The sequence below is a fragment of the Kibdelosporangium aridum genome (genome assembly GCF_900176515.1).
Lineage (GTDB): Bacteria > Actinomycetota > Actinomycetes > Mycobacteriales > Pseudonocardiaceae > Kibdelosporangium > Kibdelosporangium aridum.
In genome coordinates this window covers 57672-173014 of record NZ_FWXV01000014.1, presented here as the reverse complement: position 1 = coordinate 173014, position 115343 = coordinate 57672, and the positions used below count along the sequence as shown (strand labels likewise).

At 64.9% G+C, this 115343-nt stretch carries 110 protein-coding genes and 1 pseudogene (2 of these 111 cut by a window edge); 41 read left to right on the top strand and 70 right to left on the bottom strand.

Translation table 11 applies throughout. The features are described from left to right. The 11 genes and pseudogenes from B9C43_RS49340 to B9C43_RS59145 form a co-directional block, all read right to left on the bottom strand. Positions 1 to 675, bottom strand: partial view of an integrase core domain-containing protein gene (locus tag B9C43_RS49340; RefSeq protein WP_084434219.1) — the 5' portion only. Its footprint begins 396 nt before the window's first position; only the first 675 of its 1071 coding nucleotides appear in the window; its start codon is at positions 673 to 675; its stop codon lies off the left edge, out of view. Between the two features lie 253 nt (positions 676 to 928). Continuing rightward, complete coding sequence (locus B9C43_RS49335; RefSeq protein ID WP_084434218.1) at positions 929 to 1150, bottom strand: hypothetical protein; 222 nt, start codon at positions 1148 to 1150, stop codon at positions 929 to 931. Then, complete coding sequence (locus B9C43_RS57965; RefSeq protein ID WP_200826053.1) at positions 1147 to 1626, bottom strand: hypothetical protein; 480 nt, start codon at positions 1624 to 1626, stop codon at positions 1147 to 1149. The genes B9C43_RS49335 and B9C43_RS57965 overlap by 4 nt, the downstream gene beginning before the upstream one ends. Before the next feature lie 204 nt (positions 1627 to 1830). Beyond that, complete coding sequence (locus B9C43_RS49325; protein WP_200826052.1) at positions 1831 to 2109, bottom strand: hypothetical protein; 279 nt, start codon at positions 2107 to 2109, stop codon at positions 1831 to 1833. Positions 2110 to 2722: 613 nt separating this feature from the next. Next, the gene (locus tag B9C43_RS49320) at positions 2723 to 3193 is read right to left on the bottom strand and encodes a DUF7282 domain-containing protein (RefSeq protein ID WP_143447146.1); all 471 of its coding nucleotides are present in this window, start codon (positions 3191 to 3193) and stop codon (positions 2723 to 2725) included. 50 nt (positions 3194 to 3243) lie between these two features. Continuing rightward, positions 3244 to 4029 carry an anti-sigma factor gene (locus tag B9C43_RS49315; protein WP_084434243.1) on the bottom strand — a complete coding sequence of 262 codons (786 nt, stop codon included), beginning with the start codon at positions 4027 to 4029 and terminating at the stop codon, positions 3244 to 3246. Beyond that, entirely contained in the window at positions 4022 to 4579 is a 558-nt protein-coding gene (locus B9C43_RS49310) for an RNA polymerase sigma factor (protein ID WP_084434216.1), read from the bottom strand. The genes B9C43_RS49315 and B9C43_RS49310 overlap by 8 nt, the downstream gene beginning before the upstream one ends. 512 nt (positions 4580 to 5091) lie before the next feature. Continuing rightward, positions 5092 to 5367 (bottom strand): integrase core domain-containing protein, encoded by a 276-nt coding sequence (locus B9C43_RS57960; protein WP_200826051.1) that lies wholly within the window; start codon positions 5365 to 5367, stop codon positions 5092 to 5094. 68 nt (positions 5368 to 5435) lie between these two features. Then, positions 5436 to 6155 (bottom strand): transposase, encoded by a 720-nt coding sequence (locus tag B9C43_RS49300; RefSeq protein ID WP_143447144.1) that lies wholly within the window; start codon positions 6153 to 6155, stop codon positions 5436 to 5438. Between the two features lie 65 nt (positions 6156 to 6220). Next, positions 6221 to 6676 (bottom strand): annotated as a pseudogene (locus B9C43_RS49295) (transposase); the annotation flags it as partial. 91 nt (positions 6677 to 6767) lie between these two features. Next, entirely contained in the window at positions 6768 to 7415 is a 648-nt protein-coding gene (locus B9C43_RS59145) for an integrase core domain-containing protein (RefSeq protein WP_235039288.1), read from the bottom strand. Positions 7416 to 7731: 316 nt separating this feature from the next. Here B9C43_RS59145 and B9C43_RS59820 point away from each other — a divergent pair, with 316 nt between their 5' ends. After that, complete coding sequence (locus B9C43_RS59820; RefSeq protein WP_268811629.1) at positions 7732 to 7860, top strand: hypothetical protein; 129 nt, start codon at positions 7732 to 7734, stop codon at positions 7858 to 7860. 34 nt (positions 7861 to 7894) lie between these two features. On the opposite strand, the gene B9C43_RS49285 is transcribed toward B9C43_RS59820, so the two are convergent. Further along, positions 7895 to 8245 (bottom strand): hypothetical protein, encoded by a 351-nt coding sequence (locus tag B9C43_RS49285; RefSeq protein WP_143447143.1) that lies wholly within the window; start codon positions 8243 to 8245, stop codon positions 7895 to 7897. Between the two features lie 1439 nt (positions 8246 to 9684). On the opposite strand from B9C43_RS49285, the gene B9C43_RS49275 reads away from it, so the two are divergent. Continuing rightward, a complete protein-coding gene (locus tag B9C43_RS49275; RefSeq protein WP_235039287.1) occupies positions 9685 to 10029 on the top strand; it encodes a recombinase family protein in 345 nt (114 codons plus the stop codon). Between the two features lie 15 nt (positions 10030 to 10044). Here B9C43_RS49275 and B9C43_RS56285 read toward each other — a convergent pair whose 3' ends face one another. From B9C43_RS56285 to B9C43_RS49255, 5 genes are all read right to left on the bottom strand, one after another. Further along, positions 10045 to 11565, bottom strand: a complete 1521-nt coding sequence (locus B9C43_RS56285) for a type 2 periplasmic-binding domain-containing protein (RefSeq protein WP_143447142.1) — start codon at positions 11563 to 11565, stop codon at positions 10045 to 10047. Further along, a complete protein-coding gene (locus B9C43_RS49270) occupies positions 11565 to 12365 on the bottom strand; it encodes a hypothetical protein (protein WP_143447141.1) in 801 nt (266 codons plus the stop codon). Before B9C43_RS49270 ends, B9C43_RS56285 begins: the two co-directional genes overlap by 1 nt. Positions 12366 to 12834: 469 nt before the next feature. Beyond that, positions 12835 to 13182, bottom strand: a complete 348-nt coding sequence (locus tag B9C43_RS49265) for a hypothetical protein (protein WP_084434211.1) — start codon at positions 13180 to 13182, stop codon at positions 12835 to 12837. Positions 13183 to 13199: 17 nt separating this feature from the next. Beyond that, complete coding sequence (locus B9C43_RS49260; RefSeq protein ID WP_268811628.1) at positions 13200 to 13481, bottom strand: helix-turn-helix domain-containing protein; 282 nt, start codon at positions 13479 to 13481, stop codon at positions 13200 to 13202. Positions 13482 to 13538: 57 nt separating this feature from the next. Beyond that, on the bottom strand, positions 13539 to 14027 hold the full coding sequence (locus B9C43_RS49255; protein WP_084434209.1) for a hypothetical protein: 489 nt from the start codon (positions 14025 to 14027) through the stop codon (positions 13539 to 13541). Positions 14028 to 14788: 761 nt separating this feature from the next. On the opposite strand from B9C43_RS49255, the gene B9C43_RS49250 reads away from it, so the two are divergent. Next, positions 14789 to 16309 (top strand): transcriptional regulator, encoded by a 1521-nt coding sequence (locus tag B9C43_RS49250; RefSeq protein ID WP_143447140.1) that lies wholly within the window; start codon positions 14789 to 14791, stop codon positions 16307 to 16309. On the opposite strand, the gene B9C43_RS49245 is transcribed toward B9C43_RS49250, so the two are convergent. The 4 genes from B9C43_RS49245 to B9C43_RS57205 form a co-directional block, all read right to left on the bottom strand. After that, positions 16275 to 16631, bottom strand: a complete 357-nt coding sequence (locus B9C43_RS49245) for a signal peptidase I (protein WP_084434207.1) — start codon at positions 16629 to 16631, stop codon at positions 16275 to 16277. The two genes, B9C43_RS49250 and B9C43_RS49245, sit on opposite strands and share 35 nt — an antisense overlap. Beyond that, the gene (locus B9C43_RS49240) at positions 16632 to 18143 is read right to left on the bottom strand and encodes a transcriptional regulator (protein WP_084434206.1); all 1512 of its coding nucleotides are present in this window, start codon (positions 18141 to 18143) and stop codon (positions 16632 to 16634) included. It abuts the gene before it with no gap. Positions 18144 to 18252: 109 nt separating this feature from the next. After that, positions 18253 to 18636, bottom strand: a complete 384-nt coding sequence (locus B9C43_RS49235; RefSeq protein WP_084434205.1) for a helix-turn-helix domain-containing protein — start codon at positions 18634 to 18636, stop codon at positions 18253 to 18255. 92 nt (positions 18637 to 18728) lie between these two features. After that, positions 18729 to 18893 (bottom strand): hypothetical protein, encoded by a 165-nt coding sequence (locus tag B9C43_RS57205; protein WP_160097293.1) that lies wholly within the window; start codon positions 18891 to 18893, stop codon positions 18729 to 18731. 86 nt (positions 18894 to 18979) lie between these two features. Between B9C43_RS57205 and B9C43_RS49225 the strand changes: the two genes are divergently transcribed. From B9C43_RS49225 to B9C43_RS49205, 5 genes are all read left to right on the top strand, one after another. Beyond that, positions 18980 to 19324, top strand: a complete 345-nt coding sequence (locus B9C43_RS49225) for a WhiB family transcriptional regulator (protein WP_084434203.1) — start codon at positions 18980 to 18982, stop codon at positions 19322 to 19324. After that, positions 19321 to 19644, top strand: coding sequence for a hypothetical protein (locus tag B9C43_RS49220; RefSeq protein WP_084434202.1), 324 nt, complete (start codon positions 19321 to 19323; stop codon positions 19642 to 19644). The genes B9C43_RS49225 and B9C43_RS49220 overlap by 4 nt, the downstream gene beginning before the upstream one ends. Continuing rightward, positions 19641 to 20243, top strand: a complete 603-nt coding sequence (locus tag B9C43_RS49215) for a hypothetical protein (RefSeq protein ID WP_084434201.1) — start codon at positions 19641 to 19643, stop codon at positions 20241 to 20243. Before B9C43_RS49220 ends, B9C43_RS49215 begins: the two co-directional genes overlap by 4 nt. Beyond that, positions 20240 to 22321, top strand: coding sequence for an FtsK/SpoIIIE domain-containing protein (locus B9C43_RS49210; protein ID WP_084434200.1), 2082 nt, complete (start codon positions 20240 to 20242; stop codon positions 22319 to 22321). Before B9C43_RS49215 ends, B9C43_RS49210 begins: the two co-directional genes overlap by 4 nt. A 125-nt stretch (positions 22322 to 22446) precedes the next feature. After that, on the top strand, positions 22447 to 24258 hold the full coding sequence (locus B9C43_RS49205; RefSeq protein ID WP_084434199.1) for a recombinase family protein: 1812 nt from the start codon (positions 22447 to 22449) through the stop codon (positions 24256 to 24258). Between the two features lie 1364 nt (positions 24259 to 25622). On the opposite strand, the gene B9C43_RS49195 is transcribed toward B9C43_RS49205, so the two are convergent. After that, a complete protein-coding gene (locus B9C43_RS49195; RefSeq protein ID WP_084434197.1) occupies positions 25623 to 26093 on the bottom strand; it encodes a peptidoglycan-binding domain-containing protein in 471 nt (156 codons plus the stop codon). Between the two features lie 220 nt (positions 26094 to 26313). Here B9C43_RS49195 and B9C43_RS59140 point away from each other — a divergent pair, with 220 nt between their 5' ends. From B9C43_RS59140 to B9C43_RS49180, 4 genes are all read left to right on the top strand, one after another. Then, complete coding sequence (locus B9C43_RS59140) at positions 26314 to 26460, top strand: WD40 repeat domain-containing protein (protein WP_143447153.1); 147 nt, start codon at positions 26314 to 26316, stop codon at positions 26458 to 26460. Next, positions 26393 to 26608: a COG4315 family predicted lipoprotein gene (locus tag B9C43_RS59135; protein WP_235039286.1), complete on the top strand. Its 216-nt coding sequence runs from the start codon at positions 26393 to 26395 to the stop codon at positions 26606 to 26608. The genes B9C43_RS59140 and B9C43_RS59135 overlap by 68 nt, the downstream gene beginning before the upstream one ends. Next, the gene (locus B9C43_RS49185) at positions 26506 to 27033 is read left to right on the top strand and encodes a COG4315 family predicted lipoprotein (RefSeq protein WP_235039295.1); all 528 of its coding nucleotides are present in this window, start codon (positions 26506 to 26508) and stop codon (positions 27031 to 27033) included. The genes B9C43_RS59135 and B9C43_RS49185 overlap by 103 nt, the downstream gene beginning before the upstream one ends. A 722-nt stretch (positions 27034 to 27755) precedes the next feature. After that, on the top strand, positions 27756 to 28664 hold the full coding sequence (locus tag B9C43_RS49180) for an alpha/beta hydrolase (protein ID WP_143447139.1): 909 nt from the start codon (positions 27756 to 27758) through the stop codon (positions 28662 to 28664). A 19-nt stretch (positions 28665 to 28683) separates the two neighbouring features. Here B9C43_RS49180 and B9C43_RS49175 read toward each other — a convergent pair whose 3' ends face one another. Next, positions 28684 to 28914 (bottom strand): hypothetical protein, encoded by a 231-nt coding sequence (locus B9C43_RS49175; protein WP_143447138.1) that lies wholly within the window; start codon positions 28912 to 28914, stop codon positions 28684 to 28686. A gap of 354 nt (positions 28915 to 29268) precedes the next feature. Between B9C43_RS49175 and B9C43_RS49170 the strand changes: the two genes are divergently transcribed. Continuing rightward, complete coding sequence (locus tag B9C43_RS49170) at positions 29269 to 32922, top strand: nSTAND1 domain-containing NTPase (RefSeq protein WP_143447137.1); 3654 nt, start codon at positions 29269 to 29271, stop codon at positions 32920 to 32922. A gap of 408 nt (positions 32923 to 33330) precedes the next feature. Here B9C43_RS49170 and B9C43_RS49165 read toward each other — a convergent pair whose 3' ends face one another. Next, positions 33331 to 34026, bottom strand: a complete 696-nt coding sequence (locus B9C43_RS49165) for an SDR family NAD(P)-dependent oxidoreductase (RefSeq protein ID WP_084434192.1) — start codon at positions 34024 to 34026, stop codon at positions 33331 to 33333. Positions 34027 to 34128: 102 nt separating this feature from the next. Between B9C43_RS49165 and B9C43_RS49160 the strand changes: the two genes are divergently transcribed. Further along, the gene (locus tag B9C43_RS49160) at positions 34129 to 35007 is read left to right on the top strand and encodes a helix-turn-helix domain-containing protein (RefSeq protein ID WP_084434191.1); all 879 of its coding nucleotides are present in this window, start codon (positions 34129 to 34131) and stop codon (positions 35005 to 35007) included. A 495-nt stretch (positions 35008 to 35502) separates the two neighbouring features. Then, positions 35503 to 35685 carry a hypothetical protein gene (locus B9C43_RS49155; protein ID WP_084434190.1) on the top strand — a complete coding sequence of 61 codons (183 nt, stop codon included), beginning with the start codon at positions 35503 to 35505 and terminating at the stop codon, positions 35683 to 35685. Between the two features lie 418 nt (positions 35686 to 36103). Here B9C43_RS49155 and B9C43_RS49150 read toward each other — a convergent pair whose 3' ends face one another. The 4 genes from B9C43_RS49150 to B9C43_RS49135 all read right to left on the bottom strand — a co-directional run bounded on the left by B9C43_RS49150 (position 36104) and on the right by B9C43_RS49135 (position 39435). Further along, positions 36104 to 36316, bottom strand: coding sequence for a hypothetical protein (locus B9C43_RS49150; protein WP_143447136.1), 213 nt, complete (start codon positions 36314 to 36316; stop codon positions 36104 to 36106). A gap of 73 nt (positions 36317 to 36389) precedes the next feature. Beyond that, the gene (locus B9C43_RS49145) at positions 36390 to 37625 is read right to left on the bottom strand and encodes a class I SAM-dependent methyltransferase (protein ID WP_084434188.1); all 1236 of its coding nucleotides are present in this window, start codon (positions 37623 to 37625) and stop codon (positions 36390 to 36392) included. A gap of 53 nt (positions 37626 to 37678) precedes the next feature. After that, positions 37679 to 38620: a radical SAM protein gene (locus tag B9C43_RS49140; RefSeq protein ID WP_200826050.1), complete on the bottom strand. Its 942-nt coding sequence runs from the start codon at positions 38618 to 38620 to the stop codon at positions 37679 to 37681. Between the two features lie 86 nt (positions 38621 to 38706). Continuing rightward, positions 38707 to 39435: a lysophospholipid acyltransferase family protein gene (locus B9C43_RS49135; RefSeq protein ID WP_084434186.1), complete on the bottom strand. Its 729-nt coding sequence runs from the start codon at positions 39433 to 39435 to the stop codon at positions 38707 to 38709. Between the two features lie 744 nt (positions 39436 to 40179). On the opposite strand from B9C43_RS49135, the gene B9C43_RS49130 reads away from it, so the two are divergent. The 4 genes from B9C43_RS49130 (at position 40180) to B9C43_RS49115 (ending at position 46172) form a co-directional block, all read left to right on the top strand. Then, a complete protein-coding gene (locus B9C43_RS49130; RefSeq protein WP_235039285.1) occupies positions 40180 to 40911 on the top strand; it encodes a hypothetical protein in 732 nt (243 codons plus the stop codon). Between the two features lie 546 nt (positions 40912 to 41457). Beyond that, entirely contained in the window at positions 41458 to 42567 is a 1110-nt protein-coding gene (locus B9C43_RS49125) for a glycosyltransferase (protein ID WP_235039284.1), read from the top strand. A gap of 247 nt (positions 42568 to 42814) precedes the next feature. Next, on the top strand, positions 42815 to 45565 hold the full coding sequence (locus B9C43_RS49120; protein WP_084434184.1) for an ATP-binding protein: 2751 nt from the start codon (positions 42815 to 42817) through the stop codon (positions 45563 to 45565). 67 nt (positions 45566 to 45632) lie between these two features. Continuing rightward, entirely contained in the window at positions 45633 to 46172 is a 540-nt protein-coding gene (locus tag B9C43_RS49115) for a RidA family protein (protein WP_084434183.1), read from the top strand. 97 nt (positions 46173 to 46269) lie between these two features. Here the strand turns inward: B9C43_RS49115 and B9C43_RS59815 are convergent, their stop codons facing one another. Genes B9C43_RS59815 through B9C43_RS49100 form a run of 3 tightly spaced genes read right to left on the bottom strand, consistent with a single transcriptional unit; the run spans position 46270 to position 48661 of the window. Continuing rightward, the gene (locus tag B9C43_RS59815; RefSeq protein WP_084434182.1) at positions 46270 to 47391 is read right to left on the bottom strand and encodes a GMC family oxidoreductase; all 1122 of its coding nucleotides are present in this window, start codon (positions 47389 to 47391) and stop codon (positions 46270 to 46272) included. Between the two features lie 23 nt (positions 47392 to 47414). After that, entirely contained in the window at positions 47415 to 47975 is a 561-nt protein-coding gene (locus B9C43_RS59810) for a GMC family oxidoreductase N-terminal domain-containing protein (RefSeq protein ID WP_160097291.1), read from the bottom strand. A gap of 53 nt (positions 47976 to 48028) precedes the next feature. Next, positions 48029 to 48661, bottom strand: a complete 633-nt coding sequence (locus tag B9C43_RS49100; RefSeq protein WP_084434180.1) for an NADPH-dependent F420 reductase — start codon at positions 48659 to 48661, stop codon at positions 48029 to 48031. A gap of 81 nt (positions 48662 to 48742) precedes the next feature. On the opposite strand from B9C43_RS49100, the gene B9C43_RS49095 reads away from it, so the two are divergent. From B9C43_RS49095 to B9C43_RS49070, 6 genes are all read left to right on the top strand, one after another. Further along, the gene (locus B9C43_RS49095; protein WP_235039283.1) at positions 48743 to 49261 is read left to right on the top strand and encodes a MarR family winged helix-turn-helix transcriptional regulator; all 519 of its coding nucleotides are present in this window, start codon (positions 48743 to 48745) and stop codon (positions 49259 to 49261) included. A gap of 148 nt (positions 49262 to 49409) precedes the next feature. Continuing rightward, positions 49410 to 50000 (top strand): TetR/AcrR family transcriptional regulator, encoded by a 591-nt coding sequence (locus B9C43_RS49090; RefSeq protein ID WP_084434178.1) that lies wholly within the window; start codon positions 49410 to 49412, stop codon positions 49998 to 50000. Positions 50001 to 50111: 111 nt separating this feature from the next. After that, positions 50112 to 52742, top strand: coding sequence for a glycoside hydrolase family 2 protein (locus tag B9C43_RS49085; RefSeq protein ID WP_084434177.1), 2631 nt, complete (start codon positions 50112 to 50114; stop codon positions 52740 to 52742). Between the two features lie 68 nt (positions 52743 to 52810). Beyond that, on the top strand, positions 52811 to 53587 hold the full coding sequence (locus tag B9C43_RS49080) for a sugar phosphate isomerase/epimerase family protein (protein WP_235039282.1): 777 nt from the start codon (positions 52811 to 52813) through the stop codon (positions 53585 to 53587). A 145-nt stretch (positions 53588 to 53732) separates the two neighbouring features. Further along, a complete protein-coding gene (locus B9C43_RS49075) occupies positions 53733 to 54608 on the top strand; it encodes a TolB family protein (protein WP_200826049.1) in 876 nt (291 codons plus the stop codon). A 132-nt stretch (positions 54609 to 54740) separates the two neighbouring features. Then, entirely contained in the window at positions 54741 to 55064 is a 324-nt protein-coding gene (locus B9C43_RS49070; protein WP_084434175.1) for a hypothetical protein, read from the top strand. A gap of 249 nt (positions 55065 to 55313) precedes the next feature. On the opposite strand, the gene B9C43_RS49065 is transcribed toward B9C43_RS49070, so the two are convergent. The 6 genes from B9C43_RS49065 to B9C43_RS49040 all read right to left on the bottom strand — a co-directional run bounded on the left by B9C43_RS49065 (position 55314) and on the right by B9C43_RS49040 (position 61939). After that, the gene (locus B9C43_RS49065; protein ID WP_084434174.1) at positions 55314 to 56879 is read right to left on the bottom strand and encodes a multicopper oxidase family protein; all 1566 of its coding nucleotides are present in this window, start codon (positions 56877 to 56879) and stop codon (positions 55314 to 55316) included. Next, on the bottom strand, positions 56876 to 57268 hold the full coding sequence (locus B9C43_RS49060) for a hypothetical protein (protein WP_143447135.1): 393 nt from the start codon (positions 57266 to 57268) through the stop codon (positions 56876 to 56878). Before B9C43_RS49060 ends, B9C43_RS49065 begins: the two co-directional genes overlap by 4 nt. Positions 57269 to 57282: 14 nt before the next feature. Then, positions 57283 to 58359, bottom strand: a complete 1077-nt coding sequence (locus B9C43_RS49055; RefSeq protein ID WP_160097289.1) for an FUSC family protein — start codon at positions 58357 to 58359, stop codon at positions 57283 to 57285. 300 nt (positions 58360 to 58659) lie between these two features. Then, the gene (locus B9C43_RS49050) at positions 58660 to 60153 is read right to left on the bottom strand and encodes an aldehyde dehydrogenase (RefSeq protein WP_084434171.1); all 1494 of its coding nucleotides are present in this window, start codon (positions 60151 to 60153) and stop codon (positions 58660 to 58662) included. 91 nt (positions 60154 to 60244) lie between these two features. Further along, positions 60245 to 61159: an SDR family oxidoreductase gene (locus B9C43_RS49045; protein ID WP_084434170.1), complete on the bottom strand. Its 915-nt coding sequence runs from the start codon at positions 61157 to 61159 to the stop codon at positions 60245 to 60247. Between the two features lie 39 nt (positions 61160 to 61198). After that, on the bottom strand, positions 61199 to 61939 hold the full coding sequence (locus B9C43_RS49040; protein ID WP_235039281.1) for an SDR family oxidoreductase: 741 nt from the start codon (positions 61937 to 61939) through the stop codon (positions 61199 to 61201). Positions 61940 to 62119: 180 nt separating this feature from the next. On the opposite strand from B9C43_RS49040, the gene B9C43_RS49035 reads away from it, so the two are divergent. Beyond that, on the top strand, positions 62120 to 62692 hold the full coding sequence (locus B9C43_RS49035; RefSeq protein ID WP_143447134.1) for a ferritin-like domain-containing protein: 573 nt from the start codon (positions 62120 to 62122) through the stop codon (positions 62690 to 62692). Here B9C43_RS49035 and B9C43_RS49030 read toward each other — a convergent pair. From B9C43_RS49030 to B9C43_RS49015, 4 genes are all read right to left on the bottom strand, one after another. Next, positions 62686 to 65454, bottom strand: a complete 2769-nt coding sequence (locus B9C43_RS49030; protein ID WP_084434167.1) for a helix-turn-helix transcriptional regulator — start codon at positions 65452 to 65454, stop codon at positions 62686 to 62688. The two genes, B9C43_RS49035 and B9C43_RS49030, sit on opposite strands and share 7 nt — an antisense overlap. A 233-nt stretch (positions 65455 to 65687) precedes the next feature. After that, on the bottom strand, positions 65688 to 66314 hold the full coding sequence (locus B9C43_RS49025; RefSeq protein WP_033386385.1) for a TetR/AcrR family transcriptional regulator: 627 nt from the start codon (positions 66312 to 66314) through the stop codon (positions 65688 to 65690). Then, on the bottom strand, positions 66311 to 67729 hold the full coding sequence (locus B9C43_RS49020; RefSeq protein ID WP_084434166.1) for an NAD(P)/FAD-dependent oxidoreductase: 1419 nt from the start codon (positions 67727 to 67729) through the stop codon (positions 66311 to 66313). Before B9C43_RS49020 ends, B9C43_RS49025 begins: the two co-directional genes overlap by 4 nt. Before the next feature lie 358 nt (positions 67730 to 68087). Continuing rightward, complete coding sequence (locus tag B9C43_RS49015; protein ID WP_160097287.1) at positions 68088 to 69131, bottom strand: AraC family transcriptional regulator; 1044 nt, start codon at positions 69129 to 69131, stop codon at positions 68088 to 68090. 202 nt (positions 69132 to 69333) lie between these two features. On the opposite strand from B9C43_RS49015, the gene B9C43_RS49010 reads away from it, so the two are divergent. After that, the gene (locus B9C43_RS49010; RefSeq protein WP_084434164.1) at positions 69334 to 72081 is read left to right on the top strand and encodes a helix-turn-helix transcriptional regulator; all 2748 of its coding nucleotides are present in this window, start codon (positions 69334 to 69336) and stop codon (positions 72079 to 72081) included. On the opposite strand, the gene B9C43_RS49005 is transcribed toward B9C43_RS49010, so the two are convergent. The 3 genes from B9C43_RS49005 to B9C43_RS48995 form a co-directional block, all read right to left on the bottom strand. Next, the gene (locus B9C43_RS49005) at positions 72062 to 72496 is read right to left on the bottom strand and encodes a nitroreductase family deazaflavin-dependent oxidoreductase (protein WP_160097285.1); all 435 of its coding nucleotides are present in this window, start codon (positions 72494 to 72496) and stop codon (positions 72062 to 72064) included. The genes B9C43_RS49010 and B9C43_RS49005 overlap by 20 nt on opposite strands. Before the next feature lie 11 nt (positions 72497 to 72507). Continuing rightward, the gene (locus B9C43_RS49000) at positions 72508 to 73185 is read right to left on the bottom strand and encodes a hemerythrin domain-containing protein (RefSeq protein WP_084434162.1); all 678 of its coding nucleotides are present in this window, start codon (positions 73183 to 73185) and stop codon (positions 72508 to 72510) included. A 127-nt stretch (positions 73186 to 73312) separates the two neighbouring features. Then, positions 73313 to 74074, bottom strand: a complete 762-nt coding sequence (locus B9C43_RS48995; RefSeq protein ID WP_084434161.1) for an SDR family NAD(P)-dependent oxidoreductase — start codon at positions 74072 to 74074, stop codon at positions 73313 to 73315. Positions 74075 to 74637: 563 nt separating this feature from the next. Here B9C43_RS48995 and B9C43_RS48990 point away from each other — a divergent pair. Continuing rightward, entirely contained in the window at positions 74638 to 75330 is a 693-nt protein-coding gene (locus tag B9C43_RS48990) for a hypothetical protein (protein WP_084434160.1), read from the top strand. 151 nt (positions 75331 to 75481) lie between these two features. Here the strand turns inward: B9C43_RS48990 and B9C43_RS48985 are convergent, their stop codons facing one another. From B9C43_RS48985 to B9C43_RS48975, 3 genes are all read right to left on the bottom strand, one after another. Beyond that, a complete protein-coding gene (locus B9C43_RS48985; protein WP_084434159.1) occupies positions 75482 to 76852 on the bottom strand; it encodes an MmgE/PrpD family protein in 1371 nt (456 codons plus the stop codon). Next, positions 76849 to 77562 carry a haloacid dehalogenase type II gene (locus tag B9C43_RS48980; RefSeq protein ID WP_084434158.1) on the bottom strand — a complete coding sequence of 238 codons (714 nt, stop codon included), beginning with the start codon at positions 77560 to 77562 and terminating at the stop codon, positions 76849 to 76851. The genes B9C43_RS48985 and B9C43_RS48980 overlap by 4 nt, the downstream gene beginning before the upstream one ends. An 86-nt stretch (positions 77563 to 77648) precedes the next feature. Further along, positions 77649 to 78221, bottom strand: coding sequence for a CGNR zinc finger domain-containing protein (locus B9C43_RS48975; protein ID WP_084434240.1), 573 nt, complete (start codon positions 78219 to 78221; stop codon positions 77649 to 77651). 199 nt (positions 78222 to 78420) lie between these two features. On the opposite strand from B9C43_RS48975, the gene B9C43_RS48970 reads away from it, so the two are divergent. The 4 genes from B9C43_RS48970 to B9C43_RS48955 all read left to right on the top strand — a co-directional run bounded on the left by B9C43_RS48970 (position 78421) and on the right by B9C43_RS48955 (position 83544). Next, a complete protein-coding gene (locus tag B9C43_RS48970; RefSeq protein WP_084434239.1) occupies positions 78421 to 79668 on the top strand; it encodes a cytochrome P450 family protein in 1248 nt (415 codons plus the stop codon). A 306-nt stretch (positions 79669 to 79974) separates the two neighbouring features. After that, a complete protein-coding gene (locus tag B9C43_RS48965; protein WP_084434157.1) occupies positions 79975 to 80427 on the top strand; it encodes a (2Fe-2S)-binding protein in 453 nt (150 codons plus the stop codon). Then, the gene (locus B9C43_RS48960) at positions 80414 to 81376 is read left to right on the top strand and encodes an FAD binding domain-containing protein (protein ID WP_084434156.1); all 963 of its coding nucleotides are present in this window, start codon (positions 80414 to 80416) and stop codon (positions 81374 to 81376) included. Before B9C43_RS48965 ends, B9C43_RS48960 begins: the two co-directional genes overlap by 14 nt. After that, complete coding sequence (locus tag B9C43_RS48955) at positions 81373 to 83544, top strand: xanthine dehydrogenase family protein molybdopterin-binding subunit (RefSeq protein WP_084434155.1); 2172 nt, start codon at positions 81373 to 81375, stop codon at positions 83542 to 83544. Before B9C43_RS48960 ends, B9C43_RS48955 begins: the two co-directional genes overlap by 4 nt. Positions 83545 to 83549: 5 nt before the next feature. On the opposite strand, the gene B9C43_RS48950 is transcribed toward B9C43_RS48955, so the two are convergent. Beyond that, a complete protein-coding gene (locus tag B9C43_RS48950; protein ID WP_160097283.1) occupies positions 83550 to 84137 on the bottom strand; it encodes a TetR/AcrR family transcriptional regulator in 588 nt (195 codons plus the stop codon). Positions 84138 to 84360: 223 nt separating this feature from the next. On the opposite strand from B9C43_RS48950, the gene B9C43_RS48945 reads away from it, so the two are divergent. Genes B9C43_RS48945 through B9C43_RS48935 form a run of 3 tightly spaced genes read left to right on the top strand, consistent with a single transcriptional unit; the run spans position 84361 to position 88072 of the window. Continuing rightward, positions 84361 to 84852 carry a (2Fe-2S)-binding protein gene (locus B9C43_RS48945; protein ID WP_084434153.1) on the top strand — a complete coding sequence of 164 codons (492 nt, stop codon included), beginning with the start codon at positions 84361 to 84363 and terminating at the stop codon, positions 84850 to 84852. Then, entirely contained in the window at positions 84849 to 85826 is a 978-nt protein-coding gene (locus tag B9C43_RS48940; RefSeq protein ID WP_084434152.1) for an FAD binding domain-containing protein, read from the top strand. Before B9C43_RS48945 ends, B9C43_RS48940 begins: the two co-directional genes overlap by 4 nt. After that, entirely contained in the window at positions 85823 to 88072 is a 2250-nt protein-coding gene (locus B9C43_RS48935; RefSeq protein ID WP_084434151.1) for a xanthine dehydrogenase family protein molybdopterin-binding subunit, read from the top strand. Before B9C43_RS48940 ends, B9C43_RS48935 begins: the two co-directional genes overlap by 4 nt. Before the next feature lie 46 nt (positions 88073 to 88118). On the opposite strand, the gene B9C43_RS48930 is transcribed toward B9C43_RS48935, so the two are convergent. Then, positions 88119 to 88718, bottom strand: coding sequence for a TetR/AcrR family transcriptional regulator (locus tag B9C43_RS48930; protein WP_160097281.1), 600 nt, complete (start codon positions 88716 to 88718; stop codon positions 88119 to 88121). A gap of 95 nt (positions 88719 to 88813) precedes the next feature. After that, entirely contained in the window at positions 88814 to 89413 is a 600-nt protein-coding gene (locus B9C43_RS48925; protein ID WP_160097279.1) for a TetR family transcriptional regulator, read from the bottom strand. Between the two features lie 128 nt (positions 89414 to 89541). On the opposite strand from B9C43_RS48925, the gene B9C43_RS48920 reads away from it, so the two are divergent. Continuing rightward, a complete protein-coding gene (locus B9C43_RS48920; RefSeq protein ID WP_084434148.1) occupies positions 89542 to 90291 on the top strand; it encodes an SDR family NAD(P)-dependent oxidoreductase in 750 nt (249 codons plus the stop codon). A 24-nt stretch (positions 90292 to 90315) separates the two neighbouring features. Here the strand turns inward: B9C43_RS48920 and B9C43_RS48915 are convergent, their stop codons facing one another. Then, the gene (locus B9C43_RS48915) at positions 90316 to 91224 is read right to left on the bottom strand and encodes a LysR family transcriptional regulator (RefSeq protein ID WP_084434147.1); all 909 of its coding nucleotides are present in this window, start codon (positions 91222 to 91224) and stop codon (positions 90316 to 90318) included. 70 nt (positions 91225 to 91294) lie between these two features. Here B9C43_RS48915 and B9C43_RS48910 point away from each other — a divergent pair, with 70 nt between their 5' ends. After that, positions 91295 to 92008 carry a nitroreductase family protein gene (locus B9C43_RS48910; RefSeq protein ID WP_235039280.1) on the top strand — a complete coding sequence of 238 codons (714 nt, stop codon included), beginning with the start codon at positions 91295 to 91297 and terminating at the stop codon, positions 92006 to 92008. Between the two features lie 80 nt (positions 92009 to 92088). Here the strand turns inward: B9C43_RS48910 and B9C43_RS48905 are convergent, their stop codons facing one another. Both B9C43_RS48905 and B9C43_RS48900 read right to left on the bottom strand, forming a co-directional pair. Further along, complete coding sequence (locus tag B9C43_RS48905; RefSeq protein ID WP_084434145.1) at positions 92089 to 92565, bottom strand: nuclear transport factor 2 family protein; 477 nt, start codon at positions 92563 to 92565, stop codon at positions 92089 to 92091. Positions 92566 to 92610: 45 nt separating this feature from the next. Beyond that, on the bottom strand, positions 92611 to 93561 hold the full coding sequence (locus B9C43_RS48900; RefSeq protein ID WP_084434144.1) for an alpha/beta fold hydrolase: 951 nt from the start codon (positions 93559 to 93561) through the stop codon (positions 92611 to 92613). Between the two features lie 112 nt (positions 93562 to 93673). Between B9C43_RS48900 and B9C43_RS48895 the strand changes: the two genes are divergently transcribed. Further along, entirely contained in the window at positions 93674 to 94042 is a 369-nt protein-coding gene (locus B9C43_RS48895; protein ID WP_084434143.1) for a MerR family transcriptional regulator, read from the top strand. 78 nt (positions 94043 to 94120) lie between these two features. Here the strand turns inward: B9C43_RS48895 and B9C43_RS48890 are convergent, their stop codons facing one another. Together B9C43_RS48890 and B9C43_RS48885 are read right to left on the bottom strand one after the other, a co-directional pair. Continuing rightward, positions 94121 to 95038 (bottom strand): NADP-dependent oxidoreductase, encoded by a 918-nt coding sequence (locus B9C43_RS48890; protein ID WP_084434142.1) that lies wholly within the window; start codon positions 95036 to 95038, stop codon positions 94121 to 94123. Next, complete coding sequence (locus B9C43_RS48885) at positions 95035 to 95466, bottom strand: nuclear transport factor 2 family protein (RefSeq protein WP_084434141.1); 432 nt, start codon at positions 95464 to 95466, stop codon at positions 95035 to 95037. The genes B9C43_RS48890 and B9C43_RS48885 overlap by 4 nt, the downstream gene beginning before the upstream one ends. 92 nt (positions 95467 to 95558) lie before the next feature. Between B9C43_RS48885 and B9C43_RS60005 the strand changes: the two genes are divergently transcribed. Both B9C43_RS60005 and B9C43_RS48875 read left to right on the top strand, forming a co-directional pair. Next, positions 95559 to 96362, top strand: a complete 804-nt coding sequence (locus B9C43_RS60005; RefSeq protein WP_160097277.1) for a LysR family transcriptional regulator — start codon at positions 95559 to 95561, stop codon at positions 96360 to 96362. A gap of 135 nt (positions 96363 to 96497) precedes the next feature. After that, complete coding sequence (locus B9C43_RS48875; RefSeq protein WP_084434139.1) at positions 96498 to 97256, top strand: SDR family NAD(P)-dependent oxidoreductase; 759 nt, start codon at positions 96498 to 96500, stop codon at positions 97254 to 97256. A 144-nt stretch (positions 97257 to 97400) separates the two neighbouring features. Here B9C43_RS48875 and B9C43_RS48870 read toward each other — a convergent pair whose 3' ends face one another. The 9 genes from B9C43_RS48870 to B9C43_RS48830 form a co-directional block, all read right to left on the bottom strand. Further along, complete coding sequence (locus B9C43_RS48870; RefSeq protein ID WP_084434138.1) at positions 97401 to 99038, bottom strand: MFS transporter; 1638 nt, start codon at positions 99036 to 99038, stop codon at positions 97401 to 97403. Positions 99039 to 99060: 22 nt separating this feature from the next. After that, positions 99061 to 100473 (bottom strand): aldehyde dehydrogenase, encoded by a 1413-nt coding sequence (locus tag B9C43_RS48865; RefSeq protein ID WP_084434137.1) that lies wholly within the window; start codon positions 100471 to 100473, stop codon positions 99061 to 99063. Next, positions 100470 to 101570, bottom strand: a complete 1101-nt coding sequence (locus tag B9C43_RS48860) for an NAD(P)-dependent alcohol dehydrogenase (protein WP_084434136.1) — start codon at positions 101568 to 101570, stop codon at positions 100470 to 100472. The genes B9C43_RS48865 and B9C43_RS48860 overlap by 4 nt, the downstream gene beginning before the upstream one ends. A gap of 14 nt (positions 101571 to 101584) precedes the next feature. After that, entirely contained in the window at positions 101585 to 101959 is a 375-nt protein-coding gene (locus tag B9C43_RS48855) for a DUF6285 domain-containing protein (RefSeq protein WP_084434135.1), read from the bottom strand. Next, positions 101959 to 102933, bottom strand: coding sequence for a phosphotransferase family protein (locus B9C43_RS48850; RefSeq protein ID WP_200826048.1), 975 nt, complete (start codon positions 102931 to 102933; stop codon positions 101959 to 101961). The genes B9C43_RS48855 and B9C43_RS48850 overlap by 1 nt, the downstream gene beginning before the upstream one ends. After that, positions 102930 to 104624, bottom strand: a complete 1695-nt coding sequence (locus B9C43_RS48845; RefSeq protein ID WP_084434134.1) for a class I adenylate-forming enzyme family protein — start codon at positions 104622 to 104624, stop codon at positions 102930 to 102932. Before B9C43_RS48845 ends, B9C43_RS48850 begins: the two co-directional genes overlap by 4 nt. 10 nt (positions 104625 to 104634) lie before the next feature. Beyond that, a complete protein-coding gene (locus tag B9C43_RS48840) occupies positions 104635 to 105813 on the bottom strand; it encodes a cytochrome P450 (protein ID WP_084434133.1) in 1179 nt (392 codons plus the stop codon). Between the two features lie 94 nt (positions 105814 to 105907). Next, the gene (locus B9C43_RS48835) at positions 105908 to 106618 is read right to left on the bottom strand and encodes a TetR/AcrR family transcriptional regulator (protein ID WP_084434132.1); all 711 of its coding nucleotides are present in this window, start codon (positions 106616 to 106618) and stop codon (positions 105908 to 105910) included. A gap of 46 nt (positions 106619 to 106664) precedes the next feature. Further along, the gene (locus B9C43_RS48830; RefSeq protein ID WP_084434131.1) at positions 106665 to 107735 is read right to left on the bottom strand and encodes a CaiB/BaiF CoA transferase family protein; all 1071 of its coding nucleotides are present in this window, start codon (positions 107733 to 107735) and stop codon (positions 106665 to 106667) included. 71 nt (positions 107736 to 107806) lie between these two features. On the opposite strand from B9C43_RS48830, the gene B9C43_RS48825 reads away from it, so the two are divergent. Further along, complete coding sequence (locus tag B9C43_RS48825; RefSeq protein WP_235039279.1) at positions 107807 to 108700, top strand: SMP-30/gluconolactonase/LRE family protein; 894 nt, start codon at positions 107807 to 107809, stop codon at positions 108698 to 108700. 7 nt (positions 108701 to 108707) lie between these two features. On the opposite strand, the gene B9C43_RS48820 is transcribed toward B9C43_RS48825, so the two are convergent. From B9C43_RS48820 to B9C43_RS48795, 6 genes are all read right to left on the bottom strand, one after another. After that, positions 108708 to 109883 (bottom strand): acyl-CoA dehydrogenase family protein, encoded by a 1176-nt coding sequence (locus tag B9C43_RS48820; protein ID WP_084434129.1) that lies wholly within the window; start codon positions 109881 to 109883, stop codon positions 108708 to 108710. 28 nt (positions 109884 to 109911) lie between these two features. Continuing rightward, positions 109912 to 112065, bottom strand: a complete 2154-nt coding sequence (locus B9C43_RS48815; protein ID WP_084434128.1) for an acyl-CoA dehydrogenase family protein — start codon at positions 112063 to 112065, stop codon at positions 109912 to 109914. Positions 112066 to 112084: 19 nt separating this feature from the next. Beyond that, complete coding sequence (locus tag B9C43_RS48810) at positions 112085 to 113248, bottom strand: thiolase family protein (RefSeq protein ID WP_084434127.1); 1164 nt, start codon at positions 113246 to 113248, stop codon at positions 112085 to 112087. A 36-nt stretch (positions 113249 to 113284) separates the two neighbouring features. Beyond that, positions 113285 to 114061, bottom strand: coding sequence for an SDR family NAD(P)-dependent oxidoreductase (locus tag B9C43_RS48805; protein ID WP_084434126.1), 777 nt, complete (start codon positions 114059 to 114061; stop codon positions 113285 to 113287). A 24-nt stretch (positions 114062 to 114085) separates the two neighbouring features. Further along, a complete protein-coding gene (locus tag B9C43_RS48800) occupies positions 114086 to 114871 on the bottom strand; it encodes a crotonase/enoyl-CoA hydratase family protein (RefSeq protein ID WP_143447133.1) in 786 nt (261 codons plus the stop codon). A 94-nt stretch (positions 114872 to 114965) separates the two neighbouring features. Next, positions 114966 to 115343, bottom strand: the final stretch of a protein-coding gene (locus B9C43_RS48795) for an oxygenase MpaB family protein (RefSeq protein WP_084434125.1). The gene runs 840 nt beyond the window's last position; the window shows 378 of its 1218 coding nt (coding positions 841-1218); the start codon falls outside the window, past its right edge — the gene reads right to left on this strand; the stop codon is at positions 114966 to 114968.

The following is a 115343-nucleotide window of genomic DNA, read 5'->3' as shown; positions in this document are numbered from 1 at the left end:
CAGGTTGCGGGCTTGTTGGGTGGTCCATGGCCCGTCGGGATGCGTTGTGATGCCGAGGATATGGACGTAGCGGGTGGCGACCTCCATCACGAAGAACACGTAGATCCGCTTGAGCGTCACCGCGCAGTCGACGTGGAAGAAATCGCCGGCCAACACGGTGGACGCCTGGGTAGGCAGGAACCTGCGCCAGGACATGTCGGTGTCCCGGTTGGGTGCTGGTGGTATCCGCAGGCGTTTGAGCACCCGGCGGATGGTCGAGGCACTGACCCGGTGACCAAGCTTGAGCAGCTCACCCTGGATCCTGCGGTAACCCCACTGCGGATTCTCTCGGGCCATCCGTTCGATCAGTGCGGCAACAGTCGCGTCGAGCGACGGACGGCCAGGCCGGTTCGGGTAGGTCCACTTCCTGGCCACCAGGCGTCGATGCCACCGCAGCAGTGTCGCCGGTGTGACCAGTCGGTGTCGGCGCAGCATGGCGGGCAATCGCCGTGCCAGGGCGGCAAGTACTGCACGATCAGCCCAGTCCAATCGCGGACGAGGATTCCCGCGCCGCAGCACCGCGACTTCATGCCGCAACACCAGCAACTCCACGTCCTTCGACGCAGCCGAGCTTCCGAGCAGGACCAGCCAACCAGCGAGCCGAACGAAGATCAGATACAGCAGTCGCAACCACACGCCCTACGATCATGCCCTAGTACCGAAGACCCAGATCACTGCAGGTCAAGGCCATCATGCGCAGTATTGGAACCCCACAGGCAACCGACGTCACCTGTTTTCGTTGTGGTTCAAGAAGATATTTCGCTCTGCGGTTCTCGCCGTCCCCGGATCGGGCGGCCCGGCTTGGAAGCTCTGCTGTCCAGAGGCTCCCAAGAGCATCGTCTTCTCCGACGCGGAGGAGAGTGGAGGCCAGCAACGGCACAGTTGTCGGTCACAGCGAACGCTCGGCCCGCTCGGCCTTCTGCTTGGCCCACCTCTCCAGCCGACGCCAGCGTCGGCTGGAGCATAGTTGGTGAGCCACCCGGTGGTGATGGGCGAATCGCTCCGCCTCGCGCATTCGGGTTCTGGCCAGAACTTCGTAGAGCAGCATCTCGGTGGTCCCTTTCTGGACTGGATCGAACGGTGGCGGGGTGTTAAGCAGCGCGATGGTCACGCGGCGGCCTCCTGGTTCCAAACGGTGGTGCTGTTCTGAGTGGCGGTGACCTCTGTCGAGGTGGCCTGCTTGCCCGGATAGCTCCTCGGCGGTGTGCGCGGGGTGTCCGGGTCGCGCTCGACGATCTTGCTGCCCCTGGCGCGCAACGGCTCACCGGTCCGGCGGGCCGGGTCGAAGTCGACCGTCCGGGGGTGGCTGGTCGGCCAGTTCGTGCTTGCCAGCGTCGCGAGTACGGCGTGGCCCGGGGTGGCGAGCTCGACGGGAACGCGCTGTTCCACCCTGGCTGGGCGCGTGGCATGCACGAGGCCGGTGTGCGCGAGGTGGTGGGCGGCGCTCTGGTCGCAGCAGGCCAGGCCGTCGATGAACAGGTCGGGTTCGCAGCTGCCGGTGATTTCGCCGCGGCCGGCGGCGATGGCGTGGAGCATGGCCAACTCGCGCCGGGAGACGCTCAAGCCTGCTGGTGCGGTCGTGGACACTGGGATGCTCCTTGTAGGGGTAGGGAAACGCGGATCGGGTCGTTCGACGCGTGGTGTCAACCTGTGCAGCGACAGCCGACTGCGGTGGGGCTGCAGACCGGCTACGGCTCACGCAACCCGATATCAACGAGGTGCTGTCAGCCAGGAGTTGGCCGGGATCGAACCCCGGATTGCCGCAGGCGCCGATCAGACGCGGTCAGAGGGTCAGGGTGGTGTGATCGCATCGCCCGTGGCGCCGCGCTGTGTGTAGACGGCGTGGACCACGCTCAACGCCCAGCGCATCCGAGGGATGGCTGTCTCAGGGTGTTCGCCGTACTCGCCGCCTACCTCAACGGTGCAGCCACGGGTCCCGCCGTAGGTGCGCACGGCGTGGCGGATCGCGGTGGCGACGTCGGCACGGGTTGGGTGGGAGTAAGCGGGCAGGTCGCTGGTGAACAGCGCCTTGGCTCGGGCCGCGGTGAGCAGATCAGTCGGAATGGTCATGGTGTATGTCTCCCTGTTGGAGAGGGGCGGCGCGGAGGAGAGAAGTGGTCGACCTCCGCGCCGTCCCGGTCGTGAGGCGCTCCTGGCGACGGCGCGAGTTGCGCATGATGGGCCAGATCGGACACCCTGTCGAGGTCGACCGGCCGCTGGCCAATTGCTGTGGAGTGGGGTTCACCCCTGACCCCCAGGCAGGGGTAAACCGGTTTTGTGGTGCCCGTGAAACCTGCCGCGGAACTCTACGATCACCTTAAGGGTGATCGTGTAATCACCGGAGTTAGGGATATAAGGCGCTGCCTGCCAAATGATGCCGTACACACTGCTTAGTGACAGCGACGCCTGAAAGTGTGCGCTGCATGAACTGTCTCCCGTGTCGGGAAGGGGATGGACGACCTACCCCTGGTTCTTCCTTGGTGATCAGCCGTTCTGTGGCGACTGTCACTGGTTCTACGGAGTGGGCGGTTGAAATAGTTCACGCGACCCAGAAAATTTGTGAGAATTCAGCAGCGGGGCGCGGCGACGGCATCGGGCCGGCGGCTGGTGCGGGCGGAGCGCCGGGCAGCGCGTCGACTCCCGCATGGCGGCGGTGCGGCCGTGCTGGAGCGCGGTATGTCTGCTAGCGCACGGTGACGTGGATCAGCCTCATGACCATGCCCTGGGAGTCCACCACGGGCACGTCGGGGCCGGCGGGGAACTCGTAGGTGCCTTCGACGCCGACGTCGACGTGCAGCATCGGCCAGTAGTTCCCGGTGGTCATCCGGCCGGTGACCGGGATGGAGACCTGGGTGGAGCGGCCTTGCCGGACCGACACCACGCCGATACGCGGGCCCGGCTCCCCGCCGTCATCGGTGTGCAGGACGACCCACCCGGGACCGTTGTGGATGTCCACATCGGCCACGGTCACGCTGGTGCCGTCGCTGATCTGATCGGCGGCGCTCAGGCAGCCGCGCACCTGCTGCCCGGCGATGGGTGTGGGGTCCGGGGTACAGGCACCCGCGGTCGGGGTGTGCCTGTGATGCTCGCAGCCGGCGCCGCTGGTGAGTGCCGCGGCGAGAGTGACCACAGCCAGTGGCAGGCGGGGCTTCACGAGCGTGGCCTTTCGCGGACGTGGCGGTAGCTTCCGCAGCTTTCGCGCGGTCATCCGGGGGGTTTGGTGACCAGCACCTTGGGGCCGCGGTACTGCGGGTTTCCGTCATCGGGTTCGCGCGTGACGCCGAGGAGGGCAAACCGCTGCGGCGCTGCGGCGCCGGTCAGGGTGACCTGGGCGTGGCCGCGGCTGTCGGTGGTGAAGCTGCCGGCCGCCACCCGGTTGGGCCGGGCGAGGCTGTCCCCGGGGCCGACGAACCAGCAGGTGTAGCGCTGACCCGGCGGTGGCGGGGGAAGATCGGTCACGCGCAGCTGGACCACCCGCCCAGCTGGGGTGTCCTGGATGAGTGCGTCACCGCGCTGCGGGCCACTGTCGGGAGCGATCAGGCTGAGGGTGAAGCCGGCCGGGGCGGCGCTGTCTTTCGGGACCGGGCCTTGCAGTTGCAGGACCGCGACGACACTGGCGGCGATCAAGAGGACAGTTGCGGCGACGGCGGTGAGCAGCCGTCGGCGACGGTCGGGCGTGAGCCGACTGGAACGCCGGGACCCGGCATGGGGGAGCTGGCCGTTGTGCCGCTGCGGGTCCACCAGGCGGAGGGGAGCGGAGGGGCGCTCGCTGGCGTGGATACGGGCGAAGGTGCGGGCCTGCAGGTCCGCCGGCAGGTCTACGGGTGCCCCGGTGGTCAGCAGTGCCGGAAGTCCGCGCAGCTCATCGATCTCGGCGTGGCAGGGGCCGCAGCCGGCCAGGTGGGCCTCAAACGCACGGGTCTCGCCCGGCTCAAGGACGTTGAGCACGTAGCCGGCCAGATCCGGGTGCGGAACCGGGTGTTCAGCCATGAATCCCCCTCTCCGCCAGAGCGAGTTTCAGCGCCCGCAACGCATAGTAGGTGCGTGTCTTGACCGTGCCGAGCGGGACGGCAAGGATCTCGGCGATGGCGGCCTGAGTGAGATCGCCCTGGTAGGACAGCACCAGCACCTCCCGATGCGCCGGCGACAGGGAATCCATCGCCTGGTCGACCACAAGCCGGGTCAGCATCGGATCCGTCGCGTTGGCCGCGGGGAGTTCGCCACTCTCTGCGCACTCGGGTTGAAATGATCGGGAGGAGGGGCGACGCAACAGGTCCCCCGCCAGACTGCGAGCCAGCATGAAGAGGTACGCGGCCACGCTGCCGCGGGAGACATCGAACCGATCAGCGGTGCGCCACAGCCGCAGGAAGGTCTCCTGCACCAGCTCCTCGGCCAACCCCCGATCACCCAGCAACCGCAGACCAAACTCGAACACCCGGTGGGCATACCGCCGGTACAGCTCCTCCAGCGCCACACGCTTGTCTCCGACAGCCACCCGATGCAGCAAGGTGGCATCGTCCAGCGCTATCAAACTGGTCATGCGCAGCACCTGCTCCGCTACGACCGTGAGAGACCGATCTTGACCGTCGATCGGTGGAACCTGCAACGTCGAAACGAAGTGGTGCCGACTCGAACGTTTCGAGCCAATACCGGCCTGTCACAGAGAAATTCGTACAGAATCTCCAAAGAAGTACAAATTCTACATCCCTAGCTCATCCACAGGAAGAAGCAAGAGATGGCGAGTTTGCGTCAATGACAGAAATGAGCCACACATAGGAGCGAAGACGAGGAGCATGGCAAAATGTTCAAGCCTCAATGGATTTTGACGGCTGCCCGCTAATGCATAGCGACGCTGGTCCGGGAATATCCGGCCGCCCGGTTTCGAGCGCTACGCCGACGATGCCAACTTCTGCACCTCAGGTCGGGTGGCTGTGCCGTTCAAAAACTCATCGCTGCAGTTCAGACGGCCTGGTGGTACTCGTTGATGAGGCCGCCGAGTACACGCTTGCGGAGGATTTGACGGCGGCTGTGGTGAGAAGTCTTTGGCGGTTGTTACGGTGCGTCGAGTGGTTGGTGGTTGCGGGCTTGATGTGGTCGGTGCTGGTTGTAGTGGCGCTCGTATTCGGCCAGAACACGGTGGGCGTGGGTCGTGTTGACGATCAGGATGTGGTCGAGGATTTCGCGGCGTAGTGTGCCGATGACTCGTTCGCATTGGGCGTTTGCTTTGGGTGCTTGTGGAGATGTCTTCAGGATTTCGATGTTGTCTGCGTCGAAGGTGCAGGTGTACTTGGTGTCGCGATCGCGGATGAGGAATCGCAGGGATTCCATGCGGGTACCGAGGTAGTAGGCCAGGTTGCGGGCTTGCTGGGCGACCCAGTCGCCGGTGGGGTGGGCGGTTACTCCGGCGACGTGGAGGCGGCGGGTGCCGTGGTCGAGGAATACCAGTGCGTAGAGACGCTGCAGTCCGATGGTGTCGAGGTGTAGGAATGCACAGGCGATGATGGTGTTGGCTTGAGCGGCAAGGAATTTTCGCCCGGTTGGGCCGTTGCGGCGGGGTGCGGGGTCGATGCCGGCGGCGTGCAGACCTCCGATAGGTCGTAGTTGTCAGCTGCGTTGGTGGTTTGGATAGGGAATGCCTTGGTTTCGTCGTAGGTCTCGCCGGTGTGTAGGCAGTGGTGTAGCTGGCCGAGCATTTGGTTGAACAGGTGCCTGAGTGCGGATGGGTGACCGTCGCCTGTTGTTCTGCGGCGGGTGTAGTGCGCTCGGGCTGACGGTGAGTTGGTCATGGCCATGAACGCCCAGGTGAATCCGACTGCGGCGAGTCGGTTGTTCTTGATCAGGCGGCGTGTGATCGATGTGCTGCGTCCGGATGCCCTGGTGACGGGTGCGGAGCCGGCGTAGGCGTTGAGCGCTCGGGCGTCGGTGAACCGGTCGCGGTCGTCGCCGATCTCGGCGAGCAGGCGGGCACCGGATATTTCGCCCAGGCCGGGGAAGCTGGTGATCACCTGGTGGTCGGCGTGCTGTCGGAACGCTTCGATAGTCGCCTGGCCGAGTTGCTCGATCCCGGCGCAGGTGGCGTTGAGTGTGGCCAGCAGCGCCAGGGCTTGGACGGCCATCGCCTGCTCCGCCAGCGGTGGCTGGCGCAGTTGGGGTCGGCGCAAGGCCTGGTGCAACTCGGCGGCGACCCGGACAGCCCTTTCGCGCTGCCCAGGAACTGGCCCAGCGCGGGCACGAAATCTCCGGAGGACAGGCCGTGCAGGTACAACAGCGGCAGCACCTCGGTGATCTTCGGCGTCATGCGCGCCCAGGGCGGCAGAATCGCCGAGGAAAACCGGCACCGCTCACCCGTGGCCGGGTCCGTGCGCTTGTCGTTGACCCGCGGCGCGGTCACCTCCACCGCCCCGGCGGAGGTGAGCACCTCACGCGGCTCATGGTGGCCATTGCGCACCACCAGGCGGTGGCCGCGCTCGTCACGCTCGCCGGCGAACCGCGCGATATAGGCGTCCACCTCGGCCTGCAACGCCTCAGCCAGCATCCGCCGCGCGCCCTCCCGCACGAGCTCATCAATCAGCGACGGCGACGATCCGCTCGAGGACTCGCCATCGCCAGCAGCAGGGTCAGGGGCTACGGTAAGCATCGGGCCGTACCTTCCCGGCCGACGCGCCAACGTCGGCCATGCTTGGAACCTTCAACCAGTCCTGTACCGCTCGAAAAGTCATCGCTGCAGGTCAAGCCGCGTACTGGTACTCGTTGATGAGTCCATTGAGGATGCGGGTGCGTAGTAACGCGTGGGTGTTGGCTTCATGCGTTCGGTCGGGAGATGGACGAGGTTCGGGTGGTTGTTGGTGTCGGGCTTGGTGCGGTCGGTGGTGGTTGTAGTGGCGCTGGTATTCGGCGAGGACTTCTCGGGCGTGTGCCTCGTTGAGGATGAGCATGTGGTCGCAGACCTCGGTGCGGAGGGTTCTGATAACTCGTTCGCAGTGGGCGTTCATCCGTGGTGCTTGGGGTGCGGTGGTGAGGATGTCGATGTCTTCGGCTTGGAAGACGGCGTCGAACGCTGTCGAGTACTTCGTGTCGCGATCGCGGAGCAGAAAGCGGAGCGCACCCAGATCCGTCCCGTTGCCAATGGCGAGGTTGCGGGCTTGTTGTGTGGTCCTCTCCCGGGTGGGGTGGGCGGTGATGCCGGCGATGTGTAGTCGTCGTGTGCGGTGTTCGAGGAAGACCAGGGCGTAGAGGCGTTTGCCGAGTGCGGTGTCGATGTGGAAAAAGTCTGCGGCGATGATGCCGCGGGCTTGGTTGGTGAGGAACTGTTTCCAGGTGGGGCCGGTTCGGCGTGGGGCGGGATCGATGCCGGCCGAGTTGAGGATCTTCCACACGGTCGATGGGGCGATCCGGTGTCCGAGTCCGGATAGCTCGCCGTGGATCCTTCGGTGTCCCAGCGTGGATCCTTCGGTGTCCCCAGCGTGGGTTCTCGTTGGCCAGGCGGAGGACGAGCTTCTTGATCGCTGAGCGGGTGGGTGGTCGTCCAGTGGAGTCCCGGCGTGAGCTGTAGTCCCACGTCCAGGCGATGGACTTGCGGTGCCAGGCGAGGATCGTTGCGGGTTGGACGGGGAAGATCTCGTGCCAGCGGTGTCGGGGGAGTAGGGAGGACAGGGCGGCGAACCAGAAACGGTCTGCTGGTTCGTAGCGGACTTGGCCGGTGATCTGGCGGCGGAGAACGGCGTTCTCGTGCCGGAGCGCGAGAAGTTCGGCGTCCTTGGTGGTGTCACGGCGGAGCAGCAGCGTCGGGACGGACAAGAGCTGGCGGGTCAGTTGGTATAGCAGCGACACGATCACTAAACCATGATCTCAACGCCTACTCGGCGGTCTGACCAGGTGCTACGACTTTTCGAGCGGTACAGGCCGGCAGACGGAGATGACCGTGCTTGGTGATCATGGTCACGAAGCACTCGTTGGGGTGAATGATCAGGCGTCCCTGGGACTCCTGGATGTCCACACCGGTGCCAGGAGACCAGCCAAGACGCGTCAGGAGGGGTTTCTCGATGATCCGCCCGCGATTGTCCACGGCCGCGGCGCCGTAGATCGCCGCGCTTGACCGGGTCAGTGGAGACACGGGCAGCGGCAGCGGTAGGCGTGCCGCCGGTGAACTGCTGGGAGCCATACGTGTGGCCGGGAAGACCACCGGCTGGATGTGCGAACCGGTCACGACGAACACCGCCTGAAGCGGTGAAGGATCGGTTCAGAGTGTTCGAGTGCGCTCAAGCACTCGTACGTCAGATGTAGCAGGTACGCCACATAACTGTGTCCGAGGAGCGTCGTGCACGCTAACCACACGGCTCGTTCTCGACCGTTAGTCGTGACCAGGCCATCACGGAGTTCGCGTCAACGGCCGCTGATGGCGCGGGGCGGTACCGGTAAAGACGAACGCGGCGATGGCGAGGCTGAGCAGGGCTCTCCTGGTTTGTTCAGTGTTAGGGCCGTCCGAGGAACTCGGGAGCGAGTGGAGTACTACACCGAGGGCATGCTTCCGTGCGCTGACTACTTCGTCCTCTGCGGTTCCCGGCCGGGAGTGCACGACGCTGGACTCTGACACCTGGTGCTGCGATACGCGTTGTTCCAAGACCTGGGCTGTCCAACCGGCGTAGTGCGTCGTGGGCTGGACGTGGCGCCGGTCGGCTTGGGCAACGTGGATAGGTTGATCGAAGTGCAGCACGTATAAGATGCCCTGTCGATCTGTGGGCACGTGCCGTCCCTGGTATGCGATTGAACACGCCCAATCGTCGGTGCGGCTCGGATCAAACAGCCGACAACACACATGGCAACGTTTCGGTGCCGTAATGGACTGCATGCTACAGCGCGCCACAATGAGCAAATAGGGAGACTCGCGGAGTGCCGCATTCGCGTCGATTGATCTTGCGTGCATCGAAACAAAGGCGAGGATGTCCGCGATACTGTCTTTAGACGCGCCTGTTTGAGCGTCATGCGGTGAGTGTTAGCTGACCAGGAAGGACACTGTCATCTTGCACGAAGCGCCCGATCCCGCCGCCAAATCGCGGCAGAGCGTCCAAAGCAATAGCCCTATCGGTCCCATCCCGCAGGTCGTTGTGGCGCAGTATCAGGTAGTTGCTGCACGACGGCAGGCATTAGACACGATGATGTGGCAGACTCCCGCACTGTCCCTGACAGCACAATCCTTTCTTCTGCTGCTCGCATACGGTGCCCAGTCCACCCGTCTAGCTGCGGTCGTGGCTGGCGCACTGTCTCTGATCATGTCACTGATGTCAATCCAGCTGTTGCTTCGTCATCGAGGAAATGAACTCACTGATTCGCTACTGCTGCATCGAATCGAGAAAGAAAACGGCTGGCCAGAGATGTTCGCATCGGGTGAGACGCGAGCGCGAGCTGTAGAACCCCGCCACCGACTCATTCGCGGTCGCTCTCACCGAATCTGGGCATTCGGGATGAGTTTCTTTGGCATCGCAGGGCTATTGGCAATTATTCGAGCCCTTACCTAGCGTGTCAAAAATCCACTTAGTGGGGGCCTTGCGATTCGGCGAGAGGGCAGGATGATCATCGTTGACCGTTCCCCTTCCCGTTGACGGCGGGAAGGGGAACGGTCTTTGACATCGATTGTCCTCCAGTCGAGTGTCCATCCAAGGTGACCGGGCGATCGCGAAGGGTCTGAACGAAGATGGGATCTTGTGTCCGTCGGCGAAGCGCCCGGAGCAGAACCGGCATCGGCAGGCCGACGGTTGGCAAGGAAGCACGGTCCGCGCGATTCTCGACAACCCTCGCTACACCCGGGTACGCGTTCTTCGGCCGGTGGTCACGGCAAGAATGCAGTTCGATCCGGACCACGTCAGCGCTGGGCACGTGGTTCGGTTCCGACGCGCGACCCCCGAGAAGGTGGTGATGCCTCGGCGACCGGCGCACCCGGAGATCGTGTCAGTTGAGGACTTCACCAGTTGGGCCATTACGGTCTTGGTTTGAGAATGAAGGAGCCATCTACGGATATCCCCATATGGCGATTGCACATACAAGCGATCCATATATAACTGGAATCGCTATTCGCACGGTTTGAACACGTATACGTGTTTTCGTTACACTCCTTGATTCAGTAATAGACCTTATTTGATCCTCTGTGAGTAGCGGTGCGCCTTGACGTACATCATGATGCAGATTCTTGATTTGAAGCGACAGTAATGGACCCTCGATCACGAGCGCTACTAAGGCCAGAACAACGAAGAATCCAGCAATAAAGAGCATTAGTAGTCGACTCATATCGTCCGTGAGTGCCCGACTGGCGTTAGCGATCGTGACTGCACCCACAGCAACTAAGCCAGCAAGAAATCTCTCCATAGACGCCTTGATGAGATCCTGCGACGATTTTAATGCCTGGCGAACTGTCTCGTTGGTTTGAGTATAAGCGTCCCTTGAGGTTTTTACGACTTCCGCGACTGCGTCACTTCGCAGGCCTACATAGATGACTTCCGCGCTGGCCTTGATATCTTCAGCGTGTTGAAAGGGGTCGTCCTGGTCGTACAAGCTTACAACCTGACTTATGGCCAGCAAGCGATCCGGACTGGCTTCCTGGAAGGCCCATTCGCGAAGTATTAGCGTGCTTGAGACCTTCTGCACCTCCAAGCTCTCGGGTGGCGGGAGCTGAAAACTTACACGCCTAAACCCTAGGAACTCGATTCGAACGCCCGCTTCGGATACCTGGACGTTCGACGCAAGTGAGACCCATGTGTAAATTGATGCGGCTGCTCTGCAATAGTCAACTATCTCCTTCCAGAACACTGCCGCGGAAGCCTGAATAGGCTGGGCGGCTAGAAGACAGTACGGGCGAATGAGACTCGACTTGTGAAGTGCAGCCTCGCCAGGCAATGGAGATTCGTGAATCGGTACCTGGAGCTGAAATGGCGCGCTTATCGTGGCGAAGCTGATAGTTCCGAGATGTACCGGCGGCGCGTCCCCCTCTAACGATATGTAAATTCGCCTCTTCATTTCCGGTGGAACGAAACGCGCGAGATTTCTCAATCCAGCTTCTCGGAAGTGTGCAACAATGGTATTTGAATTGGTAACAACAACTACTTCTATGCCTTCGGGTAGGTCTTGAATCGACGATTCTGGTTTCAGGAATGCGGTGATTGTCCAATTTAGAGGCAGTAGTAGGGCCGCTGTTGCATCGCCATCCCAGGCCAGGTGTGCATTGTTGACGTCGTCGTCGTCAAATAGTAAATAGGGATCTGCCCCTGGAAAATCGACGACCTCTAGTATGCCTTGGACGGTCCGTAGTCGAAGGCGGTGGCCAGCGATGACGCCGACCACCTCTAGATCGTCAAGGGTTGAGCCGAAAACCTGGACCCTATTGATATCGGCCTGGACATCTTCCGTTGGCTTATGCAAGCGTATATCTACCACCGAGTCAGGGATGTGCCAACCTTCCCGTAGGAGACCCCTAAGTTTATCGTTGAATTCTCCCAATCGAGATAGGTCGAGTGGAAATAAGTCGTTTACGAGCACTAGACCCCCATCTCGGGTTGGGTTCTCGTGCTAACAATAATCTGCCAACCCTGCTGCTCGGGATCTGGCACCACTTCGACGTTTCTCATTAGTGTCGGAGGCACTCGGACCTCAATACCGTCCGCGCGCCAAATAAGCGGCTTTGCGGCGACTTTGTTGGTTCTAACAATTCCTGCCGGCTGATTACTTTCTGTAGCTTCGCGGGCAGCCTCTTCTAGTTCGGGAAACCCATTTGTCGACAACTCAATGAGTACTTCGTCTAGTGGTCCCGCCAGTGTAACTGCCTTGCTTAGGGCGTCGTGTTGACGCTCAGGCGGCACTTGTTCAAGGATGGTTCTTGTTAGATCTGCCTCTGCTTCAAGGGATCGAGGACTCACCTCTACATCAAATGCAGCCTGAAAGTATTTTGCAGAACTAGCGTCGACGATGATTGCATCGCTAACGGCACGCACGTCCGGCCAGGAGAAGGCTTTTTGCAGCTTTCCCGGCTCAGGGAGAAGCTCCCTGAGAACCTGAAGTGTGACTTTGCCTGTGGCAACACTCATTCTGGCCGCCTCGACTACGGCGTCGAGCTTGAGGAGGGTGATATAGCCTAGCTGTCCCTCTTGATCAGCAGTATGCACCACTGCGAACACACAATCGCTAGCATTTGTCGACGTGGCCATCGCTGCTACGAGGGCATCTTGAAGTATCTTCGCCGACTCTTCGAACTTCTGATCGTCTAGAGTCCGAAAGTCGTCCAGGAGGGACGGCATGGTGGAGCCCTGCCTGAACCGGCTCCTCACGGTGGTATCTTTCACCGAGCGGACCTTGCCGACATGTCGGGTTAGAAAGTCTGCCTCATCAGGCCCGAAGGCGACCAAAGCTGGATCGATTACAGTTCGACCCCGCGCTTGTATAACCCCGAGCGCCACTCTGCGCACATCCATGTCGCGGTTATCGGCGGAACGCGGACGTTCGTAACGCTGGGTACCGTTGAGTGCGGGATGATATTGGTTAGATATTCGCCCGTGACAGAAACGTGCCTGATTGTCGGTCAAACTGTAATTGAAATGCGCATAACGGAACGCATGTTCGATTTGATCATCTGTGGAGTCCGTCTTCTAAGTTAATGTTGACAAACTCTTTTGCTAGCGCGTAGTAGCCGGATGCGACGGGAGTAGTGCCTAGGTCATGGACTCCCGTCGCTGGTGACACCAGTATGCGTATGCGGCGAGGCATAGTGCCTCGCCGCCTATGGTAGGAGATGTTGGTTGTGGATGTTTGCCGTTAGTAGTGCGTCTCGGGCGGGTTGGCGGTGGGATTGGACCAGACCAGATGTGGCGTGGTGCGGGGGTCGATGCGGACATAGTTCAGTGCGTTTTCCGCGGCGGCTAGGGAGTAGTGGTTGTTGCCGTTGGCGGTGACCATGTAGGCGCTGTCTTCGAAGGCTATGCCCCATGCGGCGATGGCGGCGTCTTCGCGGTGGCCGTGTTCGATCACGACGGCGAAGACGCGGGGTGCTTGGTCGGCGACCATTTCGACCAGCAGGCTGTTGAACTTCTCGTCGTCGCTGAGAGACTCAGGAGCGTCGAGCTCGGAAACGGTCTTGTCTGCTTCGGACTGGTTCGTGGGCATGATGGAGCTCCTTAGGACTATGCAGTGGGCTTGGTGCGGTTACGTGGATTGGATGTCTGGTTGGCTTTGCGGACTTCGTCGAGCAGGGTGGGGTCGTAGGTGTCGTAGAGGTCCATCATTGAGCGGACAAGGTGGACGTTCGCCTTGGTTTCGCCGGTTTCCACGCGGTGGAGGGCGCTGCGGGATTTGTCGAGTTTGGGCGCTGCGACTTCTAGGCGGAGGTGCGCTGCTTCTCGCATTCGGCGCAGCTTTGCTCCAAGGTTTCGGCGTAGATCTGGAGGGCGGTTTTGTGGGGACACGTCGGTTCTCCTAGGCGACGCTTGTTGGTTGGTTGTTGGGCGTTGTTGGGTGCACGGTTAGAGGGCGGTGATGGCGAAGGTTGCTGATGGTGTGGTGCGGCCGCACGTGTAGAGCATGTGGCGGGCGAGGTGACCGGGACCGTCCTTAGCCGGGGCGAGTCGGGTTCGGCTGATGGCCACTGCGGCGTTTGGTGTGTTGGTGATTGCGTGAGGCGTGCCGACTACGGCGAGGGCGAAAGCGATCACGTCGGTTTTGAGGTTCTCCGTGAGGTCGGGACTGAGACTGATCGTTGTGGCCAGGTCGTCGTTGCCTTGGTCGATGGTGACGAGTGCAGAGACGTTGGTCGAGGTGACGTCGGCGAGGTCGAAGACGTCCACATTGGCCGTCTCGGCCAGGGCAAGGACGCGTTGTAAGGGCGTGGCCTTTGTGAGTGGGCTGTCTTTGGGATAGCCGATGAGGTTCGTCATGGATGGGCGCACCAAGGGGAGTTCGCAGTCGGGGCAGAGTTCGGCGTTGTGGGGTGACTCGGTGTCGTTGGTGGGCATGAGGCGTCCTCATTGGTGCGTCGTGCGAAGGCCGCAGGGCTATGGAGTGGCCGCGAGGCGAAGGACGGCGCGGCAGTACGGGCAACGGCCGCGGGGCGGCTCAGTCATAGACGGCGGAATGACTGTGGCTCGGCATAAGGCGCGGTAGGTGCCGGAGCCGGAGGCGATGCCAGCGGCCATGTCGTCTCGGGTGACCGCGTGCTCAGCATCATCGACGACGCTCACGACCCACATAGGGCGCGCGGGGCGCGTCGGCGCGCTGGGCATCGCGGACATGATGGTGCTTCTCCTTCCGGGTTGGTCGCGGGCGAGAAGGGACAGTTCTTCTCGCCCGCGACGGTTGCCCGGCGGTGGGTTGACGCCTGATCAGTTGTCCCGCTGGGCGGCCGTGCCTCGACCGAATCGGGCGATCTCGGCTGGCTGAAATCAGCATGTCGGGAATCCAGATCCCAGACCACGATCTTGGGACGACATATGGCGACATGAGCTTTTCCGGCCGGTTCGGAGCGGAGATTTGGGCCGAGCGGGCCGGGTACGCGCCTTACCTGTCCGGTTGTCCCAAGTGAAGGTCTTCCCAGGTCATGAGGCTAATGAGCGGTGTCCTGCTACTGGGACAGGTCCGTTTATCGTCGGACTGGAAAGGACGGCCTGGGACGGGCTTGTTTGCCGCTCGTGCGAGACTGAAATCAGCTGGTGAGTGAGGGCTGTTCGTTACTCGGGTGGAGCGGACGGGAGAGGTTTCGATGCGCGCGTTCCGGACTGTGCTTGAGCAGAAGATCAGGGAACGGCGGCTGAGCATCGAGGAGTTTGCTGAATTCGCCGAGGTGTTCGCCCGGGAACGTCCTGAGCTGAAGCTTGGCACAGTCACTGCGCGGCACCTTCAGCGGCTGGCGTCTGGGGTTGGGCCGAAGGGACGGCCGCTTGGCGAGGTACGCCCGGCGACTGCTCGGCTCTTGGAGAGAATTTTCGGCATCAGCATTGACCAGTTGTTGGCGCCGCCACGTGCAGAGCTATCGGCCGTGGACTTGGACAGGCTTGGTGGGGTGTTCGACTGGTTGGACGCGCGTGCTGGGTGGCTGCCTGAGTCGAGTCAATCGGAGGTGACGTCGCGGCTGGCGGCTGTAGACACCGAAGCGCTGCATGACCGGCTGGTTCGGCGGGCTCATGTCGGACGGAGTCAGCTCAGCCGGGCGCTGGGGGAGTATTACGCCGACTCGGTCGATGGGTATGGCGTGTACGGCGTTCGAGTCGCGGACCGTGAACTGGTCACGAGCATTGTCACGCGTTCAGAGTGGGTTGATCTCACTACGCCACTAGTGCCGGAGAACGAGCGGTTTGAGCTCGTGACGACGTCGATGGTTAGTGGGGACGTCGATGTGCGGCATGCCGTCGATCGTTTGGCCGAGGCTGCGGCGCTGGACGTGCGCATGACCGACTTGCCGATCTACCGGTTGTTGGATCTCGCCGTTCGGTCCGGCAAGATCGCAGGCACGGTGACGCTCTCACCGTTCGCTGAGTACGCGCTCTCGATGGACCTATTGGAAGGCGAGTTCATCGATGCGCTCGCTGGTCAGCGTGGGAAATTGACGCTGCGGGATCGGTACTTGCCGGATCTAGCCGCAGTGCTGGACCTGCGGGGACGGCTCTGCGCTGGTGGGGTGCTTGCCTTGTGTGCGATTGCGCGTCCAGCCGATCCACACCGTGGTCCGGCGGACTTCGCGCTATTGGTTCAGGAACGTTCGCCGACCGTGCTCAATGGGGCACGGCGGCTATCTGTGATCCCTAAGTCCTTCCATCAGCCGCTCAAGGACGCTCGGGCTGATGCTCGAATTAGCGCGACCCTTCTGAGGGAGATGGAAGAGGAGTTGTTTGGGCGCGCTGAGGTGGATGGAACCGTTGGCGGACATAGGATTGCTGCGCCGATGCACCCGAGTCGCTTGTCCGAACCGATGCGGTGGCTGATGGAGGACGACGGGCGGCTGCGCATGGAGTGCACCGGGTTCGGGCTGAACCTCGTCAGCGGCAACTATGAGTTCGCTGGTCTGGTCGTCATCGATGACGAGGAGTTTTGGACGCGCTTCGGTGGGCACGTCGAGGCGAACTGGGAAGCCGTCGGCCTTCGGGTGTATTCCAGCTTGGACGCTGAACTGGTCGGCGAACTGGTCTCGGATGAGTCCTGGAGCAACGAAGGGCTGTTCGCGTTCCTGCTCGGCTTGAAGCGGCTGGGGGAGTTGGGCGGCGATCGGGTTAGGCTGCCGGAGCTGACGGCCACCGTACGGTGATGATCACCGTTTCGTCGATCGCTTCCCATGAGTGGTCGATCCCCGGTCCCCATAGGACATAGTCGCCCTGCTTGGTCAGGTTGAAGCTGCCCTCGGTGAGATCTAGGCGGAAGTTTCCCTGTACCAACAGAAGTAGCGTTGTGCGCTGGTCGTCGGAGGTCCATTCTGGACGCTTGTCGCCGGCGGGGTGGACACCCCATTTGACCTCGACGTCTTTCGATGCGCGGACGCCTTTGGATGGGTCTATGAAGTGGCCCAGCAGCCAGCCGCGGGTGTCTCCGGTGTCTTCTCCGGCGTTTCCGTGGGTCCAGTTTGCAGCCACTTAGGTTGTCTCCCATTCGATCTCGGGCAGGTTGACTCTACCGCCACCCAGCTCCCGCAGGCGGCGAAGTCCTTGCAGGAGGGCGAAAAGGCCTTCGTTGCTCCACGCCACGTCCTGGATCAGGTGCGTGATCTGGTCAGTGTCCAGCGTGGAGTACTGGCGCAGCGTTGATGCTTCCCAGTTCGCTTCGATCATGCCGCCGTAGAGCGTCCAGAACTCTTCGTCGTCGATGACGATCAGGCCCGCGAACTCGTAGTTGCCGCTGACGAGATTCAGCCCGAACCCGGTGCACTCCATGCGCATTCGGCTGGGATCGGACCTCAGCCAACGCATCGGCTCAGATAGCCTGCTTGGGTGCATGGGGTCGGCGAAGCGTTGTTCGCCCACCGTGTTGTCGACATCATCCCGGCCGAAGAGTTCCTCTTCGATCTCGCGCCGCAGGGTCGCGCCGATTTGGGCGTCTGCTCGGTAGTCGGTGAGCGGCTGGTGAAAGCCTTTCGGGATCGGTGCCAGCCGACGTGCGGCGTTGACCACGTGTCCCGAGCGTTCCTGCACCAGAAGAACGTAGTCGGCCGGGCCGCGATATGGGTCCGCCGGGCGGGCTATTGCAGTTAGTGCCAACGTGCCGCCTGCGCAGAGACGGTCCGACAGGTTCAGGATGCTGTCGAGATCGGGTAGGTATCGGTCGCGTAGAGGGTGCGTGGTCGTGCCGGTTGTCAGCGCGTCTACGAACTCGCCTTCGAGCAGGTCCATGGTCAGGGCGTAGTGCACGAACGTGCTTACGCCGACCGTTCCGCCGAGTTCGCCGCGGTGAATGTCGGTGCTAAGCAGCTGGTAGATCGGCATATCGACCATGCGAATGCCTAGCGCCAGTGTCTCGGCCAGACGTTGGGCAGCTTGTCCTGCCGCCTCGTTGTCGAGGGTGACAGCTGGCCTGGCCGCGCTGGTGAGGTTGAGGCGGTCGTTGCTGGCGACCAACGGACAGGCGAGGTCCAGCCAGTCTGGCCGCGTGAGAATGCTTGTGGTTACGCCGTTTCCGGCGGCGTACAGGCCGCTGGGGTTGCCGTAGTACTCGGCCAGTGCGCGGGCGATTTGCTGCTGGTCCACGCGACCGCGCTTTCGGCCGCGTAGTTCCAGGTCGTGAGGGTCGACGCGTTGGACTCGGGAGGCGACCTCTCGACGGCTTGTGCCGGGTTGCCAGCCTGCATGGTGGTCTAGCCAGTCGAGGGCTGAGGTGATGTTCGGGTCGGCTGACAGGCGGTCGCCTGGGGTTGAGCTGGTCTTGTAGCTGAGTTTGGCGAAGCGTGCTTGGACTGCGGGCGGGGCCTGTTCGAGAGCGGTGTCCAGGATTCGTTGCATCTCGGATTGCGGGCGCAAGGTGGGTTTCTTGTGCCAGGCGGCGACGGTTCGGACGCCTATTCCTAGGTGCTGCGCGAATGCCTCATTGCTTAGACGTAGGGCTGCCTGGAGTGCGCCCGCGGTCTTGCCGGTCCAGCCGCTTACCAGGCTCATTGCGTCCCCCGCGTCGCTTTATGCATTGAACCTGCACTGGTTGTGCACTGGTGATGCATCGTTTCGCCGCGTAATTCGCAGTGGAATTAGTGGCATGAAAAGCACCGCGCTACCGGGTCTTCCGGACATGTTCGATCATCTTCGCGAGATCGGCTTTCAGATCGTCGAGACGGTCGGTGATGTCGTCGAGCCTTCGCTCCAGGCCGTCCAAACGGGACATCACATTGTTGTCCCGTTGCATCACCGGTTCGCCGGGCGCTGGCGGGGTTCGGCCGCGCAACACCGCCTCAAGGTGCTGTGGGTGCAGGCCGAGGGCCGTCGAGAGGGATTCGAGGGTTCGGGCGCTGCGTCGGCGTTCAACGACGTGGTGCTGGATTTCGCGGACGATGGCTTGCGACACCTGCGAGCGTTCGGCCAGTTCGCGCTGACGCCATCCGAGTTCGTTGACTCGCTCGTTGATGGCCTTCGCGACCGCCGCCCAATCCTCCGACACCTATTCCTCCGCGCTCCGCCTCGGCGCCGAGATTAGCGGTTCTTCGCCTTTCCGTGGCGTGACACGACGCGTTCCGCGCTGCGGTGGCTATCTCACGCGCAATTGAGCGCTGAAATCAACACTATGTTGTTGAAATCATCAAACCTAAGGACTTTTGCTATGCGCACTTCTCTGTCTTTTTCGTATTCCGTTCGCCAGGCTGCTTGGATTCTGGGCATCTCGCCGTCCGTGGTGTCGCGTTCGATCAGGCTCGGCACGCTTCGGACCGTCGGGCGTCGCGGTCGTCGTGTTGTGCCTGCATCTGCGCTGGTCAAGCTGCTGGATGGCAGTCCGGGCGCGCGTCATGACGACTGATTACCGGCTTGTCGGCATCGCTTGGCGGCTTGATCGGCTGCGTTGGGTGCCGCGTGAGGTCCTGGCGGAGGTCGTTCTCCGTGATGGGCTGTGCATGTGGGGCTGGACCGAGGATGAGCCCGCTTGGCAGGAGGAACGGCTTACCGATCAGGAGTTGGCCGCCGTGCTGTGCTCCGGGTGCCCTGTCCAGGACGAATGCCTGGAACTGGAACTCCGGGCGGCAGGGCTGGACACGGTCGGCGTGTGGGGCGCGCTCTCGGAGGATAACCGCCGCGCGCTGTACCCGCACTGGCGTCAACGCGGCGAACGCGCCGAGGACGGGGCGACGCCATGACGACCATCAGCTTGTCCGCGGTTGAGATCATGGCTGGTCTCGGGGTGCTTCTTGTGTTGTTCGTGGTCTGGCGGGCTGGTTCTCGCCGGGCGAAGGCTGTCGCCGAGGCTGCTCGGTCTGGCGCGCGGTTCATGTCACTTGCGGGTCGGGTGCTGTTCACTGCCGGGCTGATCGTGGCCGCTCAGTGGTTGGTGATCACGCAGGCTGGTACCGGGTGGTTGCTGCTCGCGGTGCTTGGTGTGCCTGCGTTGTTCGCGTCGTACACGCTGACACGTGCGTTGACGGTGACCACGCAGGATATGCCAAGGCGGCGGCGATGAGTGCCGAGTCTGTGGAAGCCGTGGCCTCTCAAGTGGATCGGTTGTGTTGGACCGGGATTCTTCTCGGGCTGGCATTCACGATGACCAATGTTCAGCAGTTCGCGGCTGCCGGTGCCACGCCGTGGTCTTTGCCTTGGCTTGCGGCGTGGCTGCTGGACCCGATGGTGTCGCTGGTGCTGCTGGCGATTCTTCGGGCGGAGCAGGTTCTCGCGCGGCATGGCGTTCGGACCGGCGGATGGGTGCGGGGCGCGAAATGGTTCACGCTCGCGGCTACGTACGTCATGAACACGTGGGCCGCCTACGCGGCGGGTTCGGCGTCGTCGGTTGTGCTGCATTCGGTGCCGCCTCTGGTTGTGTTCGTCGCGGCTGAGGCGGTCACCGATTTACGGGACAAGCTGGGCGAGGCTGCCGGGAGGGCATCCAAGACCGTTGAGAAGGCGGAGAGTCCACGGCGGACGACGTTCGCGGAGTATCTGGCCGTTGCGCGTGCGGCTCGGAAGCGCGACACGGTCGTCACGCCTGCGTGGGTTCGTGAGGTCACCGGCTGTTCGCGTGGCTTGTCGTCCAAGTTGGCTGCCGCGCTCAAGGCGCCGTCATGAGCGGACACGAGGTAGTACGCGCAGTCTTGAATGCCGAACTGGTCGACGAGACTCCAGCCGCGCACGTGAACTCCGGCGGGTTCATGAACTGGTGGCAGCGTTCACGGCGCGTGCCGGACGTCTTCAAGTCGCGGCAGGGCCTCAAGGACGCGGCGGCCTGGTTGGTTCGAGTGCCTTTCCGTTTCGTCGGCGCTGTGGGGCGTGGACTGATCGTGTCAGCGCGGGCGTGGCGTCGGTGGGTTCGGGTCATCGACTACCGCGAGGCGGCCGAACATGCCGAGAAGCTAGCCGACAAGTTCGTTGAGATTCGGGCGTTGACGTTGTTCCGGTGGAAGGTAACTGGGCTTGTCGCGGTGCTCGTGTCGTTCTTGGTGGCTCTTGTTGATCTGGTGTACGGCGGTGGGCCGTTGTGGATCACGGGCGCGGTTGGCTCGGTGGTGTTGGCGATTGTTGGACGTCGCAAGGACGGTTCGCCCGGTCGTAAGGCGGTGTTGGCTGGACCGCGGACGCTGACTTGGACGATGGACCCTCAGGTCCTGGTGGACGCTTTCCGGGACGCGAAGCTGATCGGCAAGGACGAATCGCTTCGTCTGGTTGAGCGTGCTTCGCGGGTTGGCGACGGGTGGTCGATCACGGTTGACCTGCCAGCCACGCGCAAGGCGGACGACGTGATCAAGCATCGGGATGCGTTGGCGTCGGCCTTGGCGGTCGATGAGGTGCAGTTGATCGTTGAGCGCGTCCGCGGTCGAGGCGGGCACGCCGGGCGTGTGTTCTTGTGGGTCGCTGATGAGGATCCGTACGCCGGGCCACCGCTGCGTACACCGTTGCTGGACGTCGAGTACTGGGATGCCTGGCAACCAGTTCCCTTCGGGCGGGACGCTCGGAACCGTCGCATCGATCTTCCGTTGGTGTGGACGTCGTTGTTGGTCGGAGCGATTCCGAGGCAGGGCAAGACATTCGCTACGCGTTTGGCTGCAGCGGGGTTGATCCTCGATCCGTACACGCGGCTGTACGTGTTCGATGGCAAGGGCGGGAAGGACTGGGACGCGGCGGAGCAAATCGCGCACCGGTTCGTGTGTGGCGACGAGCTAGAGCATGTCGAGTTAGTGCGGGACCACTTGGTGGAACTGGCGGCAGAAGTCCAATCCCGCTACGCTCGCATGGCCACTTTGGACGACGAGATCTGTCCGGAGTCGAAGATCACGCCGGGGATCTCGCGTGACATCAACCTACGGATGCCGATCACCGCCGTGGTGATCGATGAGGTTCAGGTGTTCCTGGAAAACCCGACCAGGCAGGACGTTGGCGGCAAGAAGACCACGGTCGGCACGTACATCGCGGACCTGCTGACGTACCTGGTTCGGAAGGGACCGGCGGCAGGGATTGTGGTCATCCTGGCGACTCAACGGCCGGACTCGAACACCATTCCGTCGCGCCTGCGGGCAGTATTGGGGTCGCGGTTCGCCTTGCGGGTGATGGACTGGCGGGATTCGAACATCGTTCTTGGCGAACAGATGAACACGCGTGGGTATGACGCGTCCACGCTGCTGCCGAGCCACAAGGGAGTGGGCATCCTGCGGCCGGACGGTGAGACGGCGGGCGCGGACATGTTGGCCACGACTGTGCGGACCTTCTACATGCCCAACACTGAATGGCGGACGATCTGCGCACGTGGCCGGGCGCTCCGCGAAGCGGCGGGCACGCTCACTGGTCACGCGGCTGGTGACGACGCAACGCGGGCTATCGACCCGTCTGCCGTCGTCATGGCCTTGGGACCTGCCACTGACGGTGACGGTGATCTGCCGGAGCCGTTGGCCTCAGTGGTCGAGTATCTGGGTGATGACCTCGACAGCCGGGAGTTCGTGCCGACGGCGGAACTGGTCGAGGCGCTGGACGTTGAGCCGACGGCGTTCGCCCGGCAGATGAGCGAGTTGGGATGCAAGCCAGTCAGGCAGTACGTACCGACCGACGATGGTGGAACGCGCCGAGTCCGCGGGTACATGACGGCCGACGTTCGAACTGCGATTGATGATTTCGGCTCAACGCGTGGAGATGACGGTGTCCGCGATGACCTTTGAAATCGATGGCAACACGATCCACCTTCCCGAACAACTTCCTGCGCTGACACCGGAGGTATGCCGCATACTGCTAGCGATGCTGATTGACCTGACCACAGTCGAGGTCCTGGACGAAGAGGGTTGTCATGACTGCTGAAATCAGCCGTGACCCGTGGGCGACGCTGGATGACCTTCTCGGCGTCGAGGTGATGGACACTGCCGAGACCGGTATTGGCCCGGTGGCCTTCTACGGCCGGTGTTCAACCGAAGACAACCAGGACCCCGAGACGTCGCATGCTTGGCAGGCAGGCAACGCACGCAAGTTCGTCGAGCCGCTGGGCGGAGAGATCGTTGCGGACTACTTCGATGTCGGGCAGTCAAGGTCCGTGCCGTGGGAGCGTCGTCCCGAAGCCGCTCGGCTGCTCGCCGCGCTGAAGGACCCGAGGCGGCAATGGACCGCCATCGTGGTCGGTGAAGGGACGCGGTGTTGGTTCGGAAACCAGTTCTCACTGGTCGCGCCGCGGTTTCAGGCTTACGGGGTCGATCTGTGGGTGCCTGAACTGGGAGGTAAGTTCGACTCACGCAATCCGTCCCACAAGATGTTGATGAGCGTCTTGGGCGGCATGAGTGAGTCCGAGCGGCAGCATGTGCAGGCGCGGGTTCGGGCGGCGATGGACGCACAGGTGGTCAACGAAGGTCGGCATCAGGGCGGCAGGGCACCGTACGGCTACGTGGTGGTGGACGGCGGGCCGCATCCGAACCCGCGTAAGGCGGCCGAGGGGTACCGGTTGCGGGTGCTGGCGATTGACGAGCGTGCGGCAGAGGCTGTCCGGCGCATCTTTGCCGAATACCTTGCGGGCGCCGGTGATCGGGCGATCGCAAGTGGACTGAACCGGGACGGCATCCCGTGTCCGTCGGCGCGTCGGCCGGAGCAGAATCGGCACCGGTTGGCCGATGGATGGCAGGGCAGTACCGTCCGAGCGATTCTGGAGAACCCGCGCTATACCGGGTATGCCATCTTTGGTCGCTGGACGAAGCAAGAGACGTTGTTCGATCCGGACGACGTGTCAGCGGGGCACGTCGTCCGGTTTCGGCGAGCTGCGCCCGATCGTGTGGTTCGTTCCCGGCGGCCTGCTCATCCGGCGATTGTCAGCGTGGAGGACTTCACGCAGGCGCAGCTGATCCGGCGGTCACGTGGTGCGGGTGGGATGCGTGGCATTGCGAAGTTGGAGCGCAGCCGGACTGGTGGCAAGCAGACGTACCTGATGCGTGGTCGGGTGCGGTGCTGCATCTGTACGCGCAAGATGCAGGGCGGTGTGATCCGGAAAGGCGTCTACTACCGCTGCCTTGCTCGCACGCTCGCGCCCGGCTCAGAGGCCTTGGCGGATCACCCCAAGACGGTGAACTTGCGTGAGGACACCTTGCTCCCAGCTGTGAACGGCTGGATTCGCCGGATCTTTGCTCACGAGAACGTTGACGAGACCGTCGCGGAGCTCTTGGCATCCCAGGAAGGGGCGACCGGTGACGCCAACACCCACGAGCAGGCGAGGCGACGGCTTGCTGATGCGGAGACGAGGTTGAAGCGGCATCAGGCAGCGATCACGGCCGGTGTCGACCCGGCGGCATTGGTCGAAGTGATCAACGAGGCACAAGCGGAACGTGAGGCTGCACGGGCGGAGTTGGCCAATGTGCCGAGTGTGCAACTGGTCACTGATGCTCAGGTCTACGCAATGATCGACTCATTGGGTGATCTTGACGAGACTCTGAAGGAGAAGAAGCCTGATCGGCTTGCCGAGCTGTACGAGAAGCTGGGGCTTGAGCTGCGGTTTCACCCAATAGAAAAGGCCGTCTATGCGACGGCCTACCCACGTGTGGTTAGCGAGTGTGTCCGAGGGGGGACTCGACACCCGATTTGTGGAACGCCTGCGCAGTGCAGGTGTTCATGTAGTTCACAGTAGGCCCTTCTAAAGATCACTACAAGCCACAGTGGACGCTCGTTAAAGGCCTTGCGTGGGGCTCGTCGGCGGTTCGATGCCACCACGAGCGGCAATGTTGAAGCTGGCTCGGGCCTGGTGTGACGGAGCCGCTGTGGCTCAGTGTCCTTTATCGTTCCGCTCGGCGACCGGCACCATGACCTTGACCTGCGAGATGCGCCTCAGTCGGAGCGTTCTCTGAAATGGTCATGACTTCTCCGCCGATCCGGGGCCTGGCGTCGGTTGTGGTGCTGAGGATGAAATAGGCCCCACGTGCCTTCAAGGAGGCTGGCGCGTTCGTTCTTGAGCAGGGGTTTTGGGAGCCGATGCAGGTGGGGACGATGGCAGAGAGGACAGGTTGAACAACGCCAGCAACGTCTCGAACTCACACTCAACGATGTCGCGGAGACCAGGTCATGATCACGCCTGCGCCACAGCGCAACGCGGTGTACCGCAATCCAGATTCGTCTTCTAGCGACATGGCCTCGGCGCGGACGCACTGAGGCCGCGTAGATCGCTGCCGGCATCCAACGTCTGGATTGAGTCATTCGAGACACCGGAAATCGTGCCGCCGCGAGCAACGCTGTTGAACCGTCGGCGCGCGGGCAAACTCACTATCCAGCAGCGGCGGACCTCAACGCGGTGGCCGACACGACTTGATGGGTACGAGCTCGGCGACCTTGGGGGTCGTTCCGATCCTCCATAGCCCCCGTTCGCGAGCGGTGTCCGTCATACCGCCGTCCGGGACGCGTGCGTCCCGGACGGCGGTCTCACCCCATCGCCAGTTGTCGAAGTAGAGCGTGGCTCCTGGCACGAGTGCGGACTGTGGAGCTCAGCTCGATAGTTCCCGGCCGGCCAGCCGACACTCCAGATGTCGTGTTCGGCCCCGTGCCACCTGTTGTCGCGGAGAATCTCCGGGTCGACTGCGGCGTCGAGGTTCCGGACGATGACGAATGACTTGACCGGATCCCAGTCAATGTCTGGGTTGTACGCCGCCGTCCAGGGGATGTTGAGCGTGGCGATGTGGGGATCGCGCCGCTGTTGACCCAGAGCGGCGCGGTGACCCACCCCCATTGGGGGCGGTCACTGTGCGTGATCTTTCGGCCATCGCGGTCCGTGCTCCGGCGTCGCCTTCGGCCTTCAGCGTGGTGGTCACGGACGGACTCGTCGCGACGCCGTGGGCCGGTGCGGCGGAGGCTGGTTGCCCCGCCAGCAGAACGGCGGCCAGCGCGGCTACGACCACGCCGACAGCCCTGAGGTTGTACATGATTTCCCCGTTCGCATGTTCCACCCCTCCTTCTCCTGTGTACGGAGACCGCCAAACCCGTTGCAGGGCAGGGCTGAAATATCTAGCGATGGGCGCAGTTACCCGTGGGGGTTCCACCGTTCCAGTGGTCGTAAATTTGGAATTTGAACCATGAACTGGTGATGGGGCCGAATCGGCCGTCGGCGACCAGTACGTTGCCGAAGGTTCTGATGATTTCGTTCTGGGCGTTTCTCACGGCCCGCTCAGTTGCAGTGCCGAAGTCGGAATCGGTTGCGATACCCTGCCCGTAGCAGGCGTTCAGGCTCTCCTGCAGGGCCTTCACGGCCACGTTGCGGTCGCCTCGTGCCAGAACACAGTCGTAGTTGTAAGAATCCCAGCTCGTGGACGGTACGTGCATGAAGTACTGCGGGCCTGCCCAGGACACGTTCACGTTGGAGAAGCTGGTGCAGTGAACCTCCGCGGCCGGCGCCGCCGTTGCCGTAGCGGGCGAGGCTCCTGTGATCAGCATCGCAGGTACCGCCAAGGCCATAAGAGTCTGCATGAGTCTGCGCATGTTGTTCCTCCCTCAAGGTTCGGAAGGCGGAACCGAGTATCAGCAACCCGAAGATCGCTGAGAACCCGGCTCACACCGATCACCTGCGCCATCACAACAGGGCGCCGAGTTGTCTAGTAGGGGATGTTCTGCGTAAACAACTCCACGCGAGAGCCGATTGCGCGATCTCGCCGCCTGCCGGGTCGACGGTGTCGTGACCGTGTGGGATCTGACCACCGACATGTCACCAATCGTGCTGCGCGGCCATGGCGGAGAGGTGTCCGCCGTCGCGTTCAGCCCTGACGGAAGGCTGGTTGCCGGTGCCGGCGACGACGGCATCGTCCGGGTCTGGGATCGGCCTGACGCTGTACCGGTTCGACGACGATGACGCGAACCCGTCGAAATCGGTGTGCAACGGCGAGTGCGCCGCGACCTGGCCGCCGGTGACGGTCGAGCGCGGCACCAAGGTCTTCATCGCCAGGATCAGAAGCAGGATGTCGGAACGGTCCGTCGCGATGACGGTTCGCTGCAGCTGACGGTCGGTGGTTGGCCGGTCTACCGCTTCAACAAAGACAAGAAGCCAGGCGACACTTTCGGTCAGGGCGTCGGCGGTAAATGCGCGGGGATGCTGGACCTTGCCCCAGGGGCAAGCTCGCCCTCTGATCAGCAGTCTTGTCAGGACGGTATGCCCGGGACTCGCGTCACGCGGCACGGGAATGCTGTTGCTCGCGCATGGTCCCGAACTGCTGTCCGCAGCTCTGTATGGAATCCGGGCGACGTTCATGTCTGCCGCGGTGCCGCCTTTGCTGGCCCCGACGCAGCAAAACCAACCCGTCGACCGTGCATTCGCATATCGGGCCGCTCTGGTGAACCTAGGCCTGGGCGCGGGCGGCGCTCGGGCGTGGCACCAGAAGCGCGCACTTGCCCCTTCTGTTTAACGTCGACGGCGTCAGTTCCGTAGTGGCTGCGCTATTGACCGGCGGGCGCCTCCGGGAACCCGGTACCTATCGCAGGGCAGCTCCGGTCACGCCGAGAATCATCACAGGCACCAGCCAGCGCGACGCTGCTTCTTCTGCTTGTGGCGTGCCTGTTGATCGTCGTCTTGGCGTGCGGCTTCTCCGGAAGCTTCTAGCCGCTCGTTCTTGACCTCGTCGGGCCTGGCATCCTTGATCGTGGCTTACCCACGCACTTGACCATGGCGCCGCTTCATCTCGGTAGCTCAGTCTCAGTGCGAGCGGCCCGATAGTCGACATCTTCGCTGCGATGGTCGAGCGTGGCCACAGTGGACCCACTACGCATCCGGAACCAGCGTGGGAGATAGTCACTGGTCATGACTGTCAAGCGTATGGCTGAACTTGGTTTGCAACCCGGGTTGGAGGATGGCTCTGGTCGCCGCCTTGGCCTGTTCAGTCATCGATCCGGATTGTGCGTTCGAGTGGTAAGGCATACTGTCTAGTAGTAAGTTCTAGTGACTATGTCTTGCCGGTTCCCTTCAACGTAGCCGATTCTGTGGCCTGGTGACGTGCTGGTCCACTGTTGGCCGCTTTGGTGGCAAATGGACGAACGCCGGTCGGTGAGGTGGTGCAGACATACCCGCTCGCGGACGCAGAACGTGCCGCCGCCGACATAGAAGTCGGGAACTCATCAAGCCTGTTGTCGTGATGCCGTGAGGAGTTTCGTGTGATGCCGGAGTTGACTCCCGACCTGCGCAAAGCCCATAAGTTGCTGACCTTGATGGGCGATTTCATGCCACCACTGGACGGCCGCCCTGAATACGTACGGCACCGTGACGCATACCGTCGCTGGAGCGAGCAGTTCCCAGTCCCTGAGGGCACCGACGTTGCTCCAGCACAAGGATTCGATGGGCTGACCGTGACTACGCCCGCCAGTCAGCCAAACCGGGTGGTCCTGTACTTCCACGGAGGTGGATACGGCGAAGGAGCCGCGCACAACCACCGGGAGATCGCCAGCCGGCTCGCCACCGGCGCGCACGCGGTCGTGCATCTGCTGGACTACCCACTGGCCCCTGAACACCCTTTTCCCGCTGCCGTCGACGCTGTCGTCGATGCGTACCGGAAGTTGCTTGCCACAGGAGTCTCCGCTCATCGCATCGGTGTAGGTGGTGACTCCGCCGGCGGTGGTCTGACGTTGGCACTTTTGGTGCGGCTGCGAGAGTTGGACGTCGCGCTGCCTGCGGCTGCGGTGACGGTATCGCCGTGGACCGACATGAGTCTTTCCGGATCGTCCTTAAAGGAACGTTCGGCTCGCGACCCGTTCGTCTCGAAGGAGGCGCTCGCGGAGTTCGCCCGGCGGTACCTCGGCGAACACGATCCCACCACACCGCTGGCCTCACCGTTGTTCGCAGACCTGTCCGGGTTGCCGCCACTGCTGATCGAGGTCGGCTCGGAGGAAGTTCTGCTTGATGACTCCCGCCGGCTCTATCAACACGCTCGCTCAGCCGGAGTCGACGTGCGCATCGTCGTGACGGATGGCGCACCGCACATCTGGCAGCACTTCGGCTCGTTCCTGCCCCAGGCGAGAGAATCACTCACCCGGATCGCCGACCATTTCCGCACGCATATACCGGGATGACTTGCGGCGTCACTTGTCTTCAAGGCCCGCCCCCTTTGCAGCGCTCGGCGCCAGAGCTTGTCCACGTCTTTGCCGTGCAGTAGGTCGTCGGACCGTTCTCCCGCAGTTCCCGCGAACACATCACCGGCTCACTACGGGCGACACCGCGTGGGTCCCGGCTGACGATGTCGAAGCGCGACTCGATGTCCTCGCTGAAGTAGTCCTTCGTTCTGAGGACGAAGTCGACGCCCGACCCGCCAGCACTGAACATGGAGGCAAAGGTTCGCCAGCACATGGACAAGGACCGTGATCATCAGTTAGTTTTACTGACGCCTGATAGCTGATGACTGCATGCCTGTGCATCGGTTGCGGCAGTGGGGAAGCAGTCACCATGGAGTCGATCAGCGTCGGCCGATTTGCGGCCAGGGAACCGTTTTGCCGTCCTGGCTTGGATCGTGCGCGGTCTGCACAGTGCTCACCGGAGGTACGAGCCTGGTGGAGGGTGCTTACGAGTTGAGTAACGCACGCGTGATCGTCAACGATTTATTGACGTTGGTTGGCTATGCACACCTCTGGGGGGATTGTGCCGCGCCCTGAACGGCCTTTGGATCCTGCTGCGGGTCCGGTGGAGGAGTTGGCTGCGGGTCTACGTGAGTTGCGGCGCCGGGCCGGCAACCCGGGGTACCGGGAGTTGGCCGTCCGGGCTGGTTACTCCGCGGCTTCGTTGGCGAATGCGGCGGGCGGTCGGCAGTTACCAAGCCTGATGGTGACGTTGGCCTTCGTCCGGGCCTGTGATGGCGATACGGCCGAGTGGGAGCGACGCTGGCGGCACGCCGCGACCGAGAAGGCACGTTCGAGCGAAGCTGCGGCCACTGACCAGCGTCAATCAAGCGAGAAGTCGCCGTATCAAGGACTGGCGGCGTACGGCGTCGAGGATTCCTCGCTTTTCTTTGGGCGTCAGAGGGTAGTGGCCCAGTTGGTGTCGAGCTGCGGCGACAAACGTTTCGTGGCGTTGTTCGGCGTCTCGGGCAGTGGCAAGTCGTCAATACTGAGCGCCGGCCTGATCCCGGCACTCAGCAGCGACCGCTCGCAATGCGCCGACCATGAGAAGGGCATTCATCCGCTGGAGGGACCTTGCTTCTTCCCGGCTCTGATCACGCCAGGTTCTCGCCCCATGGAAAATCTGCGGCTTGCGTTGGACCGCGTGCCGCCGGGACGAGAGGTTCTGCTGGTCGTCGACCAGTTCGAGGAACTGTTCACGCTCTGTACGGACGGGGAGGAAAGGGTACGGTTCGTTGCCGCGCTCGCGGAACATGCTCGGGAGCCGGGCGCGAGGACGCGGGTCGTGATCGGGGTACGTGCCGACTTCTACGCGTACTGCATCGAACTGCGGGGGTTGGCGCCGCTGCTGGCCGACGCCAGCGTGCCGGTCGAGACGTTGAGCGAGGACGAGCTGCGGGAGGTCATCACCGAACCGGCACGCCGGGTCGGCTTGAGTGTGGAACGGGCACTGGTCACCAAGATCATGGCCGAGGCGGCCGGGCAACCGGGTGCGTTGCCCCTGGTGTCACATGCTTTGCTCGAGACGTGGCGGCAGCGACGCGGCACTGTTCTCACTGCTGCCGGTTACGAGGCGGCAGGTGGTGTCTCCGGGGCCATCTCGCAGACAGCGGAGGCCTGGTACCAGGCGCTCACGGTCGAGCAGCAGAACTCCGTTCGCGAGATCATGGTGCGCTTGGTCACGTTGGGCGAAGAAGGAGTGAAGGACACTCGGCGACGCGTGGATCGAGCTGAGCTGGACTTCCCGAGCAGCGACGAGATTCTGCGTGGGCTCGCTGATGCTCGGCTGGTCGTGCTGGGCCGGTCCACGGTCGAGATCGCGCACGAGACGTTGATCGAGGCCTGGCCGCGCCTTCGCCACTGGTTGGCCGAGGACCGGGAAGTGCTGCGCCGACATCGGCAACTCACCGAGGACAGCAGGATCTGGTCCGCACACCGCCGCGATCCCGACACGTTGTACCGGGGTGCGCGGCTGGCAGCATGGGACGGACAGGCCATCGACCGGCTCAACTCCCTCGAGAACGAGTTCCTGACGGCCAGCCGAGAACGGCAAGCCCTAGAGACGCGGTCACGTCAGCGACGCACGCGGCTGGCCCTGATCAGCATGGCCGTCGGGGTGACAGTCATGAGCCTGATCACGGTTCTCGCGTTCCGGGAGGCGAATCGAGCCAACGACGAGCGTGAACGTGCCCTGTCGCACCAGTTGGTGGCCAACGCACGCGACCAGCTGCAGGTCGACCAAGAACTCGCCCTGCTGCTGGCCAGGGCAGCCTATGACACCAAACCGACCGCTGAGGCCGCCGCTGTACTCCGGCAGGCCGTGATCGACTCCCGGATGCGAGCGAGAGTCGTCTCGGGACAACAACAGGTATTCGGGGTCGCTTACAGCCCGGATGGCCGGCGAGTGGCCAGTAGCGGCGCTGACGGCACGGTCCGGGTCTGGACGATGCGTGGCTCGGACGAGTTCGCCGGGGAACCTCGCGTGCTGCGTGATCACACGGGCTACGTCAGAATCCCGGTGTTCAGCGCGGACAGCCGCTATCTCGTCGCCTCCGGGGTCGACGGTGTCGTGACCGTGTGGGATCTGACCACCGACATGTCACCAATCGTGCTGCGCGGCCATGGCGGAGAGGTGTCCGCCGTCGCGTTCAGCCCTGACGGAAGGCTGGTTGCCGGCGCCGGCGACGACGGCACCGTCCGGGTCTGGGATCGGACGAACGGCAGCCCGCAACCTGTCCGTGTCCTGTCTCTTGATGGAGGGCCTGCTCGGGCGGTGGCTTTCAGCCCGGACGGCGTTCATCTCGCCGCTGCCGGCGACGCGCCGGTCAAGGTCTGGAATCTGGCCACGACCGCCCCACCTGCGGTGTTGAGTGGCCACGAGAACACCGTCTGGAACGTTGCCTACAGCCCCGACGGGCGCCTGCTGGCCAGCGCGAGCGCCGACCAGACAGTCCGGATCTGGCCCACGACTGGAAGCGAACCACCGCTGGTCCTACGCGCCGACGATGGAACCGTCGAGACCGTGGCCTTCAGCCCTGACGGAAGAAGGATCGCCAGCGGCCACAGCGGAAGCGACACCATCCGAGTGTGGAACACAACCAAGGGCGACGGAGAAGACCCCATGCTGCTCCACGGTCATCACGGACCAGTGTGGAGCGTCGCGTTCAGCCCGGACGGCCGGCGGCTGCTCAGCGGCAGCGGTGACGGCACGCTCCGGCTCTGGGATCCAACCTACCCCGGCAACCCTCAGGTGCTCGACGGTCACAGCGGAGCCGCGTGGAGCGTGGCAGTCAGCGCCGATGGAAACACCATCGCCAGCGGCGGCGCCGACCACACAGTCCGCGTATGGCGGGGAAAGATGCGACAGGACCCGTTGGTGCTGACCGGCCATGGCAACGAGGTTCTCTCGGTGACATTGACCGCGGACGGCAGCCGAGTGGCAAGTGCCTCACGCGATCGAACCGTACGTGTCTGGGACACCAACACCGGCGCCCCCATCGCCGTTCTGCACGGCAACACGAAGACTGTCTGGAGCGTGGCGTTCAGCCCTGACGGGCGACGCGTGGCCAGCGGCGGCGCCGACGAGACCGTGCGGATCTGGGACATCCACGGTATGGGCGCTCCCATCGAACTCGAAGGGCACGAAGCGTCCATCAGAGGCATCGCGTTCAGCCCTGACAGCACACAAATCGCCAGCACAAGCCAAGACACCACCGTGCGAATCTGGAACGCCAACGGCCACGGAGACCCCCTTGTGCTGACAGGGAGCCCCGGCCTGGTCTGGACCGCCACCTTTTCGCCTGACGGCCGGACGATCGCCACCGGCGGCGGCGACGGCAACATCCGGATCTGGCACACCAACAGAAAAGAGCAGCCCCGAATCTTCCGCGGACACCGAGGACCGGTCTGGAGCGTGGCATTCCGTGCCGACGGCCAACAGCTCGTCAGCGCCGGACATGACAGCAGCGAACGGATATGGGACACCACCACCGGAGAAGAACTCCTCGCACTCCGCGGCCACGGCGCCTTCGTCGAAGAGGCCAGGTTCGGTCCCGACGAAACTCTCGTCACCGCCCACGGCGACGGCACCATCCGACTGACCCGCTGCGAAGCCTGCGGCCCGATCAACCAGGTCCGAGCCATCGCGGACGCACGCGTCACCCGCCCCCTCAACGCCGACGAACGCCGCATCTACCTGCACGAACCAGGCCTCACATAAACCGTCCTGCCTAACCCTGAATACTCATGGCGAGCGTGCCGCGACAAGCACATCCGCTGAGGGCGATCAGCCAGCGGAGATCCACGCGGCGATGGAGGAGATCGTGGCCCGCCTGCCCGTCCTCGCGCCGATGCACGTACCGCTGAAGGTCTTTTGCCGTAGTCACGCCACGACAAGGCAAGGACCTGGACAACCTGGCTCTTCAGCGCCTGCTTGATCCACCGGCGATCACGTCCTACGAGGCGCAAGGCCGTGCTTGCGGAGCCCGAGACTGGAACCAGCAGGGACGGGACTCCACAGTGGCCGGTGCACTTGTAATCTTCTGGTCGGCGACTGGTCCTGGTGCGGACGGACGAGTGCAAGTGGCGCTCAGCTCGGTGCCGGACACGCCCCGGACTCAGTGGTGGATCACCAGGCCATCGCACCATGACGGTCGCGGAAGGTTCCGGTCGGTCCGTCCGCACCGATGGTGGCGAGTTCGACGATCGCGTCGGTCCCCTCGGTCACTGTCTGCGGGCCGCTGTGCCCGTTGAAGTCGGTCGCCGTATAGCCCGGGTCGGCCGCGTTCACCTTCACGTCCGGCCAGGACTTCGCGTATTGCGTCGTCAGCATGGTCACAGCAGCCTTCGACGCTGTGTAGAGCGGCGCGACGACCCTCGACTCGACGCGCGCGGCGTCGTGGGTCGCCGCGAATGACCCCATGCCGCTCGATACGTTGACGATGACCGGGCTCGCGGACTTACGCAGCAGAGGCAGGAACGCGTGCGTCACCCGGACGATCCCCACGACGTTGACCTCGAACACCGCGCTGGCGTCGGCGGCCGTGATCCGGTCTGCGGGGTTGTGCGTCCCGAAAACACCTGCGTTGTTGATGAGGACGTCGATGGCACCTTCACGAGCCGCGACGTCGGCGGCGGCCGCAGCCACCGACGCGTCGTCAGTCACGTCGATCTGGATGAAACGGGCACCGAGTACGTCGGCGGCTGCCTGGCCGCGCTCTGGATCGCGAGCGCCGACGAGGACGGTGTGGCCGGCCTCGATCAATCGGCGGGCGGTCTCGTACCCGAGGGATTTGTTGGCTCCTGTGATGAACGTCGTCGTCATATGTCCACTCTTGGCCGGCGGCGAGAGGACAACCAGTGCCCTCCGCGACGGTAGGACTGCCAGTACCAGGCAGATCGGCTGTCCAGCGGACACAATGGTCGAGTGGAGGAGACCCTGGGAACGGCATTACGCCGCTGGCGCGACCGGCTTTCCCCCATCGATGTCGGGCGGCCTTCGCGGCCCGGACGACGTGCGGTGGGATTGCGACGCGAGGAGTTGGCCGAGCTCGCGGGGCTGTCGGTCGACTACGTGGTGCGGCTGGAGCAGGGGCGTGCCACGAACCCTTCGGCGCAGGTCGTCGCGAGTCTGGCCAGGGCACTGCAACTGGAACCCCTGGAGCGCGATTACGCCTACCGGCTGGCCGGCCTCCTTCCGCCGCAGGAGGGGGCGATCTCAACGCATGTTCCGGCCGGCGTTCAACGGATGCTGGCCCGCCTCGGGGAGTTCCCTGTGGGTGTATTCAGTGCCGACTGGACCTTGCTGTCCTGGACTCCCGCATGGGCGGTGCTGATGGGCGACCCCAGCGCACGGAAGCATGCCGAGCGGAACCTGGTGCGGGCGGTCTTCGCCGCGGGGCCCAGAGGGCTCGTGGCCTGGCCCGTGCTTCCGGACAACGACGCCCTCAACCCGGCCCTCGTCGCCGATCTGCGTACAGCTCTCGTCAACTACCCCCGTGACCGTGGACTGAACGACCTTGTCGCGGAACTACGTTCCACCAGTGCGGAGTTCGCTCGGCTGTGGGACGAGGGCGCGGTCGGCCCGCACGTCTCGACCCGCAAGGTCATCATGCATCCCCAGGTCGGCGAGGTGAGGTGCGACTGCGACGTGCTCACCGTCCCGGGCTGCGACATCCGGCTCGTCGTCTACACGGTGGCCGCGGGTTCCGCCGATGCGGAAAAACTGGAGTTCCTGCGGGTCACGAACGGGGTCTGCGCCGACGGCTCCTCGCCCCCAGAGCCCGGTCTGTTCTCCACGCCGTGACAGTCGGGCCGGCCGGACCCTGTCGAGGCCATCTCGGCGAGACCTGTGACGACGCCGTGGTTAGCGGGTTGCCGGATCCGGCCACGAACGTGGTCACCACGGACGTTGGCCGTCGCGGTCGATGGTGAACGCGGTGTGACCGCAGCCGTCAGTGGTCCGGGATCTGTTCGGAGAAGAGTGAGACCGAGGTGGCGGCGCGGTTCGTCGTTTGCGTTCTATGGCCGGACCTCCACTGAGGAATATCTGTCCTGAGGCTGCGACGCTCCTGCGAGCTGTGCGGAATCCTGTCCGAAGTTCGACGCGATCGTGGTGGGGGAGTTCGGGCGGCGTTTACGGCAACAACTTACTGCAGTTGTTGCCGGCCTTCGATCGGTATGGAGTACGCGTGTGGCTGCCGGAGACCGACGGCCCATTCGACCCGGGCGATGTGATGCGTCAAGCGTTGAGGCTCCTGTTCGGTGCGCAGTCCCGACATGAGGTGTTGCAGTCCCTGCTATGGAGGACCTGCGCGGCAGTGCTCCGCTCAAACGCCTGCTGGACAACGTCTGTGCGGTGCGGCCCTTCGACGACATCGACCAAGACTTCGACCTGTTCGCCATCCTCGACAATGCCTTCGACCCTGCCGTGTTCCCGTCCGGCTGGCGCGACGTGCTCGACGAGGAGATCGACAATCTCTGAGCGGAGGCGCGAGGACTGTCTACCTTGTCTGGAGCTGTTGGCTGCTTGCGGGGTTCTGGCTTTGGTGGTGGATGCTCGCGTCGCCGGCCGGGTGCGGGAGTGGGAGAAAATTGGGAGAGTTCGTTCTGCTTTAGGCGATTGAGTTGCGGGTGAACTGACTTCAATGGACCTGTGTTGTGCAGGGATTCTCTGTTCTTGCAGGCGATAGTCCTTTGTGGACATGCTGGCGGGAGAAGTCCGCACCTTGCCGCAACGTTAAGGGGGTCGCGTCGAAGAACCGGCGGCGGTCCTGCCCGGATATGTCGCCGGGATAACAGGTGTACTGCGGATCAAGTACGTCCTGCCCACCGATGTAGTTGCGGCCGGGATCGTCCGAGCTTCGACGAGAAAGACTGAGTACGCGGTAGTTGTTGCCGATTTAGATCAGACTTGGTAGCACCTTGCCGCCATGTCCTTTTAGGACACCGCCGGCGTCCTTCAGGGCGATTTCTCGCCTGCCAATGACGGCAGCGGGATCCTTGTACACCTTTCTGGCGAACTGCGACAGCTCGGCATCCGAACTTAGGCGCTGTGCGACACGATCGCTGTGCAGATTGGCGCAGACGATCATGATCTTTCGCTTATGCGGCATGGTATGTTTCGCCCCTCTTCCCTTGGGGTCCAAGGCGGTTGTGTGACGGACCGGCATTCGCCTTGGCGGTATGTCAAGCGCGCACCGCCAGGATTTGGTTGACTCCGAACTGCCGCCGTTCGAACCCCAGAGCGCAGGCCGCCATGTACAGCAGCCAAACTCGGGCGCGTCCAGGACTCGTCAGTGCGACGGCACGGTCCCAGTCGTCCTGCAGATTTCGCACCCAGGCGCGCAGAGTTGGCCCATAGTGCTCACGCATCGCTTCCACACTGCGCACTTCGAACCCCGCGTCCTCGAACCGTGCGACTGTTACACCGACCCGATCCAGTTCCCCGTCGGGAAACACGTATGCGTCGATGAACGTCCGGCGAGAGCCTCTGGAGACCGACCACAAGGAGGCGATCTGCTGGTTGAGCAGCCTTCCACCTGGCTTGAGCAAACCATGGAGAGTGCGGGCGTAGTCGGCGTAGTGTTCGCGGCCGACATGCTCGCCCATCCCGACACTGGCGATCGCGTCCACAGCGTCGACCCGCAAATCCCGGTAGTCCTGGTGACGGATTTCAACCACGTCGCTGAGACCGGCCTCCGCGACCTGCTTGCGCGCGTACTCCGCCTGGGTCTCGGAGATCGTGACTCCCACGACTCTGACTCCGTGGTGTCGAGCCGCGTGGGTGGCCAGGCCGCCCCAGCCACATCCCACGTCCAAGAAGAGTTGCCCTGGCTTGAGTTCCAGCTTGCGGCAGATCAGGGCGAGCTTGTCCTGCTGTGCTGTGTCGAGCCCGTATCCCGGGGCTTCGCCGGACGTCCAGAGAGCACAGGAATAAACCATGGTCGGCCCCAGGACCAGCCGATAGAAATCGTTTCCGACATCGTAGTGGTGGCTCACCGCTTGCCGATCGCGTGCCTTGCTGTGCCGAGCGCCAGACACGGTGATCTCTTCCTTCGGCGGCGGCGGTGGAGGACCTATCACCCCCAGCCTCAGCAAACTGCCGATCGCCGCGCGAATCTCCTTTCCGCGCACCGGGAGCGGCTCCCAGATCAAGGACGACAAGGCTTCCAATGCCTCGTACAGGTCACCGTCCACCCCTATGTCGCCGGACACATAGGCCCTGGCCAGGCCTAGTTCACCGGGGTTCCACAGAAGACGGCGCAGCGCGCGCCGGTTGCTGACCACGAGGGTCGGTCCGCCGAGTGGACCGGCCTCGGACCCGTCCCAGGCTCGCAGACGCAGTGGCAGCGGGCGGCGCAGCAGTCCTTCCAACAACCGCCTGGTCCTGTCCGCAGCGGAAACCAGTCCCGAGGTGTTCATAGTTCATCTCCAGACTCACGAGGACAGTGACGCGCGGTTGAGCACCCGTTGCGCTACGAAGGGACGTGGTTGGTGGACGTTTGGGCACCGCGCCAGCGGTCAGGGGCGGACACACGATGGACGCAGGTAACAGTGCACAGCGGTGCGCAAGGCTTTGGCGTCCGAAACTGCTGGCGCACCATGTCCTTTGTGTACTGGTCGATCGGGATTCCCGATTTTCCGCGCTGCTGCGGGCAATAGCTCACGATGCCGTCCTCGTCGACGTACAGGTAGCGAGCTCCGGCGCGGCACCGCCAGGCGTTGGGTCGTCCGGCCGCGAGGTTATCCTGGAAGGCTCCCGAGTTGAAGGCGTTACCAAGGAACGCAGGAATACCCCCGGAAAGTCGCCGAATTCTGCGGTAGACCTCCTGATCCGCCGCGGACAACGGCCGGAGTGCACCAGTGTTGTCGTGAATGATGCCGACCGAGGTGGAGAAACCGAGTTCGCGTGCACGGACCGTGATGGCGTACGCGTCTTCGGAATTCCGGACGCCTGCTCCCAACACAGAGTTGATGTTGACGTCGAACGTCGCGTGCGTGCGCAGCCACTCCAGACGACGGTCGAGCACCCGCAGCGACTTGCTCGATGTCTCGTCTGGATCGATGTTGTCAATGCTGATTTGCAGGTAGTCCAGACCGGCCGAGTTCAACGCATCGATGCGCCTGGGATTGAGTCGGTATCCGTTGGTGATGAGACCGGCCATCATGCCGCGGTCACGTACATGCCGGATCAGGCCGTCCAAGGTAGGGTGCAACATCGGCTCGCCCCCGCTGAAGCCGACAGAGAACGACCCCAGCCGGGCGACCTCGTCGATACGTCGCTTCATCACATCAGCCGGAACCGGAGCCGAGATCTTGTCGTACTCATTGCAGTAGCGACACGCGAGATTGCAGCGACGGACTGGAATCAGGTGCACGAGGATGGGGTGGGTGGTGTCGAGCAGGCCTCGTCCCACATTGGTGATCCAGCGCCGTCTCCGATCCAGGTCGGCACGAACTCGCTGCTGTGTAGTGACCACAGGTGTCTGCGGAGTTCGGGAGCTCATGAGGCATTCCCGTTCTCGGCCAGTGCGGCCGCGATACGTCGGCGAGTTTCCTCTCGGAGACTTGCCACGTCAGCGAAGTCGGTCGGCGACAGAGGCGAAAGTACTTCGACACGAACGTCGACGTTGTGGCGCAGGATGAACCCGTGCTTAGGCAGCGCTTTCCGAGTGCCGTGGACGGCGATCGGATAGAGCGGTACCTGATGGCGTATCGCAAGATCGAACGCACCGTCTTTGAACGGCTGCAACGTTCCGTCTTCGCTTCGCCGGCCTTCCGGGAAGAACATCACCGGGCTGCCCGCATCAAGCAGCTCATCACAGCGCGCCATCACGCGGCGTACTGACGCCCTGTCACCTCTGACCAGGGACATGTAGCCGTTGAGCCGCATGTTCCAACCGATGAAAGGAATGCGGAACATCTCAGCCTTGGATACCCACTTGAACGGACGGAACAGATCGAACAACACGATGATGTCGAATGTGGACGCGTGGTTCGCCGCCAAAATCGCGCCCCCGTGCCAGGGCAATAGTTCCCGCCCTGAGGTTCGCAACCGCCATAGCGGATTGAGCCGTACATAGCAGACGGCCCATGCGCAGGTGTAAAGATGGAGTGCCGAGCGACGACGATCGAATGGGGCGGTCACCAGCCACACGAGCACTGCCCCAGCGAAGAACACAGGGCATGTCAGCACGATGACCGACCAGAAAATCGCGGATACCAAGATCATCGTACCTTCTCTCGGCTGAGCCACCACAACGCATCCGACCACCTCGGCCAAGGCCAGAACAATTTTGCAACCGATCCACCGGAACGTAGTGGTCCCATGACGCGCCTTCGGCGTGAGCTGGAAGTGCCTTGACGCCACCACGAAAGGCCTTTGGTATCAAATATGTTGACATACTCCCGACCTCCTTCGACTCAAGTGGCTGGTTTCCGCCAACGCGATGAGAGCCTTACGGGACAACCGGTCCCTACAGGAGCACGGTCCATACCGGCCACTGGCGATGTAGTCAACACGTGTTTGCCCGTGGGTGTGCGGAATCGCTGGAAGGTCGACAGCGCCGTTCGCCACTCTCGAAAGCCAAAATCGTTGCGAAATACAGGCTGTCAGCGCTCACGATGGACGCCATTTGAAGGGGACTACGAGAGACTCCTGCGAGAACGCGGGGCGCTGCACTTGGTCGTGCGGGCGATCGAGGTCGTCAACCTTGTGGATTACGCTCGCGCTGTGGCCAGAACCAGCCATTGCGTCGCTGCAACTCTGACCGAACTTGGATGTATATATGGATATCAGCGTCGCAGTGAGCCATAGCGTTGCACGTTGAGACATGCCATCCCGGAGTCATCAATCGGCGCCCCGGTTGTCAATGATCACAGCACCACCGCGATGTGTACGACGAGACCAGCACACCGTGTTGGTTGAAGGCAATCCACTGAACACCGAAGGAGTCCTACTATGGATCGACGCACGTTGCTGCGTGTTTCGGCAGCATCGCTCGCAACCGGCATGTTCCTGCCGAACGTCGCGTTCGCCGACCCCACGTTCCCAGATGTTCCCAATATGCTAGGCGATCGGAAAGCCAACGAGTTCTGGTACGAGTTCGACAACGTCGCATTGTTCGACGCCTCACCGGAGATGCTTGCGGCCTACGATGCCATCAACAATTACACTGGCGGACCGGACTTCTTCACCTTCACACTGCTGAACAGGTGGCTGGAAGCCATCGCTTCTCCCGGATATCCACATACCTATACCGACTACGTCACACCGATCCGGGAGCCGCTCCAGGTCATCTCTGGTGTCCAGCTCAGTGTCATGGACAAATATTACCGGCCATACAGTCGAGAGATCGTCGACGCCTACGCGTACTTCGGTCAGGGCGTGTTGTTCGACCCGCGCAGGACCGATTTCGAGGCCGAAGTGCACACAATGGACGGTGACCCGCCAATCGGTTACCACGTGTGGTATGCCATCCAGCGGGCCATGATGCTTCTCGGCATCGACACGGCAAGGTGGGTGAGGATCAGTCCATTGGTGGGGTTCGCGTGGGCACTGCAGTCCATCGCCAAACCCAACCATCGCTCGCCGAACCCTGGTCTGCCGATGGCGCAGGTCAACCGGCTCGCCGCACAGTGGCTGCCCAAGTCGGTCAACAAGCTCGATCAGGATTTCCGTTCCACCCCTTACCCGCCAGGCATCTGATCTCGCTCTTGTTCGCACCGGGTTGGTAGAGGCTGGCATTCTGAGTGTCCTGGGTCGATCACGGGGCACCTTGAAGAGTCTGCCAGCCTCTGCGAGTTCGCCGTAGCGTTGCTGGTTGTGGACTATGTGCGGCCGAGAACTAGTGCCCAGGCGTCGTGATTGTCGTCCTCGATGTCGGTGATGCGGCCAGAGCGCTTGTCTAAATAGGACCGTACGAGTCATCGACCTGTCCGGCGGCCGAACTCTCGCACACCTGGACGACTCTATGTCTACATTAGAGACCGCGAACTTCCCGGCGGAAGACCGCATGCTCGCCTGGCCGGGCGGATACAGCGTTAGCACCACGAAGCCGCGGAGAATCCCAGGGGCGCCTAGGATAGAGCTTGGCGCGATAGCCGAGATCGCCGTAAGTGCCTGCCCTGACAGGTACTCGCCGTCCGGTGGACAGCGGTTTTCAACCACGGCAAGTTACAGTGACTTGTGCAGATCGGCAGCGGTGAGCCGCGGTTACGCGTCGCGATTGTGACAGAGTCCTACCCACCACAGGTGAATGGCGTTGCCCACGCCACCGCTCAACTGGCCGACCAGCTCACTCGCCGGGGTCACGTTCCGCTCGTCATCGCCCCGTCCGCCGCCCGCCGGATGAGGCAGCCCGATCCTGATTTCTGTTCTGTTGTCCGTGTTCCGGCGGTCTCCTTACCGGGCTACGCCGACGTTCGTGTTGCGCTGCCGGGGCGTGGCCTCACGGCAGCCCTTGCCGCGCACCGGCCGGACATTGTGCACTTGTCCAGCCCGTTTTTTCTCGGGCTCCGTGGGGCTGCGGCGGCTCGGCGGCTGGGCGTGCCCGTCCTTGCTGTCTACGAGACAGAGATGGCCGAGTACATCCGCACGTATCTGCCGATGATGCCTGGCGGAAGTTACTTGGCGTGGCAGCGGTTGCGGTCCGTGCACACGATAGTCGACCGCACCCTGGCGTTGTCGTCCGCGTCGGGGCATGCCTTGGCGGCGCATGGAATTCCGCGTGTGCACATGCTCCGGTACGGAGTGGACTCGGTTCGGTTCCATCCGAACCGCCGGGATGAGGAGCTACGCCGCCAACTGGCCCCGGAGGGGACGGTACTCATCGGCTACGTCGGTCGGCTGGCGCCGGAGAAGCACGTCAACTTGTTGCGCGGGGTTTGCGAGCTGCCGGGGGTTCGTGTGGTCGTGGTGGGTGATGGGCCGAGCGCTCGTCCGCTGCGGAAAGCATTGCCCGGAGCTGTTTTTCTGGGTCGGTTGGTCGGCAATGACCTGGCTCGTGTGTACGCCTCACTCGATGTCTTCGCCCATACCGGTCCACTGGAGACCTTCGGCATGACCATCCAGGAGGCGATGGCGAGCGGTCTGCCGGTGATCGCGCCGGCGTCCGGAGGTCCGCTCGATCTTGTCGACCACGGGCGTACGGGTCTGTTGACCCGCCCTCACGACGCGCGGGACCTATGTGCGGGGGTTCGTGCTCTGGTGGCGTCACCGGAGAAGCGGCGCGCCTTCGGCCGAGCCGCGCGGGCGTCCGCCGTGACCCGGACCTGGGCGGCGGCCGGAGACCAGTTGATCGAGCACTACACGCAAGTATTGGACCGGCGCACGTCGCCCGTCACCGGGAAGGCCGTGAGGTGAGCCAAGCCAACAAGAAAGTTGCCGTGGCCTGCGCGAACTTCCACAACAAGCGGTAGACGAAGCCGGACCGTCTCTGGCTCTGGCCGGAGCACGGCCTACTTTACTTAGCACGGTCCCAACCTGCTGGCCACTCGGTTCCGAGCCACCGTTCGGCCAGCCTTGACGAGATCGGACAAGCATGGTCACTGTGTGGAACAGTCAGTTATCCTGACTTTACCCGGAGGCAGTCAGAAGAACGGGGAGTTTCGTGCTGAGCCTCTTTGATCGTGAGTCTGAACTCGCTTCTTTGGTTGCCGATGCGCAGGCCATCGCGCACGGGCAGTCTGGCCTCGTTGTCATCGAAGGGGCAGCAGGACTCGGCAAGACGACCCTGGTGGAGGCGTTCTCAGACGAATTGGGGCAGGTGTTGCCTGAAGCGTGCGTGTTGCGTGCCCGATGTGATGAGCTGGAGCGGGACTTCCCGTTCGGGGTGGTGCGGCAACTGTTCGAGTCGCTTGTGGCCGACTGGCCGGAGCAGCAAGCCGAACAGATGTTTTCCGGACCCGCGGAGCCCGCCACCCACGTGTTCTCCTCTGTCCCATGTGTTGGTGAGGCCAACGCACTGGGGGACGCGCCGCGCACTGTGCTGCACGCGTTGTTCAGGTTGACTCTGCGGATCGCTGCGATGGCGCCTCTGGTGCTGGTTGTGGACGATCTTCAGAAAGCTGATCTGCCTTCGCTGCGATGGTTACGTTATTTGGTCCGGAAAACCACAAGATCGCGGGTTCTCGTTGTGCTCACCGTACGCAGTGGCGAGGAAGACGATTCGTTGCGCATCCTCGACCCTGGGCCGGAATGCCGGATTCTTCGACTCGAACGGTTCTCTGAGCAGCAGGTGGTCGATGTGCTGACGGCCAGCCTGCCGTTCAGTGCCCGGCCTGAGCTGGTGGCGTCGTGTGCCCGGCTGACTGGTGGCAATCCGGTGCTCGTGCAGGCGCTGATCACGTCGATGTCTGCGGGCTTCGACCCGGTCACTTCTTTGTCCACGTCGGTCGTGACGCGGTTCGCCGGGTTCGTCCAGTCATGGCTGGACACCGTGTCGGAGCAGACACGTGATTTCGCTGCCGCACTGGCGGTGCTTGGTTCGGCTGACGACGACGTCGCTGTCGGAAGGCTTGCCGAGTTGAGTGACGGCGCCAGTGTGCGTGCCGAGGATCAGCTTCGAGAGTTGGGTTTGCTGGCGGCTGGTACGGAGTTGCGGTGGGCGCACCCGCTTGGCCGTGAGGCGGTGCTCGGCGGGTTGGCACCTGGCCGCAGGAAATCCTTGCATCTGAGTGCGGCCCGGTACTTGTTCGAGCAGGACGCTGACCCAGAACGCATCTGCGCGCACCTGCTCAACGTGCCTGCACCGCAGGAACCATGGGTGGCTGGGACGTTGTTGAGGGCGGCGAGTGATGCTGCAATGCGGGGCGCGCCGGACAGCGTCGTGCGTTATCTGGGGCGGGCGCTCGAGGAGCAGTTGAGTGACGGGGAACGGCTTGCTGCCGAGCTGGATCTCGGCTTGGCCGAAGCGGTCCAGCGCCCGGCGCACGCGTGGCGTCGGCTGACCGGTGTGCTGGAGCGGGTGACTGATCCAGTGGTACGGGCAACTACTGCCGAAGTGCTCGCCGACGTGCTCCTGCGCGAAGGCCGGCCTGCGGACGCGGAAGCGGTGCTCTCCCAGGTGTCAACGGAGTTGGCGCCGGTCGATCGTGAGCTCGCGCTTCGGCTCGACGCCGTCCGGCTTGCCGGTCAGGTCCTACATGGCGCGACTGAACCATTGCTGGGCGAGTTGGAAAAGGCTGGGACCGGCGAAACACCCGGAGAACGTGCGATGCTCGCGGTGCTGGCCGCTGTGGCGGTTGTCGCGCCGGGATGGGACGCCGAGCGAGTCGCCGCGTTGGCAGAACGGGCATTGGCGCGTGGCGTGGCGGATTTGCCGCCGTTCACAGTTCAACACGCAGTTCGTGCGCTCGCAGCGGCGGGTTCAGCCGCGAACGCTGCTCGATACTGCGACGAGGCCATACGGCACGCCACGCGGGCTAGGGCTGTGCTTGGGCTGGTCACGCTCATCGATGCGCGCTCCCGTATCGCGTTGCTTACGGGAGACCTCGATGAAGCTCGAAAACTCAACGAGGAAGCGATGGTCAACCTGCCCCTTGAGCATTGGGGCAGGCTCCGGCACATACCGCTGGCGACCAGGATGGCCGTATTCACCGAGCGTGGTGAGATCGAAGCCGCTGGCCAGGTGGCCGACGACCTACTGGACCTGCCGGCTGTGGTCGATGTGCGGCTGGAATGCGCGTACGTCCGGGCAGCACAGGGTTGGCCGCGTGATGCGCTGCGGCTGGCGTTGGAGTACGCGCAGGCCCACCCGTGGGAAGGACAGCCCGCTCAATTGCTCGCTGCAAGGTTGCATGCGGAACTCGGCGAAACCGAGCCAGCGCAACGATTGGCGACGCAGGCGTGGGAGCAGGCCAACGCCTGGGGAACGGCCCGCGCCATCGGTGCGGCGCTGCGCACCTTGGGCGAGCTGGCGTCTGGCCAGGTGGCAGTGGACTTGTTGACTCGTTCAGCTGAGGTGCTCGACACAACGGAGACGCGGCTGGAGATGGCGAAGTCGTTGCTGAGCCTGGCAACTGCACAAGCACGGCAGGGGCGCGCAAGTGTCGCTCGTCGTACGTTCAAGGCCGCGCGGGCGGAAGCTGAATGGTGTCGCGCCTCCGGACTCGCTGACGCCGCACGCGCCGGAATGATGTCCGCGGGAGCGCGGCCGCGTTCTCGTGCGGTCACAGGGATCGAGGCACTCACCGCTGGAGAGCGGCGTGTTGCCGACCGGGCCGCGAGCGGACAGTCCAATCGCGACATCGCCGCAGCGCTACACCTCACGCTCAGAACGGTGGAAACGCACTTGAGTGCCGTCTACCGCAAGCTGGGGATCAGCAGCCGGACACAACTAGCCGACGTTCTGCGGCCCTGAATTTTCGTGGTTGTCCTCGTGGTCGTACCACGATTTGCCGGACCATCGTGGATCGCATGATCGTGTTATGACAACTCGCGAAACTCTTCTGACCAAGACGCGGTGGCTGCTCGTCGGTGCTGCGTCGACCGCGGTAGCTGTTGCTGGCGTGAGCATTCTGCCCGCGACGGCTGCGTCCAGCGATGACGTGCAACAGCAGCCGACGGGCAACCACGTGGTGGGCGAGCCGTGGCCGGCGGACGCGAACCCGCCACTGCTCTACCAGACACATGAGGTGCGCAACCCGCGTGGCATCTTGTTCGTGGCAGGCCAGACGCCCAAGAGCCCGGATGGCAAGACCTATGTGCACCAGTGGGACATGCCCGCGCAGATCGACCGGAATTTCGACCAGGTCATCGAGCAGGTCCGCAAGGCGGGTTACCAGCCGTCGGACATCACGCAACTGCGGTACTCGACCACCGACGAGGACCTGTTCGTGAAGAACTTCGACCGGGTCGCGGCTCGGTTGCAAAAAGAGGGCATCAAGCCCACCAGCGCGGCTATCGGCGTCGAGCGGCTGGCTCAGCCAGGCGTGCTGCTGGAGATTGAAGCCGTTGCAGTGCGGTGAACTCTGGGCGGGTCGTGCGTACCCTGTCAGTGTCTCGTGGTCTGCGGCCGGTCGCGACCGCAGACCACGAGACACATTCCGAGGACGCTGGGCGTGATCAAACTGAACGGCTGCGGATGGCTGCTGCGGCTACCTCGCCGAGGTACATGGTCGGTGCCACGGTGTGGCCGCTGACCAGGTGGGGGAACACGGAGGCGTCCGCGACGTAAAGGCCTGCGACGTCACGAACTTGGAAGTCTGGGTCGACGACTACCTGTGGGTCTGAGAGGTGTCCCATTCGGGCTGTGCCGACGGGGTGGTACATCGTTCCGGCGTCGGCACGGATGAGGTCGCGGTAGACGTCGTCGGTGGCGTTGACGGCTGGGTGGACGAACTCCGAGTACGGTTCGAGCGTTTTGGTCGTGAGCAGCCGGTGGGCGCGCCGCAGGCCGGTGACGAACTCGTCGATGTCGCGTGGATCGCTGAGGTAGCCGGGGTTGATCACCGGGGCCACCGCGGGATCTGGGGAGGCGAGTTGGAGTGAACCGCGGCTGTGCGGATGTAGCTGCACTACCAGGATGTAGTAGCCGGCCCGATCGTCTTTGTCTGGTACGTCGGCGAAGTAGGCGCCGTTGCCGAAGTCGGGGTTGTAGCTCAGCAGCGCCTCGAAGTCCGGCCACGGGGTGCGGCGATTGGTTTTGAAGAAGCCGACGTTGTTCTCCTGGAAGTAGTTCGCAGGGCCGGATCGGTCGCGTAGCCACTGCTGGATCCACTCGTCCTTGGCCGCCATGGGGATCGAGCCGGTCGTGCCGCGCCGGCCGAGACCGCGCAGGCGGACCCCGAGGTGGTCTTGCAGGTTCGCGCCGACGCCAGGAACGTCGGCCACGACGTCGATGCCGAGTGAACGCAGGTGCTGTGCCGGACCGATGCCGGAGAGCATGAGTAGTTGTGGCGTGTTGTAGGCGCCTGCGGCGAGCACGACACCGCGCCGGGCGCGTAATTCGACTGACTGACCGTTGCGTGTGTACCGCACGCCATTAGCACGGCGGCCGTGGAACAGGATCTTGGTCGCGTAGGCTCCTGTGAGGACAGTGAGATTGGGGCGCTTGCGCACATCGGGGGAGAGCAGTGCGTCGGCCGGGGTGCGCCGCCGGTGTTCCGGAAATGTCGTCTCGAACCGGTCGACCACATAGGGCGACTCGGCGTCGACGTCGCCCCGCGGTCCGAACCTGGCTTCCATGAAGGCATCGGCGAGTCGATCACTCAGCGGCGTCGCGCGATCCAGTGGAGCGAGCTGGATGGGGCCGCCGGAGCCACGCAGCGGGCTGGCTGCGGCTCGTGTGTGTCCTCCAGGCGTTTGAACGTTTGGATCGCGTTAGCGCCGCTCAGTCTGGTTGCGCCGGCACGACGCATGGAGTCGTAGTCAGCGGGCACACCGCGCAGCCACGCGCCGACGTTGATTGCAGCGGATCCGCCGATCACTCTGCCGCGTGGCTGCGCGATGGCCCTGCCACCTAGTTCCGGCTGACTCGTGGTCGAGTACGCCCAGTCGTACTCGGTGCCCCACACCCGGAAGAACGCGCCCTGGATCCGGCTGACCTCGTTGGTGTTCTCGCCGCCTGCTTCCAGCAGCACGACGGAGACGCGGCGGTCCTCTGAGAGCCGGGACGCCAGTACCGTTCCCGCCGGGCCGCTGCCCACCACGATGTAGTCGGTTGTTCCGGTTCCAGCTGCTGTCCGCTCGGCAGCTGTGGCAGGGGAGCCGACTGCGGCGACGCCAAGGGTTGCTCCGGTGGAGCGCAACAAAGTCCGTCGGTTGATCATCGCGGATCTCCGTCTGTTTCTGTAGGAAAGTCTTGTGCGTGCCGGACAGAGGGTCAGGCGGTCGTGGGACCGGTGAGCTGCCAGGCGCTCTGCCAGGCCCATTCGTTGTGTGCGTTGATCGTGATGTTCAGCAATGCCAGCTCTTCCAGCGAACGAGCCATGCGCAGACCGCCAACGTCGACGGGGCGGAAACCCAGCGACGCCAACAGTTCGGCGACGGTCGCCTTCGCGGACTCGTCGTCGCCGGCGTAGAAACCATCCAGTGGTTGGCCGTCTTCGCTGGTGTTGGTCAGCCGCGACGCGAACACGGTGTTGAAAGCCTTGACCACACGGGCTTGGGGTGCGGCGGCGACCAACGCCTCGACGTGGCTGTTGCCTGAGGTGGTCAGCTCGGTGTACGACTCGTTCAACGGGTTGGTGGCATCGATGACGACTTTGCCGGTGACAGCGTCGCCGAGCTGATCGAGGACGTCGACAGCAGCACCTGCTGGCACAGCCAGTACCACCACGTCCGCGTCGACAGCGGCTTCCGCTGGGGTTTCTGCCGCCGTGGCGCCGGTGTCCCCGGCGAGCTTGACCGCGTGTTCGTGATGGGCTGCCGCGACGCTGACCTGATGTCCGGTTGCGATAGCCGCTGTGGCGAGGCTGCCGCCGACGTTGCCCGTTCCGATGATTGCGATGCGCATGATAGTCCTCCTCGTTCGAATTACTTCAAGCTTGAACGAAGAGTATGCTCGTTTTGTTCAAGCGTCAAGTAAACTCCGGCTGTGGCGCACGACTCAGAAGACCGTGGAATACCCGGGGATGTTCGATGGCTGACGGCCGGACAGCGGTTGGTGTGGATGGACATGTTCCGGGTGCTGACCCGGTTGCCGGCTGCCCTCGATGCTCAACTGGAGCGCGATAGTGGCCTGACATTCTTCGAGTACCACGTGCTGGCGCTGTTGTCCGAGGTGCCCGGCCATACTCTGCGGCTGAGCCGGGTCGCCCAGCTCATCAGTTCGTCGCTGTCACGGCTGTCCAATGTGGTCAAGCGGTTGGAAGCCCGTGGCCTGGTGCGGCGCGAGCCTGACCCCGACGACGGTCGCGCCACCCGTGCTGTGCTCACTGACGCCGGCATGGCCACAGTCGAGCAAGCCGCTCCCGGTCACGTCGCCAACGTTCGTGACCTCATCATCGACGCACTCGACGAGGCTCAGCTCGAAGCGCTACGCGTTGCCCACCAACAGATCCTCACCCGCCTGGACCCAGTGGCCATCACCCGTCCTGAATGGCTCGAAACCTGAGTCATCGGCCGGGAATCCGCTGCATTGCGCCAGAATCTGCGAAGCCGTGTCATTCGCTCTGTGGTCGCTCACGCGCCGGTGTCGCCGAGGGGCACTACTTGGCGGCACGCTGTTCCAGACGGTTCGATGTGCCAATTAGGATTGGTCTGTGGCGCTTCGGGAGATGAAGGTACAGCGGACCCGCCAGGCGATCGTGGCTGTCGGGGCGGGGTTGTTCCTGTCGCAGGGGTACGACGCGACGACCATGGAACAGATCGCCGAACGCGCTGAGGTTGGTAAGTCGACGCTCTACCGGTACTTCCCGACCAAGGAGGATGTCCTTCTCGGCTCGTTCAGCGCCCGGATGGGGGTCACCGCTGAGCTGGTGCGCTCCCGGCCTGCCGATGAGGATCTCTCCGTCGTGCTCGGCCACGTCGTGCGTGCTTATGTCCAGGTGAACGACGCGGCCACCCGTGAGTTGCGCGCGATCATCGACGCCCACCCCGCCGCGCGGGCGAAGGTGTGGGATCTGGTCGCCCAGGAGCAGGCGTTGCTCGAGGCGGCGCTCGCCGAGCGTCTCGGACTGGATGCTCCGGATCTGGGTGTGGTGATGTCTGCGCGCATCGCGACCACGCTGGCGGTGGTCGCGTCGGAGAACGTCCTCGGTGATCATCGGCCTCTTGACGAGCGGATCGAGCGCATTCTGCGTGATCTGGATCATGCCCGGATCGTGTTTCCGTCCGTCCCGTCAGGCGTCTGACCTCCCAGTTTCTGTTTCTGCACGAGTTGGCGGCCAATCGCCCGTTCTGACACATCGTCTATAGTGGGTCATCGTCCCACTTGGTTCGATGTGTCAGGAGGTGAAGGTGTCATGGTTGAGCTCGACTCGCTCACTCTTGACGCGTTCGAGATCGTCGGCCTACCTGTGGGCAGCGGTGGCCCGTCCGCGCTGGCCACAGACGACACCCTTGACTGGATCCCCGCCCGTGCGCCCGGAGGCGTGCACACCGCTCTGCTCGAGGCCGGCCGGATCGACGACCCGTACTACGGGGCGAACGAGCGCGCCGCGGAGTGGGTGGAGAAGCTTGAGTGGTGGTACCGCGCGCGGTTTGACGCCGATGTTCCCGCCGGGACAACGCGCACCCGTCTGGTCTTCGACGGATTGGACACCGTCGTCGACATTTGGCTCAATGGCCGCCGCCTCGGCCATCACGAGAACCAATTCCGGGCGGTGGAGTATGACGTCACCGAGGTGCTCGCCGAGGAAAACGTGCTGCTCCTGCGATTTCGCCCACCGCTCGAGGGCTTGACGACGCCCGACAGCAGCACGCGAATGGTCCGGCGCATGCAACTTCTCCGCAAGCTCACCCGCTCGTCGGACACCGGGGATCCGTTGGGTGCGATGACCGCCCTGCAACACGCGACGGGCCGGCGAAAGGCGGCGATGTCGTGGGGCTGGGACTTCGGGCCGAACTTGCCCGCGATCGGCATCTGGCGCCCGGTGCGGCTTGTCCACGACCGCAGCGCCACAATCCGTTCCTACCGGGTCGTACTCGATGAGCTTTCCGAGGACCACCGCAGCGGCCGGATCCGCGTGGACGTGGAGATCGAGACGCTCGCGCCGCGAACGCACACTGCCGAGGTGCGGCTGACGAGTCCCACCGGCCGCGTGCTCACGACCCATTTGCCATTCCCCGCGGACCGGGGCACTGGTACGGCGCAGGTCTTCCTGCCTGTGGTCGATCCGGAGCTGTGGTGGACCCATGATCTCGGCGATCCGACTCTGCACACGGTCGACATCGTGCTTCGGGCCGAGGACGAACCAGTGCACACCGTCCAGAGCCGGGTGGGGCTACGCACCATCGCGCTCGATCAAGGCATCGACACCGAGGAGGGTGGACGGCGCTTTCGTTTCCTGCTCAACGGCGTGCCTGTCTTCGCCCGTGGCGGCAACTGGCTCACCCCGCACATGCTGACCGGCGGGATCACCGCTGACACCTATTGCGATCTGGTCGGGCTGGCCCGGGACGGCAACCTCACGATGTTGCGGGTATGGGGCGGCGGAATCTACGAGCACGACGCCTTCTACGACGTCTGCGACGAGCTCGGCGTCCTTGTCTGGCAGGACTTCATGTTCGCCTGCATCAGCTACCCGAGTGCCGACGCGCGGCTGCAGGCCGAGGTGCGAGCCGAAGCCGAGTATCAGGTCCGGCGCCTGCGCAACCACGCGTGCCTCGCACTGTGGTGCGGCAACAACGAAGTCGAGTGGCTGCACGGGATGATTTTCTGGACCCGGCGCAAGGGCGACTGGGGACACCACTTCTTCCACGACATCCTCCCGACCACGGTCGCCGAACACGACGGCGTCGTTCCGTACTGGCCGGGCAGCCCGTTCGGGAGCGGCGGACCATTCGGGACCAACGGCTCGCGCGACGGCGATCGGCACAATTGGGAGGTCTGGCACGGCGCAGGTGCCCGTGTCGGGAGCAAGAGGTACCCCACCCACGGTGATGCCCGGCACTACCGCCGCTACGGCTACGACCGCGGCAAGTTCATCTCCGAGTTCGGCATTCATGCCTCCCCAGAGCTCTCCACCCTCCAGCGCTGGTTGCCGGCCGACGCCTTGGTCGTGCACAGCGAGATCTTTGACCTGCACAACAAGGACCACCCCAAGGACAAGGGTGACGAACTACTCGCGGTCACCACGGGGATGCCCCAGGACCTCGACGAGTACATCGCCTTCACCCAAGCCGTCCAGGCCGAGGGGATGGCATTCGCCGTCGAGCACTTCCGGCGCCGCCAGCCGCACACCAGCGGTGCGCTGGTCTGGAGCTTCAACGACGTCTGGCCAGCGTTCAGTTGGTCGCTTGTGGACTTCGATCGGGTGCCAAAGGCTGCCTACTACGCCGTTGCGCGGGCGAGCACGCCGGTCGCGCTGAGCTTCCGGGACCGCGACGACGGCGGCCTGGAGCTGTGGCTGGTCAACAACACACGGGACACCGTGGATCTCGCGGCAGAGGTGGAGCTCGGCCGTTTCGACGGCACCACCCGGCGGACGATTTCCGTCAACGGCACGGCGGCATCGTCGACCTCGGTTCCAATCTGGACTGGTAACGCGAGCCAGGTGGAGCGCTCCCCTGAGCACTACGCGTGGGTGACTGGTCCAGGGGGACTGCACGCGCGCCACTACTTCACCGAGATCGGACGGCTGCGCACCGGCTCGTCCCGGCTTCTTGTCAACCGCGAACGCACTGCGCCGGGCACGGTCACTCTGTGGATCGAGTCTGTCGGCTTCAGCTACTTCGTCCACGCGAGCAGCCCCGTTCCCGGCATGCGCTTCAGCGACAACTATTTCGACCTCCGCGACCGCGACCGCGTTGAGATCACGGTGACTGGAGTCCCCGACGACCTCGACCTCAAGGCGATCACGGTGGCCTCGTACCCGTGGCCGGGGGAGTGGCGACCGGTTGACCACGCCGCTGGATCGGAGGCTCGGCGATGACCACCTTCGCTGCGAAGGAAAACATCTCCATGGCGGATAAACGTGTGCTCTCCGTCCAACTTTTCAGCGTGCGCCAACAACTTGCGACCGACCTGCCTGGCACGCTTGCCGACCTGGCGAAGCGGGGGTTCCGGTTCGTCGAACCCTTCGGACTGGGCAGCCCCGGGATCGAGCCGGGACAGCGTGTCGCCATCGCGACCCAGGTGCGGGGCGTGCTCGACGGCCTCGGTCTCGGGGTCTCGGCGGTGCACGCGGGCCTGACCGCGGCCGACGACCTGGCCGGGTCCGTCGAGTTGCTCGCGCAGGAGTGCCGTGAGTTCGGCACCGACACGGTGTTCGTCCCGCATCCCCGACTCGTGCCTGGCCACGACGAGAAGTCGTTCACCAATGCCGACCGCGTCACTGACCTTGCCCGGGTACTGACCGAGGCGGCCGACCGGGCAGCGGACCTCGGGCTGCGTCTCGGCTATCACAACCACTGGTTCGAGTGGTCGGATCTGGGTGACGGGTCCACGGGTTATCAGCGATTCTGGGCCGCGGCCGGACCGGCGTTGGTTGCAGAGGTGGACATGTTCTGGGCCCGCGTCGCGGGCCAAGACCCCAGCGCGGTCGTTGCGGGTCTCGGCGATCGGGTCGCAGCGGTGCACCTGAAGGACGGCCCATCGGTCCCGGGTGCGCCGCAGACCCCACTCGGCACAGGCATTCTCAACGTCTCGGATCTGCAGGGTGCGATCAAGAACATTCCGTGGCACGTGGTGGAGATCGACCTTACCGAGGGCGATCCGCTAGATCTGTTGGGCCGTAACGCTCACACGCTTGTTGAGCAGGGGGTTTCCCAGTGGTGACGCGCAACAGCGGCGGCAGGGAGCAACGTGCCCACGAAGGCCACGGTCGACACCGCTATACGAAGGAGGATTCAACATCGTGATGGGGCTGACGAGCTTTCCCCTGTGGCGCCAACTACGTCCGGGGCAGCGAGCTGACTTGTGTGTGCTCGACGTCGAGTCCGGAACGACCACACTCCTGCTGAGCAGCACCGACTGTCTGATCGAGGCCCCGCAGTTCCACCCCGACGGCCGGCACTTGGTGGTCAACGGGAATGGCGTGTTGCTTCGGGTGGATATCGGCGGCTCCCGGAGTTTGAGCCCGATACCCACCGACGGACTGCCCCCGATCAACAACGATCACGTTCTCACCCCCGATGGCAAGTGGCACATCGTTTCCGCAGTTGACGGTCACCTGTACCGAGTGCCGTGGAACGGGGGTAAAGCCGAGCAGGTGACGGTCGCCAAAGAGCCGGAACGGCACTTCCGGCACTTTCTACACGGCATCTCGGCCGATGGCCGCACCCTTACCTATGTAGGCATGGAAATGGCAGACGGCGTGGAGTGGGGCCGTCGTGCAGTGTGGACACTGGACCTCGACACCGGGCAGGAGGAACTCGTCGGGGACGGTTACTCGCCCGCCGACGGGCCGGAGTTCTCTCCCGACGGGGCGGCGCTGTACTTCAACTCCGAATTCCGGTCCACCGTCGCGGGGCACGCCCAGCTGTTCCGGCGGGACCTGACGACCGGGGTCGTGGACCAACTGACGGACGACGACCGCGTCAACTGGTTTCCCCATCCATCGCCCGACGGCACCCTTCTGGCGTACCTGAGCTACCCACCGGGCACGGTCGGCCACCCGGCCGACTTGCCCGTCGAGTTGCGCCTTCTTACGTTGCCGCATGGCACTCCGCGGTCGCTGGTCGCCCTGGATGGTGGTCAAGGAACCATCAATGTCAACAGCTGGGCTCCCGACTCCAGGCGGTTCGCGTTCGTCGCGTACCCAATTGGTGCGGGACACGCCAGCGATGCGCGCTCATGAGGTAGCTACCCAATCACCTGGCTGCCGTCGCAGTACTAGCCCGCCACGGTAATCCGCTGTGTCGGGAGTCATACGTCCCGTGTCGCACGTGGCCGCAAGGCCCGCACGGACAAGAGAAAGAAGGAAAAACGAATGAAGAAATCCCTTAGAGGTCGCGCGGTCGCGATCGCTGCGTCCATGACGGTCCTCGGCGTCGGCCTCGGACTTGCCGCGCCAGCGGTCGCCTCAGCGGCAGTCGCCGTGGACTGTCGTGAGGTCATTTACAGGTACGACCGCTCCCACAAGGATTTCCTGGACGCACAGCACCTCTACAACATTTATCGCGAGCGAGGCGATGAGGCTGGCGCGAGTCGCTACCGGCTGCAAATGAACGTTGCCCAGGCAACCGCCGCGATAGGCTACGGCGACTGCGCCCCGTACATGGGACAGGAACGGCCCGACCCCGTCCGTTGGTGAGTCGTGCTGATCCACGTCGAGCACGACCAAGTTGAGTTGATTGCCCGACAGGTCTTCCACCCACGGTGACAGGTTCGCGCCAGCGCCCTTGAGGGCTCTGGCGCGAACTGTTGGAGTGGAGACGTGCACGAGTATGTCCAATATGGACAAGACTGATGATTCTCGACCGCTGGGCTCGTGGACATCAGCATGCCAGAGTGGCCGAGCGTGCAGAGAAGTTCGGCCCATTCCTGGGTCGATGGCCCTTGGTCAGGTGACGAGGTAGTCGGCCATCATGGCCATGTCCTCGTGCTCCAAGTTGTGGCAGTGAAGCATGTACCTACCGGGGTAGTCGGTGAACCGCACGAGTATTTCGGCGGCCTGTGCCGGTTCGAGGCCGAGTGTGTCCTTCCAGCCGTGGTCGTACGGCCCTGGTTCTTCGCCGTCGCGCGCCAGCACCTGGAAGTGGTCGAGGTGTAGGTGAACGGGGTGGTGCACGTCGGTGATGAACCGCCAGCGCTCGACCTCGCCGAGCCGCGGCGTGGCCAGCGGCCGTGCCGGGTCGTAGGGTTGCCCGTTGATCATCCAGCCGTCTTCTTCGCCACGGTTCTGGAACAGGAAGTCACGTGTCACCGTTGCGGTCGCTGGATCGAGAAGCCGCATCGTAGAGAGCTGCTCGGGAACCATGGTGTCGTCGACGGACGCGTGCGAACTGACGTCGAAGGCGAGTACCTCGGTTGTTCTGCCTGTGCCAAGGGTGTTGCGCAACCTGACGCGGGTTCCGGGAGCGTACCGTGCGAAATCGATGACGACGTCGGCTCGTTCCGCAGAAGCCAGCTGGAGAGAATCGTGCGCCCTAGGGCGATCGAGGAGTCCGCCGTCACTGCCGATCTGGACGATGCCACCGCCGCCAGGCGGTTGGGGATCCAGTTCGAACCTGTAGCGCCGCGCGTTCGAGGCGTTGAGCAACCTCAGCCGGTAGCGCAGCCGTTGCACACGCGTGATGGGCGACGGGGCACCGTTAACCAGAATCACGTCTCCGAGCACACCATTCATGTACGGCGGCGTGACACCGGGAGAGTGCAGGTCTGGATGCACACTCGGGTATGGCATCGCGCCGTCGGCGTCGAACGCCCGGTCGGTGATCAGCAAGGGGATGTCCCGATCGCCGCAGGGTAACGGCAACCTGTCCTCTTCGTCGTCGTGGACCAGATGGAAGCCGGCCAGTCCATACCAGACGCTCTGCCCTGTGAAACCCATCCGGTGATCGTGGTACCACAGCGTCGCGGCGCGCTGCTCGAACGGATACACGTACTCACGTGAGCCGACCACAGGGATGCCCGGTAGTGCGGGCATCATCCCCATGTGCGCCAGGTGATCCGTGTGCCCGCCGTCGGGAAGGATCATATCGCCCGGGTATCCGTCACTGTCCTGTGGCGTGTGGCCACCATGCAGATGGACGACCACTGGATGCGGCAGCTTGTTGACGTGCTTGACGACTGTGCGCCGGCCGGAACGGGAGACGAGTGTCGGCCCCGGGAACGTGCCTTGGTACGTCCACAGTGGAGTGCGGTATCCGGGGATGATCTCGGCGACGGCGGGCTGCTGGGTGATTTCGTAGTAGTCGGTCGTCGCGTCCGTGTGCGACGGCTGCAGGACCGGCGGGATCGGCAGAGGTACTTGATACGGCTCGGGAATCGGGATCGTACTGCGTAGCAATGTGCCCGGCTCTCCCGTCGAAACCAGCCCACAGCCCGACGTGGACAGGTTCACGGCGCCACCGACAGCCACCGCTGCCAGTCCGAACAGCCTACGTCGTGACAACTTGTGTCTCATCGGGACTCCTGCGTCATCGGCCGCCATGCCCACACCAGCAGAAGCAGAAGCGCGGCCGTGATGAGAACGCCGAACGGGACATGCAGGCTCAACGTCCTGGTATACCCCAAGAGGGCCTGCCCCACCGACACCACAAGACAGACCAGGCTGACCCACATCGGCCACGATGGCCCACGCCCCGGTCGGTGCAACAGCACGCCTGCAACGGTCATCGCGGTCACGATCAGCACCGAGACCGTAGAGTTGTCCCGGTGTAGAGCCAACATGTCGAAGTGGCCTGCCAGTAAGCCACCGGCCAGTGCGGCTTGCGCGAACATAGATAACGCGGCGAACGTCACCATCACCCGGAACAACCACAGCGGCCATCCGCGTGGACGTAATCCAATCACCTCCACATGATTAGCTATGGAAGACTCCTATGTGGCCGTTCAGCTACGTGAGGCATGTTTCTGCCAGCGGACAGAAGGCAGGCGGCCTGTGCACTGACCTGAGCCGCCTCCTGCAACGCAGATGCCACTGCGGTACGGACAGCTTTGCGTTCGCCGCTTACTCGGGTGCGAATGAGATCGAGGCGCGTGCTGCGGAGTCGCAAGGCATGCAGTTCCCGGTCGACGTTCGTTGGGGTGGCTGCCAAAGTTGCTTTGATTGCGTCGAGTGTGGCGGTGCTGCTGGCAGCGAGCTGGCGTTGTGCCCATCGCTTGGTGATGGCGAGGCCGGCCAGGAGCGCGCAGGCGCAGCCGATTGCGCTTTCCAGCAAGCGATCGGCCACTAGGGCGGGCAAGGGCCCGGCTCGGCCGGTGTGCGCGATGAGGATCGCCAGCGGGGTGATGAATACCAGCGCGAGAGCGTAGCTGCGGATGACGACGAACTCCGCGCCGAACATCAGCAACCCCAGTAAGACGGCGATGACATACGGTGCGGGGTCGCTGGAGAGAATGGCGGCAGCCACGATGACTCCGGCGCAGGATCCGAGCAGGTAATGCGTGACGCGTAGCCGGACGACCGCGCCGTGGCTGCCGGTGCCCATTGCCGCCGCGCCCGCCGCCATCGCCCAGTAGGAGCGGCTGGTTCCCAATGCTGAGGCGACCGCATTGGCGAGGACCCCGGCGACGAACACCGTTCCGCCTACCCGAGCGGACATGAACAACGCGGGGGAGCGCCGGATGTGGAACTCCCACCAGTCCCGAAAGGACAGCCGGGGTGAGGTAGTCGCGACGGTGGTGTGTCGTAGCAGAACCGTGCGCACCGCGGTTTCCAGGACGGCGATGACGACGCATCCACAGCCAGCAGCGAGAACGAGCAGGGCGTTGCGAACTGCATGGCCTGAAGGCAACCCGGTGGCCACCGCGGTGGCGATCACGATCACCGACATGCCCGGTGGTGGGATCGCCAGCGCGGGAACGAGGAGGGTGGCGATCGCCGCGACGACCGCCGTGCAGACCACGGCCCAGAAGCGATGTGTGCTCAGCAGCCCGGCCACGAGCACTGCGAACGACAGGCTCAGCGCGATTCCAGTGAGCGTGAGGGCGGCGCGCCACCGCACGTCGCGCGGGGCGTATTGAGAGGTGAAGCAGCCGAGGACGGCGACGAGTCCCCAATCGGGTCGGTGAGCTGCGACGGCAACGGCCACGGCAATACCCGTGCAGACACCCGTGCGGGCGGCGGGGATCAGCCGCGGTGGGCCCGCGCTCCCTACCAGGGCGCGGACCCACCTCCTGCCCGGCTGGTCGACCTGTGCGGCGGTCATCATGTCGTTCCCCTCGGGCCGACGGCTGGGCGATCAGAACGGGTACGGGGTGTGCCGGTCGGCAACGGTGATCCAGCGGGTCTCGGTGAAGAACTCCACCCCCCAGTCGCTGCCGAAGTGGCCGAAACCGCTGTCCTTGACGCCGCCCACAGGCGCTTCTGGCTCGTCGGCGACGGACTGGTCGTTGACGTGGACCGAGCCGTGCTCCAGCCGGCGGGCGAGTGCGAGGCCGCGGCCGGAGTTCTCCGTGTAGATACCGCTGCTCAAGCCGTATGCCGTATCGTTGGCCAGCGCCAGGGCTTGCTCGTCGTCGTCCACCGCGTGGATCGTCGCGACCGGACCGAAAACCTCCTCGGAGTAGATGCGCATGTCCGGAGTGATCCCGTCCAGCACCGTCGGCGGGTGGTACGCGCCTTCGGGTTTGCCGCCGCCGTACAGGACACGCGCTCCCTTGGCCACAGCGTCCGCGACGAGACCGGCGACCCGCTCGGCCGCCCGTGCGTTGATCATCGGTCCGACGATCGTGTGCTCGTCGCTGGTGTTACCCCTGTCCAGTGCGCGGACCTTGTCGACGAACTTCGCCGTGAACTCGTCCACCACAGCGCGGTGGACGATGACTCGGTCGACGCACAGGCAGATCTGCCCGGCGTTGAGGAACTTCGCCAGGGCGATGCCGTTGGCCGCGTAGTCCAGGTCGGCGTCGTCGAGCACGAGGATCGGATTCTTGCCACCCAGTTCCAGCATGACTGGCTTGAGTTCGCGCCCGGCGATCGAGCCGACGATGCGCCCGACGGTTGTCGAGCCGGTGAAGTTGACGCGCCGGACGCGCTTGTCGGAAATGAGTGCGTCGACGACTGCCGGTGCGTCCGCCCGATCGTTGGTGATGACGTTGATGGCACCGGCGGGCACACCGGCCTCGCGCAGCACGTCCGCGAGGAAGTACCCGGAGGTGAGCGGGGCGTCCTCGCTCGGCCGGATGACCACGGGGTTGCCTGTCGCGAGAGCGACCGCGACCGCCCGGGTGCACAGGATCAGCGGTCCGTTCCACGGAACGAAGGCCACCACCACGCCCGCAGGTGCTTTGACGGCCATGGACCACTGCCCGGGGACATCGGTGGACAGCAGCGTGCCACTCGGGCGGGTAGCCATCGTGGCGGCCTGGCGCAGGAGCGTGACCGACATGGAGATGTTGAACTCAGCCCACGTGCGGGTACCGGCGGTCTCCTGGCGCATGAGTTCGGCGAACTGCTCGGTCCGTTCGACCATCAGGTCGGCGGCACGCTCGAGGATGCGTCGCCGCTCGGACGGAGCAGTGCCGGCCCAGGTGTCGAATGCGGCGTGGGCAGCGTCGACGACACGAGTGACGTCAGCGACGTCCGCAGCGGGAAAACGCGCGTACACCTGTCCGGTCACGGGGTTTAAGTCATCGGTCGTGCGGCCGGACAAGGCTTGGAGTTCGCTGTCACCGGCGAGGAAGCCACGGGTGATGACATTGCTGTTCGGGGCGGGAATATCGGTGACGGTCATCGTCTCCTCCTGGGAGATGCAAGCGGGATGGTGGGTAAGCGGATCGGGGTGCTCGGACGGGCGGTGCGCACCGCCCGTCCGAAATGGAGCGTCACACCGACGGGGCCGCGTGGGTGTCCAGGGTGGGGCTCAGCAAGTCGGTGAGGCCCACACGCTCGTAGAACTGGCTGCGGATGCGGTCGCCGAGGGCGTTGACCTCTTCCGCGCCGTCGTTGGCCGGGTCGATGTGCACTCGGAACGGCCGCTGCCCCTTGGGCAGATCGACGACCCGGGTGATCTGGCGGGCGACCTCGGCCGGGTCGGCGTCGGGCGGGGAGAGCTCGGCGAGTTTGGCCGTCACCTGCTCCATCAGACCCGCGTACAACGTCTCGTACGCCTCGGCGACCGCCTGGTCAGCGGGGTATCCGGCGTGTGCGAAATGGTTGGTGCCGCTGGTGAAGGAGCCCGGCACGATGATGGTCGTGTCGATGCCGAAGCGGGCGAGTTCGGCGGCGTAGCTGACCGCGAGCGAGTCCTCCGCGGCCTTGGCGGCGAAATAGGGGGCGAGGTATGGCGGGGTGCCGCCGCGAGTCGAGGTGGATCCGACCCAGACCACCAGACCGTCGCGCTGCGCCCGCAGGTGTGGCAGGACCGCTCGGTTGACCCGCTGTGTCGACAGGACGTTCGTGTCGTAGACGGACGCGATCTGCTCGGGTGTGAACGCCTCTGTCGGGCCGAGCACCATGTGCCCGGCGTTGTGGATGATGACGTCGATGCGGTCGGAGTTTTCCAGGACGTGCGTGACGGCGTCGTCTACGGACACCTGGTCTGACACGTCCATTTCCAGTGCGCGCAGATCGACGGCGTTCGTCGTGGCGTACTCCTGCAGGTCCCGTACCGCGGCGGCGTTGCGGCCCGTTGTGCCGCGGATGCCTGCGTACACGGTGTGCCCGGCATTGGCCAGTTCACGGGCGGTCATCGCTCCGAAGCCACTCGACGCCCCGGTGATGATGATGGTCTTGGACATGGTGTTACCTCCTTGGTCGGGTGTGTCTACTTCGGAGAGTCAGGCGATTCCGCCGTTGGCGTAGAGGATCTGGCCGTTGACCCAGCGAGCGGGTCCGGCGAGGAACGCGACAACCTCGGCGATGTCCGCAGGCGTGCCGAGCCGCTCCAGTGGCGCCATGTTCGCGAGGTGATCGATCGCGTCCTGGTCCTTGCCGTTGAGGAACAGCGGTGTCGCTGTGGGGCCGGGAGCGACCGCATTCACGGTGATGTCGCGGCCTCGCAGTTCCCGGGCCAGGGTCAGGGTGACGGCGTCGACCGCGCCTTTGGTGGCGGCATAGGCGGTGTAGGTGGGCAGCGCGAGCCGCACGACCGAAGAGGAGAAGTTCACCAACGCACCGCCGCGGCGCAGCCTGCTGGCCGCCTGCTGGTTGACGACGAAGGTGCCCCGGATGTTGGTCCGGTGCATCCGGTCCAGATCGGCGAGTTCAAGGTCGACCAGCGGCGAGAGCAGCATGATTCCAGCGGTGTGCACGACGACGTCGACACCGCCGTAGAGCCGTTCCACTTCGTCGAACAGGGTGGCGACCTGCTTCTCGTCGGCGACGTCCGCGCCAACGCTGGTCGCGGTAGCGCCGGCGGCGACGAGGGACTCGACTACTTCCTTGGCGCGGTCCGGGTTTCCGGCATAATGCACGACGACTGTCATGCCGTCTGCCGCGAGTCGTTGACAGATGTCGCGGCCGATGCCGCCAGAACCGCCTGTGACAATGGCGACTCTCGGAGTGTCGGGAGTGGACACGGCAAGTTCCTTCCGATTGTGGGATCCGTTTCGGTTGCCACAACACTCGTCCGCTTGCCGCTGAGCGGGCATCTGTCATCGCACTGACGCGTTCGTGGCGTAGGGCACTAGGTCATCGCCGTGCGTCTTGGGTCAAACGACTGATGCAGGATCCGCCCCGGACCGGGCAGAGTGCTTGTTGTGGCACACGACCGCGACCGTGAACCCCGTTTTCGCTTCGATACCGCGCTGTTCAGGGACCGGGCGCTGCTCGACATGCTCGACGGTGCGGTGACCTCGGCCCACGCCGCAGATGTCGCGGCGGTCCAGACGCTGCTGGACCAGCTCACCGCCACGTCGGCGCTCGACCTGCTCCGGTTTGAGCAACACGCGGCTACAGCCGCGGGCGCGGGCCGTGCGGAGGTGTACGAAGTACTCAGAACCGCGGCGGAAGCCGAGCGGGACGCACTGCGCCTGCTCGCACGGCGATGCCTGGAACTGGGCGGCGTGCTAGACCTGGACCCCGAGACGGTGGCCCGGCGTTCGGTGACGACGTACCGCGCTTACGCGATGACTGAGCACATAGGGCTACTGCGGGAGAACCTGCTCGCGAAGCGCCTGATGATCCAGGTCTACTTGGAGGCTGTCAGGTGGCTCGGGGACGGTGACCCGACCAGCCGGCGAGTGGTGGAGCAGCTGCTGGAGTCCGCTGAGCACACGGCTACGGCCCTGGCCACCGTGCTGCAGCGCTATGAAGAGTCTCGGCCCTACTGAAGTTCGTGTTCGTTGTCGAGTGTGGCGAGTGCGTCCCGTAAGGCGGCTCGTGAGGTGATTCCGAGCTTGGGGAACGTTTTGTAGAGATGGGAGCCCACGGTCCGGTGCGAGAGGAACAGCTTCGCGCCGATTTCCTTGTTGGACAGGCCGCCTGCAGCCAGCTTCGCGATCTCGAGTTCCTGCGCGGTCAACTGGCCTGTGGCATCCTTCGGTGCTCGCGGCGCTTGGTGACCAGTAGCGCGCAGCTCCGTCCGGGTCCGAGTGACCCATGGGTGCGCGCCGAGCCGCTGGAACACGTCGAGTGCGGAGAGCAATGGTTCCCGCGCGTCGACCACCAGCCGCATCCGCCGGAGCCGCTCGCCGTAGGCCAGCTCAATGCGTGCCCGTTCGAACGGCCACGATTCGCTCGATGGCGTGCTCAAGGCGATCCGGAACAGCTCGACAGCCTCGTCGTCCGGAGCGACGAGAGCCGCCGCGCCCCGCTGCAGCATCAGCATCCGTGGGGAGATGGCACCGACATCGGCTTCACGCATGACCTGCACGTGGGCGTCAGCGTCCGCCGCGCGTCCCAACCTCGTGGCCGACTCGACAAGGTCGTACATCACCCAGGTGGCGTGCGGCACGTGTGAGGCGAGCACACCGGGCGGGCTCACTGCGGTGGCGTGTTCATAGGCACGCTCAAGATCGCCCTGCCCTAGCGCGGAAAGCACCTCGACGTGGTGCGCGAACACCTCTGCGCTGTGAACGCCGCGCGATGCTGCCCATCCCAGGGTCTTCCCGGCCCATTCCGATGCGATGTCATGCTGTCCACGAACTGCGGCCACGAGGCCCTTGTGGAACCAGAAATACCAGGAGAAGAACGGGAATCCGTTGGCGGCGCACACATCGAGCGCCTCGTCGGCCAACGCGTCCTGCTCGTCCCACCGGCCACTGAGGTAGGCATCCAGGCACAGGTGCTTCAGCGCACCGATGTAACGCCGGGTAGGACCGCCGTCACGGCCCTGACGAACCGTCACCCAGGACCTCTCGCGGCAATCGGCGAGCCGGTCGACGTAGACCGCCGCAGTGCCGATGCGCATTACCCGGGTGGGGTCAGGTTCGGTGGCGAGGCTGGCGTAGATCGCTGGGGCATCCGGCAGCGACGAAACAGCGGTCCGGACCGGATCGGGGAATGTCTTGCTCGCGTACGCGAGAACGTCCGGGGGAGCGGGTTCCATCCGGTTCAGTGCGCGATAGAACGGTTCCCAGAGCTCGGGCCGTCCACCGAACCAGCAGAGCAACAGAAGGGTGTGCATCGCCTCGACGAGAGGTCCGTCGGACGCGGAAAAGCCGTGTGAGCCGTTCTCGATGGCGGCGACCAGCAAGCGGTGCGCGGTCGTGACGTGGCCGTCCTCGTTGAGCATGAGGAACACGGCGGCACAGGCAGCCAACAGTGAAGTCGACAGATCGGGTTCGATACGTCGCGCGTCCGCGAGTAGGTGCTGCGCGGCCTGGAGATCACCGTTGATCTCAGCACCGATGTATGCGGCCTCCGCCAGCCGCCTGCTGCGGTCGCTGCCGTCCACACTCAGTTCGGCGGCTCTCGTCAACGCGGACACCGCACCCACGGAATCTCCCCGGGAAAGCATGTCCCTGGACGCGTCGTGCAGCAGTTGCGCGACGGTGGCATCGGGCCCGATGGCGGCCTCGGCCAGGTGCCATGCTCGCCGTTCGACATCGTGCGGTAGCGCTTCGGCCAGTAACTCGTGCGCCTGCCGTCGTTCGGTATGCGTGGACGCCTCGACGAGCGCGGAGCGGATCAGCGGATGCCGGAAAGCCAGGCGCGCGGTGGCGTCGTCAACGGTGATGAGCTGGGCGCGTTCGGCGGCGTCCAGACTGCCTGCGGCCATGGCTCCGCGACAGGCCCTTTCCAATACCCGTAAGTCACCCGTTCCGTCCAGGACGGCGACGAGAAGAACCTGTCGCGTGGCATCCGGCAACACGCCGATCCGAGACTCGAACAGGGCCTGCAGCCTCGCCGTCAGCGGCACCACGCCGGTTGGCGATGGGGACGCAGTGGTGAACGTGGCGCTCGGCAGTTCCAGGATCGCGAGTGGATTGCCTTGGGCCTCTGCCAGGAGGCGCTCACGCAGGCGAGGCCGCAGCGAGGGGAAGCGGCTGTCCATCAGCTCAGCGGATGCCGTCTGATCGAGCGGCTCGACCACCAGCGCGGGCAGATCGCAGTGTTCTACGTACTCGCCGGCCTCGGTACGCACCGCCGCGAGAAAACCGATACGAATACCTTTGAGACGCCGCGCGATGAACGTCAGAACGGCCGCGCTGGCCCGATCGACCCATTGCATGTCGTCAAGAGCGATCAGGACCGGGTGGTCCTGCGCCACGCGACGGAGCAGGCTCAGCGCCGCGTTGCACACCATCAGACGCTCTGGGACAGCGCCGGTGCCGAACCCCAACGCGACACGCAACGCCTCGGCCAGCGCTGGTGTCAGCTCATCCAACTGATCCAGCACAGGCAGCAAAGCTTGGTTGAGACAAGAGAAACTGACATCCGCCTCGTACTCCACCCCCGAGGCCTGCAGCACGAGGATCCCCTCTGCCTCCGCACGACGCAGTGCATCCGCGACAAGGGCGCTCTTACCGATTCCCGGCTCGCCGGACACGATCAGACTGGCGCCCCCATGACGCATTTCGTCGAGGAAAGCGTGCAGACGCTCACGCTCATGCTCGCGTCCGAGGAGCTGCACATCGCCTGGCTCAGTCATGTCCGTCCCCTTTTGGTGCTGCTCGCGCTGCGTGTGGACGGCACGCGCAAGCGCTCGGCATACCCTAAGTACGTTGGCTCAACTGGTCAAGGCTGTGTCTTCGTCGGACAAATCCTTTCCAGGATTGAAAGTTACGTGTGCGTCGGTCGCGAAAACCGAGTGACGCCTGTGATTTCTATCTCTTTCCACAATGGATCTTGTTGCTGGGCTGTCTTGTCCGGCAGCGGGAACGGTCATCGCTGTGTTCGCGGCCCGCGAGGCTGAAGGCCGAACCATGTCAACCGCATGACGAATTCGGCGGCTGCCTCCGGTGTCACGTCACCGTTTCGGACATACCAGATCGACAGACGTTCACATGCCCCAAGGAGAATCTCCGCGCTGGCTTCGAGTAGTAACCGGTTCGCATCAGGGAGATACGCCGCGAGCAACTCGATGTGCAGGCGGATCTGTTCCTGGCGGGCCGCTTCGATCTCGGCGAGCGCGGCGGGGCCGACCACTGCGGTCTCCGTGCGCAACAGTTTCCACGAGCTGCGGTGCTCGTCGGTGAACCGGAAGAACGCCACCAAGCCTCGGCGCAGCGCGTCCTCCGGAGACCGCGCGTCCAGCACAGACTGTGCCGTCAGTTGCTGCAGTTGTGAGCGCACGTGACGGATGCAGGCCACGAGCAACCCTTCCTTGGAACCGAAGTACTCGTACAGCACTGGCTTGGAGACGCCGACCAGATCAGCGATGTCGTCCATCAGCGCTGCGGAATACCCTCGCTCGGCAAAGACCGCCTCGGCGACCTGGGTTATCTGCCGCATCCGATCCGCACGTGACATCCGGGGCCGTCGTGCCGCCTTCGCAGGCACACTGGTCATGACCGTGTCCGTACAGCTGGTGCTCCTGTTCCGTTCCGGATGGCACTGTCGTGAGAGGACAAACTAGCTGCGACGCGTGCGGCGAGCGATGGTTCGAGCAATGCTTCGGGCCGGTCCAGGAGGTTGGTGATTCTGAGAAAAGCCGTTCCCACTGCGGCGTCCGTCGACGCGGCCGGGTATATCTGTTCAAGGTATGCGGTGAACGCGGCGATTTCAGCTGGCTTGGGCTCGGTGGTTTCGTCGAAGCGCAGGTCGGTGTTGGCGGCGATGGTCCACGGGTTGTCGATGACTTCCACAGCGGCGGTGAAGAACTGTTTCGCGAGTGAGCCCCTTGCGCCGTGCAGCACCTCACCCAGTAGTTCGGCTTCCATTGCGGCGACTGAGATCCCTTGCCCGTAGACCGGGTTGAAGCTGCACAGGGCGTCGCCGATCACCAGGTAACCGTCGGGGAGATCGTGGAGCCGTTCGTAGTGCCTGCGGACGCTGGCCGGGTAGTGGGTCTTCACCGGTTCGCTGATTCGGACGGCTGTGGCGAGGAAGTCGGTGACCTCCGCGGTCGGCAGTGTCCGGGCAAAGACATCGAGACCCTCGTCGTCCAACGGTGGCTGCTCGCCGTGGATTCCGCCGGTGGTCAGGATGAACCTGTCTTCCTCGATGGCGAGCAGGAAGGCTCCGCGAGGTGAACCCGGGAAGACCGCGACGGATGTGCCTGCCCTGCCATCCAGGTGGTGCGGTTCGCGGCGGTATTCCCGCGTGACGTAGGTGATACCGACTGGGATCCTGGTTTCGACCGGTGGAGTGAGCCCACGCTGGGTGAGCCAGTGAGGTGTGCGGCTGGCCCGTCCGGTGGCGTCGACGACAAGGTGGGCTCGGATCTCGGTGGGCTCGGCGCCGTCGGCTTTAGGTTCGATCACAACACCGATGACAGCGCTGTTGCCCGGTGCTGTCATCAGCTCCAGCACGTCGCAGGCATCCTGAATGACCACATTGGACAATCCGCGCACCCGTGTGCGGATTACGTGCTCCAGCAGCCGGCGGCTGGCTGCGTATCCAGTGATGCCGGACGGGGACGGGTTCACCAGATGACCGTCCAGGTACCAGTGGATGTCGGACTGCACGTCGAGGCGGAGGGCGCCCGCTGTCACGAGGTCGTCGTCGAAACCGGGCAACAGGCTGTTGATCGCCGCGATACCTCGGGCCAGCAGGCCGTGCACGTGCTTTCCCTGGGGCACCCCTCGCCGGTCAGTTGGATCAGTGGGCAACTCGTCGCGGTCGATCACGACGACTTGCTCGAAGTGCTCGCTGAGTGCGGTCGCGGCCAGCAGCCCGGCCACGCTCCCGCCGAGGACGATCGCCCTCGTGCTGCTGTCCGTGAGGTGATCGTGTGGTAGTGGACTGTTCGTCTTCCAGGTCATTCACTGCTCATTTCGGGCTGGCATCGGCTTCATTTGGGGAAGACCCATGCCTGACCACGTGGTAATTGGTAAGTCCTTGGAGGTATGTGTGCTACTGGCTCGACATGGCCGTGTTTCAGTGCCGGTCAAGCGCGTCGCGGCGGGAGACGCCACATGGAATCGCCGGTCACGTGCTGGCACACCAGGGACCTGGGTGCATTACGACTTCGTGGTCCGGCACAACTCCCCGAAGTGGGGACGTGATCTCCATACACGGCACGGTAGGCATGGCTGCCGCCCTCGACTTGATAACCGAGGACAAGTTTTTAGCATTTGACGACAAGTGAACGTCGTCGCGGCGAGATCTTGAGACGTGGATCTAGGACAGGGCTTTCTTAGCCCGCGCGCCTGATCTCCTCTGCTCGGTGGCCCACGCCCGGCGTAGTTTCAAAGGCGGCCCTCCGAACCAGCGGTGGCAGGCACGGGTGAAGCCGCTCTGCTGGGTGTAGCCGAGCAGGTCGCTGATCGAGCTGATGGGGAGCGCGGAGTGCCTCAGGTAGTGCTCGGCGCGTTCCCGGCGAACGTCGTCGACCAGGGCATCGAACGTGACACCGAACGGAGCCAACCAGCGGTGCAGCGTGCGTGGGTGGACGCCGAGCAACGACGCGACAGCACCGACATGCGCTCGCCCGGTCGGCAGTGTTTGAACGACCAGACTCCGGACCCGGTCGGGCAGGTCGTCGTCGGCCCGCACCGCCCCCTCCCGGAGGTACTGCTCGACGAGCTCGCCGACGAGCGGGTCCGCTGTCGGCCGTTGGCGTGTCAGGTCTTCGCCGCGGATGTCGAACCCGCAGTGGTCAGCGTCGAACGTGACTGGGCAGTCGAAGTACTCCCGGTAGGACGCTTCAGTGCCCAACGCGGAATGCGGCAGTGACGCGCGCAGCGGCCGGAAGGTTGGCCCCATCAGCAGCTTGGCGATGCCGTGCGAAACCCCGAGGGCAAGTTCATGGATCTGCGACGTGCCGGGCAGCCCACGGGCACGCAGCTCGACCACATACCGCCGCCGACCCTCGCCAAGCTCGACAAGACTGGTCCGCAGAGCGGTGGTGTAGGTGGGCATGTGCCGCGCCATCCGGTGGATCGCCTCTTCCGCAGTCCGTGAGTACCGGGCCGCCAGGGCCACCGGCCCGAGGATGTCGATGCTCTGCCTGCGTGCCAGCCGACGGCCGAAGTCCGGGCAGTCCAGCTCACCCGCCGCGTACTCCAACGACTGCGCCAGCGCGGCGAACGGGACGAAGGAATCCTGCTGTTCCAGTTGCTCCGCGGTCAGCTGTACCCGCGCGAACAGCGGTTCCGGATCGCCTCCGAGCTCGAGCACGAGGGACGCGAACCCTTTCAGGGCACTGGCCCGAACAAAATCCACCACGTAACCGTAAGGGCAAGGCCTGCCCTGAACCGCCAATCCGACCGTTCCGGGTGACTCCATGTCACACTCTGGACGGCTCCGCTCCCATGGTCGGCGAACTGGCAGAGCGCTGCCCGGGGGCCTACTGGGCGCACGAAGGTGTGACTAGATTCCGCCATCCGACGTGACCGTGTACAGCGCGACTCGACATACTCGCGGCGTGACTCGTACAAGCAAGGTCCGGGGCACGCTGCGGGGACGGGACAGGGAGTGCCAGACACTCGACGAACTTGTCGAGGCGGTCCGTGCCGGTCAGAGCCGGGCCCTGGTGATGCGTGGCGAGGCAGGTATAGGCAAGACCGCCCTGCTGGAATACGTGGCTGGTCGTGCCGGCGGGTTCCGAGTGGCACATGCGACCGGCGTGCCGTCGGAGGCCGAGTTCGCGTTCGCTGGCCTGCACCAGCTGTGCGGGCCGATACTCGAGTTGCGTGACCGTTTGCCTGCGCCCCAACGGGACGCACTTGCGACGATCTTCGCGTTGCGGAGCGGAGTCGTGCCGGACCGCTTCATGGTCGGCCTTGCGGTGCTCGGCCTCGTCGCCGAGGAGGCCAGGCAACGGCCACTGATGTGGATAGTCGACGACGCGCAGTGGTTGGACAGCGCGTCCGCGCACACGTTGGCCTTTGTCGCGCGGCGCCTGGGAGCCGAGTCGGTGGGGTTGGTCTTCGCGGCACGCTCTGAGGACGAAGTGCCGGCTCTGGCGGGGTTGCCGCAGCTCGAAATTGGCGGGTTGGCCGACGACGACGCCCGTGCGCTGCTCGACGCGACCGTGCGCCGACCCGTGGACGAGCGGATACGACTTCGAATCCTCGCGGAAGCACAAGGCAATCCGCTGGCGCTGCTGGAGTTGCCAAAAGGACTGGGTCCTACGGACCTTGCGGGCGGGTTCGATTCGGCAGCGGGTTCGGTGTCGGGGCACATCGAGGCGAGCTTTGTGCGGCAGCTCGCGCCGTTGGGGCTGCGCACGAGGCAGCTGCTGCTGATCGCCGCGGCCGAACCGCTGGGCGACCCTGTGCTGCTGTGGCGGGCAGCCGGAATGCTGGGTATCGGCCCGGCGGATGCCAGTGCGGCCGCGGACGCGGGGCTGCTGGAGATCGGGCCGCACGTGCGATTCCGGCACCCGCTGGTCAGATCAGTGGTCTACCGGGCTGCTTCCGCGCAGGAACGGCGCGATGTGCATCGGGCGTTGGCGGCGGCGACCGATGCAGAGGTGGATCCGGAACGACGTGTTTGGCATCGGGCCCATGCGGTCTCGGGGCCCGATGAGGATGTCGCGGACGAGCTGGTGCGACAGGCGGCGCGTGCGCAGGCCCGTGGTGGTTTGGCTGCCGCAGCGATGTTTTGGCAGCGGGCCGCTGAGTTGACACCGGACATCGAGCGACGGGCGGAGCGAGCGCTGTCAGCGGCGCAGGTGATGCACGCCGCCGGTGCCGGCGATGCTGCCTTGCGCCTGGTGGCTTTGGCCGAGTCGGGGCCGTTGAACGATGCGCGGCGCGCACGACTGGATTTGCTGCGGGCAGAAGTGATGTTCACGGCCAGGCATGAGCGTGGGGCTGCCGCGTTGTTGCTCGACGCCGGCAGGAAGCTCGAACAAGTGGATGTGAGTCTCGCTCGAGAAACCTACCTGCAGGCGCTCGGTGCGGCCATCATGGACGGTCCACTCGCAGCTGACGGTGGCGGAGTGCACGAAGTAGCCGAGGCGGCCCGGAAAGTCGCGTCGACAGCAGGCCAGCCGCGCGCGATTGACCTGCTTCTGGATGGGCTCGCACGGTGGTACACGGACGGATACACCTACGGCGTGCCAATCGTGCATGACGCCTTGAAGGCTTTCTGCGACCCGAAAGCCAGCAGCGAGGAGACGTTGCGCTGGCTCTGGTTCGCTTGTCGCGCCGCACTTGACCTCTGGGATATGGACAGCTTGCTGGTGCTTTCCGCTCGCCAGGTCCAGCTCGCCCGCAAGGTGGGCGCGCTGACCATGCTCCCGTTCGCCCTGTCGATCCGGGCAGCAGCGCTTGTGTTCGCCGGCGAGCTGGATGAGGCCATGGCAGTGGAGGACGAACTGCACGAGGCCATCGCGGCGACGGGAAGTGCCTCCGTGCCATACAGCGCTATGTGGCTCGCTGCATGGCAGGGCCACGAAGCCGAAACGAGCGAAGGCAGCGTCCAGAAGGCGGTTCAGCGGGGCGAGGGAATCGCTTTGGCCACCGCCAGGTCGGTGAAGGCGTTCCTGCTCAACAGCCTCGGCCGCTATGAGGAGGCTTTCGCCGCCGCAGAGCAAGCCAGCTGCTATCCACCCGCTGAAGGTTTCCTCACGTGGACAGCGCTGGTCGAACTTGTCGAGGCGGCCAGCCACCTCGGTCGGCACGCGAAGGTGTACGAGGCCTTCGATCGGATCCAGGAGGTCAGCCAGGGCAGCGGGACGGACTGGGCGCTCGGCCTGGAAGCACGTTGCCGGGCGCTGCTGGCCGAAGGTGCCGCCGTGGAGCCTGCCTACCAGGAAGCGATCGTCCGGCTTGCCCGTACCTCTGCTCGGGGAGAATTGGCGCGGACTCGTCTCATGTACGGCGAGTGGCTGCGCCGCGAGCGGCGGCGCAGCGAAGCCCGCGAACAGTTGCGCGTCGCACATGAGACCTTCATCGCGATGGGCGCGAAGGCGTTCGCCGAGCGTGCGGGGAGAGAGCTCAAGGCCACCGGAGCGAAGGCCCGCAACCGCACCGCGGTCGCCACCACCGAGTTCACCGCTCAGGAAACCCAGGTGGTCCGGCTCGTTCGCGAGGGGCTTACGAACTCCGAGATCGCGGTCCGGCTCTTCCTCAGCCCGCGCACCGTCGAATGGCACCTCGGCAAGATCTTCACCAAGCTGGGCATCACCTCTCGGTGGCAGCTTGTCAACCGGACGGAACCGTGACCGGATCCAAGCGGATCATGGGAAAGCGGCGATCGGTTCTGGCTTCGTAGTCGCGCAGGAATGGCCAGTGTGCCACCGCTATGGCGTAGAGCCGATCCCGTTCCGGACCTTCTCGCAGCACCGTGGCTGTGACGCTCATCGTGCCCGTGCCGAACTCGACGGTCAGCGCGGACATCGCTGCCACATTGGCGACCCACTGAGGTTCTGTCGGTGCTCCGGCGTATGAGGCGACGAGGAGATAGCTTCCCTCATGATCCATGTAGGACACCGGTGTCTGGTAGGTCTTGCCGCTCTTCCTGCCGACGTGGTGAAGAATCACCAGATCGAGGTCCTTGACCGCGCCTCCGGCCGCTTCGACCACTACACCGCTGTTCGCGCGGAATTCGGCGATGACGGCTTCGTTCGGGTTGTCCACTGATCGCACCCTTACGACACGCGGGCAGGAGTAGCGGTTCCGTGCACCCGCTTGGCGTGTGCGGCGAACTTCCGCGGCGCGATGCGAGGAACGAGCAGGCGCACGAGAAGCGGTTTGTCTTCCAGGACATGCTTGATGACGGCCGGGTCCGTCTCGTACATCACCAGTCCGAAGCACAGCGGTAGCTCACTTTTCGAGAAAGCGCCCATCCCGTGCTCGCCGAGCCCTCTCCACTCGATGTCAGTGATGTATTTCTCTGCCAGGGGAAGGATGTGGTTCTCCTCCATCGTCATGTGCTCGTTGAGAGCGATGTGGAGCTCGTCGAAGACGTCGGCGAGCTCGCTGTGGCCACGCGCGGTGGCCCGCCAGGCGGGGAGCAGGTCGTCCACCTGGGTGAGAACCTTCTCGATGGCCGCGTGCTGTTGCTCCATCGTGGACACGATCTCGGTTGTTTCCGCTCCTGCCCGCTCGTGCAACTTGGGCCATACCAGCATGTCCTCGCCCTCGTGGTGGGCATGCAGGATCCGGCACAGCAGGTCGATGTGGCCGCCGACGACTTCGGAACGCCTGGTGTCACCTTCCGGTACTCCACGCAGTAGACCGGGAACCAGGCTGAACTCGCGCCGGAACATGTTGTGTGCCATGTACATGTCCCTGACGTCGGCCATGCCTTGAACCTGCTTGCTCATTTCGCCCTTCCTGCTTGCATCGAGCCGGGTCGTACCGGCACACGCATGATGGTGTGACACCGGTGTGGTTCGAACCCGGGAATTCCCGGGACCTGCTGGCGGCCGGACCCGGGCCATCGGGCAATGGCTAAGTCAGTGCGACGCCTGTGATGTTCGCGCAGATCGCGAGCAGACCGTCCTGTATAGCGGGGTCCGTAACGGCTGGATGGGTCTGCCTTGGCTTGCGGTGGTAGTAGTAACCACCGGTCCCTGGGTTGTCCGTGGTCGCAAGCCAGACTTGCGTGTCTGGCGCCAATGACATGTCGTCCGGCGCTCCCGGGCCACCCATTTTCGTGGGTACCCATCCCGGTTCCAGAGCGTTCGACAGCACGTCAGGCCACAGTCGCGCGACGGCGAACGCGAGCACGACGTCCCACAGTTTCGAGTCGGAATACGCCTGCATGCCATCCCATCGCCGGTGCTTCCACTGCAGGTCGCTCAGGTCCGCGTCGCCGCCCCGGTGCATGCCGGAACTGAGGTAGATCAACCGGTCCGGGCGATCCACCAAAGCGGTGAGCAGATACGGCGCCAGGACATTGATCGCGAAGACGTGGGCAAGGCCGTCGACAGTCTCGATCCGGCGCGGCTCCCGGTATCCGACGCCGGCGTTGTGGACGACGACGTCGAAACGACCGGTTGCGTTGGCCTGATCAGCCACCGCCTTGGTTTCCGCGATGCTGGACAGGTCGCCCACGACCGCATCTGCGGCACCCGGCGCCGCGCGCAACGCATCCTGGGCGCGGGCGCCATCGCGGGCGTGGAGGACGACTTCATGGCCGAGGCCGATCAGCCGGTGGGCGACCATCTGACCGAGCCCGTCGGCGGATCCTGTGATCAAAACACGTTTCATGACACCACAGTGCGCTCGCCCGCCCAGCTCCGTCCAAGACCTTTTCGTGTGCCTCTGATACCTCGGCGGTATTGGGACAGTGTCACGTTCTGTTGATCGTTTGAGAAGTGAAGATGTCTGGCATTCGCTTCCGAGAGGCCACTGTTGCCACCCATGGAGCGTCCGACACCGGTTACCGTTCTCGCCGGACGAGGCCATCGAGGTCCTGCCAGAGCGTTGTGCAGTCGGAACGCACGCACGAAATTTATGAATTGTCTTCCGCTGAGCCGGTGGTTGCCACGGTGAGCCCACGGACAGGCTGGCCTTCCCAGAGAGGGAGCTTGGCGTGCACACGTCGGCGATCTGTGACTCGTTGAGATCAACCTTCCTTCTTCGCCTGCGGCGGCAACAGTGTTACCAACGGTCATCGGGACCAATCAGTTCGTTACGGTACCGTCGCCATATAGCTACCCTGGGCGTTTTGCGGCGCTATTCCTGAACAATCAGCGGGCTCAACCGTAACACCGTCAGGTCTTCGCCCGATTTCAACGCCAAGGTCGATCGGGATAGAAGGTGATCACGCCATGAAGACGGGTGTGTGGATTAATGACCTGAAGACATCGCCTGGTGACGACCCTCTTCCGCCGCAAGCGGGACAGCTGCTGGAACCGGCAGTAGGAGCGCCAACCGAATGGTGGGCGAGGCGCGGCATCGTCACTCTGATTGGCCTGGGCGTAGCAGTGGTCGTCGCCCTACTCACCTGGCCGATCTCTGATGCCCTCGGCCGGAAGGCTGACGGCCCTGTTGTAGTAGACGGACTCACCATTTTCGCTGTTTTCTTTGTGGCCGCGCTGGCGATCGAGCGGCTGTTGGAGCCACTTTCCCTGTTCGACATCAAAAAGGAAACTCTTCAACAAGAGCAGGTCGCGAAGGACAGCGAGGCGGTTACCAGCGCGCGGCAGCTTAGCGGACCGGTTATTCCGCCAGCGGCGGTCACCGCCGCTCAAACAAAACTTGAAGCCTTCGCCGCCGCCAAAGTTAAGGTCGACATATGGTCTACCTACCGCTCACTCGTGCTGTGGGGCGTCGCGAGCATCGTTGGAGCAGTCGCCTCGGCACTGTTGAATCTCCATCTGCTTAGGACGGCAGGGATCAACCCGCCGACGGTGTACCTCGACGTGCTGGCGACTGGATTGATCATCGGCGCCGGTACCAAACCGCTCCACGACCTCACGAAGCTCCTGACAGCTGCGAAGACCTCTACGACTGGTAGCTGAGGCAACGGTGGCACTTACTTCTACTGCTTCTGCCGCGCCCTGCAGAAGCACACCTTGCCACCGAGCACGTGGTCGACCGCACTGTTCAGATTGGATCTCTCCGCTTGACGGCCAGAACGTCGCCAGGTGGGGCGTCGTGAGGTTGGCCCGCCTACCTTGACTCAAGGAGCCGTGTCAGCTCGTTGATGTCCGCCATGGTGTCGAGTTGCTGGACAGCCTGCTTGATCCGGTGGGCCTGGTCGGACTCGATGATGTTCGCGGTGAGGTTGGTGAACTTCTGCTCGAGGTCCTTGTCCGACAAGGGGTTCTCGGCCGCGCCCAGTGGGAACTCGACGTCTCGTACGAATGTCACGCCGGTCTTGGTGGTGACTGCCGTGATGGAGCCGACCGATTGGCGAAGTCCTCCCCAACGTTCATCGAAGGAGTCGTCACCCTCGATGGTGATTTTCTCGGCGAGCGAGGCGATGGCCGGATCGGTGCGGCGGTCGTCCATGATGTCGGCGAAGTCGACGTGTCCTCTGTGAGCTGCGACGGCGAGAACGTATTGGACACAGTGGGATCGCAAGGGATTGCCGTCGATGACGTGATAGGACGATCGCGGCGCGCAGATGTACACGGATGCGATGTCGTCGGCGACGAGGCCCTCGGAATCGAGGATGTCCAGCAGTCCGTCGAGGCTGGCTGGAATGAACACGCAGCAGGAGTTGCGTTTGAAGAACAGTTCGCCCACCGCGTAGCGTTCGCCGAGTTGGGCCAGGAGGGCGTCCTGATCCCACTGGCCGGTGAATGCCTTGCCGAAGGGGTATTTGCCGCCGAAGATGTCGGCTGGGCCGCGGAATCCAGTTGCCGCCAGCATGGCCGCCTGGACCCCGGCCTGAGCGGCCAGTCCGATGTTCAACGGCCGCGACTGTTCAGTCGGATCATCGACCCATGACAGCAGGCCCGACGCGCTCGTACCCGCCAGGCCGAAGGCATTCCGGAATTGTTCGTCGTCGAGGCCGAGCAGGAGACCGGCGGCCACCGCACTGCCGAATGTGCCTGCCACGGTCGTGGGGTGAAACCCTCGCGCGTATTGAACGGCGGGGCCCAAGGCGTAGCTCACGCGAGCGGCCACATCGATGCCGGCGACGATGGCGGAGAGGACGTCGGCACCAGTTGATCGCTGGCTTTCGCCGACAGCGAGCGCCGCCGGGCCGACCACGGCGATGGCGTGCACATTCGCGGACGGGTGATGGCTTTCGATGTCGCAGTAGTAAGCCAGTGTTCCGTTGGCCAGCGCCGCGGTAACGGCGTTGGTGCGCAGCGATGAGCCGGCAAGTCGCGATTCCGGCGTCCCTCCGGCGTTGCGGACCATGTTTTCCAGCAAGGACATGATGGGGTATCGGCGCGAGGTCGCGGCGAGCAACGCACCGAGGCTGTCGTAAAGCGCGTTCTTCGCCTGCCGGATCACCGGGGCAGGCAGGTTGTCGTAGGCGAAGACACCGAGACGGTCGATGAGTTGCTGGGTCGGTGTGATGGTCACAGCTGGCTTCCGTTCCCATGCGGATAGTTGAGTAGGGACGGCAAACCGTGCAGGTCTGGCAGTTCGGCGGTGGGCACTGGGGTATGCGGATCGAGTTGTTGCTGCTGCCGGTTGATCCACACCGTCGGAATGCCCATTGATACCGAGCGTGGCAGATCCACGTACTGCGATTGGGCTACGTGCACAACCTCGTGCGGCTGAACACCGGCGCGGTCGAGGACCAATTCGAACAGCGCGGGATGCGGCTTGTACGCCTCAACGATCTCACCCGTGAAGATGAAGGTGAACGGATCACCCAGCTTTCTCGCGCTGATCTCGATGATGTCCTGCTGGCTGTTGGAGATCGTGGCCAGCGGGACATGCTGCTTGAGTACACTAAGGACAGAAACGGCGTCCGCGAACGGCGCGGCGTCGGCCATCACGTCGCCGAGCGCGGACAGTTCCTTGGGGTCCGCGGCAACGCCGACTTCCGACAGGGCCAAGGCCATCGTCTTCTCCAGCAAGGGCCGATATGGCTGGAACGGCCCCGCTACGGCGGGCAGTGCGTGCCTGTAGTACCAGTTTTCATGAAATCTGCGCACGTCCCGCTGCACTCCCTTGGCAGCGAAGAGTCTGCCAATGTACGAACGAAGTGCGGAATCCCAGTCGATGAGGGTGCCGTAGGTGTCAAAGGTGATCAGCCGCGGCGTCACCGGTAGCAGTGGGGCCATCCGTGTCTCCCCTGTGCGCAGGACGAGCTGCGTCTTCGGAGTTGTTGTCGCTCACGGTATGCAACCGGGATGTCAGTAGTCAATAGCTAATAACTCATGTCGTCGTCGCTGGCGGCGTGCTTCTTGCGCTCGCGATAGGCCGACACGTGTGCCCGGTTGCCGCAGCCCTTCGAGTCGCAGAACCGGCGCGAACCTGGCCGGGAGGCGTCGATGAAGACGTTGGCACAGTCGCTGCCTTCGCACACCTTCAGCCGGGGCGCGTCACCTTCGGCGATCACAGTCAACAATGCCATCACGCAGGTCGTGGCGACCCGCTCCGGGAGTGGCGCCTTGGGGCGTGCGTAATGCCAGTGCCACGCGCCATCATGATCGGTCAGTTGCGGCTGAGCCTGCAGTTCGCGCAGCAGTCTGTTGAGGTCCTCGACGGACTTGGCCACGTCCGCGTTGCCGAAGACGAACCGCAACCGCGGTCGGAGGTCTCGCAGGCGGCCCAGATTCGCGGCCGACACTGGACGGTCCACCACCCAGCCGCGCCGCCGAAGCAGTGCGGCGGCCTCGTTACCAGACGTCAGGGTGTCTGTTCCGGTCATCACGTCATAGCTGTTGATCAGGTCGACCGCCGTCAACGCGGCTCGGCCCGTGTAGTCATTCAACGCCACGACGAACTCCTGACGCACCGTGTTGCGGTCCAGTAGTTAAGCTCATGATAGCAATGACATACGTCACACGTCGGAGCGCTTCGGTATCGACGTCATCAGTCTTGCGGCCGTCCTTAGTGGACTTGATCTGGTGACGTGGGTGGCACGTTCTCGCCGTGTGCGGTGGCGGCGGCGGTGGCGGCGGATTCGGACGCTGATGATGGGGTTCTTACAGACCACGTTCGGTCAGTTGGCCCAAGGACGGGAGGCGTCCGTGGATCTGCACCCGGAGTCACTCGGCAGCGAGTTCGTCGAGGACCTGCAAGCCTTCTACCGGCGGCTGCGCCCATTGGGCCCGGTTCATCAAGTCATCGTGTGGGGAGGTGTCCGAGCCTGGCTGATCACCGGCTACGAGGAGGCCAAAGCGCTGCTCGCGGACCACAGGCTGGCCAAGGACCACTTCAAGGCGCTTAAGCTGTTCCCGCCGGGGCTGGGCGGTCCACACCGATCGCCGTTGAGTGCGAACATGCTGCATGCCGACCCGCCCGATCACACGAGGTTGCGTAAGCTGGTCAACAAGGCCTTCGCTGCTCGTGCGGTCCAGCATTTGCGTCCGCGTGTCGAACAGATCACCGAGGAGCTGATCGACGATTTGGACACCCGAGTCGGGGTGGATCTCATCCGGTCGTTCGCGTTGCCGCTGCCGATCAGGGTCATCAGCGCCCTGCTTGGCATCCCAGAGGCGGACCGTGCCGCTTTTGTGAGCTGGATCGAACCCTTCATCGGATCGACGTCCGCTGCCAGGCAGCGATCAGCGGAGGAGGCGTTAGGCGGCTATCTGCCACGGCTCTTGGCTGACAAACGTGTCCAACCGGATGACGATCTGCTGTCCGAACTGGTCGCGGTGTCCGAGGACGACGACAGGCTCAGCGAGGCGGAACTGCTTTCCATGACGTTTCTGTTGATCATGGCCGGCTATGAGACCACGGTGAACCTGATCGGCAACAGTGTGTTCGCGCTGCTGCGCGATCGCGACAAGCTTGCCCGGTTGCGGGCCGATCCGACACTGCTGCCCGCTGCGGTCGAGGAGTTCCTGCGGTTGGAAAGCCCGTTGAACACCGCCACCACCAGGTTCACCGTCGAGCCGGTCCGAGTCGGCGACGTGGAGATCCCCGCGAACGAGTTCGTCTTGGTGGCGTTGCTCGCTGCCAACCACGACGAAGCCCGGTTCGATCATCCGGCGGAACTCGACTTCACGCGCTCGGCGAATCAACACCTCGCCTTCGGTCACGGCATCCACTATTGCGTGGGCGCGCCTCTGGCCAGGCTGGAAGGCGAAGTCGCACTCGGCCGCCTAGTGGACAGCTTTCCGAACATGACCTTGGACACCACGAAACCTGCGCCTCAGTATCGGAAAAGCACCTTGATGCACGGACTGAGGTCTCTGCCCGTCATTCTCAACGGCTGACGAGGCAGCCACCCCGACTCGTCACGGCGCGATCGTCGAACTTCCGGGAGCAAGGGGCCCTCGGATCGCGGTCCGCTCGTGGAGATCTGACACGGTACTGTGTTTCGATCCATTGTGGATCCCCCGATGTCTCGGGTGGATCATGGCACGTTCCAGCCATACGCGGGGCCCGGGAGCACTGTCGTCAGTAATCTTGTCGATATAGACAGCATGACCTGATATGTCTAATCTGTCTGTCACAGCTGGCCGGCGTAGCCTCCGCGCCGTCAGTCTTCCGGTGTGGACTGTGAGCGGGAAAGAGATCCAGTGGACATCAGTCTTGAAGTCAATGGCAAAGCCGAACAGTTGAGGATGGATCCCGGTGTGACCCTGCTGGATGCGTTGCGTGAGCGCCTAGGCGTCACCGGGCCGAAGAAGGGCTGCGATCGGGGGCAGTGTGGCGCCTGCACCGTGCATGTGGGCGGCCGGCCGGTGCTGTCGTGTCTTACCCTCGCCGCGACCGTGCGCGAGCCGGTGATCACTGTGGATGGTTTGGCCGACGGGGACGAGTTGCATCCGGTCCAGCGGGCGTTCGTCGAGCAGGATGCCCTGCAGTGCGGGTTCTGCACGTCCGGTCAGATCATGTCCGCGGTCGCGGCGGTCGAGCAGGGTGTCGCGGATGTCAGGGAGTTCATGTCCGGCAACCTGTGCCGCTGCGCGGCGTACCCGAACATCGTCGCGGCGATCGAACAGGTCAGGCGGGCTGATGCGTCCCTTTGAGCTGACTGCGCCCACCACTGTCGAGGCCGCGCTGGCCCAGACCGGCATGTATGTCGCGGGCGGAACGACCCTCGTCGACCTGATGAAGTTGAATGTCTTGACACCGCACCATGTTCTGGACATCAACGCGTTACCTCTGCGCGGTATCGACACGGCGGACGGGATTCGGTTCGGGGCGCTGGAGCGGATGAGCGACATCGCCGCGCATCCTGGTGTCTACCCGATGATCTCGCGCGCCTTATCGCTGAGCGCGTCACAGCAGTTGCGCAATATGGCCAGCATCGGTGGAAACCTGCTGCAGCGCACTCGATGCGGCTATTTCCGTGATGTGGCCATGCCATGCAACAAGCGGGAACCAGGCAGCGGTTGCCCGGCTGTCACGGACGCGAACCGGATGCACGCCATCCTCGGCGCGAGCGGCTCGTGTGTCGCGACGCACGCCAGTGATGTAGCGGTTTCCCTGGTCGCACTGGACACGGAGATCCGGCTCGTCAGCGGTCAAGGGGACCGAACGGTGAAGCTGGCTGACTTCTACCGCCTGCCGGGTGACACACCCGCGGTGGAGAACGATCTACGGCCTGGCGAGCTGATCACCGAGGTCATCGTGCCGCGGCTGGACTGGGCGCAGCACTCCACCTACGTCAAAGTACGGGACCGGCAATCCTACGAATTCGCGCTGTGCTCTGCCGCCGTGGCACTCCATGTCCAGGACTCGCGAATTGTCGATGCGCGAGTGGCGGTCGGCGGCGTGGCCACTGTGCCGTGGCGACTGCACCGGGTCGAAGCGGCGCTGCGCGGGGCTCCGCCCACCGCGGCTGCCTTCGACGAAGCGGCTGGTGTCGCCGTTGAGGGAGCGAAACCGTTGTCGAATAACAGATTCAAGGTGTCATTGGTGAAGTCGACTATCTTCCGCGCATTGGTCGAACTGACGGAGGGGAGCAGCGCATGACCAGCCGGGTGGACGGTCCGTTGAAGGTCTCTGGCCGGGCCAAGTACGGGGCGGACCACGGTTTTCCTGACATGGTCCACGGATATGTCGTGGTCAGCACCGTCGGGCACGGCGAAGTCGTGGCTATGGATACCACAGTGGCCAAGAGCGCTCCCGGTGTGGTCGGCGTGTATTCGCCGTTCGACCCGCTGAAGCTGCGTACAGCGACCAGTATGCTTTTCGGCCAGACGTGGGTTCCCTTACAAGACACTGAGGTCGCGTACTACGGCCAGCCGATCGGCTTGGTAGTGGCGGAAACCTTCGAGCAGGCCCGGGATGCCGCGGCGCTCGTCAAGGTCACCTACCAGCTGCGCCCGAGTGCCACTTCGCTACGGGACAACCTTGATTTGGCCGAAGACGCACCGCCGACACGCGAAGGCACGCCGTCTGTCGTAGTCGAACTCGCGCCCGGTGTCGAGTCGATCCAGGACGCGCTGACGGCCAGCCAGGTGGTCATCGAGGGTACGTACTCGACTGCGGCGCAGAACCACGCTGCGATGGAGCCACATTCCGCGGTCGCGGTGTGGGAGTCCGGCAAGTTGACTGTCTATTGTGGAACCCAATCGGCCGGCATGCAGGCTGCGGAGTTGGCCAGTGGGCTGGACGTCGACGAGTCGTCTGTGCGCGTGCTGAGCCCGTTCGTTGGCGGTGCCTTCGGCAGCAAGACTCGGGTGTCGGTCGAGGCGTTCCTGGCCGCGGCGGCGGCCAAGGTGCTGAACCGGCCGGTGAAGATAGTGCTTACCCGGGAACAGGTGTTCACCGCGACCGCGAACCGCCCAGAGACGCTGCAGAAGATCGCCCTCGGCGCGGCCGCGGACGGTACCCTGATCGCCCTGCGGCACGACTCGTGGTCCAGTACACCGAGGGACCGGTCATACGTCGAACCGACCTCACACACGATGACCCCGAAGGCCTACGCCATCCCGAATGTGGCCATCAGCCAGAAGATGGTGCCGTTGAACATAACGCCAACGTCGATCATGCGGGCACCGGGCGAGGCGCCTGGCTCGTTCGCGTTGGAAAGCGCGATCGACGAGCTGGCTGTCGCGCTGCGCATGGATCCGATCGAGCTCCGCCTGCGCAACAACTCGACCGCTCCAGCAGGAAGCGACTTGCTGTGGTCGAGCAAGCACCTTGAGGAGTGCTACCGCATCGGTGCGAGACGCTTCGGTTGGGCGAATCGTTCACCGGAAGGACACGAGGACGGCGACTGGGTAGTGGGCATGGGCACGGCGACAGCCATGTATCCGGCGATGCGGTTCCCGGCCACTGTGCTGATCTCACTGCGAGCCGATGAGACCGCAGTGGTCTCGGTCGGCGGCGCGGACCCTGGAACCGGGCTGCGGACCGTGATGTCGTTGGTCGGCGCGGAATCGCTGAACATCCCGGCCGACCGGATCACCCCGCGGCTGGGCGACTCGGCGTTGACGCCGGGTGGCTTGTCCGGCGGTTCCACCGGCACGGCGAGCGTCGCCTCCGCCATCATGATCGCCGCGGCCCAGGTGATCGATGATCTCCTGGCGGTGGCGTCATCGCCAGGCGCACCGTTCGCCGGCAAGGAGGTCTCGTACACGGATGGCCGTGTGCACGCTGACGGACAGGTGATGAGCTTCGGTGAACTGCTGCGGCAGGTGGGCCGCGAATCGATCACCGCCACAGGCTCGTCGGCACCGGGGGAGGAGCTGACCAAGCACTCGTTCAGCTGCTTCGGTGCCCAGTTCGTCGAGGTCCGCGTGCACAAGTGGACGTGCGAGACCCGTGTGTCGCGGATGCTCGGCGTGTTCGACGCCGGCCGGATCATCAACGAGAAAACCGCCAGAAGTCAGATCATGGGCGGCATGATCTGGGGTGTTTCGGCGGCGCTGCACGAACGTCTGGACATCGAGCCGGACGGTCGTCCAGCCAACGGTGACCTGGCCGGTTATCTGGTGCCGGTGAACGCGGACATCCCGGATGTCGATGTCCACTTCGTACAGTATGCGGATACCTTGCACAATCCGAGTGGTGCCAAGGGCCTTGGCGAAATAGGCGTAGTCGGTATGGCCGCTGCGGTGGCCAACGCGGTCTACAACGCCACAGGCATCCGTGTCCGCCATATCCCGATCACCATCGAGGACCTTCTGGACTAGCGGTGTCACCCCTGGCTTCGGCAGATCAGCCGAGTGGCGCGTCTGACTTGTTCCCGGAACTCGGCCCGGGTGGCCGCGGTCGATTTCCAGGTCAGCGCGGCGGCGTAGAGCAGGTTCATTACGTCCTTCGCCGCGCCCCGCGTGGTGAGCAGACCTGGTGGAGCGTGTTTCTTGATCTGCGCGGTGATCGTCGTCTGGGCTTTGTTCTGGTAATCGCCGAACATCGAGCCGAGTTGAGGCCCGCTGTTGGCAAGGAGTGTGCCCAGGTCACGGGACACTTGAGACTCGACGTACAGCCCCATGAGAGCGTCGAACGCCTCGACGAGCTTGTCCTCGAAGCTCAGCGTGTCGTCGGCGAACCGGGCCTCCATCTCGCGCTGGGCGCGTTCCATGACGCCCTGCATGGTGGCCCGGTAGAGGGCTTCTTTGTTGGGGAACAGCAGGTAGAGCCCCGGCCGGGAGATCCCGGCCGCCTTGGCGACCGCCTCCATCGACGTCTTCTGGAACCCGAACCGCCCGAACACCACAAGGGCGGCGTCCAGTACGGCAGCCCGTTTGGGATGGTCCTCGACGGGCGCTGAACTGCTGCTCACCGGGACCACGTTAGACGAATGTGGACCGAGTGCTCCGTTGATGTCCTGGTTCCCGCCGGTCGAGCTGGCGCAGAGGCACAGACAGCACGTCAGTAAAACGACTGATGCTGGCCCCGGCTCTGGCCTGGCAGCGTAAGCCCGTGCATCACGGCCGCTTGGGCGCACCGCGCTCGGGCCTGGACGCGGTCGGTAATTCGGTCGGAGCTGTGTGAAGGAGCGTGTGATGAATCGAGTTCTCCTTGGACCCACTGTGCGAACAGCGGTGAAGGTCAACGGCGAGCAGGTGGATGTCGATCATGACGCGCGGGTGACGCTGCTCGACTTTCTGCGCGAGGACCGCGGCCTGACCGGGGCGAAGAAGGGATGCAATCGTGGCGAGTGCGGCAGTTGCACCGTGCTGGTCGACGGACGGCGAGCCAACGCGTGCATGGTGTTGCTGGCCGGCATCCACGGCGCCGAGATCACCACGGTGGAGGGATTGGCCGCTGACGGTGAGTTGCACCCGATGCAACGCGCGTTCATCGACCACGACGCGTTCCAGTGTGGGTTCTGCACGCCGGGGCAGATCATGTCCGCAGTGGCGTGCGTGGCTGAGGGGCATGTCAGCGACGCCGGTGAGATCCGGGAGTGGATGAGCGGCAACATCTGCCGCTGCTCGGCCTACCCACAGATCACCGCAGCTGTGGCGGCTGCGGCGAAGGAGATGGAGTCATGATGCCGTTCACCTACGAGCGTGCCGGCACCGTGGACGAGGCAATGGAACGCACCGTGGCGCCGGGTTCGATGTTGATCGCAGGCGGCACGGAGGTAGGCAATTGGATGCGGCTGGGCGTGCAGGCTCCCACCACGCTGGTGGATCTGAAGACCGTGCCCGGCCTTGCGGACATCTCACTCGTCGGCGACACCGTCCATATCGGACCGCTGGTGAGGCTGAACGACGTGGCTGCCCACCCACTGGTGACCCAACGGTTTCCCGTGCTGCGTGAGTCGATCCACCTGGCTGCCTCCGCCCAGTTGCGCAACCTGGCCACCATCGGCGGGAATCCGCTGCAGTACACACGGTGTCCGTACTTCCGGTCCGAGACCGAGACGCCGTGCACCAAGCGGCGGCCCGGCTCAGGGTGCGCCGCGCGACACGGCATCACCGACAACCAGGCCATCTTCGGCTGGACCGACGACTGTGTCGCGGTGCAGCCGTCGGACCCGGGCACGGCGCTGGCCGCGCTCGACGCGGTCTACGTCACCCGCCACGCCAACGGCGGCAGGCGCATCGACGCGCGGGAGCTGAACACGCTGCCCAGTCAGGACGCGGCGGCGCACAACGTGCTGCGGCCGGGGGAGGTCATCACTGACATCGAGATCACCGGGGCCGCGCCAACCTCGGCGTATCTCAAGGTGCGCCCGCGCGCCAGCTACGAATTCGCCACCGTGGCAGTCGCAGTGGCGATAGAAGTCGACGGTGACGTGGTGCGGCGGGCCCGGATCGCGCTCGGGTCAGTGGCGATGCGGCCGTGGCGGTTGGACGCCACGGAGCGGCTGCTGGTCGGGCACCGAATTGGCAGCGCCGCCGCACAGCGAGCGATCGAGGCCGGTTTCGCGGACGCCAAGCCGCTACCCGGCAACGAATACAAGATCACACTCGCCCGTAACGCGGTGGCGCGGGCGCTGCGGCAGGCGGTGGCGGCATGAACGGGACGACGATCGGGGCCGGCGTGCACAGGCTGGACGGGCCTGCGAAGGTGACCGGCGCCGCGATGTTCACCGCGGACCACCGACCTAGCGGAACGTTGCACGCCGTGCTGGTCGGCTCGCCGGTGCCAGCGGGTTCCCTGACGCATCTGGACACAGCCGAGGCGCTGGCGGTGCCCGGTGTGGTGGCTGTGCTCGGCCCCGGAGACTTGCCCCGGCCGAACTCGCGACTGGACGAGGTCAGCGTGCCTCCGCTGGCCACTCGTTTTCTGCCCCTGCAGGACGACCGCGTCTGCTATCACGGTCAGGCGGTGGCAGTCGTGCTTGCGGACACGCTGCAGGACGCCGAGCACGCCGCCACGCTCGTGCGGCCGCACATCGTGTCGGCGCCGTTTGTCGTACCTGCGGACGCGCCGGTGCGCGACGCGACTACCGCCGAGGGTTACGCTCAGTTGATGCCGCTGACCGAGCAGGTCGGCGAACCGATGGATCCTCGCGAGACGCCGGTGCACGTGGCGGCGACCTACACTCAGCCCGACCGGCACAACAACCCGATGGAACCCTCGGCAATCGTCGCTGAATGGGACGGCGACACGCTGACGGTGACCGACTCGGTCCAGCATGTGTACGCCGTGCGCGACACCCTGGCTGCGGCGCTGGGGCTGGACCAGGACAAGGTCCTGGTGCGTTCGCCTCACACCGGAGGCGGGTTCGGCGCGAAGGCGTTCGTCTGGCCGCACGAGATCATCGCCGCCCAGGCGGCCATGGTCATGGGCCCTGGCCGACCGGTGAAGCTGGTGCTCACGCGGGCGCAGATGTACGCCATGGTCGGCTACCAGCCTGCGATGTGGCACGACGTTGCGCTCGGCGCGGCCGACAACGGCTCGCTGATCACGGTCCATCACGACGCCGTCAACACCACCGCTGTGACTGAGGACTACGTCGAGTTCGCCACGGCGACTGCGCTGGGTCTGTACGCGTCGCCGTCAATCAGTACCAGTCAGCGGGTCCGGCGCGGCAACGTGAACCTGCCGACGTTCATGCGGTCACCGCTGGACGGGCCAGGTACGTGGGCGCTGGGTTCGGCGGTCGACGAGTTGGCGCACGCGGCTGGCATCGACCCGTTGGACCTGCGGCTGATCAATCACGCGGACACCGAACCGGCCACTGGCAAGCCGTGGACGTCCAAGAAGCTGGTGCAGGCATACGGTGAGGCCGCCCGGAGATTCGGCTGGCGGACGCGGCCCGCTGGCGGTACGGTCGATGGTCCGTGGCGCATTGGGTGCGGTATGGCCGACGCGACCCAGGGCCAGTTTCGGTTCCCCTCGCGGGCCAGGCTGGTCATGGACCGCACCGCGACGGTCACTCTAGAAGTGGGGTTCACCGATATCGGTCAGGGACCCGGCACGATCTTTCCCCAGGTTGCGGCCAGCGTCCTCGGGCTGCGGCCCGAGCAGATCCGGGTCAAGCATGGCGACGCGCGGCTGCCGTTCGCAGGCCCCACCTACGGTTCGGGCACCACTATCGGCGTGGGCGCGGCCGTGCTGGACGCGGCGCAACGGTTACGCGCCGAGTTGGCCCGCATCGCCGGTTGGCCCGCCGACGAAGTGTCCTGCGCCGACGGGCGGCTGCGCCGCGACGGCGGCCAGCGGGTGCCGTTCAGCCGCACAGACGAGGACATCCCCTTCACCGCGCTGATGGCGATGCATGGCGGTGAACTGGCCGTGGAGGGATCGTTCGCGCTACCCGGCGGAGTGCCCGCGGACGCCGGACCCGCCGAGTACGCCACCCGCACGTTCGGCGCGGTGTTCGTCGAGGTCGCCGTCGACCCGGAACTGGGGTTGCTGCGGCTGCGCCGTGCCACCGGTGTCTACAGCGCCGGCCGCATCGTCAACGAGCGGACCGCCCGGTCCCAGATGATCGGTGGCATCGTGTGGGGCTGGGGAATGGCCGCACTGGAGGCCAGCACCTTCGAACCGGCGCTCGGGCGGTGGCACTCACAGAACCTGGCCGGTGTCGCGCTGCCGGTTAACGCCGACATCCCTGCCGCCATTGACATCGCCTTCGTCGACGAGTTCGACGAACACGCGGGACCGCTGGGTGCCAAGGGCATTGGGGAGCTGTCCGCCACCGGCACCGCCGCAGCAGTGGCCAACGCCGTCTACGACGCCATCGGCGTGCGGGTACGCGACCTGCCCATCACCCCCGGACGCATCATCCAAAAGGGACTGACCCGTGCAGGCTGAAGTGACTGGATATCTATCTCGCTGCATGTCAACTGCTTCAGCGCGGTCAGGCGGCCTCGCGCAGCGCTGCGAGGCCGGCATCCAAGCCGGCGCGCAGCGGTTCCACCGACTCGAACATGGTCATCAGGGCAAGGCCGCCGTGCAGGGCACTGAAGATCTTCATGCTGAGGAATCGGGGGTCGATGCTCGGCTGCAGCAGGTCGGTGTCGACCATGCGAGCCAAGCCGGCCTCCAGATAACTGCGCCAGCGCTCCATGTGAGCGATCACCGTGGCTGCGTGGTCCGGATCGGTACGGGCAAGTTCCGCACTGAGCGCACCGATCGGGCAGCCCAAAGGTTGTGTCTCGTAGTACGCGAGCAGCGCGTCGCGCCATCCCAGCCACGACTCCCAGGTGTCGAGGTGGTCGAGGAACGGGCGCTGGGCTTCGAGCACGCGTTCGGCCTGCAGTGTGGCGACGGCGTCGACCAGGTCGCTCTTGCCGCCTGGGAAGTAGTGGAAGAGCTGGCTCTTGCTTGTCTTCGTCGCCGCGCGGATGTCGTCCAGGCTCGTGCCCCGGGCGCCTCGTTCAAGGATCAGGTCAGCGGCGGTACTCACGATTCGGCCGCGCGTCGCGATCCCTCTCTCCGTCATCGGCGTCGTCGTCATGTGGTCAACCGTACATCGCTGGACCGTGCGGTCCAGCTCCATGCGATGTGAGAGACAGAATGGTTCGCCGAACCACCAGTCAGCCCTGGGCGGTATCAGGCCAGGGCGAAGAGCCGCCGGAAGGCGCGGTCCACAGCATCGCTGAGCTGCTCGGGATCGTGGAACGCCTCGGTGTACCCGCTGTCGTAGCAGGCCGTCGCGACGTGCCCGGCCTGCCGAGCGATCAGCGGCTCTGCCCCCTGATCAATCAGCGCTTCGACCATGACATCGGTGTAGCCGCGCTCCTTCACCAGGCTGCAGGCCTGCAGTTGCGGAGTGGACGCAATCAGTTGCTCAAGGGCGGGGTAGCGGATCGCCTGGATGGCCTTCGTGTCCGCCAGTACGAGGAGAGCGGAGTGCAGTACCTCCAAGCAGGCCCGCAGCGAGTCGCCAAGCGGCGCGCGAGACCGGGCTGCCCCGGCGATCGCGCGGGCGAGTAGTAGGTGCGACCCGCTGTCGTCGTGGAACAGCACATCCGCCTTGTCCGGGAAGTGGCGGAAGAACGTGCTGCGCGACACCCCGGCGCGCTCGGCGATGTCCGCCACCGCGACGGCGTCGAAACCGTGGTCGACGAAGAGCGCGATCGCCGCATGCCGGATGGCCTCGCGGGTCTGCTCCTGCCGGCTCTCACGGGTCGGCCGGGGACTGGTGGTCATCGTCTCACCATAAGACGTCCTCGCCAGCGGTGTGCACGCCCTGTCATTGATCATACTCAGTCTCGCTATTGTGAGACGCAGTTTCAAAAACGCGGGACTCAGTCCCGCATGTGCGAGGGAGAAGCCGAGTGACGGACAAGGAACTGGCGGGGAAGGTGGCGCTCGTGACGGGCGGCAGTCGTGGGCTCGGTGCAGCGAGTGCGCGCCGGCTCGCGGCTTCTGGCGCTGATGTGGCCATCGCCTTCCATCAGGAGAAGGACAAGGCCGCCGCCGTCGTGACAGACCTGCGGGCGTCGGGAGTGCGCGCTGAGCTGTACCAGGCGGACCTCGGTATCCGCGCCGAGGCCGAGGCGATGGTGGAGCAGGTCGCGTCCAATTTCGGGAAGATCGACATCGTGGTCAACTCGGCTGGGATTTTCACCGGCGGGCCGATGGGTTCACTGCCAGCACCGGACGTTGAGCGATTGTGGGCGGTCAACGTGCACGGAACGGTGGCGACCACCCAGGCGGCGGTTGCCCATATGCCCGATGGGGGACGCATCGTCCTTATGGGTTCGGTCGTCGGACAGCGCGCGGCGCTGGCTGGTTTTGCCGACTACAGCGCGACCAAGGCGGCGTTGGCCATGTACGCCCGCTCTTGGGCGCACGAACTCGCGCCGCGCCGGATCACGGCCAACACCGTGTCGCCGGGCTTTTCCATGACAGACATGGGGATCCCGCAGGAGACCGACCTCGGTCGGTGGGCCCTGGCGGGCCTGCCGTTCCACCGCTACGCGGAGCCAGAAGAGGTGGCCGACGCCGTCGCCTTCCTCGCTAGCCCGGGAGCGTCCTACGTCAGCGGCGTCGAGATCCCGGTCGATGGCGGCTGGAACGCCTGAACCCGTTGATCCTGCGGGCTTTTACTAGGCGTCCCTGCTGCCGAACAGTTCGCGGCAGAACGCGGCGAAGGCTTCCGCACGGCGGGTAAGCCGACCGCCCGCAGCGTGCGCGAGGACGACTGGCGTGGTTGGGACCTCCTCGCGGACCGGGCGGATGGCCAGCGGCAGCCCTTCGACAGACAGTTCAAGTGGCTGCCGCTGGACTGACAGCGACCAGCCCAGTTCGCGCGCGACGAGCGCTCGGGTGAGCTCGAAACTCGAGGCCCGGTAAGCGACGGTCATCGTGAGCCCCAGCGACTCGAAGACTGCAGCGAAATACCGCGCCGAGGGAGCGACGTCGAGGAGGATGAAAGGTTCCTGCGAGAGCTCGCGCAGCGGGACCGTCCGCTTACGGGCCAGCCGATGCTTCGCGGGCAAGAGCACGCTGGGCTGCCGGTCGTACAGCACCTCGGCGGCGATCCCTGGCAGCAGGTCCTGGCGGTAGAGCAGGGCAAGCTCGCAGGTTCCCTGCTGCAGCTCGCGCTGCAGCTCGAGCAGGGTGCCCTCGGCGTACTCCACGTGGACCTCGGGATGCCGTTCGCGAAACCCCGCGATCAGCGACGGCAGGTGCAGTGCTGCGAGCGGTGCGTAGCATCCGACGCGGAGGGTGCCGGCGAGGTCGCCGCCTAGTCCGCGCGCGGTGACCCCGAGGTCAGCCACGGCCGCCAGCACAACGCGGGCCTCGGCGGCCACTTGGCGCCCGGCGTCGGTCAAGTCGCTGCGCCGCCCCGAGCCGCGGATCACGAGGCGGACCTCCAGGACGCGCTCCAGCTCTGCGATCGCGAGGGACACTGTGGACTGTGAGACATGGCAACGTGTCGCGGCCGCCGTCATGCCACCCGAGTCCGCCACGGCAACCAAGAACTCCAGCTGGCGGAGCGTGGGATCAGCCATGAGTCCAGCCTATCTTCTTCACCAGAAAGATGAATTGGACCGATCAACCAATCGGTGCGAGGGTGAAGAGGTGGTTGCACCGACCCGTACACACACCCATCCGTTCGTGCCCTACCGGCGCCCTCGTCTCTCTGAGGACGAGGCATTGCGCCGAGGGCTGGAACTGTTCCGCAGCCTGAACGGGCGGCGCTCCGTCCGGTGGTTCTCGCCGGACCCAGTCGCCCCGGAGCTGATCGGGACAGCAGTGCAGATCGCCAATACCGCGCCGAGCGGGGCCCATCACCAGCCGTGGACGTTCGTCGCCACGCAGGATGCCGCGTTGAAGCGGCGCATCCGCGAGGCCGCCGAGGCGGAGGAACGCCGCTTCTACCACGACCGCAACGTGCCGGAGTGGCACGCCGCACTCGCTCCGCTGGAGACCAACGAGCACAAGGAGTTCCTTGAGACCGCCCCCTGGCTGGTAGCCGTGTTCGCGCAGAAGAGCACAACGCTGCCCGACGGCGCCCGCCGGAAGAACTACTACGTCTCCGAGAGCGTTGGGATCGCTTGCGGGCTCTTCATCACGGCCCTGCACACGATGGGCCTCGCCACCCTCACACACACCCCGAACCCGATGGCGTTCCTGAGGGACGCGCTCGGCCGTCCGGCAACCGAACGGCCCTACATCCTTTTCCCGGTGGGCTATCCCTCGGAGGACTGCGAGGTTCCGGTGCTGGAGCGCAAACCTTTACGAGAGGCCCTAGTCGTCGCCTCGACCATGTCGAACTCACACTCGACTAGGTGACCGCGGCCGACGATGTCGCAGCCCGCTTGCCGGACTGAGACACGGAAAAGACGTCGTCTTGGTGCCTTGTCGTCAGTCCGTCAGTGCGTGAATTCGATCTTGAGACGCGTCTGGACGAGCTTGCTGATCCGCCAGCCGACGGCAGTCTTCACGAAGTCGCCGCGGTAGTGGCCAAAGCCATGCATCGTCTTGAACTGCACGTCACCAAAAGGAGCGACCTCTTCGCCCTCGGCGGGCGGACCGATGAGGTCCTCCATATTCACCACCGACGAAGCCGACGTGGCTGAATGCACCACGGTCGTGTACGAGAACAGGTGGTGAATGGCCTGACGGCTTCCGACGCTCTTGGTGATGGTCTCCTCGATGTCCTTCGGGCCCGTGAACTCGTTGAAGAGCTCGCCGTTGGGGCCGTAGACGGAGAAGATCGCGTCGGGCATGAATAGTCTCGCGAGTTTACCCCAGTCCTTGTGGTCGGCGTGGTACACGTACCACGCCATGAGCTGGCGGATCTCGTCCGTGATGACCAGACGATCCAGATCGGTCACTGTGTCAACCATCGAATTGTCTCCTTGTCGCTGTCTGTGCGGATGTCCGATGGCCGGCTACGCGAAGAAACGCAGCAGACGATCGGCCGTCGCGGTCGGGTTGTCGTAGGCGTAGGTGTGCGACGCCTGGGGGATGTAGTCGGACTCGACGTTCTCGGCGACCTGTCGCGTCCCGTCGAGCAAGGGCTGCTGGCTGATGCCTACGTCGCCGTTGAGCACGAGGACCGGCATCTGGAGCTTGTCCGTCAGTGCCTCGCGGTTGGCCTTGCCGTCCTCGAAGAGGGGCCCGTAGTGCTGGAACCCGCCGCGAATGCCCAACGGGCCGGTGAAGGACGGTAGATAGGTCGCTAGACCGTAGGCCTCGCCCTCGGGCTTGGCCGAGGTCATCCGGTAGAAGGGTGTCAGGAACGGCTCTTCCTTGCCCAGGGTCAAGAATGTCGCCAGGTCGACCTGGGATTGGAACCCGAAGGTCCAGTACCCGCCGGTGGCGGGGTTGCTCATCTCCTCGACGCCGAATCCCGGGATCAGCGTCTCCGAGAGCACCAGGCGGCGAACCTCGCTCGGATTGCGTGACGCGTAGGCGTAGGCGACCATGCCGCCGATGTCCATGCCAACGAGGTTGATCGGACCGAGGCGCAGGCTCTGCACGATCTGGTGGATGTCCTCGGCGACGTTGGTTTTCGCGAACGTGTCGTTCTCGGCCGGTGCCGAATCACCCATGCCTCGCAGGTCGGGTGCCAGGACGGTGTAGCCCCGCTCCGCGAGCAGCGGCATGACCTCGCGCCATACCTGCCACGTGAAGGGGAATCCGTGGACCAGTACGACCGCCGGTCCCTTTCCTCCGAGCACGTAGTGAATGCGCGTGCCGTTGACGTCCGCGTAGCGGTGCGTGAAGCCATCGAGGCCCTCCACCGCGCTGTCCGGAGCCGGTCCGGACAGCCCTTCCTCCACGACCGTGGCGAGTCGCATCCCGGCCCACATCTGGGGAGTTCCTTCACTTCCAGCCATCACAAGCCTCCTCAAGCTCTGCTGTTCGCCACGCTAAACATTGGAGTACAGTCCAAGGTCAAGTCCGATTCGCGAGCGTTCTCGCGGATCGACGGGAGAGGAGGCCGGCACGGTGCTGATCGGCGAGTTCGCGAAGCAGATGGGCGTGTCGACGGACACAATTCGCTTCTACGAGAAGGTCGGCTTCTTCTCGCGGAACCGGCGCGAGAACGGTTACCGCGTCTACACCGAGAAGGATCTCGAGACGGCACAGCTGATCGCGTCCGGCAAGTCGATGGGTTTCTCCCTGCGGGAGATCCTGCAGTTGACCAACCAGCTGGCCGCCGACTCGTGGGACCATCCCCGCATCCAGCAGAACCTGCAGGAGAAGATCGAGCTGATCGACGCCCGGATCGCGTCGCTGAGCAAGGTCCGGGTCTTGATCCAGAAGCAGATCGCGTACTGCCGTGACATGGAGAGGCAGGAGAAGCGACGGGCGTAGGCGGCCTGCCTGACCCCGGGCGAGCCCACCGGCAGCGCTGAGCGACGAACTGGACGGTGGGCCGCGCGGGTCGCTGGCCTATGACGATTCCGGACCGAGCACGACGATCTTGCCGGGTCGGGCGTGCTTTGCGAGGGTGCGTTGCGCGTCAGCGGCGCGGTCGAACGGGAAGGTCTCACCGATCCGGACGGTCAGCTTGCCCGCCTCGGCGAAGTCGGCCACTGCCTGGAAATCCCGGGGATCGAAACGGCAGAACACCGCGGTGACACCGGGAAGCCCGATTTCAGCGATGGAGGCCACGCGGGCGCCGGGGTGGCTGGGGGCTGCGGCCAGGGCGCCGTTGCCGGCTGCGTCGAGCACAGCATCCGCCGCGAGGTGCCGGATGCGCTCGGTGGCGTCGGGCCCGTAGGTGATCGGTTCGACGCCGAGCGAGCGCAGATAGTCGTGGTCGCGGGCGGAGGCGGTGCCGACGACCCGCGCGCCGCGAGCACGGGCGATCTGGACGGCGAGCGATCCGACTCCTCCGGCGGCACCGTGTACCAGCAGCAGTTCCTGCGGCTGGATGTTGAGGGCGTGCACGACGGCCTGATAGGCGGTCAGCCCCGCGAGGGGCAGACCGGCGGCCTCGGGGAAGCTCATCGTGGACGGTTTGCGGACGAGGCTGCGCACGTCGGCGGAGACCAGTTCGGCCAAGCCGCCGTGGGCGCGTTGCACCTCGCCGCGAACGTAGCCGATCACCTCGTCACCCGGAGCGAACTCGCTGGCCGCCAGCCCGGCCCGCTCGACCACGCCCGCGATGTCCCAGCCGGGCACGACCGGGAAGTACGTCTCGACGGCTTGGTCGAGGGCTCCTGCCTGCAGCGCCAGGTCGGCGGGGTTGAGCGCGGCCGCGCGGACGCGCACGAGGACGGAGTCCACATGCGTCTTGGGCTCGGGCAACTCGGCGGGTTCGAGGACCTCGGGACCGCCGTAACGGCGGTAGACCATCGCTTTCATCGCGACACCGGGACGTCCATCAGGACATGGTGACGGACGATCTTCCAGTTTCCGTCGATCCGGCGCAGGTCCGTGTCGTAGTACCCGGACTCGATGGGGCGGATCGCCTCGGGGCGGACCTCGAAGACGATGAACTGGGCGTTGAGATGTGCGCGGTCGCCATCGACCTCGACAAGGTGATCGGCAGTCGTGTGGTGGCTGGACCCGCCCGGTGGGTGCGGGGGCATGAAGTTCGCGACTGCGTACTCGACCCCGCGACCGCCGACGAGAGGCTCGCCAACGGGTTCGTAGTCTCCGGCAGTTGACTTGGCGTAGATCTGGACGGTCGCGTCGTCGGTGAACAACGCGCCCTGCGCCTTGCCGTCGCGGCGATCGGTCGCTCGGACGTAGTGGGCGAGGACTTCCTGGACCTCGCGCTCGTCGGTCATCGGGTGTTCCTTTCGTAGCTCCTTTCTTTAGTTGACCAATGCCGCACGGGAAGAGCGATGACCGTTTCGGTACGCGGCTATACCCTGGCGGTATGGATCGGTTGGAGCCCCGGGAACTTGAGTACTTCGTCGCGGTGGCCGAGGAGCTGCACTTCGGCCGCGCGGCGCAGCGACTGGGTATCGCGCAGCCGCCCCTTTCCCGTGCCATCTCCCGCCTCGAACGGCGGCTGGGTGTGCGTCTGCTGGCGCGCACGAGCCGTCACGTCGAACTGACCGCACCGGGCCGGGTCTTCCTCGACGAGTGCCGATCCCTCCTGCGTGGTCACGACCTCGCGGTACGGCGAACCCAGCAGGCAGCGCAGCCGGGCCGGCTCGTCGTGGCAGTACGCCCGGGCGCCGGTGCCGGGCTGCTCGCCGACCTCATCCGCGCCTACGAAGGAATCGAGCCCGAGTTCATCTTCACATCCGACGGCGTCATGGCCGTCCGCGACGGGACAGCCGATATCGCACTACTTTGCCTTGGGACGGACGATCTCTCGGGCTTCCGCACCCTTGCCGTGGCCGAGGAGCGCCCGCTAGCCCTCCTACCGCGTGACCACCCCCTCGCCTGCCGTAGGGCCGTGACCACTCGCCAGCTGAGCAACGATCCCGCATACCAATTGTGCCCACCGTCCAGTTTGGACGAAATCCTCGACCGTGTAGCGCTCGGTCGGCTGGTCACGGTCGTCGGCGACGCGGTCGCCGAACGCCTCACTCCGGGGGTCGTCGGCATCCCCGTCACTGACCTCCCGGCGACGACGCTCGCCTTGGGTTGGCTTGAGGACAGCCCGCGTGCGGAGGTCGCAGCATTTACCCGCGCAGCACGCCGCCTCGCCCTCGTTCCCGCGTCGGCGTAAACGCACACCGCAACCCGGGCCCTCGACGTCGTGAAGTGGCTCGGCCACCTGCTGTGACGAGCGCGACTGGACCGGTGGGTCCAGTTGTGTGTAGCGTGGTGGACTGTACGGTCCAATCTGTGGATATGAGGACTTATGAGTGGGCGTTTGAATGGCAAGACCGCGTTGGTCACCGGCGCGACGAGCAACATCGGGCGGGCGATCGCGATCGCCTTCGCCGCGGAGGGTGCCACGGTGGCGGTCAGCGGCCGTGACCGTATCCGCGGTGAAAAGGTCATCGCTGAGATCAACGGCGCTGGTGGCCGCGCGGTCTTCGTCCCGGCCGAGCTGGATGGCTCTTTCGAGACTGCACGCCGACTGGTGGCGGAGGCCACTGAAGCGCTGGGCGCAGATATCGACGTGCTGGTCAACAACGCGGGTATCTTTCCCGGGTCGACCACGGCGGACACCGACGAGGCCACGTTCGACCAGGTCTATGCGGTCAACGTGAAGACCCCGTTCTTTCTCACCGGCATCATCGCGCCGAGGATGGCCGAACGAGGATCGGGGGCGATCATCAACCTCGGCTCGTGGATCGCCCGGTTGGGCATCCCGGTCGCCGCGCTGTACGCGTCGACCAAGGGTGCGATGGAAACCCTGACCCGTATGTGGGCCGCCGAGTACGGTCCGTCCGGTGTGCGGGTCAACGCGATCTCGCCCGGCTCGGTCAGTGAGGACACCAGCAACGCTCCGGGTAACGCGATGATGCGGGGCACACCGGCCAACGTGAGTGGAACTCCGGACCAGATCGCCAATGCTGCGGTCTACCTTGCCAGTGACGAATCGGCGTTCGTGCATGGTGTCGTCATTGATGTCGACGGCGGACGCACCACTACAGCCGTGATTGCGGGCTGACCACAAAGGACGCACGACCCATGTTCGGGTGTGGCACGGTCCGAGCCCTCGGGCTGGGACCGTGCCGGAAAGTTCGGTCCGAGTTGCTTAACAGTGTGTCCGATTTGGACGGCCACGTGAGCGGCCGCCCTAAGGTGACGAACGTTACGGCTGTTTGCTGTGTTGGGCCAACGCGTTCAGTTCGCGGGACACTTCACGTTCGTGTTCCGCCAGGTCTGCTCGGGCGCGGCGAGGGCTCCAGCGGCCGCGGATGAGGAACGCGGTGGGCAGGAACAGCAGTTGTCCCGCCACACATATCCAGAACCAGAGTTCCCATTGTCGTGGGAGTTCGCTGGATGCCCGGGCGACCTCCGGTCCGAATTCCGTCAGGATGGCCAGATCGGGCGCTGCCTGGGCGACGGTGCCGAGATCAGTGGGGCCTACTTCGGCGGCGGCTCGGGCGGCGAGGTCGGGTGGGATCGAGGTGGCCGGATAGCGCGACAACTCCTCGAACAGAGCCGGGTGTTGCGCCACGATTGCTTGTGCTGGTGCGGCGCGTAGTTGGGCTTCCGCGACTTGCTTGCCGTGCTCAACGAGGGGCGTCACGCCGGTGACGACCAGCGGGATGGCGATTGCCGCCAGTGCCGTGATGACGCGGGTCGTCCAGCCCCAGATGGCGAGGCCGACGGCTGTCGCTGCGGCGCCGTGGCGCTCGATGTTCTCGGTGAAGCCCGCGAGCCACGGGGCGTAGGACACCGAACCGGACACGCTGATCGCGACCAGCAAGAAGACCACGACCGGGTAGGTCACACCGGGGGAGGTGGCTACGACGGCGAACACGGCCGTACAGCACATCGCGGCGATTGTGCCCGCCACGATGAACGGTTTCCGGACTCGCAATCGGTCGGAGAGGATGCCCATCACGATCATGGACAGTGCCTGGGACGTCCACACCCAGTTGTTGACGCTGCTCGCCTGTTGCTCCGACCAGCCGTGCATCGTTGAGAAGAAGACGGCGCTGTTACCGACCATGGTCAAGTAGAAGAGCAGGTTGAACGCGATTCCGGCTGCGGGCAGCACGACGTCCAGACGCAGCACTGTCCGCCAGCGGCCGGGTTCTGGGCTTTCGGCGGCGCCGCGCGCCTCAACCAACGCACGATCTTGCGCCGACACGATGACCTGGTTGCGGATCCGTGCCGGGAGGTCGCGTAGGCCAATGATCGCGATAACGGACACGACGATGCCCGTGATTCCTGCGTATCGGATCTCCTGCTGCCATGACGAACTGCTCAGCGTCAGGCTCGCCACCAGTGCGACGACCAGACTGCCGACTACCGGCCCGGTGTTCCACAGGCCCATCGCGGTGGCACGGCCGAGTTGCGGGGAGAAGTCCCGCACCATCGCCGGTGACGCCACCAGCATCAGACCTTCTACGAAGCCCATTACGGCTGACAGAAGGAGGAACAGTTCTTTGTTCGGCACCACCGGCACGACGAAGGTCGTCACCAAGCTGACCAACAACAGCCCGTAGGCGACAGTGTTGGCGCGGCCCCACCGATCCAGAGCACCGGCGGCAAGCGCGGCCATCGCACCGGCGACGCCGCCGATGATCGCCACCACGGCGAAGTAGCCGAACGACATTCCGAAGTGCTGCATGACGGAGACGGCGACCGCCGACGTCACGTAGATCATGAAGTAGAGCGAAATTGTTGCCAGGACCACGATCGCCAGATTGCGGAAGCGTGGGCCGTCAGCGGGGTAGTGGTCGAACTCCCGCTTCCATAAGGGGAATGTCCGGGTCATGATGGCCTCCGGGGTCGCTGGGCTACAGGTAGACCGACTTCAGGTGCTGGTACGCAGTCAGTCCTTCCGGACCCAGTTCCCGTCCCAGACCACTTGCTTTGACGCCGCCGAATGGGGCGCCCACGTCGATGTCGTAGAAGTTGACGCCGACGGTGCCGCTCTCGACGCGGCGTGCCACGTCCAGGCCACGCTCCACATCGGACGTCCACACCGTGCCGCCGAGGCCGTACTCGGAATCGTTGGCAATGGCGATGGCTTCCTCGACGTCCCGGTACGGGATCACAGTCAGCACCGGGCCGAAGATCTCGTCGCGCGCGATCACGCTGTCGTTGCTGACGTTGCCGAACACGGTGGGGGAGACGAACCAGCCCCGGTCCAGATCCGGGCGATGACCGCCCGTGGCCAGCGTGGCGCCGGTGTCCTTGCCGAGTGAGATGTAGTCCTCCACACGGCGCCGTTGCCGTTCGCTGACCAGCGGTCCTACCTGCGTCTCTGGATCAAGTGGATCGCCGATCACGAGGTTGGACGCCATGCTGGCGACCGCGTCCAGAACCTCGTCGTGGCGGTGGTGCGGCACGAGGATCCGAGTCGAGAGATGACAGGTCTGGCCGTTGTTGAGCAGCGAGGCGGTCGCCAAGCCGGCGACCGTGGCATCGAGGTCCGCGTCGTCCAACACGATCGCAGCCGACTTGCCGCCGAGTTCCAGGGTGACGGGACGCACGAGCCGACCACAGACCTCGCCGATGCGACGGCCCACCGCAGTCGATCCGGTGAACGCGACCTTGTGCACGCCAGGGTGCGCCACCAGACGTTCGCCGATGTCCGCGGCGCCGGTGACGACATTGAGCACGCCCGGTGGCAGACCGGCGCGTTCAGCCGCGGCAGCGAGTTCGAGCGCGTCGAGGGTCGTCTCGGGCGCCGGTTTGAGCACGACCGTGCAGCCTGCCGCCAACGCGGGAGCGACCTTGAACATCGTGAGCAGCTGGGGGAAGTTCCAGGGAACTATTGCCGCGACCACCCCGACCGGTTCGCGCCGCACCAGAGTCTCACCGCGGCCATCGAGTCGCTGGCGGCGCTCCTCCTGAGGGATCAAGGAGGCCACTGCGGCGTAGTACCGCAGCAGCCCGACCGGTCCAAGGCCTTCGGTGGTCGTGGCGAGCGTGATCGGCATTCCGTTTTGGACGCTCGTAAGCCGTGCGCGCTCGGTTGAGTTGCTGTGGAGTTCGTCGGCGAACCGCGTGAGCAATTCGATCCGGTTGTCCATCGACTGCCAGTCGGGTGACCGCAGAGCACGACCTGCGGCAACTACTGCGCGGTCCACATCGGCCGGACCGGACACCGCGACGGTGGCGATCCTCTGCTCGTCAGCGGGGGAGACCACGGGAAAGGCCGCGCTAGTGGTCTGCCAGGTTCCCGCGACGTAGAACGGCCTCACCGATGGTCTCCAGGCATGAGAACCGGCTTGACCACGTCACCGCTGAGACTGGCCTTTTCGGCCTCGTTGATCTGGTCGAGGGGGAACGTCCGGATCAGCTTGTCGAATGGGAACCGCCCTTGGCGCCACAGTTCGATGAGCGGTGGGATGCAGGTCTGTGGAACGGCATCGCCTTCGATGATGCCCATGATGTTGCGGCCGACACCCAATGCGGTCGGAGGCAGTACGAGGTCGCCCTGCTGCACACCGAGCACTCCGCAGGTGCCGCCGGGCTGCAGAACGCTCACCGCGGTGGTGATCACTGATGGCACACCAGTCGTGTCCACGGTGTACTCAACGCCACCGGTCACCCGAATCAGCTGCTCCGCGAGATCCGGCAGCGCGCCGTCGAATGTATGGGTGGCGCCCAGTTCCTCTGCGAGCGCAAGGCGGTTTTGGGCGAGATCGACGGCGACGATGGTTGTCGCACCTGCGACCTTCGCGGCCATGACGGCGCTCAGTCCGACTCCGCCCGCGCCGAACACGACCACGCTCGCACCGGCCTCGACGCCGAGCGCCACAAACACGGACGCGGCCCCGGTCTGTACGCTGCAGCCGAGTGGGCCAAGCAGTTCCAACGGCAGCCGCGGGTCCACTTTCACGGCATTACGTGAGCTGGCCAGGCAATGCGTCGCGAAGGACGACTGGCCGAACCACCGGGACGCGACCGGCGCGCCCGACGCGTCCCGCACCGAGGTATCGCCAGTCACCGATGTGCCGCTCAGGTTGCGCGGGAAGAAGGTGTCGCAGTAGGCGGGATGTCCAGTGTGGCAACGGCCGCACTGACGGCACGAGTCGAACGAGAGCACCACGTGATCGCCGGGCACCAGCCCAGTGACGCGCTCCCCAACGACCTCGACCACACCGGCGCCCTCGTGACCGGTGATGATCGGCGGCGTGGCCGGAAAACCCGGAGTGCGGGGCAAAAGGTCGCTGTGACACAACCCGGTACCGACGACCCGGACGAGGATCTCATCGAGCCCTGGCTCGGCCAGATCGACCTCTTCGAGGTGATACGGGCCGTCCTGGGCGCGTAGCACGGCGGCGGTGATTCGCATGGTCGGACGGCTCCTCACGGACGGTCTTCGGGCAGTAGGTATTTCGGGTTGTCCACGCTCACGCGCCGTACGGTGTATCCATGCAGCGCTGCCAGGAGTTCGGGAACTCGGTCGTCCAGGTCGCCCGCGGAGATGCGCCGGGCGAGCGATGTGGCCAATTCGGCGTCGTCGGCTGCAGTGGTCCCGGTCGTCAGAAAGCCAGCGAATGCCGCGCGATCGCGCGCGTGCCAATTCGGGCCCGCCTGCAACTCCCGCTCGACGATCCGCAATGCGTTCGCTGCCACCAGGGCGTGGAATCTGTCGGTTCCGCTCAATGAAGTCCGGCCGAGTCCGTCGAGCCATTCGGCCACCGCCTGGACGAGCCCGGCGGCGTCAGGAACGTGTTGCATCACGTCCTCCTCATCAGCTGGATCAGGTCGTATTCGACCTCCGAGACGCGGCGTCCGATCGCTGCGAGTTCCACGCTGCGAGCGTGTCCGGACAGATGGACCGCTACCTGCGACAGACAGGTCACGCCCCATTTCAAGGTCCCGTGCAGCTCCCAGAAATCCAGGTCGGCCTTGCCGATCGACCGTCCGCCCGCCTGGGCGTAGGCGGCCAGGAGTTCGTCCCGACTTCCGAAACCACCCGCTTCGTGAGCGTCGTTGCCGAACCGCCATGCCCGCACGCAGAACCACCCGAGGTCCTCACCGGGGTGGCCCAGGTGCGCCAACTCCCAGTCGAGGACCGCGACGAGCCCGCGAGGGCCGACCATGAGGTTGCCAGTACGGAGATCTCCGTGCACCACAACGGGTTCACCGGCTGCGGGCGCGGTCTCCAGTAGACGACGCGCTGCGAGAGCGAACACCGGCGACACCATTCCGTCGCCGAACCGCTCGGCGGCTTCCGCGAGCCGCTCGACCGATTCCCGTGGAGTCAGCGCAGCCGGGAGGAACGGTAGCCGAGCGGGCTGCACGCGGTGGATGCCCGCGAGTGCCCGCCCGACATCCGCGGTGAGCACTCCGCGTGCGGCAGCGAACTCGTGGTCCCGCAATACTTTCCGTGGAATTGTCTCACCTTCCAGGAATTCCAGGACCAGGTAAGCGGTGCCGTTCTCGCCAGCGGGCCCCGCGGCGAGGACGGCCGGGACAGGAACGCCCTCAGACGCCATCTGCCGCAGCACCGCGGCTTCCTCCATCCGGTTGCTCTGCGGCGGCCCGGGCCGGTCGCGTCGCAGGATCACCTTGCTGGGGCCTTCGAGGCAGGTCACGGTCGCGACCCACGTCTCAAGGGAGGCCCCGCCGGACAGCCGAGAGATCTGCTCGACGGTGACCCCGCCAAGGGCATGGGTCAGCGTGTCGGCCGCTGATGACTCCGCGCTCACGGCCGGACCCGCTCATCAAGCCGAGCGCGCAGCACGTCCTTGCGGAGTTTCCCGGTGCTGGTGCGCGGCAGCGGTTCTTCAGACACGATGACAGTGGCCGGCACCTTGAAGGCCGCCAGCCGACTGGCCACATAGGACCTCAGCTCCTCCGCTTCGGGGACTTCCTTGCCAGGCGTCACGAACGCGACGACTTCCTCGCCCAGCGTCGGGTGTGGACGCCCGACCACGGCCGCGTAAGCGACTTTCGGATGGTCACAGAGCACGTTCTCGATCTCGGCGCAGTACACGTTCTCGCCGCCCCGGATGATGATGTCCTTGATCCGGTCGCTGAGGTAGATCCTGCCCTCGTCGTCGATCCTTCCGACGTCGCCGGTGCGCAACCACCCGCCCGGGAACGCCGTGTCCGTCTCCTCCGGACGGTTCCAGTAGCCGCGGACGATGCTCGGCCCGGACACGACGATCTCGCCGGTGGCGCCGGGTGGTAGCACGGCCCCCGTCTCGTCGATGACAGCGACGTCGAGCACAGGGCACGTCGTTCCCACGCTGTCAGGGTGTTCCTGGTACTCGGTCCCGATGTTGGTGGTGATGTTGGCGGAGCTCTCAGTCAGGCCGTAGCCGACGCCAAACGACGCTTGTGGCAGTTGCTCGGCGATCCGCCGTGGCAGTGCGGGCGGTGCGGGCGATCCACCGAACGCGACGTAGGTGATGCTCGACAGGTCGCGTCCCACTCCGGCATCCAGCACCGCCTGCACCGTCGTGGGTACGCCGACCAGCCTGGTAAGCCGCTCTCGCTCGATCAGATCGACTGCGGCTGCGGCGTCGAACCGTTGTGCCAGAACCAATTTCGCACCCTGCGCCATCGCCGTCACCAGTGTGGCGTGGCAGCCGGTGGCGTGGAACAGCGGGACGGTGACCAAAGTGGATTCCTGCGGCGGCGCTGGCGTCTCGGGCCGCGTCGCGCCGATGGCACCGGCCAGAGCCTCCGCTCGTGCGCCCGCGAAGAGAAGGTTGTAGACGTTGGTCAGCATGTTGCGGTGCGTACCTACGGCACCTTTGGGACGGCCGGTGGTGCCTGACGTATAGAAAATTGTCGCGTCGTCGTCCGGGCCGAGATCGACATCCGGCAGCGCGAACGGTGCTTCCGGATCGGCGATCGTGCCCATCCGCACCGCGTTGGCGAAAGCCGCAGGAGGCTCGTCGAGCGCGACGACGGTGCGGCTCTCCAAACGCCCCTCAAGCCGGGAGAGCCGGGACGCGTCGGCGAACAGAACCGTGCTGCCGCTGTCGGCGAGGGCGTACTCCAACTCCTCGCCCGTGCCCCAGCTGTTGAGCGGCACAACGATCGCCCCTGCTGCGGCGGCGCCCCAGAACGCGACACTCCACTCGATCCGGTTGCTCGAGGCAATCGCGACTCGGGTCCCGCGCCGAACGCGTCCTTCGGACGCGAGCCAGCGGGCCACCGACGCCGCCGCGCGGGCATGGGCGGCGTAACTCAGCCGCCGGTCGTCCTGCACCAGGTAGGTGATCTCGCCCCAATCCTGCCCGCTGCGCAACAGATCGCCCAGCGTGCCCGGCGCGTGACGCCATACCTTCATCCGCCGGCCCAAGACCTCGCGCTCCTCGATTTCGAACGGCGCGCCCTCGGCTGTGAGCTCGTCGGTGATCTTCTTGACAACATCGTTGGTGTCCAAGGTTTCCTCCTCAGCGGCGGATCAGCCGGAGGCTGGCGACGTCACGGAACGCGGGATTGGGCACACGGGTCACCGGCTCGTCCGGGGCGAGTTGCCAGTCGTCCATGAGCGGGAGCATCGCCGTGATGGCCTGACTTAGTTCCAGCCGCGCCAGCCAGGCGCCAAGGCAGAAGTGCGGACCGGCACCGAACGCGACGGTCGCAGATCGCTTACGGGTGATGTCGAAAACTGCGGCGTCGTCGAAGGCATCCTCATCGCGGTTGGCGGAGGCGAACGACAGCAGCACCTGCTCGCCGGCGGCCAGGCGTTCGCCGTGCAGCTCGACGTCTTGCGTGAGTGTGCGGACGAAGCCCTGGACCGGTGACTCGAACCGGACGATTTCCTCGATGGCTTGGGGGATCAGGTCTGGATCTTCGCGCAATGCGGCGCGCTGATGTGGGTGTTCGATCAGCAGCAGCACCGCGTGCGCGAGAGCGGAGGACGTCGTCACGTTCCCCGCCAGCATGAGCAACGAACAGAAGTTGAGTACCTCGTCGTCGGTGAGAGTGCTGTCGCGGTCCGCGGCGGTGACCAGTCGTCCAATGAGGTCTTCGGCCGGAGTCGTCCGCCGCTGTGCCATCTGGCCTGCGAAGAAGCCGGCGACTTCCATGATGGTTGCCTGGGCCACGGCGGCGAACTGAGCGTCGGCAGAGCGGGCCCAGGATATCTCGATCAGCATTTCGGACCAGCGTTTGTAGTCACGCCAGCCCTCGGGATCGATGCCAAGGTAGTTCCCGATGACGCGAGTAGGCAGCTGGGCGCCCACCAGATCCATGAAGTCGAACGAATCGAGCCCGGCCACACCGTCGAGCAACGTGGCAGCGACAGCGCCGACCTCGTGCTCCAATCGGGCAATGCTGCGCGGCGTGAACTGCTGGCTCAGCACCCGCCGCAGCCGCGTGTGGTCAGGTGCGTCGGTGGCGATGAGCGATCCGGCGCCCCCTTGTCTGCCGAAGGCGACGCCATCGGCGGACGAGAACTTCTCCGGGCTGCGCAGCGCCGCGTGTACGTCTTCGTGGCGGCTCAACAACCACACGTCTGGATCGCGCAGGCGCAGCACCGGCGCCTCGGCCCGCAACCACGCGTAGAACGGGTACGGATCGGCGAGGAATGCCGGGTCGTAGAGGTCGAAATCGGTGCTGACGGGCACGAGGCCTCCCGTGGGATCGGCTCACTTGTTTGTATATGACGTCATATTCAGATTTGTAGGCGTGAGAAATACTCGTCGCCCGGACTCGATGGGGTCAGTCAGGCAGGCCCACCGCGCGGGCCCAGATGTCCGCGATCAACTCCGCGGCCATGACCGGGTCCATCGGCGGCTCAGCGGGGTCGAACGCGTAGGTCAGGTAACAGAAGCGATCTGCCAGAGCGCACAACGCGCGGGCGGTCGCCGCCGGGTTGCGGACCGGTGGGAACAAGTTCTTGCGTGCTCCGCGCCGTAGTGCTGTCACGACACTGGCCTCGACTGTGGTGGTGAGTTCGCGGCGCAGGTCGGCCAGTTCCGGCTCGGTCTGGCAGACCTCCTCCCACACCTGGTTGAAGGCGGCGTTCTCGGCGTAGGTCGTGACGTAGTCGATGAGCATGGCGGTGAGGGCGCTCCGGCCGTTGTCGATCGACCAGTGGACCCGGCCGCCGTCGAGCACTTCGGTGACGTAGCTCTGCACCAGCGCCGCCATCACGTCGGCGCGGTCGCGGAAGTACTGGTAGAAGGTGCCCAGGCTGACGCCCGCGGACTCGCTGATCTGCGCGACCGTGGTCGTCCGGTAACCCTGCTGTTCGAGCAGGCGGCGTGCGGCGTCGAGCAGTCGCTGACGAGTCGCGGCGCCTTTCGAGCCCGGCGCGAGGATCTTGCCGTCCTGGCGGCGCAACGGCGACCTGCCTCCGGAGGTCGCCCTAGGGGCGGGTTCGTTCGGCGCCTTTGCGTCCGTGTCCTGGTGGTCCGCGCTGGTCGTCATCGTTCTCCCCGTGTCGGTACCTTGTCATAGTAACCTGACGTCAGTATCAGGTCCATTGACTCAGCAAGGTGCGTGCGTCGTCCACATCAGACCGTGGCCGGGCGGGAAGTTCCGCTGGCGTGCGCGAGAAACGCGGAGCGGGAGCCGGTTGGGCGACTCCGTCTATCCGGGTGATGGTTCCGCGGGAGGTCAGATGCGGGTGTTCGGCGGCTTCTTCGAAAGTCAGGACCGGCGTCACGCACGCGTCGAGGCCTGCGAAGATCTTCTCCCAGTGCTCGCGCGGGTGTTGCAGGAACGCCGTGGTGAACGCCTCCCGCAGCACGGACCACGCACCTGGCTCCGTCCGCTCGGGCAGTCCGGACAGCTCCAATCCTTCCAGCAGCGCCGCGTAGAACTGGGGTTCCAGCGCGCCGACCGCCATGTATCGACCGTCCGCGCACGCATAAGTGTCGTAGTACGGGGCGCCGCCGTCGAGGAGGTTCATCCCGCGCTCGTCGCGCCAAATGCCTTGCCCCAACATCGACCACGTCATCTGTGCCAGGACGCTTGCGCCGTCGACCATGGCCGCGTCGATCACCTGGCCCTTGCCAGAATGCTCACGTTCCCACAGTGCGGCCAGGACACCGCAGACGAGGAACATCGACCCACCGCCGAAGTCCCCGGCCAGGTTCAGCGGCACGACGGGACGTTCGCCGCGCCTGCCGACCGCGCCCAGCACACCGGTGAGGGCGATGTAGTTGATGTCGTGCCCGGCGCGGTCGGCCAGCGGACCTTGCTGGCCCCAACCGGTCATGCGGCCGTAGACCAGTCGAGGATTGCGCGCGTGGCAGTCGTCCGGGCCGACACCGAGCCGTTCGGCGACTCCGGGGCGGTAGCCCTCGACAAGCACATCGGCTTTGTCCGCCAGACCCAGCACCAGCTCACGCCCCGAAGCGTTCTTCAGATCGGCGGCCACCAGCCGCTTGCCGCGCTGCAACAGATCGCCTTGCGGCACGGTGCCCGGCCTGTCGACGCGCACGACATCAGCGCCCAGATCAGCGAGCACCATCGCGGCATGCGGCGCCGGGCCGATGCCGCCCAGTTCCACGACGCGTAGGCCGTTCAACGGTCCTGACATGGCCTATTCCTCCACTTCCGTTTCCCGATAACGATTTGCAGCCGAAAGGACACGCCGGTCCCATGATCCCGATGGCACGAGGTCTCGAGTTCCCTGAGGGCCCGATCGCGCTGAGCGACGGTTCCGTGTTGCTGGTGGAGATCCGGCGCGGCACGCTCTCGCGCGTCACACCGGACGGTGAGGTCATCGTCGTCGCCGACCTCGGCGGCGGCCCGAACGGCGCGGCCATCGGGCCGGACGGCGCGGTGTACGTCTGCAACAACGGCGGTTTCGAGTGGACCGAGCACGACGGCATCACTCTGCCCGGGCAGCAGCCCGAGTCGTACACCGGCGGCCGGATCCAGCGAGTCGTCCTCGATGGACCAGTTGCCGGTACGGTGACCGACCTCTACACCACCTGCGACAGCCGCCCGCTGCGCGGCCCCAACGACCTCGTGTTCGATCGCCAAGGCGGGTTCTGGTTCACCGATCACGGCAAGAGCCGTCCCCGCGAGCGCGACACCGGAGCGCTGTACTACGCCACTGTGGACGGTGGTCGCATCACGGAGGTGGTGCACCCGCTGACCGAGCCCAACGGTGTCGGGCTCTCGCCCGACGGTTCCCGGCTGTACGTCGCCGAGACCATCACCGGCCGGATCTGGTCCTGGCAGGTGACCGGACCCGGTCACCTGGCAGATCCTGTTCTCCTGCACGGGTTTGGCGGATACCAGCTGCTCGACTCGCTGGCCGTGGACGCCGAAGGCAACGTGTGTGTCGCGACGCTGGTGACCGGCGTGATCAGCGTGCTGTCTCCGGACGGCACTCTGCTGGTACAGGTTCCGCTTCCCGAGGCCGATCCGATGGTCACCAACATCTGCTTCGCCGGGGCCGGTTCCCGCACTGCGTACGTCACCTCATCGGGCCGTGGCGTGCTTTACGAGACCGAATGGCACTGCGATGGGCTCGACCTCGCGTTCACACGCTGACTTCACGTCACAGAAGTGGCTTGTCCCAAGGGGTTTCCCCCTTGAGGACGGCACGCGCCACCACCATCCGGTGGATCTCGTCTGCCCCGTCGTAGAGGCGGGCGTAGCGCGCGTGCCGGTACATGCCCTCCAACGGAGTGTCCTCGCTGACACCCAGCGCCCCGTGGACCTGGATCGCGCGGTCGACCACGTTGTGAAGCATGCGGGCACCCCAGAACTTGATGAGACTGATCTCGGTGCCCGCGCGCCCGTCGTGGTCGTAGCGGCGGGCAGCGTCCAATGTGAGCAGCCGAGCGGCCTGGATCTCCGCCGTCGACTCGGCGATATAGCGCCGGATCTCGCCTTTCTCCGACAGCAGCGAACCGTGCGCCTCGCGGGTCTTCGCCCGTGCCACCATGAGTTCCAGCGCCCGCTGCGCCTGACCGAGCCAGCGCATCGCGTGGAAGATCCGGCCTGGACCGACGCGGTCCTGGAACACCGCGAATCCGGCGCCGCGCTTGCCCAGCAATGAGTCTGCGGGCACTCGGACATCGGTGAGCTGAAGTTCGCAGTGATCGCCGCGGTCGGTGCCCATCGTCTTGATCGCCCGCACGATCTCCAGGCCCGGCGTGCCCTTGGGAATCACGATCGCGGAGATCCGGCGGTGCGGGCTCTCGGCCTCCGGGTCGGTGACAGCGAAGACCGTGGTGAACGCCGCGCCATGGGCGCCGCTGACGAACCACTTGTGCCCATTGACGACCCACTCGTCGCCCTCGAGCGTGCCGGTCGTACGGATCCTCGTCGGATCGGAGCCCGCCACCTCAGGTTCGGTCATCGCGACGCTGGGGTAGATCTCGCCCGCGATCATCGGGTGCAGCCAGCGGCGCTTCTGTTCCTCGGTGCCGTAACGGTCGAGCATGATCGCGTCCTGCATCGTGACGCTGCCGACCGCCTGCTGGCCGTACTCGGAGCGGCCGATGACCTCGTTGACGAGCGCGAACTCGTACAGCGGCAGCCCGCCTCCGCCGAGGTGTTCGGGGTGCCCGAGCGCCCAGAGCCCAGCGGATTTGGCTTCCTGCTTGAGTTTCGTGAGCGCTTCTACAGCCGCAGGGCCGCCTTGGTCGATGATGGGTTCGGCCGGGATCACCCGTTCCTCGATGAACTCCCGTGTCCGGGCGCGGAGGGCTTTGATGTCGTGTGCCATGAGGTTGTCCTCGCTGGGGTCGCTGGGGCTATTTGACGAGCGGATCGCGAGGTAGGCCGAGAATGCGTTCCGCGATCTGGTTGCGGGTGATCTCCGACGTGCCGCCCGCGATGGTCATGCCGCGGGCACTGAGCGCGGCGAGCACACCCGTCAGCGAGCCCATTTCAAGGAACGCGCCTTTCACGCCGAGTGCGCCCATGATGAAAGCCGAGCGTTTCACCAGGAACTCGGCGAGTACGAGCTTTGTGACGTTGCCCTCCGGGCCCGGCTCCGCCCCTGAGAGTGCCCTTTCGGCAGTGCGTAGGTTGAGCAGGCTCAGTGACAGCTCTTCGGCCAGTAGCGCACCCAACGCGCGGGCGCGCTCGCCCCCGAATGTCCGGGCGAGTTCAGTCAGATCCAGCTCGACCGTTCCACCGCCGCCCTGCCCGTTGCCGATGCTGACGCGCTCGTTGCCCATCGTCGCCCGTGCCACGGCCCAGCCGTTGTTCGGTTCGCCGACGACGTCCTCGTCTGGCACGAACACATCGGTGAGGAAGACCTCGTTGAAGTCGCTGTGCCCGGTCACCATCTTCAGCGGCCGGATTTCCACGCCGGGTGCTTGCATGTCGATGACCATCATCGTGACGCCGCGGTGCTTCGGCGCGTCTGGATCGGTGCGTACGGTCGCGAACCCTCGGCCGGCCAGGTGCGCGCCGCTCGTCCAGACCTTCTGGCCGGTGACGAGCCAGCCGCCCTCGGTGCGGCGGCCGCGCGTGCGGATACCCGCCGCGTCAGATCCCGCGCCCGGCTCGCTGAACAGCTGACACCACGTGAGATCACCGCGCAGCGCCGGCCTGACGTATCGCTCGATCTGCTCGGCGGTGCCGTGCTGGATCAGTGTCAGCACGACCCAGCCGGTGATGCTGAGCGTCGGCCGGTTGACGCCCGCGGCGGAGAACTCCTCGTCGATTACGAGCTGCTGCGCCGCGGTGGCTTCGATCCCGAATGGCTTCGGCCAGTGCGGCATCAGGTATCCCGCATCGACCAGCGCTTGTCGCTGCTCGGCGGCAGGGCGGGCGGCGATGCTCTGGGCGATTTCGCGGATCGCGGACCGTTGTTGTTGCGCTTCCTCCGGAATCTCCACGGCGAGCGTGCGCCGGGTGCCCCCGGCGGCGAGACGGGCGACGTCCGCCGCCGCTGCTTCTGGGTCGGCGAACGCGGCCAGCGCAAGCGCACGCCGCTGGTAGAGGTGGGCGTCGTGCTCCCACGTGAAGCCGATACCGCCGTGGACCTGGATGTTCAGGCTTGCGTTGCCAGTGAAGGCGGGAATCGCCTGCTGCACGGCCACCGCGGCGGCGAGTGCGAACTGTTGCGGGTCCTCGGTGGCCGCGCGCGCCGCGTCCCACACAGCGGCAGTGGCCAGTTCGGACGCCACGAACATGTTCGCGCAGTGGTGCTTGACGGCCTGGAACATCCCGATGGGCCGACCGAACTGCTCGCGCGTTTTCGCGTAGTCGACAGCCATCTCGGTGCACGCCTGGGCGCCGCCGACAGCTTCGGCCGCCGCGAGCAGTCGGTAGATCGCCAGTGCGCGGTCATGCCCGCCGCGGAGGACTTCACCGTCATGCAACAGCACGTTGTTCACGGTGACACGTGCACTCGGCCGTGACGGATCGACATTGTCCGGAACCCTAACGCCGACGCCGTCACGATCTGCTTGCAGCACAATGAGATCCGTGCCTGCGGCGAGCACGAGCACGTCGGCTCCAGCACCCCCGAGGACCGTGGCGCCGCCGTATGCGCGGATCCCAGAGCCGTTGTCTTCCAACGTTATCGAGCCGTCCAGGCCTACGGCACCGGTCGATGTCCCGTCGGTCAACCGCCTGAGCATCGAGGTTGAGCCTAGGTCGGCGAGGACCGCGGACGCGGTCACCGTGGGCAGGAGGGCACCCGGCGCGAGGTGCCGGCCGAACTGCTCCAGCACCACGACCAGTTCGGGCAGGCCAAAGCCCTCGCCGCCGTACTCCTCGGGCGCATGGATGCCCAGGAGTCCCAGCGAAACGGCCTCCGCCCACAACTTCGGTCGTTCTATCCGCGGGTTCTCCAGCAACTCGCGCGTCATCGCGCGGGCATCGTTCCCTACGAGGAAGGCACTCACGGACTCGGCGAGCATTCGGTGGTTTTCATTGATGGCTATCGCCATGGTGCGGTCCTTCGCGGGGTCAGAGCAGTTCCAGCACGGTGGCGTTGGCCTGACCGCCGCCTTCGCACATCGACTGCAGGCCGTATCGAATTCCGTTGTCCCGCATGTGGTGCAGGAGCGTCGTCATGAGCCGGGCGCCGGACGCGCCAAGCGGATGGCCGAGTGCGATCGCGCCACCGTTGGGGTTGAGCAGTTCCGGTTTGGCGCCCGTTTCCCGCAACCATGCGAGCGTGACCGGGGCGAACGCTTCGTTGATCTCGAACGCGCCGATGTCACCGACGGTCAGTCCCGCACGGTCGAGAACCTTGGCGGTGGCGGGGATCGGCCCCTTGAGCATCACGACGGGGTCGTCGCCCACGACTGTGCCGGTGTGGAAGCGAGCCATCGGCGTCCACCCGTTCGCGGCGGCGATCTCGCTCGTGGTGACCAACAGCGCCGCGGCACCGTCGGAGATCTGCGACGCGTTCGCCGCGGTGATGACTCCGTCCTGTTTGAACGAGGTGCGCAGCTTGCCGAGGGTTGCTAGGGTGCCGTCGCGACGAACGCCTTCGTCGACGGTGACCTCCTGGTCGGCGTCGGGCACGTTGACCGGCACGATTTGTGAGGCGAACCTGCCCTCGTCGATCGCGGCCGCGGCGCGGGCGTGGGACTGCAGGGCGTGCTCGTCGAGTTCCTCGCGGGTGAAGCCGTACTCGGTGGCGATCATCTCCGCGCCGATGCCCTGGTTGAACATGACACCCGGGTATCGCTGGGCGAGGAGCGGACTGAACGGCAGACCCAGCTTTCCGTCGGCGAACGCGGCGCCCATCGGGATCCGCGACATCGACTCGACGCCACCGGCGACGACGATGTCGTACTGGCCTGCGATCACGCCTGCCGCCGCCTGGTGCACCGCCTGCTGCGATGAGCCGCACTGTCGATCAACCGTCACACCAGGAACGCTTTCCGGCCAGCCGGCGGCGAGCACGGCGTACCGGGCGATATCGGCCGTCTGTTCACCGACCTGGGACACGCAGCCCCAGATCACGTCGTCGACGACGGCCGGGTCCAGACTTGTGCGCTCCTGCAGCGCGCGCAGGACCTGCGCCGATAGGTCGACCGGGTGCACGCCCGAGAGCGCGCCGCCGGGCTTCCCACGGCCGATGGGGGAGCGGACCGCGTCAACGATGACTGCGTCACGCATGGATGACTCCTTGGGCTCGTCGATGGGGACAGCAGGTCACTTGGGGCCAAGACGCAGCGCGCCGTCGAGGCGGATCACTTCACCGTTGAGGTAGTCGTTGTCCACAATCGACTCGACAAGCCGGCCGAACTCGGCGGGGTGTCCAAGCCGGGGTGGGTTCGGCACCACCCCGCCGATGGCGTCGAGCGCCTCTGGCGGGAGGTCGCCGAGGATCGGCGTGCGCATCAAGCCCGGGGCGATGGTCACCACGCGGATGCCCGAGATGGCGAGGTCGCGCGCGATGGGCAGGGTCATGCCGACCACGCCGCCCTTGGACGCGGAGTACGCTGCCTGCCCGACCTGTCCCTCGAACGCCGCGATCGACGCGGTGTTGACGATGACGCCGCGCGAGCCGTCGATCGGGTCATTGGCGGCCATCTTCGCCGCAGCGAGACGCAGAACGTTGAACGTGCCGAACAGGTTGATCGACACGATGCGTTCGAAGTCGGCCTGCGGGAACGGAGTTCCGTCCTTCTTCACCGTCCGGATCGCGTTTCCGGTGCCCGCGCAGTTGACGGTGACGCGTAGGGGAGCGAGCTGTGCGGCTTGCGCGATCGCCGCTTTCGCCGCGTCCTCGTCGCGGACGTCGCCCGGCACGAACCGCACGGTGCCTGACGTCTGTGCGGCCAACTCGGCGACGGTCTGCTCGCCACGTGAATCGGGGAGGTCGAGCACGACGACTTTCGCGCCGCGTTCGAGCAACCGCCGTGCGGTGGCGAGGCCGAGCCCGGACGCGCCACCGGTGACGACGGCCGAGACACCGTTGATTTCCATGCTTCTCCTTGTATTTCGAGAGGGCTAACGGCCGGTCCACTTCGGATCGCGTTTCTCGGCGAACGCGGTGGCGCCTTCGCGGGCGTCGGCCGAGACGAACACCGGGCCGGAGAGCTTCTCCTGGCGGTTCCACATCTCGTCCTGCGACCAGTCCGGGGCTTCGCTGAGGATCTGCTTGGTCACACGTACCGCCAGAGGACCGTTCACGGCGATCGCGTCGGCAAGCCTGAGTGCTTCCACGAGCGCCTGCCCCGGTTCGGCGAGCCGGTTGACCAGACCCAACGCATGCGCGCGCGGCGCGTCGATCAGGTCGCCGGTGAACGCGGCCTCCAGCGCCACCTGGTACGGGATGCGCCGTGGCAGGCGCAGCAGTCCGCCACCCGCCGCCACCAGGCCGCGCTTGACCTCGGGCAGACCGAACGCGGCATTCTCTGCGGCGACAATCAGATCGCACGCCAATGCGACCTCGAACCCGCCGGCCAGCGCATACCCTTCGACGGCCGCGATGAGCGGCTTCGCGGGCGGCGCCTCGGTGAGACCGGCCAAACCGCGTCCGGGTAGCGCTGGGATCTCTCCGGCGAGGAACGCCTTGAGGTCCATGCCTGAGCAGAAGGTGCTGCCCACGCCGGTGATGACGATGACCCGGACGTCATCGCGCGCATCGAAGTCGTCCATGGCCGCGGCGACACCGACCGCGACGGCCCGGTTCACTGCGTTGCGTACCTCGGGCCGGTTCAGCGTCACCACACCGACGCCGTCGCGGACCTCGGTGAGCACCGCGGGGTCGGTGTTCGTGCTGGTCTGGGTCACGAGCGCTCCCTGGATAAAGCAAAACTGAATATGACGTCACATTAGGATAGGCAGGCCGTCGGGAACCCGTCAATCATCCGGTTTCCTCTCCAGGTCAGGCGTCTTCGTGCCGCGCGACCGCCGCCCGCTTGTCACCGAAGTGGTAGCTGAGCAGCCGATCCAGCTGACGCTCGCCGCGGCGCAGCAACCACGCCCGACCGCCGGGAACCCTGGCGACGAGGCCGTGCTTGACGAGATTCACGGGGATTCGCAGCACGTGGTACCAGGGCAGCGCGAAGGGGAGGCCGAGCTCGCGCATCGCGGAACCGCCCGCCAACACACGGGACAGACTGCGGAATTTCGCCAGCTCCCAGCGTCGCCGCAGCGCCTGGAACCGTGGGAAGGTCAACTCCTTGCGAGACCGATCGAGCGCGCCGGCCAGCAGGCGCGAGTTGTCGCTGGGTGGCGGTGCGGTGAGCGACAGGTGGTAGAA

Coding starts and splice junctions, on each gene's coding strand:
- B9C43_RS48935 (WP_084434151.1), top strand. CDS start 85,823: ATGAACGGGACGACGATCGGGGCCGGCGTGCACAGGCTGGACGGGCCT.
- B9C43_RS49020 (WP_084434166.1), bottom strand. CDS start 67,729: ATGACCTGGAAGACGAACAGTCCACTACCACACGATCACCTCACGGAC.
- B9C43_RS49000 (WP_084434162.1), bottom strand. CDS start 73,185: ATGAGCAAGCAGGTTCAAGGCATGGCCGACGTCAGGGACATGTACATG.
- B9C43_RS59140 (WP_143447153.1), top strand. CDS start 26,314: ATGTCACCAATCGTGCTGCGCGGCCATGGCGGAGAGGTGTCCGCCGTC.
- B9C43_RS48860 (WP_084434136.1), bottom strand. CDS start 101,570: ATGCGAATCACCGCCGCCGTGCTACGCGCCCAGGACGGCCCGTATCAC.
- B9C43_RS49215 (WP_084434201.1), top strand. CDS start 19,641: ATGAGTGCCGAGTCTGTGGAAGCCGTGGCCTCTCAAGTGGATCGGTTG.
- B9C43_RS48930 (WP_160097281.1), bottom strand. CDS start 88,718: ATGACGACGACGCCGATGACGGAGAGAGGGATCGCGACGCGCGGCCGA.
- B9C43_RS48970 (WP_084434239.1), top strand. CDS start 78,421: ATGGGGTTCTTACAGACCACGTTCGGTCAGTTGGCCCAAGGACGGGAG.
- B9C43_RS48900 (WP_084434144.1), bottom strand. CDS start 93,561: ATGGCTGGAAGTGAAGGAACTCCCCAGATGTGGGCCGGGATGCGACTC.
- B9C43_RS49085 (WP_084434177.1), top strand. CDS start 50,112: ATGGTTGAGCTCGACTCGCTCACTCTTGACGCGTTCGAGATCGTCGGC.
- B9C43_RS49150 (WP_143447136.1), bottom strand. CDS start 36,316: ATGCCGCATAAGCGAAAGATCATGATCGTCTGCGCCAATCTGCACAGC.
- B9C43_RS49135 (WP_084434186.1), bottom strand. CDS start 39,435: ATGATCTTGGTATCCGCGATTTTCTGGTCGGTCATCGTGCTGACATGC.
- B9C43_RS49315 (WP_084434243.1), bottom strand. CDS start 4,029: ATGGCTGAACACCCGGTTCCGCACCCGGATCTGGCCGGCTACGTGCTC.
- B9C43_RS48960 (WP_084434156.1), top strand. CDS start 80,414: ATGCGTCCCTTTGAGCTGACTGCGCCCACCACTGTCGAGGCCGCGCTG.
- B9C43_RS49255 (WP_084434209.1), bottom strand. CDS start 14,027: ATGCCCACCAACGACACCGAGTCACCCCACAACGCCGAACTCTGCCCC.
- B9C43_RS49050 (WP_084434171.1), bottom strand. CDS start 60,153: ATGACCGTCACCGATATTCCCGCCCCGAACAGCAATGTCATCACCCGT.
- B9C43_RS48870 (WP_084434138.1), bottom strand. CDS start 99,038: ATGACCCGGACATTCCCCTTATGGAAGCGGGAGTTCGACCACTACCCC.
- B9C43_RS48875 (WP_084434139.1), top strand. CDS start 96,498: ATGAGTGGGCGTTTGAATGGCAAGACCGCGTTGGTCACCGGCGCGACG.
- B9C43_RS49180 (WP_143447139.1), top strand. CDS start 27,756: ATGCCGGAGTTGACTCCCGACCTGCGCAAAGCCCATAAGTTGCTGACC.
- B9C43_RS48990 (WP_084434160.1), top strand. CDS start 74,638: ATGAAGACGGGTGTGTGGATTAATGACCTGAAGACATCGCCTGGTGAC.
- B9C43_RS59815 (WP_084434182.1), bottom strand. CDS start 47,391: ATGGAAGCCAGGTTCGGACCGCGGGGCGACGTCGACGCCGAGTCGCCC.
- B9C43_RS48980 (WP_084434158.1), bottom strand. CDS start 77,562: ATGGCCCCACTGCTACCGGTGACGCCGCGGCTGATCACCTTTGACACC.
- B9C43_RS49145 (WP_084434188.1), bottom strand. CDS start 37,625: ATGAACACCTCGGGACTGGTTTCCGCTGCGGACAGGACCAGGCGGTTG.
- B9C43_RS48905 (WP_084434145.1), bottom strand. CDS start 92,565: ATGGTTGACACAGTGACCGATCTGGATCGTCTGGTCATCACGGACGAG.
- B9C43_RS48855 (WP_084434135.1), bottom strand. CDS start 101,959: ATGCAACACGTTCCTGACGCCGCCGGGCTCGTCCAGGCGGTGGCCGAA.
- B9C43_RS49310 (WP_084434216.1), bottom strand. CDS start 4,579: ATGACCAGTTTGATAGCGCTGGACGATGCCACCTTGCTGCATCGGGTG.
- B9C43_RS48815 (WP_084434128.1), bottom strand. CDS start 112,065: ATGGCGATAGCCATCAATGAAAACCACCGAATGCTCGCCGAGTCCGTG.
- B9C43_RS48955 (WP_084434155.1), top strand. CDS start 81,373: ATGACCAGCCGGGTGGACGGTCCGTTGAAGGTCTCTGGCCGGGCCAAG.
- B9C43_RS48830 (WP_084434131.1), bottom strand. CDS start 107,735: ATGTCAGGACCGTTGAACGGCCTACGCGTCGTGGAACTGGGCGGCATC.
- B9C43_RS49325 (WP_200826052.1), bottom strand. CDS start 2,109: ATGACCATTCCGACTGATCTGCTCACCGCGGCCCGAGCCAAGGCGCTG.
- B9C43_RS60005 (WP_160097277.1), top strand. CDS start 95,559: ATGGATCGGTTGGAGCCCCGGGAACTTGAGTACTTCGTCGCGGTGGCC.
- B9C43_RS48885 (WP_084434141.1), bottom strand. CDS start 95,466: ATGACCGACGAGCGCGAGGTCCAGGAAGTCCTCGCCCACTACGTCCGA.
- B9C43_RS49165 (WP_084434192.1), bottom strand. CDS start 34,026: ATGACGACGACGTTCATCACAGGAGCCAACAAATCCCTCGGGTACGAG.
- B9C43_RS49210 (WP_084434200.1), top strand. CDS start 20,240: ATGAGCGGACACGAGGTAGTACGCGCAGTCTTGAATGCCGAACTGGTC.
- B9C43_RS48940 (WP_084434152.1), top strand. CDS start 84,849: ATGATGCCGTTCACCTACGAGCGTGCCGGCACCGTGGACGAGGCAATG.
- B9C43_RS49205 (WP_084434199.1), top strand. CDS start 22,447: ATGACTGCTGAAATCAGCCGTGACCCGTGGGCGACGCTGGATGACCTT.
- B9C43_RS48915 (WP_084434147.1), bottom strand. CDS start 91,224: ATGGCTGATCCCACGCTCCGCCAGCTGGAGTTCTTGGTTGCCGTGGCG.
- B9C43_RS49025 (WP_033386385.1), bottom strand. CDS start 66,314: ATGACCAGTGTGCCTGCGAAGGCGGCACGACGGCCCCGGATGTCACGT.
- B9C43_RS48925 (WP_160097279.1), bottom strand. CDS start 89,413: ATGACCACCAGTCCCCGGCCGACCCGTGAGAGCCGGCAGGAGCAGACC.
- B9C43_RS49265 (WP_084434211.1), bottom strand. CDS start 13,182: ATGCCCACGAACCAGTCCGAAGCAGACAAGACCGTTTCCGAGCTCGAC.
- B9C43_RS49220 (WP_084434202.1), top strand. CDS start 19,321: ATGACGACCATCAGCTTGTCCGCGGTTGAGATCATGGCTGGTCTCGGG.
- B9C43_RS49240 (WP_084434206.1), bottom strand. CDS start 18,143: ATGAGCCTGGTAAGCGGCTGGACCGGCAAGACCGCGGGCGCACTCCAG.
- B9C43_RS59810 (WP_160097291.1), bottom strand. CDS start 47,975: ATGATCAACCGACGGACTTTGTTGCGCTCCACCGGAGCAACCCTTGGC.
- B9C43_RS48810 (WP_084434127.1), bottom strand. CDS start 113,248: ATGCGTGACGCAGTCATCGTTGACGCGGTCCGCTCCCCCATCGGCCGT.
- B9C43_RS49070 (WP_084434175.1), top strand. CDS start 54,741: ATGAAGAAATCCCTTAGAGGTCGCGCGGTCGCGATCGCTGCGTCCATG.
- B9C43_RS48995 (WP_084434161.1), bottom strand. CDS start 74,074: ATGAAACGTGTTTTGATCACAGGATCCGCCGACGGGCTCGGTCAGATG.
- B9C43_RS49155 (WP_084434190.1), top strand. CDS start 35,503: ATGGAGGACCTGCGCGGCAGTGCTCCGCTCAAACGCCTGCTGGACAAC.
- B9C43_RS49195 (WP_084434197.1), bottom strand. CDS start 26,093: ATGCGCAGACTCATGCAGACTCTTATGGCCTTGGCGGTACCTGCGATG.
- B9C43_RS48820 (WP_084434129.1), bottom strand. CDS start 109,883: ATGGCACACGACATCAAAGCCCTCCGCGCCCGGACACGGGAGTTCATC.
- B9C43_RS49065 (WP_084434174.1), bottom strand. CDS start 56,879: ATGAGACACAAGTTGTCACGACGTAGGCTGTTCGGACTGGCAGCGGTG.
- B9C43_RS48835 (WP_084434132.1), bottom strand. CDS start 106,618: ATGACGACCAGCGCGGACCACCAGGACACGGACGCAAAGGCGCCGAAC.
- B9C43_RS57960 (WP_200826051.1), bottom strand. CDS start 5,367: ATGGAATCCCTGCGATTCCTCATCCGCGATCGCGACACCAAGTACACC.
- B9C43_RS48890 (WP_084434142.1), bottom strand. CDS start 95,038: ATGAAAGCGATGGTCTACCGCCGTTACGGCGGTCCCGAGGTCCTCGAA.
- B9C43_RS49300 (WP_143447144.1), bottom strand. CDS start 6,155: ATGGCCGTCCAAGCCCTGGCGCTGCTGGCCACACTCAACGCCACCTGC.
- B9C43_RS49175 (WP_143447138.1), bottom strand. CDS start 28,914: ATGTTCAGTGCTGGCGGGTCGGGCGTCGACTTCGTCCTCAGAACGAAG.
- B9C43_RS48805 (WP_084434126.1), bottom strand. CDS start 114,061: ATGGAAATCAACGGTGTCTCGGCCGTCGTCACCGGTGGCGCGTCCGGG.
- B9C43_RS49225 (WP_084434203.1), top strand. CDS start 18,980: ATGACGACTGATTACCGGCTTGTCGGCATCGCTTGGCGGCTTGATCGG.
- B9C43_RS48825 (WP_235039279.1), top strand. CDS start 107,807: ATGGCACGAGGTCTCGAGTTCCCTGAGGGCCCGATCGCGCTGAGCGAC.
- B9C43_RS49100 (WP_084434180.1), bottom strand. CDS start 48,661: ATGCGCATCGCAATCATCGGAACGGGCAACGTCGGCGGCAGCCTCGCC.
- B9C43_RS49115 (WP_084434183.1), top strand. CDS start 45,633: ATGACAACTCGCGAAACTCTTCTGACCAAGACGCGGTGGCTGCTCGTC.
- B9C43_RS49030 (WP_084434167.1), bottom strand. CDS start 65,454: ATGACTGAGCCAGGCGATGTGCAGCTCCTCGGACGCGAGCATGAGCGT.
- B9C43_RS49045 (WP_084434170.1), bottom strand. CDS start 61,159: ATGTCCAAGACCATCATCATCACCGGGGCGTCGAGTGGCTTCGGAGCG.
- B9C43_RS48945 (WP_084434153.1), top strand. CDS start 84,361: ATGAATCGAGTTCTCCTTGGACCCACTGTGCGAACAGCGGTGAAGGTC.